Annotated in this window: 92 protein-coding genes, 2 tRNA genes, 1 other RNA gene and 1 riboswitch (2 of these 96 cut by a window edge); of the genes, 37 read left to right on the top strand and 58 right to left on the bottom strand. The window is 66.6% G+C overall.

Annotation, left to right across the window (positions count from 1 at the left end; all coding sequences use genetic code 11):
* Together EJB06_RS19625 and EJB06_RS19620 are read left to right on the top strand one after the other, a co-directional pair.
* Positions 1–557: the 3' portion of a sulfate ABC transporter substrate-binding protein gene (locus tag EJB06_RS19625; RefSeq protein WP_307720462.1), read on the top strand. 445 nt of this gene lie to the left of the window's left edge; 557 of the gene's 1002 nt are visible here — the last part of the coding sequence; its start codon lies beyond the left edge, outside the window; it ends in the stop codon at positions 555–557.
* 172 nt (positions 558–729) lie between these two features.
* The gene (locus tag EJB06_RS19620; RefSeq protein ID WP_126075707.1) at positions 730–1614 is read left to right on the top strand and encodes a dienelactone hydrolase family protein; all 885 of its coding nucleotides are present in this window, start codon (positions 730–732) and stop codon (positions 1612–1614) included.
* A gap of 49 nt (positions 1615–1663) precedes the next feature.
* On the opposite strand, the gene EJB06_RS19615 is transcribed toward EJB06_RS19620, so the two are convergent.
* From EJB06_RS19615 to EJB06_RS19595, 5 genes are all read right to left on the bottom strand, one after another.
* Positions 1664–2101 (bottom strand): hypothetical protein, encoded by a 438-nt coding sequence (locus tag EJB06_RS19615; protein ID WP_126075706.1) that lies wholly within the window; start codon positions 2099–2101, stop codon positions 1664–1666.
* A gap of 97 nt (positions 2102–2198) precedes the next feature.
* Positions 2199–3029 carry a response regulator gene (locus EJB06_RS19610; RefSeq protein ID WP_126075705.1) on the bottom strand — a complete coding sequence of 277 codons (831 nt, stop codon included), beginning with the start codon at positions 3027–3029 and terminating at the stop codon, positions 2199–2201.
* On the bottom strand, positions 3022–5127 hold the full coding sequence (locus EJB06_RS19605; protein ID WP_229427174.1) for a PAS domain S-box protein: 2106 nt from the start codon (positions 5125–5127) through the stop codon (positions 3022–3024). The genes EJB06_RS19610 and EJB06_RS19605 overlap by 8 nt, the downstream gene beginning before the upstream one ends.
* Positions 5128–5333: 206 nt before the next feature.
* The gene (locus EJB06_RS19600) at positions 5334–6068 is read right to left on the bottom strand and encodes a Crp/Fnr family transcriptional regulator (protein WP_126075704.1); all 735 of its coding nucleotides are present in this window, start codon (positions 6066–6068) and stop codon (positions 5334–5336) included.
* Positions 6069–6373: 305 nt separating this feature from the next.
* Positions 6374–7108: a porin gene (locus tag EJB06_RS19595; protein WP_229427167.1), complete on the bottom strand. Its 735-nt coding sequence runs from the start codon at positions 7106–7108 to the stop codon at positions 6374–6376.
* Between the two features lie 209 nt (positions 7109–7317).
* On the opposite strand from EJB06_RS19595, the gene EJB06_RS19590 reads away from it, so the two are divergent.
* Positions 7318–7749, top strand: a complete 432-nt coding sequence (locus tag EJB06_RS19590; protein WP_229427166.1) for a hypothetical protein — start codon at positions 7318–7320, stop codon at positions 7747–7749.
* Positions 7750–7809: 60 nt separating this feature from the next.
* Positions 7810–8310 carry a protein-tyrosine phosphatase family protein gene (locus EJB06_RS19585; RefSeq protein ID WP_126075702.1) on the top strand — a complete coding sequence of 167 codons (501 nt, stop codon included), beginning with the start codon at positions 7810–7812 and terminating at the stop codon, positions 8308–8310.
* 6 nt (positions 8311–8316) lie between these two features.
* Here the strand turns inward: EJB06_RS19585 and EJB06_RS19580 are convergent, their stop codons facing one another.
* On the bottom strand, positions 8317–9810 hold the full coding sequence (locus EJB06_RS19580) for an FAD-dependent monooxygenase (protein WP_198420871.1): 1494 nt from the start codon (positions 9808–9810) through the stop codon (positions 8317–8319).
* Between the two features lie 72 nt (positions 9811–9882).
* Here EJB06_RS19580 and EJB06_RS19575 point away from each other — a divergent pair, with 72 nt between their 5' ends.
* Positions 9883–10530: a TetR/AcrR family transcriptional regulator C-terminal domain-containing protein gene (locus EJB06_RS19575; protein WP_126075701.1), complete on the top strand. Its 648-nt coding sequence runs from the start codon at positions 9883–9885 to the stop codon at positions 10528–10530.
* Between the two features lie 102 nt (positions 10531–10632).
* On the opposite strand, the gene EJB06_RS32990 is transcribed toward EJB06_RS19575, so the two are convergent.
* The 3 genes from EJB06_RS32990 to EJB06_RS19560 all read right to left on the bottom strand — a co-directional run bounded on the left by EJB06_RS32990 (position 10633) and on the right by EJB06_RS19560 (position 15182).
* Entirely contained in the window at positions 10633–12330 is a 1698-nt protein-coding gene (locus EJB06_RS32990) for a methyl-accepting chemotaxis protein (RefSeq protein WP_126075700.1), read from the bottom strand.
* 115 nt (positions 12331–12445) lie between these two features.
* Entirely contained in the window at positions 12446–14224 is a 1779-nt protein-coding gene (locus EJB06_RS19565; RefSeq protein WP_198420870.1) for a DUF885 domain-containing protein, read from the bottom strand.
* A 103-nt stretch (positions 14225–14327) separates the two neighbouring features.
* On the bottom strand, positions 14328–15182 hold the full coding sequence (locus tag EJB06_RS19560; protein ID WP_126075699.1) for a TIGR02452 family protein: 855 nt from the start codon (positions 15180–15182) through the stop codon (positions 14328–14330).
* A gap of 181 nt (positions 15183–15363) precedes the next feature.
* On the opposite strand from EJB06_RS19560, the gene EJB06_RS19555 reads away from it, so the two are divergent.
* A complete protein-coding gene (locus EJB06_RS19555; RefSeq protein ID WP_126075698.1) occupies positions 15364–16101 on the top strand; it encodes an NUDIX hydrolase in 738 nt (245 codons plus the stop codon).
* Between the two features lie 41 nt (positions 16102–16142).
* Here the strand turns inward: EJB06_RS19555 and EJB06_RS19550 are convergent, their stop codons facing one another.
* The gene (locus tag EJB06_RS19550) at positions 16143–16877 is read right to left on the bottom strand and encodes a hypothetical protein (protein ID WP_126075697.1); all 735 of its coding nucleotides are present in this window, start codon (positions 16875–16877) and stop codon (positions 16143–16145) included.
* Between the two features lie 146 nt (positions 16878–17023).
* On the opposite strand from EJB06_RS19550, the gene EJB06_RS19545 reads away from it, so the two are divergent.
* Positions 17024–18082 (top strand): AI-2E family transporter, encoded by a 1059-nt coding sequence (locus EJB06_RS19545; protein WP_126075696.1) that lies wholly within the window; start codon positions 17024–17026, stop codon positions 18080–18082.
* On the opposite strand, the gene EJB06_RS32600 is transcribed toward EJB06_RS19545, so the two are convergent.
* The 5 genes from EJB06_RS32600 to EJB06_RS19520 form a co-directional block, all read right to left on the bottom strand.
* Entirely contained in the window at positions 18079–18264 is a 186-nt protein-coding gene (locus EJB06_RS32600) for a response regulator (RefSeq protein ID WP_229427165.1), read from the bottom strand. The two genes, EJB06_RS19545 and EJB06_RS32600, sit on opposite strands and share 4 nt — an antisense overlap.
* Positions 18265–18837: 573 nt before the next feature.
* On the bottom strand, positions 18838–20223 hold the full coding sequence (locus tag EJB06_RS19535; RefSeq protein ID WP_198420869.1) for a hypothetical protein: 1386 nt from the start codon (positions 20221–20223) through the stop codon (positions 18838–18840).
* A 94-nt stretch (positions 20224–20317) separates the two neighbouring features.
* Positions 20318–21343: a beta propeller repeat protein gene (locus EJB06_RS19530; RefSeq protein WP_126075695.1), complete on the bottom strand. Its 1026-nt coding sequence runs from the start codon at positions 21341–21343 to the stop codon at positions 20318–20320.
* Between the two features lie 7 nt (positions 21344–21350).
* On the bottom strand, positions 21351–22061 hold the full coding sequence (locus EJB06_RS19525) for an HNH/endonuclease VII fold toxin-2 domain-containing protein (protein ID WP_126075694.1): 711 nt from the start codon (positions 22059–22061) through the stop codon (positions 21351–21353).
* Between the two features lie 130 nt (positions 22062–22191).
* Positions 22192–22473, bottom strand: a complete 282-nt coding sequence (locus tag EJB06_RS19520; RefSeq protein WP_198420868.1) for a hypothetical protein — start codon at positions 22471–22473, stop codon at positions 22192–22194.
* Positions 22474–22637: 164 nt separating this feature from the next.
* Between EJB06_RS19520 and EJB06_RS19515 the strand changes: the two genes are divergently transcribed.
* Positions 22638–23120 (top strand): hypothetical protein, encoded by a 483-nt coding sequence (locus EJB06_RS19515; protein ID WP_126075693.1) that lies wholly within the window; start codon positions 22638–22640, stop codon positions 23118–23120.
* Here the strand turns inward: EJB06_RS19515 and EJB06_RS33220 are convergent.
* The 9 genes from EJB06_RS33220 to EJB06_RS19475 form a co-directional block, all read right to left on the bottom strand.
* Positions 23050–23493, bottom strand: a complete 444-nt coding sequence (locus EJB06_RS33220; protein WP_404932220.1) for a tyrosine-type recombinase/integrase — start codon at positions 23491–23493, stop codon at positions 23050–23052. The two genes, EJB06_RS19515 and EJB06_RS33220, sit on opposite strands and share 71 nt — an antisense overlap.
* A gap of 95 nt (positions 23494–23588) precedes the next feature.
* A tRNA-Ser gene (locus EJB06_RS19510) sits at positions 23589–23678 on the bottom strand.
* A gap of 48 nt (positions 23679–23726) precedes the next feature.
* Positions 23727–25718, bottom strand: a complete 1992-nt coding sequence (locus EJB06_RS19505; RefSeq protein ID WP_126075692.1) for a calcium-binding protein — start codon at positions 25716–25718, stop codon at positions 23727–23729.
* 156 nt (positions 25719–25874) lie between these two features.
* Positions 25875–29720 carry a calcium-binding protein gene (locus tag EJB06_RS19500; RefSeq protein ID WP_126075691.1) on the bottom strand — a complete coding sequence of 1282 codons (3846 nt, stop codon included), beginning with the start codon at positions 29718–29720 and terminating at the stop codon, positions 25875–25877.
* Between the two features lie 148 nt (positions 29721–29868).
* Complete coding sequence (locus EJB06_RS19495; RefSeq protein WP_126075690.1) at positions 29869–33717, bottom strand: calcium-binding protein; 3849 nt, start codon at positions 33715–33717, stop codon at positions 29869–29871.
* Positions 33718–33880: 163 nt separating this feature from the next.
* Complete coding sequence (locus EJB06_RS19490) at positions 33881–35908, bottom strand: putative bifunctional diguanylate cyclase/phosphodiesterase (protein WP_126075689.1); 2028 nt, start codon at positions 35906–35908, stop codon at positions 33881–33883.
* Position 35909: 1 nt separating this feature from the next.
* Positions 35910–37091, bottom strand: coding sequence for an HDOD domain-containing protein (locus tag EJB06_RS19485; RefSeq protein WP_126075688.1), 1182 nt, complete (start codon positions 37089–37091; stop codon positions 35910–35912).
* 119 nt (positions 37092–37210) lie between these two features.
* Positions 37211–37843 (bottom strand): response regulator, encoded by a 633-nt coding sequence (locus EJB06_RS19480; RefSeq protein ID WP_126075687.1) that lies wholly within the window; start codon positions 37841–37843, stop codon positions 37211–37213.
* Between the two features lie 7 nt (positions 37844–37850).
* Complete coding sequence (locus EJB06_RS19475) at positions 37851–39224, bottom strand: cache domain-containing protein (RefSeq protein ID WP_126075686.1); 1374 nt, start codon at positions 39222–39224, stop codon at positions 37851–37853.
* 208 nt (positions 39225–39432) lie between these two features.
* Between EJB06_RS19475 and EJB06_RS19470 the strand changes: the two genes are divergently transcribed.
* The 4 genes from EJB06_RS19470 (at position 39433) to EJB06_RS19455 (ending at position 46918) form a co-directional block, all read left to right on the top strand.
* Positions 39433–41505, top strand: a complete 2073-nt coding sequence (locus EJB06_RS19470; RefSeq protein ID WP_126075685.1) for a carbon starvation CstA family protein — start codon at positions 39433–39435, stop codon at positions 41503–41505.
* Positions 41502–41729, top strand: a complete 228-nt coding sequence (locus tag EJB06_RS19465) for a YbdD/YjiX family protein (protein ID WP_126075684.1) — start codon at positions 41502–41504, stop codon at positions 41727–41729. The genes EJB06_RS19470 and EJB06_RS19465 overlap by 4 nt, the downstream gene beginning before the upstream one ends.
* A 186-nt stretch (positions 41730–41915) precedes the next feature.
* A complete protein-coding gene (locus EJB06_RS19460) occupies positions 41916–44810 on the top strand; it encodes a response regulator (protein ID WP_126075683.1) in 2895 nt (964 codons plus the stop codon).
* A gap of 2 nt (positions 44811–44812) precedes the next feature.
* Positions 44813–46918 (top strand): putative bifunctional diguanylate cyclase/phosphodiesterase, encoded by a 2106-nt coding sequence (locus EJB06_RS19455; protein WP_126075682.1) that lies wholly within the window; start codon positions 44813–44815, stop codon positions 46916–46918.
* Between the two features lie 80 nt (positions 46919–46998).
* On the opposite strand, the gene EJB06_RS19450 is transcribed toward EJB06_RS19455, so the two are convergent.
* The 9 genes from EJB06_RS19450 to ubiD form a co-directional block, all read right to left on the bottom strand.
* A complete protein-coding gene (locus EJB06_RS19450) occupies positions 46999–49398 on the bottom strand; it encodes a penicillin acylase family protein (RefSeq protein WP_126075681.1) in 2400 nt (799 codons plus the stop codon).
* A gap of 393 nt (positions 49399–49791) precedes the next feature.
* Positions 49792–51048, bottom strand: a complete 1257-nt coding sequence (locus tag EJB06_RS32595; RefSeq protein WP_229427164.1) for a DUF2334 domain-containing protein — start codon at positions 51046–51048, stop codon at positions 49792–49794.
* Positions 51029–52165 (bottom strand): glycosyltransferase, encoded by a 1137-nt coding sequence (locus tag EJB06_RS19435; protein ID WP_126075679.1) that lies wholly within the window; start codon positions 52163–52165, stop codon positions 51029–51031. Before EJB06_RS19435 ends, EJB06_RS32595 begins: the two co-directional genes overlap by 20 nt.
* Positions 52166–52254: 89 nt before the next feature.
* Complete coding sequence (locus EJB06_RS19430; protein WP_126075678.1) at positions 52255–53475, bottom strand: CaiB/BaiF CoA transferase family protein; 1221 nt, start codon at positions 53473–53475, stop codon at positions 52255–52257.
* Positions 53475–54065, bottom strand: coding sequence for a recombination mediator RecR (gene recR, locus EJB06_RS19425; RefSeq protein ID WP_126075677.1), 591 nt, complete (start codon positions 54063–54065; stop codon positions 53475–53477). Before recR ends, EJB06_RS19430 begins: the two co-directional genes overlap by 1 nt.
* A 28-nt stretch (positions 54066–54093) precedes the next feature.
* Complete coding sequence (locus EJB06_RS19420) at positions 54094–54420, bottom strand: YbaB/EbfC family nucleoid-associated protein (RefSeq protein WP_126075676.1); 327 nt, start codon at positions 54418–54420, stop codon at positions 54094–54096.
* A 60-nt stretch (positions 54421–54480) separates the two neighbouring features.
* Positions 54481–56634, bottom strand: a complete 2154-nt coding sequence (locus EJB06_RS19415) for a DNA polymerase III subunit gamma/tau (RefSeq protein ID WP_126075675.1) — start codon at positions 56632–56634, stop codon at positions 54481–54483.
* 158 nt (positions 56635–56792) lie between these two features.
* Positions 56793–56891: signal recognition particle sRNA small type (ffs, locus tag EJB06_RS19410), an RNA gene on the bottom strand.
* A gap of 121 nt (positions 56892–57012) precedes the next feature.
* Positions 57013–58497 (bottom strand): 4-hydroxy-3-polyprenylbenzoate decarboxylase, encoded by a 1485-nt coding sequence (gene ubiD / locus EJB06_RS19405; protein WP_126075674.1) that lies wholly within the window; start codon positions 58495–58497, stop codon positions 57013–57015.
* Between the two features lie 569 nt (positions 58498–59066).
* Between ubiD and EJB06_RS19400 the strand changes: the two genes are divergently transcribed.
* Entirely contained in the window at positions 59067–59852 is a 786-nt protein-coding gene (locus EJB06_RS19400) for a transglycosylase SLT domain-containing protein (protein ID WP_370660141.1), read from the top strand.
* A gap of 302 nt (positions 59853–60154) precedes the next feature.
* Here the strand turns inward: EJB06_RS19400 and nusB are convergent, their stop codons facing one another.
* From nusB to ribBA, 3 genes are read right to left on the bottom strand one after another with little or no spacing between them, the layout of a single operon-like run.
* The gene (gene nusB / locus EJB06_RS19395) at positions 60155–60625 is read right to left on the bottom strand and encodes a transcription antitermination factor NusB (RefSeq protein WP_126075672.1); all 471 of its coding nucleotides are present in this window, start codon (positions 60623–60625) and stop codon (positions 60155–60157) included.
* 60 nt (positions 60626–60685) lie between these two features.
* Complete coding sequence (gene ribH, locus EJB06_RS19390; RefSeq protein WP_126075671.1) at positions 60686–61165, bottom strand: 6,7-dimethyl-8-ribityllumazine synthase; 480 nt, start codon at positions 61163–61165, stop codon at positions 60686–60688.
* 49 nt (positions 61166–61214) lie between these two features.
* Positions 61215–62357 carry a bifunctional 3,4-dihydroxy-2-butanone-4-phosphate synthase/GTP cyclohydrolase II gene (ribBA, locus tag EJB06_RS19385; protein WP_126075670.1) on the bottom strand — a complete coding sequence of 381 codons (1143 nt, stop codon included), beginning with the start codon at positions 62355–62357 and terminating at the stop codon, positions 61215–61217.
* Positions 62358–62707: 350 nt separating this feature from the next.
* Here ribBA and EJB06_RS32910 point away from each other — a divergent pair, with 350 nt between their 5' ends.
* Together EJB06_RS32910 and EJB06_RS19370 are read left to right on the top strand one after the other, a co-directional pair.
* Positions 62708–65539 carry a two-component system response regulator gene (locus EJB06_RS32910; protein ID WP_267876908.1) on the top strand — a complete coding sequence of 944 codons (2832 nt, stop codon included), beginning with the start codon at positions 62708–62710 and terminating at the stop codon, positions 65537–65539.
* Positions 65540–65575: 36 nt separating this feature from the next.
* Complete coding sequence (locus EJB06_RS19370; protein ID WP_126075669.1) at positions 65576–68401, top strand: M16 family metallopeptidase; 2826 nt, start codon at positions 65576–65578, stop codon at positions 68399–68401.
* Between the two features lie 635 nt (positions 68402–69036).
* Here the strand turns inward: EJB06_RS19370 and EJB06_RS19365 are convergent.
* The 3 genes from EJB06_RS19365 to EJB06_RS19355 all read right to left on the bottom strand — a co-directional run bounded on the left by EJB06_RS19365 (position 69037) and on the right by EJB06_RS19355 (position 71827).
* On the bottom strand, positions 69037–70983 hold the full coding sequence (locus tag EJB06_RS19365) for a S9 family peptidase (protein WP_229427162.1): 1947 nt from the start codon (positions 70981–70983) through the stop codon (positions 69037–69039).
* Between the two features lie 107 nt (positions 70984–71090).
* A complete protein-coding gene (locus EJB06_RS19360) occupies positions 71091–71519 on the bottom strand; it encodes a CopD family protein (protein WP_126075668.1) in 429 nt (142 codons plus the stop codon).
* Positions 71516–71827 carry a DUF3817 domain-containing protein gene (locus tag EJB06_RS19355; protein ID WP_126075667.1) on the bottom strand — a complete coding sequence of 104 codons (312 nt, stop codon included), beginning with the start codon at positions 71825–71827 and terminating at the stop codon, positions 71516–71518. Before EJB06_RS19355 ends, EJB06_RS19360 begins: the two co-directional genes overlap by 4 nt.
* Positions 71828–71968: 141 nt before the next feature.
* Between EJB06_RS19355 and EJB06_RS19350 the strand changes: the two genes are divergently transcribed.
* Positions 71969–72907, top strand: coding sequence for a GlxA family transcriptional regulator (locus EJB06_RS19350; RefSeq protein ID WP_126075666.1), 939 nt, complete (start codon positions 71969–71971; stop codon positions 72905–72907).
* Positions 72908–72953: 46 nt separating this feature from the next.
* Here EJB06_RS19350 and EJB06_RS19345 read toward each other — a convergent pair whose 3' ends face one another.
* From EJB06_RS19345 to glyA, 11 genes are all read right to left on the bottom strand, one after another.
* Positions 72954–73412: a GNAT family N-acetyltransferase gene (locus tag EJB06_RS19345; RefSeq protein WP_126075665.1), complete on the bottom strand. Its 459-nt coding sequence runs from the start codon at positions 73410–73412 to the stop codon at positions 72954–72956.
* Positions 73413–73476: 64 nt separating this feature from the next.
* Positions 73477–74106, bottom strand: coding sequence for a riboflavin synthase (locus tag EJB06_RS19340; protein WP_126075664.1), 630 nt, complete (start codon positions 74104–74106; stop codon positions 73477–73479).
* A 6-nt stretch (positions 74107–74112) separates the two neighbouring features.
* Positions 74113–75189, bottom strand: coding sequence for a bifunctional diaminohydroxyphosphoribosylaminopyrimidine deaminase/5-amino-6-(5-phosphoribosylamino)uracil reductase RibD (gene ribD, locus EJB06_RS19335; protein WP_198420867.1), 1077 nt, complete (start codon positions 75187–75189; stop codon positions 74113–74115).
* 238 nt (positions 75190–75427) lie between these two features.
* Positions 75428–75997 (bottom strand): GspH/FimT family pseudopilin, encoded by a 570-nt coding sequence (locus EJB06_RS19330; RefSeq protein WP_126075662.1) that lies wholly within the window; start codon positions 75995–75997, stop codon positions 75428–75430.
* Positions 75994–76443 carry a type IV pilin protein gene (locus EJB06_RS19325; protein ID WP_126075661.1) on the bottom strand — a complete coding sequence of 150 codons (450 nt, stop codon included), beginning with the start codon at positions 76441–76443 and terminating at the stop codon, positions 75994–75996. The genes EJB06_RS19330 and EJB06_RS19325 overlap by 4 nt, the downstream gene beginning before the upstream one ends.
* A gap of 23 nt (positions 76444–76466) precedes the next feature.
* Positions 76467–80303, bottom strand: coding sequence for a pilus assembly protein (locus tag EJB06_RS19320; RefSeq protein ID WP_126075660.1), 3837 nt, complete (start codon positions 80301–80303; stop codon positions 76467–76469).
* Positions 80300–80920: a pilus assembly PilX family protein gene (locus EJB06_RS19315; RefSeq protein WP_126075659.1), complete on the bottom strand. Its 621-nt coding sequence runs from the start codon at positions 80918–80920 to the stop codon at positions 80300–80302. The genes EJB06_RS19320 and EJB06_RS19315 overlap by 4 nt, the downstream gene beginning before the upstream one ends.
* A gap of 6 nt (positions 80921–80926) precedes the next feature.
* Positions 80927–81859, bottom strand: coding sequence for a PilW family protein (locus EJB06_RS19310; protein ID WP_126075658.1), 933 nt, complete (start codon positions 81857–81859; stop codon positions 80927–80929).
* Positions 81856–82419 carry a type IV pilus modification protein PilV gene (gene pilV / locus EJB06_RS19305; RefSeq protein WP_126075657.1) on the bottom strand — a complete coding sequence of 188 codons (564 nt, stop codon included), beginning with the start codon at positions 82417–82419 and terminating at the stop codon, positions 81856–81858. Before pilV ends, EJB06_RS19310 begins: the two co-directional genes overlap by 4 nt.
* Positions 82420–82593: 174 nt before the next feature.
* Complete coding sequence (nrdR, locus tag EJB06_RS19300) at positions 82594–83061, bottom strand: transcriptional regulator NrdR (protein WP_126075656.1); 468 nt, start codon at positions 83059–83061, stop codon at positions 82594–82596.
* 30 nt (positions 83062–83091) lie between these two features.
* Complete coding sequence (glyA, locus tag EJB06_RS19295; protein WP_126075655.1) at positions 83092–84339, bottom strand: serine hydroxymethyltransferase; 1248 nt, start codon at positions 84337–84339, stop codon at positions 83092–83094.
* Between the two features lie 102 nt (positions 84340–84441).
* Positions 84442–84551, bottom strand: a riboswitch (ZMP/ZTP riboswitch).
* A gap of 129 nt (positions 84552–84680) precedes the next feature.
* Here glyA and EJB06_RS19290 point away from each other — a divergent pair.
* The 9 genes from EJB06_RS19290 to EJB06_RS19250 all read left to right on the top strand — a co-directional run bounded on the left by EJB06_RS19290 (position 84681) and on the right by EJB06_RS19250 (position 91133).
* Complete coding sequence (locus tag EJB06_RS19290) at positions 84681–85427, top strand: SDR family NAD(P)-dependent oxidoreductase (RefSeq protein WP_126075654.1); 747 nt, start codon at positions 84681–84683, stop codon at positions 85425–85427.
* 196 nt (positions 85428–85623) lie between these two features.
* Positions 85624–86028, top strand: a complete 405-nt coding sequence (gene ybgC / locus EJB06_RS19285; protein WP_126075653.1) for a tol-pal system-associated acyl-CoA thioesterase — start codon at positions 85624–85626, stop codon at positions 86026–86028.
* Positions 86029–86055: 27 nt separating this feature from the next.
* Positions 86056–86748 carry a protein TolQ gene (gene tolQ / locus EJB06_RS19280; RefSeq protein ID WP_126075652.1) on the top strand — a complete coding sequence of 231 codons (693 nt, stop codon included), beginning with the start codon at positions 86056–86058 and terminating at the stop codon, positions 86746–86748.
* A 12-nt stretch (positions 86749–86760) separates the two neighbouring features.
* The gene (locus EJB06_RS19275) at positions 86761–87195 is read left to right on the top strand and encodes an ExbD/TolR family protein (protein WP_126075651.1); all 435 of its coding nucleotides are present in this window, start codon (positions 86761–86763) and stop codon (positions 87193–87195) included.
* Positions 87196–87200: 5 nt separating this feature from the next.
* Positions 87201–88199, top strand: a complete 999-nt coding sequence (gene tolA, locus EJB06_RS19270; protein ID WP_126075650.1) for a cell envelope integrity protein TolA — start codon at positions 87201–87203, stop codon at positions 88197–88199.
* A gap of 52 nt (positions 88200–88251) precedes the next feature.
* Positions 88252–89517, top strand: a complete 1266-nt coding sequence (gene tolB / locus EJB06_RS19265; protein WP_126075649.1) for a Tol-Pal system beta propeller repeat protein TolB — start codon at positions 88252–88254, stop codon at positions 89515–89517.
* A 55-nt stretch (positions 89518–89572) separates the two neighbouring features.
* Positions 89573–90097, top strand: coding sequence for a peptidoglycan-associated lipoprotein Pal (gene pal, locus EJB06_RS19260; protein ID WP_126075648.1), 525 nt, complete (start codon positions 89573–89575; stop codon positions 90095–90097).
* A 116-nt stretch (positions 90098–90213) separates the two neighbouring features.
* The gene (gene ybgF, locus EJB06_RS19255; RefSeq protein WP_126075647.1) at positions 90214–90975 is read left to right on the top strand and encodes a tol-pal system protein YbgF; all 762 of its coding nucleotides are present in this window, start codon (positions 90214–90216) and stop codon (positions 90973–90975) included.
* 82 nt (positions 90976–91057) lie between these two features.
* Positions 91058–91133 (top strand) — tRNA-Lys (locus tag EJB06_RS19250).
* Between the two features lie 824 nt (positions 91134–91957).
* Here the strand turns inward: EJB06_RS19250 and EJB06_RS19245 are convergent.
* The 3 genes from EJB06_RS19245 to EJB06_RS19235 are packed head-to-tail and all read right to left on the bottom strand — an operon-like array spanning position 91958 to position 96517.
* Positions 91958–93106, bottom strand: coding sequence for an NAD(P)/FAD-dependent oxidoreductase (locus EJB06_RS19245; RefSeq protein WP_126075646.1), 1149 nt, complete (start codon positions 93104–93106; stop codon positions 91958–91960).
* Positions 93107–93113: 7 nt separating this feature from the next.
* Complete coding sequence (locus tag EJB06_RS19240) at positions 93114–95198, bottom strand: LodA/GoxA family CTQ-dependent oxidase (RefSeq protein WP_126075645.1); 2085 nt, start codon at positions 95196–95198, stop codon at positions 93114–93116.
* A 35-nt stretch (positions 95199–95233) separates the two neighbouring features.
* Positions 95234–96517, bottom strand: coding sequence for a hypothetical protein (locus tag EJB06_RS19235; RefSeq protein WP_126075644.1), 1284 nt, complete (start codon positions 96515–96517; stop codon positions 95234–95236).
* Positions 96518–96911: 394 nt separating this feature from the next.
* Between EJB06_RS19235 and EJB06_RS19230 the strand changes: the two genes are divergently transcribed.
* The 4 genes from EJB06_RS19230 to EJB06_RS19215 all read left to right on the top strand — a co-directional run bounded on the left by EJB06_RS19230 (position 96912) and on the right by EJB06_RS19215 (position 103448).
* Positions 96912–98945, top strand: a complete 2034-nt coding sequence (locus tag EJB06_RS19230; protein ID WP_126075643.1) for a TonB-dependent receptor plug domain-containing protein — start codon at positions 96912–96914, stop codon at positions 98943–98945.
* Entirely contained in the window at positions 98942–99514 is a 573-nt protein-coding gene (locus EJB06_RS19225) for a YfiR family protein (protein ID WP_126075642.1), read from the top strand. Before EJB06_RS19230 ends, EJB06_RS19225 begins: the two co-directional genes overlap by 4 nt.
* A gap of 21 nt (positions 99515–99535) precedes the next feature.
* On the top strand, positions 99536–101653 hold the full coding sequence (locus EJB06_RS19220) for a putative bifunctional diguanylate cyclase/phosphodiesterase (RefSeq protein WP_126075641.1): 2118 nt from the start codon (positions 99536–99538) through the stop codon (positions 101651–101653).
* Between the two features lie 181 nt (positions 101654–101834).
* Positions 101835–103448 (top strand): RICIN domain-containing protein, encoded by a 1614-nt coding sequence (locus EJB06_RS19215; RefSeq protein ID WP_126075640.1) that lies wholly within the window; start codon positions 101835–101837, stop codon positions 103446–103448.
* A 21-nt stretch (positions 103449–103469) separates the two neighbouring features.
* Here the strand turns inward: EJB06_RS19215 and EJB06_RS19210 are convergent, their stop codons facing one another.
* Complete coding sequence (locus EJB06_RS19210) at positions 103470–103799, bottom strand: nuclear transport factor 2 family protein (RefSeq protein ID WP_126075639.1); 330 nt, start codon at positions 103797–103799, stop codon at positions 103470–103472.
* Positions 103800–103905: 106 nt separating this feature from the next.
* On the opposite strand from EJB06_RS19210, the gene EJB06_RS19205 reads away from it, so the two are divergent.
* Both EJB06_RS19205 and EJB06_RS19200 read left to right on the top strand, forming a co-directional pair.
* The gene (locus EJB06_RS19205) at positions 103906–104820 is read left to right on the top strand and encodes a LysR family transcriptional regulator (protein ID WP_126075638.1); all 915 of its coding nucleotides are present in this window, start codon (positions 103906–103908) and stop codon (positions 104818–104820) included.
* Between the two features lie 154 nt (positions 104821–104974).
* Complete coding sequence (locus EJB06_RS19200; protein ID WP_126075637.1) at positions 104975–105724, top strand: DUF4303 domain-containing protein; 750 nt, start codon at positions 104975–104977, stop codon at positions 105722–105724.
* 244 nt (positions 105725–105968) lie between these two features.
* Here the strand turns inward: EJB06_RS19200 and EJB06_RS19195 are convergent, their stop codons facing one another.
* Positions 105969–106784 carry an ATP-grasp domain-containing protein gene (locus EJB06_RS19195; protein ID WP_126075636.1) on the bottom strand — a complete coding sequence of 272 codons (816 nt, stop codon included), beginning with the start codon at positions 106782–106784 and terminating at the stop codon, positions 105969–105971.
* Positions 106785–107450, bottom strand: a complete 666-nt coding sequence (locus EJB06_RS19190; protein WP_164557970.1) for an energy transducer TonB — start codon at positions 107448–107450, stop codon at positions 106785–106787.
* Positions 107451–107724: 274 nt separating this feature from the next.
* On the opposite strand from EJB06_RS19190, the gene EJB06_RS19185 reads away from it, so the two are divergent.
* From EJB06_RS19185 to EJB06_RS19160, 6 genes are read left to right on the top strand one after another with little or no spacing between them, the layout of a single operon-like run.
* Positions 107725–108396 carry an RDD family protein gene (locus tag EJB06_RS19185; RefSeq protein ID WP_126075634.1) on the top strand — a complete coding sequence of 224 codons (672 nt, stop codon included), beginning with the start codon at positions 107725–107727 and terminating at the stop codon, positions 108394–108396.
* Positions 108393–109340, top strand: coding sequence for a stage II sporulation protein M (locus EJB06_RS19180; protein ID WP_126075633.1), 948 nt, complete (start codon positions 108393–108395; stop codon positions 109338–109340). Before EJB06_RS19185 ends, EJB06_RS19180 begins: the two co-directional genes overlap by 4 nt.
* Before the next feature lie 9 nt (positions 109341–109349).
* Positions 109350–110966 carry a hypothetical protein gene (locus tag EJB06_RS19175; protein ID WP_126075632.1) on the top strand — a complete coding sequence of 539 codons (1617 nt, stop codon included), beginning with the start codon at positions 109350–109352 and terminating at the stop codon, positions 110964–110966.
* A complete protein-coding gene (locus tag EJB06_RS19170; protein ID WP_126075631.1) occupies positions 110963–112381 on the top strand; it encodes a DUF4350 domain-containing protein in 1419 nt (472 codons plus the stop codon). The genes EJB06_RS19175 and EJB06_RS19170 overlap by 4 nt, the downstream gene beginning before the upstream one ends.
* Entirely contained in the window at positions 112371–113375 is a 1005-nt protein-coding gene (locus EJB06_RS19165; protein WP_126075630.1) for an AAA family ATPase, read from the top strand. Before EJB06_RS19170 ends, EJB06_RS19165 begins: the two co-directional genes overlap by 11 nt.
* On the top strand, positions 113368–114687 hold the full coding sequence (locus EJB06_RS19160; RefSeq protein ID WP_126075629.1) for a DUF58 domain-containing protein: 1320 nt from the start codon (positions 113368–113370) through the stop codon (positions 114685–114687). Before EJB06_RS19165 ends, EJB06_RS19160 begins: the two co-directional genes overlap by 8 nt.
* Before the next feature lie 18 nt (positions 114688–114705).
* Here EJB06_RS19160 and EJB06_RS19155 read toward each other — a convergent pair whose 3' ends face one another.
* Both EJB06_RS19155 and EJB06_RS19150 read right to left on the bottom strand, forming a co-directional pair.
* A complete protein-coding gene (locus EJB06_RS19155; RefSeq protein WP_126075628.1) occupies positions 114706–115197 on the bottom strand; it encodes a DUF805 domain-containing protein in 492 nt (163 codons plus the stop codon).
* 45 nt (positions 115198–115242) lie between these two features.
* Positions 115243–115343 carry the end of a DUF805 domain-containing protein gene (locus tag EJB06_RS19150; RefSeq protein WP_126075627.1) on the bottom strand. 382 nt of this gene lie beyond the right edge of the window, so 101 of the gene's 483 nt are visible here — the last part of the coding sequence; the start codon falls outside the window, past its right edge — the gene reads right to left on this strand; it ends in the stop codon at positions 115243–115245.

The raw sequence follows: 115343 nt of genomic DNA, 5'->3' as shown, positions 1-115343 counted from the left end.
CGAAGACCTCGGGCGGCGCGCGCTGGAACCACCTGGCGGCCTGGGGCTATGCCCTGCGCCAGCCGGGCGCCACCGAGGCGACGGCCAGGGACTTCATCAGCAAGCTGTACAAGAACGTGCCGGTGCTCGATTCGGGCGCGCGCGGCGCCACCACCACCTTCGTCGAACGCGGCATCGGCGACGTGCTGATCGCCTGGGAAAACGAAGCCCTGCTGGCCATCAAGGAACTCGGCCCCGACAAGGTCGACATCGTCGCCCCATCGCTGAGCATCCTGGCCGAGCCGCCGGTCGCCGTGGTCGACAAGGTGGTCGACAAGCGCGGCACGCGCAAGGTGGCGGAAGCCTATCTGCAATTCCTGTACACCGACGAAGGCCAGGAAATCGCGGCCAAGAACTATTACCGTCCGGTCGTGCCGAAGATTGCCGCCAAATACGCCGCGCAATTCCCCAAGGTCAAGCTGTTCACGGTGGACGAAGCGGCCGGCGGCTGGACCAAGGCGCAGAAGGCCCACTTTGCCGATGGCGGGGTGTTCGACCAGGTGTATCTGAAGAAGTAAGCGCAGCACCCCTGTTGGGGCCATTTCCAGCCGCAAGACCGCCGCCCCGTCCAGGGGCGGCGCCCGTTGGCGCGCACCGCAGACGCCCGGCATCGCCCCCTCAGGCGAGGTATGATCGGATCGCCAAGGGAATCATTCCAGGCCACACCGACACTACGAGGAGACGTCAACGATGACCCGCATGACCGCTAACGATTTCGATCCCGAAGTACTGAAGTTATTCGACCAGTATGTACACGGCCAGCTCGACCGCCGAGGCTTCCTGTCGCAGGCGGGCCGCTACGCGGTCGGCGGCGCCACCGCGGCCGGCATGCTCGCCGCCCTCTCCCCCAGTTTCGCGGCCCAGCTCGTGGCCCCCACCGACCCGCGCATCAAGGCCAGCTACGTCGAATACCCCTCGCCCCAGGGCTACGGCAAGCTGCGCGGCTACCTGGTGCAGCCGGCCAACGCCAAGGGCAAGTTGCCGGCGGTCCTGGTGGTGCACGAAAACCGTGGCCTCAATCCCCATATCGAAGACATCGCCCGCCGCGTCGCGCTGGAGAACTACATCGCCTTCGCCCCGGACGCCCTGTTCCCGCTCGGCGGCTACCCCGGCGACGAAGACAAGGCGCGCGAACTGTTCGGCAAACTCGACCAGGCCAAGACGCGCGCCGACTTCGTCGAAGCCAGCGCCATCCTCAAGGCCATGCCGAACGGCAGCGGCAAGGTCGGCGTGGTCGGTTTCTGCTACGGCGGCGGGATCGCCAACTACCTGCCGACCGTGGTCAAGCACCTGGACGCCTCGGTGCCGTTCTACGGCGCCCAGGCCCCGGCCGCCGAAGTGCCGAAGATCAAGACCCCGCTGCTGATCCACGATGCCGAGAAGGACACGCGCATCCTGGCCGGCTGGCCCGCGTACGAAGCGGCGCTCAAGGAAAACAAGGTCGATTACCAGCACTACCTCTATCCCGGCGTCGAGCACGGCTTCAACAACGACACCACGCCGCGCTACGACGAGGCGGCCGCCAGGCTGGCATGGCAGCGCACCATGGATTTCTTCAAGAAACACCTGGGCTAAACCCGCGCCGCGCCGCCGGCAGCACGTCGGCGGCCGCCGGCCGCGCTTGTCAGGGGTGGGCGCCCTTTTTGCCGCCTGGCGCCTGGCCCGGCGGCGCGCTGGCCATGAATGCCAGATCGTCCTCGTCGAGCGGAATCGAGGGAATCGATTCGATGTGGTCGACGTCGATGTCGGCGCCGTCGCGCACCACGGTGTCGCGCCCGGCGGCGGCGCGCTCGCCGGTGCCGCTGGCATCGGTATCGCTGTCGAGATTCGCGTCGCCGATATCGGGACCGGCGCCCGCCGCGCTGCCGGCTTCGAGGTCGGAGGTGGTGCCGCTGCCGAGGTCGAGTACATCTTCGCGCGACATGCCGGCCGCACCGACCAGGTCGCTGCCGCTGTCGGACGAATCGCTGGGACCGAGCGCCCCGGTGCCGTGGCCGCTGCCGAGCGTGCGGTCGGGGGTTTCTGGGAAGTTATCGGGGTCGAGCGTGCTGGTGCCTGTCATGGTGCCTCCGGAAATGATGGATGGTGTGTGATGACAGCCTAACCAAAAACGCAAGATGGTGTCGCACGGACAAGGTCGATACAGCGCCTTGCCAGCCTCAGGTCGCCGGCGTCGCCGCCGGCCGCCAGTGCATGCGCTCGGTGATATCCATCCCGATCCCGCGATAGCCCGTAAACCGGCTCGCCATGTCGAACATCGGCTCGCCGCTCACCTGCAGGTATTGCACGCTGCCATCGGCGCGCGTACGCGTGAAGATGAAGTCCAGGAACGGCGTGCGGCTGGCGATATTCTCGCGCAGCTGCGCGCGCTCGTCCGCGTTCCAGCCGCCCTCGCCGTCGCCCTCGGCGCCGATTCCCAGCATCTCGCTCACCGGTCCCGAGAAGCGGGTCAGCTGGCCCTGCGCATCCTGCTCCCAGTACCAGTCCGACGACAGCTCGGTAAAACGTTGGAAACGCGCCTCGCTGGCGCGCAGCTCGGCCGTGCGCTCCAGCACGGTCTGTTCGAGCTGGCGGTTGTAGTCGGCCAGGCGGCGGTACAGCAGCCGCACTTCCAGCATGTTATGGATGCGCGTCTGCACTTCGACCAGGTCGAAGGGCTTGCTGACGAAATCCTTGGCGCCGGCCTGGAGCGCGCGCAGCTTGTGCCCGGGCTGGGCGGTGATCACCAGCACCGGCAGGTAGCCGCCGCGCTCGATCTGCTTGAGTCCCTCGATCACCTCGAATCCATCCATCTCCGGCATCTGCAGGTCGAGCAGGATCAGGTCGTAGCCGTGCTCGGCGTGCGCGGCGCACACCGTGCGCGGATCCTGGGTCGTCGAAATATGGAGGTAACCCGCGTTACGCAGCATCTGTTCAAGCAGCATCACGTTCGCTTCCTGGTCGTCGACGATCAGGATATTGCCGCTCAGGATTTCAGAAGGGTCAAGCATGGGGTTCTTTCAAAGTGGTGCGGGGGCCATCAGCTTGCGCCTGGCCGTGTTCGGCCGCATGGCGCATGGCGAGGTCGAGCGCATCCATGAATTCGCGCACGCGGATCGGCTTGGTCAGGTATTGGAAAAATCCCGCTTCCAGGCCTTTTTCGATATCGCGCGGCATGGCGTTGGCCGACAGCGCCACCACCGGAATATGCGCCGTGCCCTTGTCTTCACGCAGCATCTTGAGGGCGCCGTAACCGCTCATGCCGGGCAGGTTGATGTCCATCAGGATCACGTCCGGCTTGCAGGCGCGCGCCATCTCCACCCCGTGGTAGCCGTCGACGGCGGTGAGCAATTGCAGGTCGCCGCGGCGCTCCATCAATTGCTCCACCAGCGCCAGGTTGGCCGGATTGTCTTCCACGTACAGCAAGGTCGGCTGCCTGCCGTTACTGCGCGCGGCGGCGTGGCGGCGGTCGCGCGCCAGGTCGTCGTCGTGCTCCAGCGCCAGCGCCGGTTCGGCCGCGCCGGCGAACTCGACCCAGAACACGGTACCGGTCCCGACCGTGCTGTCGACGCCGATGCGCCCATCCATCAGCTCGACCAGGCGCTTGGTCACGACCAGGCCGATGCCGGTGCCCTCCTCGCCGCTGTTTTCCTGGCCCAGGCGGTTGAACGGCTGGAACAGCTGCGCCAGCTGCGAGGGCGCCAGGCCGGCGCCGGTATCTTCCACGCTCACGCGCACGCGCCCGTCAGCCACCAGGGCGCAGGTCACGTTGACCGAACCGCCCTCGCGGTTGTACTTGATGGCGTTCGACAGCAGGTTGATCATCACCTGCTTGACGCGGGTGCGGTCGGCGTGGATGAACAGGTGCTTGTCGACCACCGGGAAATGCAGTCCCAGTTTGCGCGTGGCCGCCTGCGGGCTGATCATGCCTTCGCAGTCGAGCAGCACCTCGCCCAGCGACATCGATTCCTGCGACATGGTCACCTTGCCCGACTCGACCATCGCCAGGTCGAGGATTTCGTTGATCAGGCGCAGCAGATACCAGCCGCCCTTGAGGATCTGGTCGATCGAGCGCTGCTGGTGCGGGGCCGGCGGCGGCACGTCGGACGCCATCAGCTGGGCGAAGCCGAGCACGGCGTTGAGCGGGGTGCGCAGTTCGTGGCTCATCGAGGACAGGAATTCGGACTTGGCGCGGTTGGCCTTGTCGGCAATGGCGCGCGCGCTTTCCAGTTCGACATTGGTTTCCTGCAGCGCATGTTCGAACTGCTTGCGCTCGGTCACATCGCGCGCGGCGGCGAACACGCCCTGCAGCTTGCGCTCGCGGTCGTAGAAGGTGCTGGCGTTGTACGACACCACCGTCCGCTTGCCGTCGCGCGCCAGCGCGGTCAGCTCGTAATTGGTCACCTTGCCTTCGCGCAGCACGCGCGCGACGGCTTCCTGGGCCCGTTCCGGTTCCGAAAAATAGCTCTTGAACGGCGCCCCGATCAGTTCGTCCCGGGTACAGCCGGTCAGCGCTTCCATCTCCTGGTTGACGTCGCTGATGATGCCGCGCGGATCGGTCGCGATCAGGGCGTCGGTATTCGATTCGATCAGCGAGCGCGTGTAGAACTGCTGGTCGCGCAGGCGCTGGTCGAGCAGCGCCTGTTCGGCCTCGACCTGCTTGCGCGCGGTATTGTCGCTGCCGATCAGCAGGTAGCCGATCACCTTGCCGGGCGCGTCGCGCAGGGCCGTCACCGACACCAGCGCCGGGAAGCGCGTGCCATCCTTGCGGATATAGGTCAGTTCGTAGACGTCTTCGATCCCGCGCAGGGCCTTGAACACCATCGATTCGAAGCCGGTCGCGATCGTTTCGCCCATTTCGCGGCTCAGTTCGGCCGCCCGCGATTCCAGTTCCTGGCGGTCGGAAATATCGGCCGGCGTCATCCTGTCGACCACCTCGGCGGCGGCGTAGCCCAGCATGCGCTCGGCGCCGACGTTGAAAATCTGGATCACGCCCTGGGCATCGGTGGCGATGCTGGAGAAATTGGCGCTGTTGAAAATCGCATCCTGCAGCGCGCCCGACTTGAGCAGGGGCACCGCGTGCAGCGCCCGTTCGGCCTCGGTGCGCATGCCGATGGCGCGCTGGACGCGCACGAACAGCAGCGCCAGGAAGATCAGCAGCAGGATGATGCTGGTCTTGATCAGGTTGACGGCCCCTTCGGAATCGACCGCGTAGTTGAGCGCGATGGCGCCGACCAGCAGCAGCACGGTCAGGGTGGCGCCGAAGCCGATCAGCATCAGGCGTTCGACCGAGGTGTTTTGCATGAAACCGGCGCTCATGCCAGGTTCCCCTGGCGGTGGCGCACGTCCGACAGCAGGCGCGCGAATTCCTTCTTGACGACCGCGTAGCATTCGCACACGTCCTGCTCCAGCCCGGCGCGGTCGAGCACCGTGATATGGCCGCGCCGGTAGCTGATGTAACCGTAGCCCTGCAGGCGCCCGGCCGCTTCGGTCACGCCCTCGCGCCGCACGCCGAGCATGTTGGCGATCAGTTCCTGGGTCATGGTCAGCTCGTTGGTGGGCAGGCGGTCGAGCGTGAGCAACAGCCAGCGGCACAGTTGCTGTTCGACCGAATGATGACGGTTGCACACCGCCGTTTGCGACATTTGCGTCAGCAGGGCCTGGGTGTAGCGCAACAGCAGGCGCATCACGTGACCGCCCCGGTTGAACTCGTCCATCAGGATCGCGGCCGGCAGGCGGTAGGCGTGGCCGCGCGTCTGCACCACGGCGCGGCTGGGCGTGCTGTTGCCGCCCATGAAAATCGACACCCCCAGCACGCCCTCATTGCCGACGCCGGCGATTTCGGAGGAAGCGCCGTTCTCCAATAAATAATGGAGCGAAACGATCGCGCTGGTGGGAAAGTACAAATGATGCAATTTATCGCCCGATTCGGACAATACATCGCCGAGGAGCAAGGGGATCAGTTCGAGGTGCGGAGCCAGGCGGTCGAATTCGGCGTCGAGCAGCGCGGCCAGCAGGTGGTTCTGATTGGGGTCGTGCTTACTGGACATTGGAGATAGCGCTTCCAGTGAAGGCTGCGGTGAATTAGTCCGACAGGGTAACACGCGCGGTCATTCCTAGACGCAATGTATTTTGCAAGCGAACGGGCCGCAGGGGACGGGGCTGGCGCAGGCGGATCTGGCGTCGGCGGCGACAGCCAGGTCGCCATGGCGCGCCGCACCCGGGAATCGATGGATAAGGAGGACATTGCCGGCCATCCGCCGGCCGCCAAACGCGGCCGGCGGATGGCGGTGATAGGGGAGCGCCCTTGATGCGCGGCGACGGGCGTCGCCACGGCATGCGCGCTCGCGCCGGTTCAGAACGAGTGGCGCATGCCCACGTTCAGGGCCGACCAGCCTTTGCCGCCGTCAGGCGCGGTAATGGCCATGTAGCCCGGACCGGTACGGTGCTTCACCAGCGAATAGGCGGTGTAGAAATCGGTGCGGCGCGACACTTTGTAGGTGGCGCCGAAGGCCAGCATGTCGACATCGCGGTTGGCGCGGTCGCGGTCGTTCCTGCGCACGAAGGAGGCCAGGTAGGTCATCGAGCGCACCGGCACGGCAACACCGACCAAGACGTCGCGGCTGTCGGTCGACGGCGTGCTGGCCATGGCCGCGCCGTAGGGATTGTCCGGATTCCACAGCGGCGAGTTACCCCAGCCGCGGTTGGCGCTGTAGGCGGCATAGGCCTTCATGCCGCCCAGGTCGACGTTGGCGGCGGCGATGGAATTCTTGGCGTCCATGCGCACGCCGAGCGCGGTCGCTGGGGCCACTTTGGCAACATTTTTATTCTGGTGGGCGAGACGCAGGGTGACTGGTCCGCCTTCGATCCCGACCGACAAGCCCCAGGCGCGGCTGTTCTGCCGCTCGCGCTCATAGTTACTGAGCGCAATGCCACGCGGCTCGGTCATATCTTGCAAGCCCATGCGCTTGCCCGGATAACCGAATACCTTGGTGGCGGTCTCTGGGGTCCCCGGCTCGAACAGATCGCTCACATCGACCAGGGACAGGCCGTGCTTCGCATCGGAGCCGGCGATGGCAGCCCGGTACACGGACGTTTGTGTCTGGGCATGTGCGCCTGCTGTGCAGGCGCATAAGGCAATAACGGCAAGAGAAGAGGTTTTCATGGCGGTACTCCGTACAATTGATTCTACGCTGATTACGTTATCCTCTTGTAGGAATATTTGTTCTGTCCGTTACCCCACATAGCGCGCTATCATCGTCAATATCGATTCGATTACCGGCCCGACAGGACTTTATAGTGACCAGCAGAAGCACCAGCAGCGCCAGCAGCACCAGCAGCGCCGGCAGCAAAGCGTTCCGTTATCCCAAGATGCCAGGCACCCTGCGCGCCGATGTGCTGGCGGTCTTGCTGGCATCGGACGACATGACAGGGATTGAGAGTATTTTCGACCAAAGAAAACAAAGCTTGAGTACGGTCATCCGCGCCCTGATCCGCAAGTACGGCTGGCCGATCGAACGCAGGGATTTTCCGACCAACACGGCCGATGGCCGGGCTGGCTGGGCCTCGGTGTACTGCCTGCCGCAGGAAGTGATCGACGCGGCGCTGGCCGGCGCCGGACGCGACTGGCTGGAAGGGGTGCGGGCGGCGCGCGCGGCAAGGCGGCGCCGGCCCTTGCGCGCGCCCGCCACCGCGAAAAGCAGGCCGCTCGCGCAAATCGACGAAGAATGAGACGCTGCGGCCAGCTCGCGGCCGCTATTTCACCTCGCAATAGTCTGATCATCAGGAAGCATGGGACCGCACATTTACAAAGTCGCCAATATTGGCCAAGGCTGCCTGGCCGTGATGGCGAAACCGGTCGCAGGCGAATGGATTGACGACGAGTTTTCCGGGATTGCCAGATACGGGATGAGCGGCATGGTGTCCTTGCTCGAACGGCACGAAATCCGCGAACTGGGCCTGACCGACGCGCCTGCGCTGTGCGCGGCCCACGGCATGACATTCACGGCATTCCCGATCGCCGACCGCGGCCTGCCGGCCGCGCCTGGCGTGTTTGCACTGGTGCACGACATTGCTCGCCGTATCGAACAAGGAGCGCATATCGTGATCCATTGCCGCGCAGGCATCGGGCGCACCGGCTTGCTTGCCGCCGCCGTGCTGGTCCGGCACGGCCGTACGCCCGAGGAAGCGTTCAAGCTTGTCTCGGCTGCGCGTGGCGTTCAGGTGCCGGACACCCAGGAACAATACGACTGGGTCGTCCAGCACCGGAAGCGCCTGCAGCTGGTCGAATAAGGCTGTTCAGGCCGTTACAAGAGCCGCCACGGCATGGTCCACATAGCCGTCCGGCCGCACCACCAGGGCTGCCACCCCATCCAGTTCCGCCGCCCTTGCCGGCACCGTTGCCGTGACCGTGTCAAGCCAGGCGCCATCCGGCGGCCCCTGCCAGTCCGGCCGGGCGCCGCCATCGACCCGCAACAGCAGCCAGCGCCCCCCTGCCAGATGCCGGTACACGGACGAGGCCGTGCCATCGGCATGCAGCAGCGGCCAATCGGGCAGCCGGCGCCCGGTCCAGCGCGCGCACGCCTGCCCGCCCCCCGCCACGGGAAGCAGCGCGGCCGGATAGCCAATGCCGAAGCCCGACAGCTCATGCGCCAGGGTCGCGTTCAGTTCCGCCCCTTTCATCAGTTCGCTCAGCGTGGCGCGCAGGGCCTGGCCGGCCGGGTCGAACGCGTCCATCATCAGCGCGCTCTGCGCCAGGGTGTTGCGGTACAGCGCCGCCCCGACCGGATGGCGCTCGGCCTGGTAGCTATCGAGCAGGGACGCCAGCCACGCCGCGTCCGCCCTGCCGCGCAGCGCGCCGGCCAGCTTCCAGCCCAGGTTCATGGCGTCCTGCATGCCGACATTCATTCCTTGCCCGCCCGCCGGCAAGTGGATGTGGGCCGCATCGCCCGCCAAAAAGATCCGCCCCCGACGATATGACTGCGCCAGGCAGGTCTGGTTCGAAAAACGCGACAGCCATTGCGGCGCATGCATGCCGAAATCGTCCCCGGCCACACGCCGCGTCGCCGCCGCCAGTCCCTCCAGGGTGACAGGAACCTCGACCGGCACGCCGATGTCTTGCGCATCGACCACGATCACCCGGTACAGCTCGCCGCCCAGCGGCACCAGCATCAAGCCACCCGCCGCATTGCCCAGGCTGAGCGCGCGGCCCGCCGGGGGCGTGCGCAGCAGCACGTCGCCGAGCATCGCGGTCTTGGTCGGCGGCAAGCCGTCGAAGGCGATGCCGGCCTGGCGCCGCACCAGGCTGCGCGCGCCGTCGGCGCCGACCAGGTAGCGCGCGGCCAGACGGAACGGCGTGGCGGCCCGCGTGCCCGTCACCCACACGCCCTCCTCGTCCTGTCCGCTCGCGTCGAGCGTCGCCCCGCGCCGCAGGTCCACGCCCAGTTCGCCGGCCCACGCTTCCAGCAATTCTTCGGTCACGCTCTGCGCAATGAACAGGGTGAAGGGATAGGTACTGTCGCAGGCGCTGAAATCGAGCCGCGTCGGCAGCCCGGCAAAGTGGCCGCTGGGAATCGGCATGCCGCGCGCCTGGAAGCGCCCTGCCACACCGCGCAGCGCCAGCATTTCCAGCGTACGCCCGTGCATGGTCAGCGCGCGCGACTGCGCCACCCGTTCCGTGCGCCGTTCCAGCACCGTCACGCGCACGCCGGCCAGCGCCAGTTCGCACGCCAGCAACAGCCCGACCGGACCCGCTCCGGCTACGATTACCTCTGCATTGCTTGTCATCGTCATATAAGCTAACATCGTTAGGGGAGCTGCAAAGATAAACCTAACAGCGTTAGAGTGTCAAGGAAAAGAGGAAACATGGGAATATCGCGCGAGGTCGTGATCGCCACGGCGTTGGATTTGCTCGACGAGGTGGGACTGGAGGGATTGACGATGCGCCGCCTGGCAGACGCGCTCGGCATCAAGGCGGCGTCGCTCTACTGGCACTTCGCCAACAAGCAGGTTTTGATGGATGGCATGGCCGACGCGCTGATGGCCGGCGTCGCCACGCACCCGGATGAGGACGCGGCGGCTTCATGGCGCGCTGGCGTGGCGGCCACAGCGCGGGCGGTGCGCGCCGCCCTGCTGGCCCGACGCGACGGCGCCCGCGTGTTTGCCGGCACCTATGTCGTCACCGACAATGTGTTGCGCGTGGCCGAATCGATGATCGGCCCGCTGCGCACGGCGGGCGCCGGCACGCGCATGGCGGGCTGGGGCGCGTTTTCCATCCTGTACTACGTGCTCGGCTTCGTGATGGAGGAACAGGGACTCGATCCGGCCGCCCCGCTCCCGGTCGACGCTGCCGGCCGCCGTGCTCCTTTCGAACAACTGGCAGCGCAACGCTATCCGCACGTGCTGGCGGTCATGGACGCGCTGTTCGACCGCGACTTCGACGCCCGCTTCGAATCCGGACTGGACTTGATCCTGACCGGGCTGGAGGTCAAGATCGGCAGCGGCGCGGCCTAAGTATGTGCGCATAAATTCTTGCAATTTCCAGCTTCCATAAGCGGCGCCTTGCAAGGCATCCGCTTCTGTTCGCCGTAAATCACAATCATTCTGCACACTTAGTTAGAATTCTTCCCAGGCATCGGCGGCCGGCTTCGGTGCCGGCTTCGGTGCCGGCTTGGCCAGCCGGGTCGCGCAGGCGCCAGCCGGCCGGGCCGCCACGGCCGGCTTGACGACGGCGCCGGCCGGCGCGTGCCGTCCTGCCCCGGCGCCTTCGTCCCCATGCAGCTTGAACACGCTGACCGCCTCGGCCAGGTGCACGGCCTGGCTCTGCATGCTCGCGGCGGCGGCGGCGGCCTGTTCGACCAGCGCCGCGTTTTGTTGCGTGGCATTGTCCATCGCGACGATGGCCCCGTTCACCTGATTGATCCCCGCGCTCTGCTCGGCGCTGGCGGCGGCGATCTCGCCCATGATGTCGGCCACCTGGCGCACCGAGCTCATGATCTGCTCCATCGTCGCGCCGGCCTGGTTCACCAGATCGCTGCCGGTCTCCACCTTGCCCACCGAATCGTCGATCAGCGCCTTGATTTCCTTGGCGGCGCCGGCCGAGCGCTGCGCCAGGTTGCGCACCTCGGATGCCACCACGGCAAAACCGCGCCCCTGCTCGCCGGCCCGGGCCGCTTCGACCGCCGCATTCAAGGCCAGGATATTGGTCTGGAAAGCAATCCCGTCGATCACGCTGATGATATCGACAATCTTGCCCGAACTTTCGCGAATCGCGCCCATCGTGCCGACCACGTCGCCGACCACCTTGCCGCCCTTGTTGGCGTGCTCGGCGGCGGAAACGACCAGCGTGTTGGCCTGGCGCGCGTTATCGGCGTTTTGCTTGACGATCGAGGTCAGTTCTTCCATCGACGAGGCGGTCTCTTCCAGGCTGGCGGCCTGGTTTTCTGTGCGCGTGGCCAGGTCCATATTGCCGGCCGCGATTTCCGACGAGGCGGTGGTGATCGTATCGGTGCCGCTGCGCACCGCGCCGACGGTGCGGGTCAGGCCCGCCACCATGTCCTTGAGCGCACTGAGCAGGCGCCCGGTTTCATCCTGGCGCGTCACTTCGATGCGGGTGGTCAGGTCGCCGCGCGCGACCGTCTCGGCCAGCGCCACGGCCTCGCCGATGGGGACCGTGACCGAACGCGTGATCAGCCAGCCCGCCAGCGCCGAGATCGCGGTCGCCAGCGCCAGCAGCAGCAACATCAACAAGGTAGCCGAACGCGACGCCTGCGCCGCTTCCTTGCCGTCGCGCGCCATCAAGCCCGTCTGGTATTTGAGGACCGCGTCGAGCCGGCCGAAGTAAGCGTTCTGCACCGGAATGACTTCCTTGAACAGGAAGGCGACGGCCTCGTCGCGCCCACCCTGCTCGAAGCGCTTGACCGCGTCCGAACGCAGCGCGAAGTACGCGTCGAAGGCCTTGGCCTGGTCCTGGAACAGTTGCCTGGCCTCGTCGGACACCATCATCGCCCCCAGCTTGGCGGACGCTTCGGCGCCGGTGCGGTCGGCGTCGAGCATGCTGCCCAACAAGGTCCTGGCCTGGGCCGGATCGGGCGCCAGCATGGCGTTGCGCAAGGACTGGGCGCCGCGGTTGGCATAGCTGCGCATCACATTGGTCAACTCGACCTGCACGTAGCGGTCGTTGACGATATGGTCGGTCAGGGAACTGGTGTAGCGGATGCGGTCGATGCCGAGCAGCGACATCACCAGCAGGATGCAAATCGTCAAGCCGAACCCGATTGCCAGGCGCGCTCCGATTTTCAGATGGGAAAACATAGACAATCTCCTTGACGAGCATTCACATGGCTAACCGATGAGAACGATTGTAAGCCCGCCGGGCGCAGCCTCGTCAAGGAGTGTTGTTAAGCGGCACACAATGTGCCGCCCCGGATCAGCGCTGGGCCGGCACGAATTCCTGCAGCACCGCCTGGCGCAGCAGCGTCGGCGGCACCAGTCCCTGCGCCAGCACGAAGTCGTTGAAGGCCTGGCGGTTGAACTTCCGGCGCAGAGCGACCTCGGCCGCCTGGCGCGTTTCCATCAGGCGCTGGTAGCCGTAGAAATACGAGGTCGCCTGGCCCGGCGCGCGGAAGGTGTAGCGCTGCATTTCCTGGGTCGCCATGCCCTCCGACAAGCCGACCTCGTCCATCAAGAAGGCTTTCACGCCCTCGGGCGTGATCTCGCCCAGGTTGACCATCGGATCGAGGAAGGCGCGCGCGGCGCGCTGCATGCGGGCTTGCAGCGCGAACAGCTGGCCGTCGAGCGGCTCGTAGGGCTGCATTTCGGCTTCCGCGTACAGGGCCCAGCCCTCCACGTTGACGCTGTTGAAGGCAAATACCGCGCGCGCGGTCGACACGCCGGTCTCGATCATCTTGGCGAATTGCAGTTCGTGGCCGGGACGCGCTTCGTGCGCCGTCAGCGTCCAGGTCGCCGCTTCGTGGGTGAAATCGTCGAAGGCCAGGGTCTTGCCTTTGGCGTCGGGCGGCATGCCGGCGGTCAGGACGAATTCGCCGTATTCGCCGGTGTTGCCGATCAGGCGCGGCGGATTCATGTGCGGGGCCGGCTGCGCGGCGCTCTCGGCCGTGCTGGCCATGCGGATCACCGCCTTGCGCTCGGGCAGCGACACGATCTTCTGCTCGCGCACGGCCGCCTCGATCTGGTTCAGGCGGTCGGCGTACAGGGGCATCACACGCTCGGCCGGAATCTGCTGCTTTTTCAGCTCGGCCATGACGGCGCGGTAATCGGGATTGGCCAGCTTGCGCTCGCGCGCGATCAGGCCCGCCGTGATGTTCATCTGGTTGCGGATCTCGGCGAACGAGGTCAGGGCCTTGGCGATCAATTCCTGAGGGCTGATATCGACGCCGAACTGGCGCAGGTTGTTCGCATAGACCTCGGCCGGCAAACGGTGGTCGCTGCGCGCGCGCGGCAGGATCTGCTTTTTCACATGCTCGTTATAGGCCGTCAGCTGCGTCTCCAACGCGGCGAAACTGGGCTCCCAGCCTTGCAGGTCGCTCTTGCTCAGGAGGTCCTTGATTCCCTTGATCAGGGTCGGGCTGTCGTTGATGGCCTGTTCCACTTCATCCTTGAAAGGACCGATCAGGGTCTTGTTCGCTTTCAGGCGTTCCTGCAGGCGCTCGGCCGCCAGTTCGGTGGCCGGGCGATAGCCCTTGGCCAGGCCGGCGTATTTTTGCAGGCGCACCAGCAGGGTTTTCTGGCGCTCCTTCGGGATGCGCGGATCGAGCGTCTGGCGCACCACGCCGAACAGCTGGGCGGTGAGATTATCGAACGGGACAAAATATTTACGATCCAGCGCCGCCGCGCGCAGCTGGTCTTCGGCGCTGCCGATCAGGATATCGATATCCTGGCGGATCTTGGCATCGGTTTCGCTCTTGCGGCGCTTTTGCAGCTCGGCGATCACGGCGCGCGTATCCTTGTTGGTCTGCTCGAAGTGGTCGCGCGACAGGTCGGTGATCTGCTCGTCGTAACCGTCGACACCGAGGCCGCTGGCGCTTTCGGGCGCGTATTTGGCCATCACATTGAGTACCAGCTTGGCGTTGGCATTGCTTTTGGCGACCCACGCCGGTTCGGCCGCGGAGACAGCGGCGCACAGCGACAGCATGGCCAGCGCGACGGCGGCGCGGATGGTACGGATGGTGGTTTGAGGCTTCGGCATGACGCTCCTTTTTAGTTATACATATGCGGCGCGGCCGAGGACCGGCCGGATGCGCGGACCATAGTTTTACCAGATTAGCGGCGATTGATCAAAGCCTGCCTTGTCACCTTGCGGCGTATGCGCCGAATACCTCGTCGAATGCGGCAAAGGTCCCGCTGTCCCCGCGCTCGAGCACCGCGAACGTCACGTGGCCGAACGCATTCCTGTAGCGCGGGTTATGCAGCAGGTGCGCCGCAAACCAGCGTGCCATGTCGCCGGGCAGGTTGCCGAACACGCCGCAGCCCCAGGCGCCGAGAACCAGGTCGCGATGGCCGTGATGCAGCGCCAGCGACAGCAGCTTGTCGATCCGTTGCAGCATGCACGCTTCCACATCCCGCATGCGTTCCGGTTCGTTGCGCGACAATGCCCCGCGGTTGACGGCCGGCGCGGTCACGAACGACGCCGGATAAGGCGCGTCGAGAAAGGCGTACGCATCGTCGCGAAACACCGGCACCTGCGGCGAATAGATCATGTCGTCGTGATAGATGCAGGATCGCAGGGCGCGATTGGCGTCGTACATGGCCGTCATCTGCGCAATGCAGGCATACAGGCCGGACGACTTGGCCAGGTTTTCTTCCTGCGCTTCGGAGCCGCCCAGAAAACCGCCGCCGGGGTTTTTCGCGGAGGCGAAATTGAGGCACAGCGGGTTCGCACGGCCCGCGCCGACCAGGCGGCGCGCGGCGGACAGGGTCGATTCCCTGCGCACCTCGAACTGCGTCGTTCTCGCTTCGCCGCGCACTGGCGCCTGGCTCAATTCGGCCAGACGTTCGGACGAATAATGCAGCGACTGCGCCTTGGCCAGCGCCAGCGCATCGGCGATCGACACCGATTCCCCGCGCGCATTCCGGTAACTTCCGCATTCCATGACGGCCAGGGTTTCCTGCGCGATTGCGGCCCGACGATCTCGATTGATACTCATTGCATTTCCTTTTTTGTTTTTATGGTGGTCGTTCACTGATACCGCGAACCGCAGCACTGCTGCGCCGTTCGCGTAGCAGCATCATAGATTACTTAGTTTGAAATTACAACTAACTTAGTTGTTGTTTTTAACTAAGCGTGCGGCGGTGGTAGAATCCGGGCTGACGACAACGAGGACAACGATGGGTAACGCCGATCTCACTGAACAGGAATATCTTGCCAGCTACAACGTGCACGCCTTCGATGTGCCATTGACCAGCGTCGACCTGGTGATTTTCACGGTCCGCGAGCAGGCCTTGCAGGTGCTGCTGGTACAGCGTGGGACGCACCCGGCCAAGGGACAATGGGCGCTGCCCGGCGGGTTCATCGACATCCGCAACGATCCGGACCTGGACGGCACGGCCTTGCGCAAGCTGCGCGAAAAAACCGGCGTGACAGCGCCCTATCTCGAACAATTGCAGGGATTCGGCAGTGCCACGCGCGATCCGCGCGGCTGGTCGGCCACGTTCGCCTATTTTGCGCTGATCGGATCGAGCCACATCGAACTGCAGCACGGCGCGGGCGCGGATGCCGCTTCCTGGCATCCGGTGGGAGACACCGGGGTGGACCTGGCGCTGGCCTTCGATCACGGCACGATCCTGTCCACGGCGGTCCAGCGGCTGCGCAACAAGGTCGAATACACCTCGCTCCCGGCGCATCTGCTGGCGCCGGAATTCACCTTGTCCGATTTGCAGCGCGTGTATGAAATCGTGCTGGGGCGGCCGATCGATAAAAGCGCTTTTCGCAAGCGCGTGAAAGAGGGCGACTTTCTGGAAGAAATCACCGGCAAGCAGCGCCACGGCAGCAACCGCCCGGCGCAGCTGTACCGCATCCGCAGCGGCCAGCCGACCGTGTTCTTCAACCGCACGATGGGCGGCTGAAGCGGGCGACGGACGCGGCCCAGGTTAGACCGCCGTGGGCGTCAGTCCGCCAGACGGTCGCGCGGCACCCATCCCTGCACTTTCCTACCGCTTTTGGGATTGGTGTAGTTCGCGTACACGAACGGACCGGAGGCCAGGCTGGTGGTCACGCTGTCGCCCGGCACCACGAACACGCCGGGCATGGCGCAGGCGGGATCGGGCGCGCTCAGGAATTGCAGCCGCCCGCTGCCTGACACCCGGCTCGATAGCGGCGCCGGCAAGGGCTGGGCATGTTTCTGGGCCAGGAAGCCGGCCGCACTGCACAGGCTCGGGGACTCGAACGCCATAACCACCTCGCTGCCCTGCCAGCGATAACTTTCCACGCCAGCCTGCGGGTCGGCCCGGTTGCTCAAGTGAACCACCGGCTCGGCGCCGGACATGGCGGCGCCGGCAAGCTCGCGGCAGCTACCGAACTCCTTCGACATGCTCGGCGCCTCGTCCGACAGTGCCAGCAGCAGAAAGGCGTGCTTGCACCCCGCCACGGGACGGCTGGTGCGCACGACGATGTAGTCGGGTCCGGTGGTGGAAGCGATCGGATACAGGGCCGCGCTGCCTGCGCCGACGGTCGCGATTTTTGTGCCGGCGAGGAGGATGTCGGCCGCCTCCCCACCCGCGATGACCTCTACCTTGCCATGGCGCGAATCGATCATGGTCTTGCCATCGGGCGCCACGGCGAACGCCAGCGGCGGGGCCAGCAAGATCGCGATCGTCAATGTGTTGATATGTATATTGCTCATATGCGTGCCAAAAAGATCGTCGTATTTTATCAGTCGTGCCAACAGCGGCCGGCGGGTGCTGTATTTGCGTATCCCAACGCACGCACCGCGCTCATGGGATCGATTATGATAAGGCTACAATAATTATCTGATTCATATCGCCCCCTATGCACCAATACACGCTTCAGCAAAAAACGTTTCTGCTTCTTCTCGCCATCGTCACCATCGGCTTCGGCTGGATCCTGGCGCCCTACGCCGGCGCCGTATTCTGGGGCGTGGTGCTGGCGATCCTGTTCGCGCCGCTGAACCGCTGGCTGCTCAGGAAGACCAACAACAAACCCAACCTGTCCGCCCTGCTGACCCTGCTGTCGATCGTGGTGATGGTGATCCTGCCGCTGGCCCTGATCTCGGTGTCGCTGGTCGACCAGGCCGCCAGCGTGTACGAGATGGTGCGTTCCGGCGAGCTGAACGTGGCCACCTATTTCAAGAAGATGATGAGCGCGCTGCCTCAGTGGGCCGTCAATCTGCTGGAGCGCTTCGACCTGACCAGCGTGGCCAAGCTGCAGCAGAAGATGTCGGAAGGCGCGGCGCAGGCCAGCCAGACCGTGGCGCGCCAGGCCATCCATGTCGGCAGCTACACTGTCGACCTGATGGTCAGCATGTGCATCATGCTGTACCTGCTGTACTTCCTGCTGCGCGACGGCCAGGTGCTCGCCGCGCGCATCCGCAGCGCCGTGCCGCTGAGCCGCAAGTACAAGCAGCGCCTGTTCAACAATTTCACCGCCGTCACCCGCGCTACCGTCAAGGGCAATATCCTGGTGGCGATTGCGCAGGGTGCGCTGGGCGGGATGATTTTCTGGTTCCTGGATGTGCAGGCGCCGGTGCTGTGGGGCGTGGTGATGGCCTTCCTGTCGCTGCTGCCGGCCATCGGCGCGGCCCTGGTGTGGGCGCCGGTGGCAATCTACTTCCTGGTCACGGGATCGGTGTGGGAAGGCGTGACCCTGATCGCCTTCGGCGTGATCGTGATCGGCCTGGTCGACAACATCCTGCGCCCTATCCTGGTGGGCAAGGATACCAAGATGCCCGATTATGTGGTGCTGCTGTCCACCGTGGGCGGCATGGCGCTGTTCGGCCTGAACGGCTTTGTGATCGGGCCGGTGGTGGCGGCGCTGTTCATCGCGGCCTGGGACTTGTTTGCGTCGGCCAGCGAGTTCCATACCGATTAAGCCGCCCGCCCGCGCGCCTCAGCCGTCCGCCCTGGGATGCCAGCGCTGCAGCGGCGGCGCGGGGCGGTGAACGCCTGAAGGCGCTTATAGAGCAGGCTCGTTTCCAGCAGATTCCAGATGCGCAGCATGGTCTCGATCAGGTCGAACGGCTTGGTCAGGAAATCCTTGGTCCCCAGCGACAAGGAGTATATCGAGATCTTCTACAACCGCCAGCGGCGCCCCTCGCGCCTTGGCTACGTGTCGCCAGCATCATTCGCCGAAAACTTCAGGGAAGAAGCGCTGGTTGCTTGAAACGGACGTGTCCACTATTGACAGTACACCTCATTTTTTAGTGCCCGGACAGTTGCACACGCCGAACAAGCGGTAGCCGCACTGAAAGAAAATGGTTTTGATCAGTACAATTGTGGAGCAACCAGTGCAAGCAATGGCGCCCTGCTGGCGCAGAATCGCTGCCGGAGCCAGGCAACTTTCGCTGAACGGCAAGCTAGTGCCTACATCCGATGTCCACATGGTCGACCGGCGGCTTTGGGGCGAAACCGGGCCCTCAACGTCAACCCCACCCGCCTTAGCGTGCTATTTTTTCCGTTTCCCCTCTTCACCCCTAACGATGTGGGTTCGGCTTGGGACACCTGGGCATCAAAATGCGGGCGCATGTCGCGGCAGCGGGCGCACCATTCAGAATGAACAGCAGCGCATCCCTTACCGCAGGCGTTGGGCCAGCATGTCGGCATCGTGCCACGGGTCGAGCGCGGTCTTCATGCGCCAGTACCGCTGTCCGCAAACTGGTCGCGTAGCTTGTCCACAGAGCGGATTTGCAATGGTGCAGCAGCGCGTATCGAAAGCCGGACGTGCGGAGCGCCTGACTCACTGAGAGGGAGCGCGAGCAAGTATTGGGCCGCGATACCGCGCTCGGCTTGTACGGCGTGCTTCAGTAGGGACAGGGCGCGCACAGGGTTGAGCACTTGCCCCTGCAGATATTGCTGACCTTCTGCCAGCCGAACGCTGGAATGGCCAGCAATGGCGTCGGCGTCAGGAACAGGCAGGCCCAGATCGGCATCCTGGCGGGCATCGCCAAGCTCCGGGGTGTCGGACCCGGCATGCGGTTCTGGCAGGACCAGCGCGCTGGCGCGCAGGCCGACCCCGGTGATCGTTTGCCATACCCAGCCAGCGTAGCGCGCAGTGGCCGGGTCGCGCATCTGGGCGATCACGTAAGGCAAGTGCGCACTGTCGCCATGGTAAGCAATGAAGCGCAGGGCCACCCGAGCCGGCATGAAATTAATCAGTGCCGCCAGGTTAGGATTGCCGATGGGTATTAGTCTGGCCAACAACTGCACCCAGCGTTGCAGGCGGCGCAGGGCTTGTTTGCGGTACCAGCCGGTTGCCGCGTTGTGCAGTTTGACCTGGACAATCACGCATTGCCACAGGGCTTCGGCCGCCACCATTGCGTCTTCGGCATCATCGTTTGCACGAAGGGGCGGACGGCCGCCAAGCGCAATCGCCGCTTCAGCCCGCACGGCCAGGGATGGATCCTGCAGACCGGCGCGCAGGGCCGCATCGTGCAGGCTATCGCCCGCACTGGCGGCAGCGGCAACACGACAGGCAGCCGCGCGCACATGCTCGTCGGGGCTGTCCAGGAACAACGCCAGTGGCTGCGCCAAGGATGGCGTGGCGGCAGCGCCCAGCAAGGCGCTGGCACGCAAGGCCACAGCTTGACGAATGGGATCGCTGGTGGGCGCGCTCCACGCATAAATGATGGCAGCCGCTTGCGCGTGCGGCACCCAGCCGAACGCACTGATCACGCCGCGCAGCAATTCATCGGGACGGGCGCGCACATGTGCCATCAATTCATCGAGCTGCGCCGCGTTGCCCGCTTGCAGCGCCAGGCAAGTGCAGACAAATGCTTCGCCGGGCTTCTTCCAGCGCTCCAGCGCGGCAAGGGCCTGGGCCCAACCGTCAGAGCCTGCCACTGCCAGCCCTTCGAGGTGTGCAGCAAGCATTGCGCTGAAGCGCCCCAGCTCGGCCAGGGTCAGGTGTGGTGAACTCGCCGAGCCGTCATGCTGCGACCAATAGAAGGCAGCATCTTCCGCATGGCGGCGCACCAGCGGCGCAATAATCGGGAAAGGGACTGGATCAGTCTTCATTGCATCGTCAAGCTCAAGGTGGGTATAGCGGGAATACGGTAGTGGTCCAGCCGGCACGGCGCCCGCACCATGTCGGCAGCGCCGGTCGCACCGCTCACGGCGCGCCCGACTTGCGCATGGCCATTTCCATTTCGCCGCGCAGGAACAGGTTGTGCCACTGGCCGTTCTCCATAAATGCAGCTCCGCCCAAGCCAGCCATCAACATTACGCCGTCGTTGACCGACAGGCTGCCGGAGCATACGTAGATTTCCGAGGGCAGGCCGCTGGCCCGCGCCAGCTTGCCGTTCTCGATCGTCCAGACCCCGTTATCGTTGGTGCACCAGACTTTGCCTTCGTGCCAGACCATGTCCTTGAACCCGAGGCTGATGCCGCCGTCATAGATTTTCTTCCAGCGGTTTTCGCGCCCCATGAAAGTCAATCCCTCGTAGCACGAGATATAGACATTGCCATCGCCGCCGCAGCAGACCGTCGTGGTCCAGATATTGGTGGGGAAAGACACCTGCTGCCACGTTTTGCCGTTGTAGTGCCAGACGTCGCCCTTGCCGCCAACTGCATACAGATCGTTTTCGTTGAATCCGGCGATGTCATCGAAGCCGTCGTCAGTCGAATTCACCAGCTTCGGAATGGCCTCCGAGTGCGAAAACCATTCGCCCTTGCCAAGCCGCTTGCCAACCGACCTGTTACCGCCGCATACATAGGCGTAGCCTTCGATCATCTTGATGCGAAAGATCGACCCGCGGCGCACGGGACTGCCCTTGCATTCCTGGACCGGGGTATCCATGTAGCTGACACCGCTACCGATCACATAGGCCGAGGTATCCTCCATTTCCAGTGCAATGAACTGACTCTGCGGCTTTGTCGCCGCGCCGATGTACACGGTCGCCCATTCTTCCAGCAGCGTTGAGCCCCACTGCTTGCCTGCGTCTCCATTACGGAAAAACGTCACCAAGTGCTTGTTGCGACGGTCCCGGCTACGTCCGCTTTTTTCCTCTGCCTCGACTTCTTCGTCGGTAAACCAGCGATCGGCAATGAAACCAAAACGCGTCCGGTCGCGCACGGCACATCCATAGACATAAAACGTGCTGAGGTGGGTGGCATATTCCTTCATTGTAATCTGCATATTCGTCCTATCCGTTGTCTGCATTATTCACGGGTGGTGGCGTTTTCTTCGTGCCACCGCCGACGCCTGCATTGGCATTCAATTCCTTGCCATCGCACTTGTAGTGCGCATCGAGCTGGGCTTCCAGGCATTTCCGGTCACACTGGATTGCGCCGGCCTTCTGCACTGCATCGACCGCGCGCTCCTTGGCTTCGTCATAGGACAGCTTGGTTTTGCCGGTGTCCTTCGTATAGCGGTCCATGGCCTTCTTCAAATTCGAGTGCGCCATACCGTGGCTACCATGAAGCGCCGCATTATTGGCGCCTTCCAGACACATAGTCGGTGCATTCTCGTAATCGTACCCGTCGCAGCCGGCGCCTTCGACCATAGCATTCGGGAGAATATGATGGCCGGTCTGGCCAGGGCAGCAACCAAGCCCGTGTTTTGCCTGCGACTTGGCCTTACTGTTTGTTACCGTGGTTTTCTTGCCGCTGGCCGCCGTGCGCTTGGCGCTTTCTTCTTTATCCGTACTGCCGTCGCTATCCGCATTTTTATAGGGCACCAGCAGGCATTTGCGGGCTCGCAGGCACGTGTCGAGCTGCGCCATCAGGCTCATGGCATCCGCATAGGCGCGATGCGGTTCTTTCTGGTAGCTGCCGAGGATATCCTTGGCCTTGTCGCCGATATTCTTAATTTTTTCCAAGGCGCCTAATGCAGCCTTGCCTTTGTCGCCGACCAATTCCGCCAGCTGTTTAGCTGTAAAGCGGTTCGCGGTCAGTCGTCATCTGCACCGGGAAAAGGTATACGTTGGATGTATCGGCCATCACACTTTCCTCCGCTTCGCCGCGTCCAATGCGCTGCTCCACACCTCATATTTTAGGTGCGTTTAAAGCACCTTCCAAGCACATTCGCGCCCCGTTTTTTTTGATAACTGGCCCCCATTCTTGAATTATGTACACCGGACCGTTTTTCGCTACGATGACACCGGCTTGCGTGCGTGCTTGCTCAATCAACGAGGTGACCGTCTTCTTATCGATACCGGTCCTCTCAGCCAGCTTGACGAGCGTAGCTGAATCCAGCGAATCGATTGCTGCGAGAACGCTAAGCATACGACGTAAATCTCCCTTGGGGTACTGCGGAGGTTGATCCATTTTAAACCTAAATTGAGTGCGTTTATCGCACCTATCATAGCGCGCTTGCGAACATGGTTTCGAGCTTTTTTTGCGATACCTGCGTGTTACTTGTGTTACGTGACAACGTCGATCTACGATTTCTATAACCCTATTGCCCAGGGCTTAAATATTCGGAGGATACAATGTCTGCTGCAGCACCTGCGCATCTATCAAACGACATCCCCATCCGCGTGATGACCGCAACACATTCTGTGTTCGTGTACGCAATTGACCTTAAGCAGGCGGGGGCCAGACTTATTCAGGAGTTGGCTATAAGACAATACTATCTTAGTTGGACAGCAGCACATGTAAAAGCCGCAGAAGCACTCAAGGCGAAGTACGTGTGGCTGGTCGGTCATGGCGAAAAAACAAGCACAGCAATTGTAAATGCAAGTTCCAAGCCAGTGATCGAGATGCTCGACATAGTTACCTGGTGCGAAGCAAACGGTGCTACCCATATTATCGATACTTGTTGCGCGCCACTTAGCCGCTTGGGCGTGGTCAAGAAATCCAAAACGACGCTAAAGTATTACTGCAAGAAAGATGACGACGGAATCACTCAAATATTAGGTAACACCACGTTGGAAAATTGGTGGGCAACCGAGCAATTCGAACAAAGACATTAGATAGGAGTCGACAAGTACATTTCGGCCTCATTCCTTTGCAGAGCCACCAGGAAGGCGGGCAAGTCATCGGTCCCGATTGCGGCATGATGGCCCTCGCCCTCGGCTTGAGCGCCCCGCGCATATCCGGCACCGGGTTGTACTTGATCAAACCCTTGGCAATGGCAAAGCGGAATATCTGGCTGCACAGCTGCCCCAAGCGGGCCGCCATATCGACGACGCCCCGCTTTTCCACCAGCCGCAGCACGTCCAACAACCGCGGCGCATCGACATCGACAATAGCGCGCTCGCCAATCATCGGGAAAACATCGTTCTGCAGCCGGTTAATTGCCTCCTTGGCGGTGTCTTCCTTCCACGTCTCTGACTGGGCTGCCAAACCATCTTATAGTACTTCCGAAAACTAAAAACCCGCGTTCTCACTGGGAGAGTCGCGGGCTCTGGCACTTCAAAAGACTTCACAAAACTATTTCTTGGCGGAAGCGGTGAGATTCGAACTCACGAACGGCTCACACCGTCGCCAGTTTTCAAGACTGGTGCCTTCAACCGCTCGGCCACGCTTCCTGCAGAACGCGATTATACAGAAAACCACCTGCCTTGGGCAATGTGCCCTCAGCCCGTTGCCCACTCCGCGGGGGCAACGCCGACCACGGCCGCTTGCGCCACCGTGATCAGGTTCTCCGGCGTCAAGGTCGTCGCCAGCACCCCCTGCAACTTCATCATCGTGACAAACGCCGCGTCCGGTCCCGCCGCGCCATCCGCATCGAACTGCACCAGCGTATCGTTTCCGCTCTGCAGGTAGCGCAGCACACCGCCGGCGAAGGGGTCGCCCTGCGGCACCGCACCGGTCAGCAAGGCCGACACGTCGATCCGGTCGCCGCCCGCGCCCACCGCAAAGTCGCGCACGCTGAACAGGCTGGTCCCCATGCTCCCCAGCACGCCAAAGCGGTCGCTCCCGCCCCCACCGATGGCTGTCACCAGGTTCGAATTTTGGGTCGCGCGCGTCAGGATGATGGCGTCGTCGCCCTCGCCGCCGTTGGCGACCACCCGCCCTTGCGCCACGTGATCGTTGGCGTTGATCTCGATCCGGTCGTTGCCGCTGCCGCCGAACGCCCCCACCTCGCCATCGGTCTGCACCTTGATGAGGTCATTGCCGGTGCCGCCATTGAGCAGGCCGTCGATGACGGCGCCGACCATCGTGTCGTCCCCCGCTCCGCCGTCGAGCACGTAGTGGCCGTAGTAGACGGACATCCTGTCGTTGCCGTTGCCACCGTTAAGCACATCGTTGCCGCTGTCACCGAACAGCTCGTCGTCGCCGTCACCGCCGTTGAGCACGTCGTCACCCGCGTGTCCGGCCAGCATGTCATCGCCGCTGCCGCCGTTGAGCGTGTCGTCGCCATCCTGGCCGTTCAGGTAATCGCCGCCCGCGCCGCCGTCGAGCAGGTCGTTGCCCGAGTAACCGTTCAGGTCGTCGTTGCCGTCGCCGCCACGCACGACATCGTTGCCGGCATTCGCCCAGACCTGGTCGTTACCGGCGCCGCCGTCGATGGTGTCGTCGAGCACGCCGCCGCGCAGCTGGTCGTCGCCAGGGCCGGCCTGGATCGTCATGCCGCGCTGCGAGCCATCCTGGTTGTAGCCTTCCGAAAAATTGTTCGGCAGCACGTCCTGCGCGCGCACGCCGCTCAGGGTGGCGACAGTGCGAAAGCCGCTGGCGGTGCCGGCGGCGCCATCGTCGTCGACCTGCACCAGCGTGTCCTTGCCCTGTTGCAGCAGGCGCGCGAAACCGGGCGCGCCGAAGGGATTGGTTTCGTATGCCTGGAACAGCTGCGACAAGCCCAGCTGGTCGCCATCGGGACCGGCCGTAAAATCGTCGATAAACAGCTGTTCGGCATGCTCGCCGTGCGACAGGGAAAAGATATCGCTGCCGGCGCCGCCGCTGGCATGGACCGTCATGGCCGCTGGCGCCGCATGGAAGACCATGCGGTCGGCGCCGTCGCCGCCCGACACCAGCACACTGCTTGCGAGCGCGCCATCCATCGGCGCGCTGACGCTGAGATAGTCGTTGCCCGCACCGCCGTACAGGCTGTCGTTGCCGTTGCCGCCGTCCAGCACGTCATTGTCGGCGCCGCCTTCCAGGCGGTCGGCGCCGGCCCCGATGGCGATCAGGTTGTCGTTGCCCGCACCGCCGGCGAGGATATTGCTGCCGATATCGTCGCGCAGGTAGTCGCCGCCGTCGCCGCCCCGCAGGACGTCGTCGCCGGCGCCGCCGTCGATCTGGTCGGTGCCCGCTTCGCCGTCGACCAGGTCGTTGCCGGCATCGCCGGACAGGGTGTCGTCGCCCGCGCCGCCGTACACGCTGTCGGCGCCATCGCCGCCGTACAGGCGGTCGCCCGAGCCGTTTTCGTCGCCGCCGTCGATGTAGTCGTTGCCGCCGCTGCCGAAGATGAGGTCGGCCCCGCCCAGGCCGAACAGCCGGTCGTCGAGCGCGCCGCCGCGCAGGATGTCATTGTTTTCCGTGCCGGTCAGGTTCAGGCCGGCGACAAGGAAGTTCGCCGGGCGCGGCAGCGCTTCCCCGGCCTCGTACAGTTTCAACAGGGTGGGCATGGGAACTCCTCGCAGAAGTGTCCATCGCGGCAAAAGGGACGATCCGCCGGGTGCGGATCGCCATGATGCGCCGTTCCGCCGCCAGTGCCGGAACGCACATCGCCACGGCCTTTACCGGACAAGGCGCGTGGCGACGGTTCTTTCCTGGCGCTTCGATCAACCCAGCACGAAGTCCGCCGCCGGCACGCCAATCAGTTCTACGGGGGCACTGCCGACATGGACCACGTTATCGCCGCTCATGCTGGTCGCGACCACGTTTTGCAGGGTCATCAGGGTAGCGGCGGCCAGCGGGCCGGCGCCGTCGGCGTCGAAGCGCACCAGGGTGGCGCTGCCGCTCTGCACGAACTCCAGCACCCCGGCCGGCGCCGCCAGGCCGCGCAGGTCGATGCGGTCGCCGCCCGCGCCGGCCGCGAAATCCTTGACCGTCAGGCTGCCCAGGCGCCCTTCCCCGCGCAGCACGTAGGTATCGACGCCGGCGCCGCCGCTGGCGTTGACGGCCGTGTTGTCGAGCGCCGCGCGCGTGAAGACGATGGTGTCGGCATCCTCGCCGCCGGAAGCGACCACACGCCCGGCCAGCGCCTGCTGTGTTCCGGTAATCTCGATCAGGTCGGCGCCGCGCCCGCCGAACAGGCCGCTGTAGCCGCTGCCGCCGACCTTCAGCGCATCGTTGCCATTGCCACCGTTCAGTTGCACGTTGCCGCTGCCGCCATCGAGCGTGTCGTTGCCGGCGCCGCCTTCGAGCACATCGTCGCCCTGGTCGGCGAACAGCGCATCGTCGCCGTTGCCGCCGTTGACGGTGTCGGTGCCGGCGCCGCCGTGCAGGATGTCATTGCCTTCGCCGCCGCTCAGCTCGTCGTTGCCGGCGCCGCCGTCGAGGTGGTCGTCGCCATCGCCGGCCTTGAGGATGTCGGCGCCGTCGCCGCCGTCCAGCGTGTCCTCCTCGGTGCCGCCGTCGAGCAGGTCGTCGCCCAGGCCGCCCCGCAGCGTGTCGCGCAGGCTGCCGCCGTCGAGCACGTCGTTGCCGGCGCCACCGTCGAGTACGTCGTGGCCGGATGCCCCCACCAGGCTGTCGTCGCCATCCTCGCCGTACATGGTGTCGCTATCGACCTCGCCGTCGAGGGTATCGTTGCCCGCCCCGCCGTACAGCGTGTCGTTGCCATAGTTGCCCTTGAGCAGATCGTTACCCAGGAAACCATACAGCTTGTCGTGGCCCCAGCCGCCGTCGAGCACATCGTTGCTGCGCGCGCCGTCCAGCACTTCGTCGTAGTGCATGCCGGTCAGATGGATGCCATCCTCGGAGCCGTTCGGGTTCATGCCGCCGACGATGTGCCTGGCGTTCAGCTGCGAGGGGACCACCCCGTCGATGGTCAGAATGGTGCGAAAGCCCGCTGCGCCGCCGGCCGCGCCGTCCGCGTCGAACTGCAGCAAGGTGCTGTTGCCGCGCTGCTCGACGCGCAGGTAGCCGAGCGCGCCGAAAGGATTGCTGGTGTAATTGGCGGCCACCTGCGGAATCAGGGCGTCCAGGTCGATCCGGTCGATGCCGTAGTCGAGACGGAAGCCGCCGATATAGACCTGCCCGGCGTGGGCGCCAGGGGCGAACGCGAAGGTGTTGCCGCCGAACTCGCCGCCGCTGACGACGACATCCTGGAATGCCAGCGAGCTGCCGAACGTGAGCACGTCGTCGCCAGCGACCTTCACGTTGACGGTGCCCTTGGCGCCGCCCGTGAAATCGGTAAACACGTGGTTGCCGCCCCAGCCGCCGTCGATCGTATCGCCGGCGCCGCCGGTGATGGTGTCGTCGCCGTCGCCGCCGTCGACCTTGTCGCTGCCGCTGCCGGTGGTGACGATCAGGTCGTTGCCGGAGCCGCCGAGCAGGACGTTGTTTCCCTGGATATCGGTAAGGATGTCGTCGTCATAGTCGCCGCTCAGGTAGTCGTCGCCCACGCCGCCGGTCAGGACATCCTTGCCGGCGCCGCCCACGATGCTGTCCTTGCCGCCGTCGCCGGCCAGGGTATCGTCGCCGGCCCCGCCGAAGACGCTGTCGTCGCCGTCCCCGCCTTGCTGCAGGTCGTTATCGGCGCCGCCTTCGACCAGGTCGTCGCCGGCGCCGCCGAGCAGGGTGTCGCTGCCCGCCAGGCCGATCAGGTGTTCGGCGCGTGCGTCACCGTCGATGCTGTCGGCGCCGGCCGTGCCGGTCAGCACCCGGGAGAAGAAGCCGGCCGCGGGATCGTAGCCCTGCTTGAAATTGGCGGCGGTCAGGCTGGTCGCGACGACGTTGCGCAGGGTCATCAGGTCGATGAAGGCGCCGGCGCTGCCGGCCGCGCCGTCGCGGTCGTAGCGCAGGACGGTGTCGGCGCCGCGCTGTTCGAGGCGCAGGAAGCCGTCGCTGCCGAAGGGGTTGCCGTTATACCCCCACGAGGAGCCGCCCAGGTACAGGTCGATCAGGTCGTTCCCGGCGCCCGCCGAAAAATCGCTGACCGTCACCCGCGGGTTGGTCTCGGGCCCGCCGTACGTCCACATCTTGAAGGTATCGCGCCCACTGCCGCCGCTCGCGTTCACCGTCACCTCCGGCGCTCCCTCGCCGATATGGATGATATCGTCGCCGGCGCCGCCGGTCACCTGGAAGGTGCCGGTCTTGGTGGGCTGGTAACCGCCGCCGACGCTCAACTCGTCGTTGCCATCGCCGCCGTCGAGCAGGCTGTCGCCGGCGTAGTCGACCGACAGCATGTCCTTGCCCGCGCCGCCGAGCAGGGTATTCGCGCCCACGCCGCCGTACAGATAGTCGTTGCCCTCGCCCCCGTCGAGCAAGTCGTTGCCATTGAAGCCGTACAAGGTGTCGTCGCCATCCCCGCCGAGCAGGGTGTCGTGGCCGTCGCCCGACGAGATGGTGTCGTTGCCGCCATGGCCTTCGTAGCGGTCGTTCAGGTGCGAGCCGGAGAAACTGTCGTTGCGGCTGCCGCCGACGATGGTCTCGCCGTCGTCGATGCCGGCCGGCGTGAGCAAGCTGGTCGAGATGGCCGGGGCGACCGCGCCGGCGGCCACGCCTTCGAGCCGCAGCACGGTCTTGAAGGCCCACGCCGTGCCCTTGGCGCCGTCGGCGTCGAATTGCAGCAGGGTGTCGGCGCCATCCTGCACCAGTTTCAGGTAGCCGCGCGCGCCCGAAAACGGGTCGCCCAGGGACAGGTCGACGCCGGCCAGCAGCTTGCTGACGTCGATCCGGTCGCCCCCGGGGCCGGTGGCGAAATCGGTGACGGTGTAGCCGGCCGGGCCGCTGTCGCGTTCGAGCAGGTAGACATCGCTTCCGCCGCCGCCGGTCACGCGCGCCGTGCCCTTGTTCAGGAAGGCCACGCTGAACAGGTCGTTGCCCTCGCCGCCGTCGGCCAGGGTGGTGGCCGCCGCTTCGGCGGCGCGCGTGCGGATGTTGAGGCGGTCGGCGCCGGCGCCGCCGATAAAGGTGTCCTGGCCGTCGCCCAGCAGCACGTCGTTGTCGGCGCCGCCGTCGAGCACGCTGTTGCCGCCCCGTTCGGAGTACAGCAGGTCGACCCCGGCGCCGCCCGTCAGCAGGTCGCGCCCTTCGTAATCGTTGAGCGTGTCGTGGCCGGCGCCGCCCTGCAGGGTGTCGTTGCCCAGTTCGCCCCGCAGCTGGTCGTTGCCGGCGCCGCCATCGGCGAAGTCGTTGCCGAAATTGCCGTTCAGGTTATCCGTGCCGCGCCCGCCCAGCAGGGTGTCGTTGCCGTCGAAGCCGAACAGGTCGTCGTACCCGGCAGGCGAGTCGTCGTCCGGGTCGTTGCTCATGATGTAGTCGTCGCCGGCATAGCCCCACATCCGGTCCGAGCCCCCATTGCCCGAAATGGTGTCGTTCAGTTCGGAGCCATACAGCGTGTCGTCGCCGCCCGAACCCTGCAGCTCGCGGCCGGCCAGGGTGGTGCCGGCATTCATCTGGATGACATTGTTGCCCGTCAGGCCGGCGGGGTGGGCAATGCTGGCGTCGAAAGTGCTCATCTGGTTCCTGTGAGTGATGTTACGGTGACGGCAATATTATCAACATTATCATGCCTTTACCCGATACGGATGTACAGAAGGTAAAATTAATCTCTTTGTAACAAGCTGTGACAGCGGCGACCGCCTTGGCGCCGCGCCGCCGCTCGTCTCAGCCGATCAGGTAGGCGTCGCTGGCCAGCCCGACCAGTTCCAGCGGCGCGCCGGGAGCGAGCACATTGTCGGGCGTCAGGGTGTCGGCCACCACGTTCTGCAGGGTCATCAGGGTGGCGGCGGCCAGCGGGCCGGCGCCGTCGGCGTCGAAGCGCACCAGGGTGGCGCTGCCGCTCTGCACGAACTCGAGCACCCCGGCCGGCGCCGCCAGGCCGCGCAGGTCGATGCGGTCGCCGCCCGCGCCGGCGCTAAAATCCTTGACCGACAGGCTGCCCAGGCGCCCTTCGCCGCGCAGCACGTAGGTGTCGACGCCGGCGCCGCCGCTGGCGTTGACGGCGGTGTTGTCGAGCGCCGCGCGCGTGAAGACGATGGTGTCGGCATCCTCGCCGCCGGAGGCGACCACGCGCCCGGCCAGCGCCTGCTGTGTTCCGGTAATCTCGATCAGGTCGGCGCCGCGCCCGCCGAACAGGCCGCTGTTGCCGCTGCCGCCCAGCTTGAGCACATCGTTGCCGTTGCCGCCGTTGAGCTGCACGCTGCCGCTGCCGCCATCGAGCGTGTCGTTGCCGGCGCCGCCGTCGAGCACGTCGTCGCCCTGGTCGGCGAACAGCGCATCGTCGCCGTTGCCGCCGTTGACGGTGTCGTTTCCGGCGCCGCTGCGCAGGATGTCGTTTCCGTCGCCGCCGCTCAGCTCGTCGTTGCCGGCGCCGCCGTCGAGGCGGTCGTCGCCATCGCCGTCCCGCAGCAGGTCGGCGCCGTCGCCGCCGTCCAGCGTATCGTTGCCGCTGCCGCCGTCGAGCGCGTCATCGCCCTGCCCGCCCTCCAGCAGGTCGAGCCCGCTACCGCCGTCGAGCGCGTCGTTGCCCGTACCGCCGTCGAGCTTGTCGTCCGCCTCGCCGCCCGCCAGGCTGTCGGCGCCATCCTCGCCGAACAGCAGGTCGTTCTCGTCATTGCCTTCGAGGCGGTCGTTGCCCACGCCGCCATACAGCGTGTCGTTGCCGAAACTCCCCTTGAGCAGATCGTCAGCCTGGAAACCGTAGACCTTGTCATCGCCCCAGCCGCCGTCGAGCGTGTCGTTGCTGCGTCCGCCGTTGATGGTCTCGCTGTAGTGCGAACCCCACATGTCGATGCCATCTTCCGACCCGTTCGGATTCATGCCGCCGGCGATGTGGCTGGCGTTGAGCTGGGCGGGCGTGACGCCGTCGATCGTGAGGATGGTGCGAAAACTTGCCGCGCTGCCGGCGGCGCCGTCCTCGTCGAACTGCAGCACGGTGCTGTTGCCGCGCTGCTCGACGCGCAGGTAGCCGAGCGCGCCGAAGGGGTTGCTGACGTAATTGGCCGCGACCTGCGGAATCAGCGCGTCCAGGTCGATCACGTCGCTGGCATTGTCCAGATCGAAGTCGGTGATGGTGACCTGGCCGGCATGGCTGCCGGGCGCGAAGGCATAGGTGTTGCCGCCGTAGCCGATATCGCTGGCGATGACGTCCTGGAATGCCAGCGCGGGGCCGAAGATGAACAGGTCGTCGCCCGAGCTGCCCACCAGGCGCACCGTACCTTTGGCGCCGCCGGTGAAATCGGCGAGCAGGCGGTTGTTGCCCGGGCCGCCGTCGAGCGTGTCGCCGGCGCCGCCGGCCACGGTGTCGTCGCCGGAACCGGCGTCGACCGTGTCGCTGCCGCTGCCGGTGGTGACGATCAGGTCGTTGCCATAGCCGCCCGTCAGCAGGTTGTTGCCGACAACGTCGGTGAGGAGGTCGTCGTCGGCGTCGCCGTGGAGCACGTCGTCGCCCGCGCCGCCGGTCAGGACATCCCGGCCGGCCCCGCCCACCACGCTGTCGTTGCCCTCTTCGCCGGCCAGCGTGTCGTCGCCCGCGCCGCCGAAGACGCTGTCGTTGCCGCTGCCGCCTTGCAGCAGGTCGCCATCGGCGCCGCCTTCGGCCAGGTCGTCACCGGCGCCGCCGAGCAGGGTGTCGCTGCCGTCCAGGCCGATGAGGTGTTCGGCGCGCGCATCGCCTTCGATGCTGTCGGCGCCGGCCGTGCCGGTCAGCACCCGGCTGAAGAAGCCGGCCGCGGGATCGTAGCCCTGCTTGAAATTGGCGGCGGTCAGGCTGTTCGCGCTGACATTGCGCAGGGTCAGCACGTCCATCAGGGCATACGCGGCGCCGGCCGCGCCGTCCTTGTCATGGCGCAGTACCGTGTCGGCGCCGCGCTGTTCCAGGCGCAGGTAGCCGTCGACGCCGAACGGGTTGCCGCTGTAATCCCACCAGAGGCCCGACAGCGACAGGTCGAGCTGGTCGCCGCCGGCGCCCGCCGCAAAGTCGGTCAGCCGCACGTTCGCGGTGCTTTCAGGTATGCCATACAGCGACAGGCGGAAGGTGTCGCTTCCGCTGCCGCCGCTCGCATTCACGATCACGTCCGGCGGCCCGTCGCCGATTTCGAACCTGTCGTCGCCGGCGCCGCCCAGGGCCTGCACCGTGCCGAACCTGAGGGACGTCCAGCCGCCCAACCTCAGGATGTCGTTGCCATCAGCGGCGTCGAGCAGGCTGTCGCCGGCGTAGTCGGTCGACAGCGTGTCGTTGCCTGCGCCGCCGAGCACGATATTCGAGCCTGCGCCGCCGGACACCAGGTCGTCGCCCTCGCCACCGTCGATCCGGTCGTCGCCCTCTTCGCCGAACAGCCAGTCGGCGCCGTCGCCGCCCGACAGGGTATCGTTGCCCGCACCGGCCTGCACGGTGTCGGCGCCGCCATTGCTCTCGTAGCGGTCGTTCAGGTGGGAGCCGGCAATGTCATCGATGCGGCCGTCGCCGATCAAGGTCTCGCCCACGTCGATGCCTTCCGGCGTGAGCACGCTGGCCGAAACAGCCGGCGCCACCGACCCGGCGGCCACGCCCTCGAGCCGCAGCACGGTCCGGAAGGCGGACGCCGTGCCCGCCGCGCCGTCGGCGTCGAACTGGAGCAGGGTGTCGGCCCCGTCCTGCACCAGTTTCAGGTAGCCGCGTTCGCTGGAAAACGGGTCGCCCAGGGACAGGTCGACGCCGGCCAGCAGCTTGCTGACGTCGATCCGGTCGCCCCCGGGGCCGGCGGCGAAATCGGTGACGGTGTAGCCGGCCGGGCCGCTCTCGCGCTCAAGCAGGTAGACATCGCTCCCGCCGCCGCCGCTCACGCGCGCCGTGCCCTGGTTGAGGAAGGCCACGCTGAACAGGTCGTTGCCCTCGCCGCCGTCGGCCACGGTGGTGCCCGCCGCTTCGGCGGCGCGCGTGCGGATGTTGAGGCGGTCGGCGCCGGCGCCGCCGATATAGGTGTCCTGGCCGTCGCCCAGCAGCACGTCGTTGTCGGCGCCGCCGTCGAGCAGGCTGCTGCCGCCCCGTTCGGAATACAGCAGGTCGACCCCGGCGCCGCCCGTCAGCAGGTCGCGCCCTTCGTAATCGTTGAGCGTGTCGTGGCCGGCGCCGCCCTGCAGGGTGTCGTTGCCCAGTTCGCCCCGCAGCTGGTCGTTGCCGGCGCCGCCATCGGCGAAGTCGTTGCCGAAATTGCCGTTCAGGTTATCGCTGCCGCGCCCGCCCAGCAGAGTGTCGTTGCCGTCGAAGCCGAACAGGTCGTCGTACCCGGCAGGCGAGTCGTCGTCCGGGTCGTTGCTGGTAATGTAGTCGTCGCCCCCATAGCCCCACATCCGGTCCGAGCCGCCATTGCCGGAAATGGTGTCGTTGAGCTCCGATGCGTACAGCGAATCGCTGCCGCGCCCGCCCTGCAGATTCTGGCCGGCGGCGGCCAGGGTGGCGCCGGGACCGGACTGGAGGATGACGTTGCGGATGAGGTCGGCGTGCTGCTCGGTGATGGCGCTGGAAGTAGTCATGTCGGTCCCGGGAAGGATGTTGGTGGAAGGCGTCCAACATCCATCATGCCCGCGCCCGATAGGAATGTACAGATGATAAAATTAAAGAAAATGTAACATTTTGCGACAAGGGCGGCGCGCGCCGGCGCCAGCCCGGATGCACATCCTGGCGCAGGAAAAAAGCTCAGCCCGGGCCGGCCCAGCCGGCGCGCAGCGCGCTTTCGAAGGCGGCCGCCGGCAGCGGGCGCGAGAACAGGTAACCCTGCACTTCGTCGCAGCCGGCGTCGCGCAGGAATTCGAGCTGCTGGGGCGTTTCCACGCCTTCGGCGATCACCTTGTGGCGCAGCTGGCGCCCGATGCTGATGATGGTGCTGGCGATGGCGCAGTCGTTGCTGTCGAACGGCAGGCCGGTGGTAAACGAGCGGTCGATCTTCAGGGTGTCGATCGGGAAGCGTTTCAGGTACGACAGGCTGGAGTAGCCGGTGCCGAAGTCGTCCAGCGACAGGCTCACGCCGAGCGCGGTGATGCGGTCCATGATGCCGATCACGCGCTCGATGTCGTGCATCAGGGTGCTCTCGGTGATTTCCAGTTCCAGCCAGGACGGATCGAGCTGGTAGCGCGCCAGGGTCGCGCTCACGCGCGCCGGCAAGGCGGCCGAAAACTCGCGCGCCGAGACATTCACCGCGAGGCGGAACGGCGGCAGTCCGGCCGCCTGCCATTGCGCGGCCTGGGCGCAGGCCGCTTCCAGCACCCATTCGCCCAGCTGGACGATCAGGCCGGTCGCCTCGGCCAGCGGAATGAAGTCGGCCGGCGGCACCAGTCCGCGCTGCGGATGCAGCCAGCGCACCAGCGCTTCGGCGCCGACCATGGCGCGCGTGCGGATCTCGAACTTGGGCTGGAAGTGCAGCAGCAATTCGCCGTTGGCCAGCGCCTGGCGCAGGCCCGATTCGAGGCGCATGCGCTCCTGCATGCCCTGGTTCATGTCGTGGCTGTAGAAAGCGACGCTGTCGCCGCCGCCGTCGTTGCCCTGCTTGGCGCGCGCCATGGCGATGTCGGCCAGGCGCAGCAGGGCTTCGGCGTCGCCCCCGTCCTGCGGATAGACGCTGATGCCGATGCTGGCGCCCACGCGCAGGTCGTGCCCTTCGATCAGGAAGGGTTCGACCAGGGCCGCCTGCAGCTTGTGCGCCACCGTGGTCGCTTCGAAATGCTCGCGGATGTCGAACAGGCCGACCGCGAATTCGTCGCCCGACAGGCGCGCCACCACGTCCTGCTCGCGCAGCACCTGCTTGAAGCGCTGCCCCACTTGGCGCAGCAGCTCGTCGCCGGTGGCGCGTCCGAGGGTGTCGTTGAACATCTTGAAGCGGTTCAGGTCGACGAACAGGATGCAGGCGGTGGCGCCCTTGCGCTGGGCCGCGCTGAGGGCCTGGTCGACCAGCTTGGCCATCAGGCTGCGGTTGGGCAGGCCGGTCAGGGCGTCGTAGTAGGCCAGGTGGTGCAGGCGTTCTTCCGCGTGCTTGCGCTCGGTGATATCGGTCAGGTAGGCGATCAGCCCGACCGGGCGCTGCTCGCGGTCGTGCAGGGGCGAGAGCGACAGGCTGGCCCAGAACACCTCGCCCGACTTCTTGCGGCGCCGCACTTCCATCATGCGCCCGCCCTGCTCCACGAAGGCATCGTGGAAGGCGGTGTCTTCCTCCGCGTACAGGAACAGGATGTTGCGCCCCACCGCTTCCTGGGCGCTGTAGCCGAACAGGCGCTCGGCGCCCTTGTTCCAGCTGGTGATGTAGCCGGTCTGGTCCATCGTCAGCACCGACTCGTGGATCTGGTCGAGGATCTGGGCCTGGTGCGACAGCTCCGCTTCCAGGTCGAGGTAAGCCTGGGTCGAGCGCAGCGCGAAATCGTTTACCTGCAGCAGGCTGGCGGCCAGTCCGGCCAGGCCGGCCAGCAGGCGCGCATCCTGCTCGTCGTAGGCGGCGCGCCCGCCGACCACGAAGCGGCCGAAGCGCGTGCCGCCGCTGGCGACCTCGCAGGCGAGCTGGTGCCCGGCGCCGCCGTCCGCCTGTCCTTGCGCGAGGAAACTGCCGTGCGGACTGGCCAGCAGCGCGCGCGCGATGCGCCCGAGTTCGGCCGTCAGCTGGTCGCCGCGCAGGTTGAGCACGGCGGCGCACAGGGCGGCACTACTGGTCAGGAAGTCGGTCGCGGAGCTTGCCTGCATCCTACAGGTTCCTGCCGACCTGGATCGCCCAGTGATAGGCGTGCAGCTGGCTTTGCCACCACTGGGTGTGGTCGATGCCGAGCGCGGCCAGCTGCCCGGGCGCCGGCAGGCGCTGTTCGACCAGGCGCAACTGTTCGCCCAGGCGCCCTTCGCGCAGGAGCAGGGCTTCGGCCGCGGCCGGCGCCAGGCCGAGCGCGCCGACGATGTCTTCCATCGACATGCCGAACAGCACGTCGAGCAGGGAAAACACGCCGGTCATGAAGGCGATGTCCTGGTCCTCGCGCTCGCCGCCCTGCAATTTGCAGAGCGATTCGAGCTGGGCCGCGCGCAGGGCGGCCAGCGGCAGCAGCGGATTGGCCATGCCGTCCGGCTGCTGGCGCGCGTACAGCAGCAGTTGCAGCCAGCGCTGCAACTGGCGCCGGCCGAGCAGGTTGATGGCCTGGCCGAAGCTGGTGATCTGGGTGCTGAGCGCGAAGGCGGCCGAGTTGACCAGTTTCAGCAGATGATAGGACAGGGCCGGATCCTGCTTGAGCAATTGTTCGAGTTCGCGCGATTCGGCGTCGCGCGCCAGCAGGCCGAGCAAGGCCAGCAAGCGCTTGCGCGAGGTGCCGTCGTGCGGCTTGGCGTTGGGCGCCGGATGCAGCGGCCAGTCGCCGGCCAGCCATTCGAAGCCGGCCTCGACGCAATCGGCGAAGCGCACGGCGCTGTCCACGCCATACGCCAGGTGCGGGCCGAACAGGGACAAGACCTGGTATTTGCCGCCGCGCGCCACGGGCAGGCCCGCGCTGCAATCGAGCGCGACCGCGCGCAAGGTGGGCGGCAGCCTGAGGCCCTCGCCCGACTGGCCGTCGAGCAGCACGCGGTAGCCGGCCTCGTGCAGCGCCTCGGTTTGCTTGACCAGGGCCTGGTCGGCCAGCACCCCGGCATCGATGGCGAAGATGACGCGGCTGGGCGGCATCAGCGCCAGCAGCGGCGCACCCAGGATGGCGGGCGAGGCCAGCGGCACGATGCAGTCGAGCGGGGCGATGGCGGTCAGCAGGTCGGGCGCGCCGAACACCTGCTGCAGGGCGGCGCCCTGGTCCGGGCCGCCGACGCGCACGGTCAGCGCCAGCCACTCGTTTTGCGCATTCGCCGCCGCTTGCATCTCTACCAACGGGAACGGTGTTGTATCGGAGGCAGCCATCGGCATCTTTGAAAAAGTGGGTTCGGTAATCTTAGTTGAGATAATGATTGGAAGCAACCACTTCCTGGCCTGAGCGTTAGCAGTCCGTCATCATTATTCCGCATGCAAGCAGAAGGATACTAGCTTCCTTCGAAACGTGCGTGCTGCACGGCATACCGGATCAGCTCGGCCTGGCCTTCGATGCCCAGTTTGCGCTTGATGTTCAGGCGGTGCGTCTCCACCGTGCGCACCGACAGGTCGAGCGCGCGCGCGATCTGCTTGTTCGATTGCCCGCCCGCCAGGTGCTGCAGCACTTCCTGTTCGCGCACCGACAACTGCGTGTCCTGCACCAGCGGGCGGGCCAGCTGGCGCGCCAGCGCGGCGCTGTAGTAAATACCGCCGGCCATGACGGTCTCGATGGCCAGCACGATGTCCTTGCCGGGCGCATCCTTGAGCACATAGCCGCGCGCGCCGGCCTGCATCGCCTGGCTGACGTACTCGACCTTGTCGTGCATCGACAGGATCAGCACCGCGATGGCGGGGAATTGCTGGCGGAAGCGCGCGGTGGCCTCGATCCCGCTGATGCCGCGCATATTGATGTCCATCAGGACCAGCTCGACGCCGTGCTCGCCGGCCTGGCGCAGCGCGTCTTCGGCGCCATCGGCTTCGGCCACCACGCGCAGGTGCGGCACCGCTTCGAGGCGCGCGCGCAGGCCGTCGCGCACCAGGGGATGGTCGTCGACCAGCAGGATGTGAATCGGGGTATCTGTCATATATCGGTCATGCGCGCGCGGCGCTGGGGGGAAGCGGAACCGAGGCCTGCACCGAGGTGCCGGCGGCGGAGGAAGTGATGGCCAGCTGGCCGCCGATGGCGTCCATCCTTTCCATCATGTTGCGCAGGCCGATGCCGCGCTTGGGGTGGATCGCCACCCCGGCCGCGTCGAAGCCGGCGCCGTCGTCGGCCACCGTCAGCGTGACGGTGGCGCCGGCGCGCGCCAGGGTGATCTCGACCTGGTGCGCGCCGGCATGGCGTTCGATATTCGTCAGCGCTTCCTGGGCGATGCGGAACAGCACCGTGTTGGCCACGTCGGGCAGGCCGTCGGTGCTGCCGCGCGCCAGGAAACGCACCGGCAGCGCGCTGTTCTGGGTCGCTTCGTGGGCCAGGTGGTCGAGTGCGGCGGCCAGGCCGAGGTCGTCGAGAATGGCCGGGCGCAGATTGTGCGAAATGCGCCGCACCTCGCCCAGCACATCGTTGAGCTGGCTTGCGGTGTGCTCGAAACTGGCGCGCGCCTTTTGCTGCTGGGCGGCATCGCCGCCGAGGCGGATCACGCCCGCCTCGATCTGCAGCTTGATCGAGACCAGCCACTGGCTGATGCCGTCGTGCAGATCGCGCGACAGGCGCGCCCGCTCCTGCTCCTGCGACTCGACCACGCGCTGGGCCAGCACCTTGAGCTTGGCGTCGGCCACGCGCAGCTCGCTGATGTTCAGGGCCAGCCCGGAACTGGCCACCACCAGGGCGCTGACGATGGCCAGCACGGCGATCCACAGCATGGTGCCCTGGATATTGCGCGACTGCTGGGCGTCGATCTGGGCCAGGGCGGCGTCCACGTCGTCGAGGTAGATGCCGGTGCCCAGCATCCAGCCCCAGTTGTCCATCGGGATCACATAGCCGAGCTTGGGCGCCGCCTTGTTGGCCGAGGGCTTGGCCCAGATGTAGCGCTGCAGCCCGCCGCCGTTCCTGGCGCGCGCGAGCAGGCGCTGGATGGTCGGTTCGCCGTTGACGTCGCGCATCTCCCACAGATTGCGCCCCACCAGTTCCGGCTGGCGCGGATGCATCAGGCTGTTGCCCTGGAAATCGTAGACGAAGAAATAGCCGTCGTCGCCATAGCTCAGGGTCGACAGGATGCGCTTGGCTTCGTCCAGGGTGGCCCGGTCGCGCTTGCCGGAATCGGCCAGGTGCGCCACCGAGCGCGCCGCCAGGTCCACGTAATGCTTCAGTTCGGCCTCCTTGCTGGCCAGCCAGGCCTGCTGGATGGTGTCGCGCTGCTGCTGGGCCAGGGTGATGGCCTGGTGGCGCACGAACAGCGCGATCGTGCACAGCGCCAGGATCAGCGGCGTAATCGCGAGAAAGATGACCTTTTGCCTTAACTTCATGGAGCGCCCGGCCTGCCATTGACGGCGTTGTGAACAAGTCACGATTCTACGACGGCGCCGCGCCCGCGTGCTACGTAGTACCACGTAGGGTTCTGCGTAGTGCTGCGCTTGCCGCACGGACAAGCCCGTTCGATACTGGGCCACGCTCTGCGTCGATCGAGCCGGCTGCGACCGGCCGAACATAAAAAAAACCCTTGGAGGAGTCACCATGAAACGTCTGTCAAGCCAGCTCGGCTGGGCTGCGCTATCGATTTTCGGCGCCTGCGCGCTGGGCTACATCGCCCTCAAGCGCGGCGAAGCCATCAATGCAATCTGGATCGTCGCCGCCGCCGTCTGCGTCTACCTGATCGCCTACCGCTTCTACAGCTACTTTCTGGCTGACAAAGTGCTGGGACTCGACCCCAGGCGCCAGACCCCGGCCGAGAAATTCAACGATGGCCTCGACTATGTGCCGACGAATAAATATGTGCTGTTCGGCCACCACTTCGCGGCGATTGCCGGCGCCGGCCCCCTGGTCGGCCCGGTGCTGGCCGCGCAGATGGGTTACCTGCCCGGCATGATGTGGATCCTGGCCGGCGTGGTGCTGGCCGGGGCGGTGCAGGATTTCATCATCCTGTTCATCTCGACGCGGCGCGACGGCCGCTCGCTGGGCGACCTGATCAAATCCGAACTGGGCGACATTCCGGGCGTCATCGCCCTGCTCGGCACCTTCATGATCATGGTCATCATTCTGGCCGTGCTGGCGCTGATCGTGGTCAAGGCCCTGACCGGCTCGCCGTGGGGCAGCTTCACCGTGATGGCCACCATTCCCATCGCCCTGTTCATGGGCGTGTATTCGCGTTACGTGCGCGTCGGGCGGATCGGCGAAGTGTCGCTGATCGGCTTCGTGCTGCTGATGCTGGCCATTATCGGCGGCCAGTACGTGCAGGAACACGCGCTGCTCGGTCCGATGTTCACCTTTACCGGCACCGAACTGACCTGGATGCTGATCGGCTACGGTTTTGTCGCCTCCGTGATTCCCGTGTGGCTGCTGCTGGCGCCGCGCGACTACCTGTCGACCTTCCTGAAGATCGGTACCATCGTCGGCCTGGCGGTCGGGATCCTGATCGTCGCCCCGGACCTGAAGATGCCGGCCGTAACCAAGTTCATCGACGGCAGCGGCCCGGTCTGGTCGGGCAGCCTGTTCCCCTTCCTCTTCATTACCATCGCCTGCGGCGCGGTATCGGGCTTTCACGCCCTGATTTCGTCCGGCACCACGCCCAAGATGATCGAAAACGAACAGCACGCGCGCTTCATCGGCTACGGCGCGATGCTGATGGAGTCGTTTGTGGCCATCATGGCGCTGGTGGCGGCCTCGACCATCGAGCCGGGCATCTACTTCGCCATGAACAGCCCGGCCGCGATCCTGGGCACGACGGCCGAATCGGCGGCGGCGGCGGTGTCGCAGATGGGCTTTTACATCACCCCCGAGATGCTGACCCAGACCGCGAAAGATGTCGGCGAAAGCAGCATCGTCTCGCGCGCCGGCGGCGCCCCGACCCTGGCGGTGGGCATGGCCAACATCCTGTCGAACGTGATCGGCGGCCAGGCCATGATGGCCTTCTGGTACCACTTCGCGATCCTGTTCGAAGCCCTGTTCATCCTGACGGCGGTCGATGCCGGCACCCGCGCCGGACGCTTCATGCTGCAGGATCTGCTGGGCACCTTTGCGCCCTCGCTCAAGCGCACCGAATCGATCCCGGCCAACCTGATCGCCACCTCGCTGTGCGTGGCGGCCTGGGGCTACTTCCTCTACCAGGGCGTGGTCGATCCGCTGGGCGGCATCAACACCCTGTGGCCGCTGTTCGGCATCGCCAACCAGATGCTGGCCGGCATCGCCCTGATCCTCGCCACCTGCGTGCTGTTCAAGATGAAGCGCGCCAAATACGCCTGGGTAACCATGGTGCCGACCGCCTGGCTGCTGGCCTGCACCCTGACCGCCGGCTGGCAGAAGATGTTCCACGAGAACGTGCGGATCGGCTTCGTGGCCCATGCGCAGAAATTCCAGGCCGCAATCGACCAGGGCGTGGTGCTGGCGCCGGCCAAGTCGATGGCGCAGATGCACCAGATCGTGTTCAACGATTACCTCGATGCCTCGCTGGCGGGCTTTTTCATGTTCGTGGTGCTGTCGGTGCTGTTCTTCGGGGCGCGCACGGTGCTCAAGGCGCGCGCCGATGCCGCCCCGAGTTCGATGGAAACCCCGTTCGTGGCCAACGCGGTTGGCGCGGCCACGCCGGCATGAGCCTGTTCGGCAACCTGGCGGAGGCCGGGCGCGGACTGGCCCAGGCCGGCCGCTACCTCGGGCAGAGCATGCGCCTGATGGTCGGCTTGCCCGAGTACGACACCTACGTGGCGCACATGGAGGCGACCCATCCGGGCCAGCCGATGATGAGCTACGAAGAATTCTTCCGCGAGCGCCAGGAAGCGCGCTACGGCGGCGCGGGCAAGCGCGGCGGATGTTGCTGAGGGCCGGATAGGAAGAAGGGGACGCTGCGGCGTCCCCTTCGTTCTTTGTGCCAGCGCGTGTCGCTTTTTTTGACACTGTCCCGTCACGTTTGTTCCTTATCAAAGCCGGCCCGAATCAATGCCCGTATATTTTTCCTGCGGGACACATTTCCCGGACATTGATTTCTTTTGCCGGGCCGTCCCACCATGCTGAACTTCGAACGCTCAAGCCTGAACAAGAAACTGACGATCATCTCGTTCCTGTCGACCGGCACCGCCCTGTTCTTCGTCTTCATCGCCTTCGCCGTCACCTCCGTGCTCAGCCACCGCAAGGATGAAGGCATGCAATTGTCTTCCTTTGCCGGCGTGATCGGCACCAACAGCGTCGATGCGCTGATGTTCAACGACCGCGACCAGGCCAGCGCCACCCTGTCCGCGCTCAAGGCCAAGGTCGAAATTTCCAGCGCCGTCCTGTTCGACCGCAAGGGCAAGCTGTTCGCCCGCTATGTGCGCCCCGGCCACGCCGAGCCGGAAGCGAGCGCGCCCGAGATGAACCTGGACGAAGACGTGCTGGCCGAAGCGAGCCGCCAGGGCAGCCGCTTCTGGTCCAGCCGCATGCGCCTGTACCGCCCCATCATCAACGCCAATTACCAGGTCGGCATCGTCATGATCGAAGCCGACCTGACCCTGATGTGGCTCGACATCCTCAAGAGCCTGGGCATCATCGCGTGCGCCATGGGGGGCTCGCTGCTGATGTCGCTGATGCTGGCGAGCCGCTTCAAGGCCAGCATCGCCGACCCGGTCGCCAAACTCATCCACGCGGCGCAGAAGGTCTCGGCCAGCCAGAACTACAACCTGCGCATCGCCCACGAGCGCACCGACGAGATGGGCTCGCTGATCGACAGCTTCAACGCCATGCTGGCCCAGATCGAAGGGCGCGGCGCCGCCCTCACCCACCACCGCGACGAACTCGAACGCCAGGTCAGCGTGCGCACCGAGCAGCTGGAAAAGGCCAAGAATGCCGCCGAAGCCGCCAGCCGCGCCAAGAGCGCCTTCCTGGCCACAATGAGCCACGAAATCCGCACCCCCATGAATGGCGTGCTCGGCATGACCGAAATGCTGCTCGGCACCGCGCTGAACGAGACCCAGCGCAACTACACCAAGCTGGTCAAGCGTTCCGGCGAGCACTTGTTGGTAATCATCAACGACATCCTCGATTTTTCCAAGATCGAAGCGGGCAAGCTGTCGATCGAATACATCAATTTCAACCTGTGGGATTTGCTGGACGACATCAACACCATCTACACCCCGCAAGCGCAGGCCAAGGGGATCGCGCTCGATTTCGCGATCGCCAACGATATTCCGATCGCCATCTGCGGCGACCCCAACCGCCTGCGCCAGATCATGGCCAACCTGATCGGCAACGCCCTCAAGTTCACCGACCGCGGCCAGATCCTGGCCAGGGTCGATGTCGAAACCGAGGACGGCGCCAGCGTCGGCCTGCGCTTCGAGGTGCACGATACCGGCATCGGCGTCTCGCGCGAGGCGCGCAGCCGGATCTTCGACGCCTTTTCGCAGGCCGACAGTTCGACCACGCGCAAGTACGGCGGCACCGGCCTCGGGCTGGCCATCTCGCGCCAGCTGGTCGAACTCATGGGCGGCAAGATCGGGGTCGAGAACGCCCAGACCCAGGGCTCGGTGTTCTGGTTCACGGTCAGCTTCGACAAGCGCCGGGTCGACCCGAACATGCTCGACGCCAGCCTGCGCATGAGCGAAGGGATGCGCGTGCTGGTCGTCGACGAGCAGCCCGCCAGCCGCGCCAGCCTGGAACGCCAGCTGGCCGAGTGGCAGGTGGCCAGCGACAGCGCCGTCTCGGCGGCGGACGCGGTCGACCGCCTGCTGGAGGCGGCGCGCAACGGGCGCCCGTACGAAGTGGCGATCATCGACATGGACCTGCAGCGCACCAGCGGCCTGTCGCTGGCGGCCGGCATCAAGGGCGACCCGGCCACCAGCGCCACCCGCATCATGCTCATCAGCGACAACCGCCTGGCGGCCGACCCGGTGCAGCGGCGCGACGCCGGCGTGGCCTACCAGCTGATCAAGCCGGCGCGCGCGGCCGACCTGTTCGAATGCATCATGACGCGCCCGCGCGGCAAGCCGGCCAGCGCGCTGGCCGCCGCCCCGCTGGCGCCGCCACGCTCGCCGGCCGCGGCGGGCGGGCGCAAGCTGCGCCGCCAGCGCGTGCTGCTGGCCGAGGACAATCCGGTCAACGTCGAAGTGGCGACCGCCATGCTCGACTCGCTCGGCCTGGGCGTGTACTGCGCCCGCAACGGCGCCGAAGCGCTGGCCGCCGCCCGCACCGACGGCTACGACGTGGTGCTGATGGATTGCCAGATGCCGGTGATGGACGGCTTTGCCGCCACCGCCGAAATCCGCCGCCACGAACGCGAATGCGGACGCGCGCGCACCTTGCCGATCATCGCCATCACCGCCAACGCGCTGCAGGGCGACCAGGAAGCCTGCCTGGCGGCCGGCATGGACGACTACCTGAGCAAACCGTTCACGCAGCAGGAACTGGCGACCGTGCTGGGACGCTGGATCAGCCTGCCGCTGCCGGCCAGCGCCCAGCACGACGAACGCCCGGCGCCGCCGGCGCCGCCAGCGCCGCCGCCTTCGGCGCAGCGGCCCTCCGCCGCGCTGGTGGCGCCCGCGCACGGCGCCGTGCTGCGCGAGGGCGCGCCGCAGCGCGACGTGATCAACCGCCACGCGCTCGAAAACATCCGCGCGCTGAGCAAGGAGCGCGGCGACGCGCTGGTGCAGCGCGTGGTCGCGGCCTACGTCGGCGACACCCCGCAGCACCTGAACACGCTGCGCCAGGCGATTGCCGGCGTCGATCCCGGCAACCTGCGCAAGATCGCGCACAGCCTCAAATCGAGCAGCGCCAACGTCGGCGCCGAAACGCTGGCGCAGATGTGCAAAGACATGGAAACGCTGGGCCGCACCGACACCACCGAAGGCGCGTCCGGCATCCTTACCGACATGGAGCGGGAATTCCAGGCCGTGTGCCACTCGCTCAATGCCCTCCTAGAGAAGGAACATTAATCATGGCTGCTACCCCAATCAAACGCGGCGTCGTCCTGGTGGCGGACGACGATCCGGTCATGCGCCTGCTGATGCTGGAAATGCTCGGCCAGGTCGGACTGGACGCGATCGAAGCCGAGGACGGCCGCCAGGCGCTGGCGCTGTTCCAGAGCGTGGCGCCGGACCTGATCCTGCTCGACGTCGACATGCCGAACATGGACGGCTTCTCGGCCTGCCGCGAAATCCGCCGCATCGAGACCGGCGCGCCGGTGCCGATCATCATGGTCACCGGCGGCGACGACATCGAAGCGGTCACCAACGCGTATGAAGCCGGCGCCACCGACTTCGTATCCAAGCCGATCAACTGGCCGATCCTCGGGCACCGCGTGCTGTACGTGCTGCGCGCCAGCGACGCCATCGTGCGGCTGCGCATTGCCGACGCCCACAACCGCGCGGTGCTGGCAGCCATTCCCGACACCTTTTTCCGGCTCGGCAAGGACGGCGTGTATCTCGATTACGAACAGGGCCACGACGCCTCGGCCGCGATGCCGTCCGAGCCCTGCGTGGGCAAGCACATCACGGACGTGCTCCCGCGCGACATCGCCGAACGCCTGCTCGAACAGATGCACTGCGTGCTCGATACCCAGCATGTGCGCTCGGTCGAATATGAGCTGCTCAGCTTCGGCATCGCGCAGCACTTCGAAGCGCGCCTGGTCGCCACCGGTCCCGACGAAGTGCTCGGCCTGGTGCGCGATATCAGCGAACGGCGCCGCACCGAAGAACAGATCCGCCGCCTGGCCTACTGCGACAGCCTGACCGGCATCCCGAACCGCCAGGCCTTCCTCGAAACGCTGGAGCGCGAACTGCACCGCTCCAAGGTCGGCAAGAAGAAATTCGCGGTGCTGTTCATGGACCTCGATGCCTTCAAGCGCATCAACGACACCCTGGGCCACAACGTGGGCGACCATCTGCTCAAGATCGTCTCGGAGCGCCTGCGCGAAACCATCCGCCCGAGCGACCTGGTCTCGCGCGGCGACCAGTCGCACAACCTGGCGCGCCTGGGCGGCGACGAATTCACGATCCTCATTCCCGACCTGGAACGGGTCGAGAACGCGCTCAATGTGGCGCACCGGGTCAAGGAAGCGATGCGCCGCCCCTTCCTGATCGAAGGGCACGAGATCTTCGTCACCGCCAGCATCGGCATCTCGCTGTTCCCGGAAGACGGCGACGATTGCGATTCGCTGCTCAAGTTCGCCGACACCGCCATGTACCACGCCAAGAACTGCGGCAAGAACAACGCCAAGTTGTACAGTTCCTCGCTGACGATGCAGATCATGAGCCACGTGAAGCTCGAAGTGGGCCTGCGCAAGGCGCTCAGGAACGAAGAACTCTACCTGCTGTACCAGCCGCAGATCGATGTGTCCTCGGCCGGGATCGTCGGCGTGGAAGCGCTGGTGCGCTGGCGCCATCCGGAGCGCGGCATCATCTCGCCGACCGAGTTCATTCCGCTGGCCGAGGAAACGGGGCTGATCGTGCCGATCGGCGAATGGGTGCTGCGCACCGCCTGCAACCAGGCCAGGTCGTGGCAAAAGGCCACGGGGCGCGCGATCCGCATGGCGGTCAATCTGTCGGCCAAGCAGTTCAAGGATGAAAACCTGACCCAGATCGTGCTCTCGGCCCTGCACGATTCCGGGCTCGATCCGAAGATGCTGGAACTGGAACTGACCGAAGGCACGCTGATGGACGACGCCAAGGCCACCCTGGCGACGCTGGAGCAGCTGCGCGGGATCGGCGTGTACCTGTCGATCGACGATTTCGGCACCGGCTACTCGTCGATGAATTACCTCAAGCGCTTCGACGTGCGCGCGCTCAAGATCGACAAGAGCTTCATCTGCGGGCTGCCGCAGGATTCCGAGAATGCCGCGATCACGCGCGCCATCATCGCCATGGCGCATGGCTTGAAGATGGTGGTGGTCGCCGAAGGGGTGGAGACGGACGAACAGCTGGTGCTGCTGGAAGAATACGGCTGCGACCTGGTGCAGGGCTTTTACCTGGGACACCCTTCGCCGCACGAGTCGATCACGCTGATGCTCAACAAAGTCGGCGCACTGGCGCTGGCGATGAAGTAGCATCGCCCGCGCAGACCGGCATCGCACCGCCGCACCTGCCTGCCTTTATCCGTCGGCCCCGGCCAGGGGGGCGACGGCTGTCATTTGAACGTCAGGGTATGCCGCGCCGCCCCCGGCAGCAAGGGCGTCGGCTTCCCGCTCACCCAGTCCGCGTGGCCATCGAGGAAATACGGCGACAGCGGATGCCCGCTCTGCCCGCCGGGCATATTGAATACGCCCTGCTCTTCCCTCCCCGGCGACACCGTCATGCGCTCGGACTGGCCGAAATTTCGGCCCGACACGCGCGGCATGTGGGCATCCCCGGGCAGCATGTCGGGCGGCGCGCTGAGCCAGCGGGCCAGGAACGGCACTGCGGCGGCAATCGGATGCGCGATGGCGGCCGTATTCCGTTCGCCCCAGGTGGCCTTGTCCAGCGGCAGGCCCTCGGCCGCCAGCTCGGCGATCACCCGGTCGATGGCGGCCAGCTGCACCGACTGCCAGTTCGCATGCCCCGGCGGCAGCCAGGCCGCCGGCTGTTCATCGAGCAGGCGCGCCACTACCTCCGGCCAGCGCGGGGTGGCCAGCGCCACCTTCGACTTGGGATGAATCTGCGCCAGTTCGCCATCGGCCCCTTCGAACAGCAGGTCGCCGAGCGCCCACATAAAGTGGCGCGACAGGCGGTAGCCGCTTGACTCCACGCTGGCGCGCCCGCTCCAGCTTTTGTTCAACAGTTCCAGGAACTGCGCACGCTGCGGCTTGCCCTGCAGCGCCGCCGCATCGAGCGCCTTGATGGCGCGCGCGCGCCACGGCGCGATGAACAGCGCGCGGTCGTCGAGCGCCACGCCATACACGCCCGCGACATCGGTGCGCGGTCCGAGCGCGGCCAGCGCATCGCGGATCTGGCGGTTGCGCGCACCGATGTCGAAGCCGCCGTCGCCGAGAATCCGGGCACCGGGGCCGTTCAGCTGGCGGCTGTTGGCGGTCGAAATCTGGCCGCCGGGCGGATTGACCACGCGCGGATAATCGCTCGGCGCCAGCGCGCCGTCGAAGGTGGCCTGGCCGCCGTCGAGGAGCAGCGGGAAGGTGGCGCCGCTACCGGGCTGGCTGCGGCGCGGCAGCGCGCCCGAGATGGTCCAGCCGATATTGCCCTTGTCGTCGCCGCCGACGAAATTCTGCGAGGGGATGCCGATGGTGGCGGCCACCGCCAGCGCTTCATCGAGCGTGTCGACCGTCTCCAGCCGGATCGGATGCAGGTTGAGCGAGGCCGGCGCATGCGCCAGCCAGTGGATCGCGTACGGCTTGCCGCCGGCGTCGCGCACCGGGCCGAACGAGGTGTCCTGCACCGTCATCCGCTCGGCGGGCGCGCCCTTGACCAGGATGGTTTCGACCACGGTGGCCGGTTTCTCCCAGCCGGCGGGCGTGCGCAATTCGCCCGCGCGCCGGGCGTCCTGGCCCAGCATCACCAGGTCGAGCAGGTCGGCGTAGCTGTTGGTATAGCCCCAGGCCACGCGGCCGTTGCTGCCGGCGATGATGACCGGCGGCGCGCCCGGCAGGGTGACGCCGACGATGCGCCGTGGCGCGCCTTTGGCGTCCGGGTAGCGGATCGCCAGCCGGTACCAGATGTTCGGCAGCGACAGGCCCAGGTGCATGTCGTCGGCGACGATGGCCGCGCCATCCTTGCTGCGGCTGCCCGCCACGGCCCAGTTATTGCTGCCGACCGCATCGATGAAGTCGACCGAGGCCAGCTTGTTCGCCTGCGGCTTGCCCGGCTTGCCCCACCACGCCGGCGGCGCGGGCGGAATCGGGGCTTGTGTGAAGTCGACGCCGGCGGCGTCGAGCGGGGCGTCCCACTTGCTGGCCTCGGGCAGCAGGAAGGCCAGTTGGGCGGCGTCGCTGCGCTCGCGGATCCAGCCGCGCGTCAGTTCGCGCGGTTCGGCCGTGCCTTGCAGGTCGAAGTACATCGCGCACACGACCAGCAGCGAGTCCTCCACGCTCCACGGGCGCGGCTTGACGCCGATCAGGGCGTACTCGAACGGGTTGGCGCTGAGCGAATTCAGCCCGGCGTTGACGCCAGCCACGTAGCGCTCCAGCAGCAGGCGGTCGGCGGGATTGAGCAGCGTGAGCGAGGCGGCCACGCGCGCGCGGAAGCGGTGCAGGCGGTTGGCGCGGTCGCGCGGCAAGGCGCGCGCGCCGAACAGTTCGGACAGTTCGCCGGCGCCCACGCGGCGCAGCAGGTCCATCTGGAAGAAGCGTTCCTGCGCGTGCACGAAGCCGGTGGCGTAGGCGATGTCGGCGCGCCGATCGCCGCTGATCAGCGGCACGCCGCGCTCGTCGCGGGCGACAGTCACCGGGGCCGACAGGCCGGGCGCCTTGATCTCGCCATCGAGCCGGGCCAGGCTGGCGCGCAGGTACAGCCACACGGCGAGCGCGGCGAGCACCAGCAGGACAAGAAGGCCGACCAGCAGCCGCAACGACCAGACTTTGATTCCACGCGTACGCATAACTCTCCCCGGATTGATTTCGCAAAGCATCTTGCCAGAAAAATCGTGCACGGCGCAAACATTGTTGGCGGCCCGACCATGATGAGACTAGAACAACGAAGTGGTTCCCCGGAGCGCTTTGATATGGATCACGCCCCTGCCCGACGGTCCTCTTAAGCTGGATCAAGGCGACGCGGCCGCGCGCCAAGCGGCCGCGCATAAAGGAGATTGCGATGCGACAGTTGATGACGGTCTTGTTCGGCGCGCTCTTGCTCGCGGGCTGCACCACGCCGCAGCAAAGGGCCGCCGCGGCGCAGGCGGAGATGGAAAGGACGATGGTGGTGTACGGGCCGGCGTGTTCGAAGCTTGGCTATCCGGCCAATTCGGACACGTGGCGCAATTGCGTGCTGCAACTTAGCGCGCGCGACGATCTGCAGCGCTATGGTTATCCGCACTATTATGGGGCGCTGGGACGCTCGCACTGGTCGCTGGGCGGGTATTGGGGGCCGTATTGGGGGCCGTACTGGTAGCGCTTGCCCATCGGCGGGCAAAACCGGCCTTGGTCAGCGCCACGCGCGACGCCAGCAGTTGCGCGATGAGGGCTTGCGCATGGCGCAGCAGTGCCGGATGGCGGGCGTCGCGCGGGTGCAGGGCCAGCCGGATGAGGGGCGCGTCGCGCAGCAGCCAGGCGAGCATTGTGGCGGCGCGCGGGGACACGATGCGCCCGGTGCGGTTGCGGGCGGCGTACACCAGCGATGGGGAGAGCACGGCGTCGGCATGCTGCGGCGTCGGCGCGGGCAACTTGGGTTCCCGCCTGGGCGGGAACGACGGTGGCAAAGGCGCGGGCAACTCCGGTTCCCGCCTGCGCGGGGACGACGGTGGCAAAGGCGCGGGCAACTTGGGTTCCCGCCTGCGCGGGAACGACGGTGGCAAAGGCGCGGGCAACTCCGGTTCCCGCCTGCGCGGGAAGGACGGTGGCAAAGGCGCGGGCGACTCGGTTTCCCGCCTGCGTGGGGACGACGGTGGTGAAGGCATGGGAGAAGGCACGTCTTGAGGAGGCACCGATTGCTGCGGGCCGGGCTCTGGCGGCTCGGCTTGCTGCTGCTTCGGCATCAGGCAATGAAAATGACGCCAGGTCGTCGTGTACATGAAGGAATAACTGCGCACGGCCTCCCACGCGCCGTCACCGAGCAGCCACGCGGGCGCGACGAAGCCGTGCACGGGCCAGCCGCGCGCGTCGAACCAGGCCAGGCCCAGGTCGATGCGGCGCCGCGCTTCGGCGGCATCGAGCGCGGCGAACTCGCCCTCCCCTTCGGTATACACCCTGCGCAGGAAGCGGTCGCGCCAGCCGCCCAGCGGCGCGGCGGTGTCGAGGTGGGTGTCGCCGTGCAGGGCCAGTTCGTGGCCATCGGCGAGCATGGCGCCGAGCGCCGCGTCGACATCCGGCGCAGACGCTTGACTGCCGTGCCAGCGCGGCACCACCAGCCACGTCAGGGGAATGTCCGCGACCTCGCGCACCGCTTGCAGCAGGCGCAGGCAGTCGGGCCAGGTGGCCGGCGCCACGTCGTGGATGACGACGCACAGCGCCGGCCGCTCGGCGCCAGGCGCGCACGCGCCGATGGCCTGCGGCCCGCCGCGCCCGGGCAGGTCCTCATTCGGCGGCGCAGGCACGGCCGGCCTCCAGGTCGGACCGCGCGCGCGATGCCAGGAGGCCGGCGTAGCGGTTCATCAGCTGCGGCATGATGCGGTTCCAGTCGTACTGTTCGCGCGCCTTGCGCGATGCCGCGCGCGCCATGCCGGCCATGTCCTTGCGGTAGATCGCTTCGATGCCGGCCGCCAGCGCATCGGCGCTGTTCGGCGGCACCACGATGCCGCTGCTGTCGTCGATCAGTTCGGCCACGCTGCCGCCGCGCGTGCCCACCACCGGCAAGCCGCAAGCCATCGCCTCGGGCACGATCAGGCCGAAGGTTTCGCAATCGCCAGGATGGACCAGCACGTCGCAACTGGCCAGCAGGCGCGCCAGCACGCGCTGGTCGCGCTGGAAGCCGATCAGGCTGGCCTGCGCGCAGCGCGGCGCCTGGCCTGCGCCGCCGATCAGCAACAGGTGGTATGGCGGTCCCAGCTTGCGCACCGCGTCGGCCAGCACCGCCAGCTTTTTGTCGGCGGTGAAGCGGCCGGCATACACCAGCAGGCGCGTCTCCGGCGCCAGCCCCAGCTCGCGGCGCAGGGACTCGCTGCGCCGCTGCGGCGAGAAGGTGTGGATGTCGATCCCGAGCGGCTGGTGCACGGCGTCGCGCACGCCGATGGCGGCCAGCTGGTTCACCATCAGCCGGCTCGGCGCGAGCACCAGGTCGAATTGCCGGTACAGCTGCGCCAGGTAGGCGCTTGCGGCGCGCCGCGCGGCCGGGCCGAAGCGTTCGTGCACCAGGCGCGGCAGGTCGGAATGGTAGAAGGCCACCGCCGGCACGCCCAGCCGGCGCCGCACGCGCAGCGCGGCCCACGCCGCGTGGAAGGCGTCGCCCGCTTCGATCAGGTCGGGCTGCAGGCCGAGCATCAGGCGCGTGGGCGCGCCCACCGAGAGCGGCAGGCGGTAGCCGTTCATGCCCGGAACAGCCAGGGCGGGAACGCGCAGCAGCGCCGGCGTGCCGCCGCCGCTGTCGACATTGGTGCTGAGGATGGTATGGCGCACGCGCTTGCGCTGCGCCAGCCAGGCGGCCTTGGCGTTGAGATAGGTGCTCACGCCGCCGCCTTCGGCGGCATAGAACATGGTGATGTCGACGAGGTGCATGCTGGTGCGCTCGATTGAGAGAGCTCACCTTAGCAGCGCAAACAGCGCGGAGTTTGAGCGCGCGCAAACGCGCGCGGGCGCTGGCGCCCTTACAGCACCTGGGCTTGCCTCAATGCCGCAATCGCCTCGGCGTCATAGCCGAGGCTGGCAAGGACTTCATCGGTGTGCTGGCCCAGGGTCGGGCCGAGCCAGCGGGTCCGGCCCGGCGTGGCCGACAATTTGGGCGTGATGGCGGGCATCTTGACCGGCGTGCCGTCGCTGAACCGGTGCTGCTCGAACATCTCGCGCGCGAGAAATTGCGGGTCGCTCATCATGTCGCGCACCGAGTAGATTTTGCCGGCCGGGACATCGGCCGCCTTCAGGGTTGCCAGCGCGCTGTCGATGCTCTGCGTGGCGCACCAGGCCTGGATGGCCTCGTCGATCTCGGCGCTGCGCGGCACGCGCCCGTCGTTGCGCGCCAGTTGGGCGTCGCCGGCCATGTCGATGCGGCCCATGGCCAGCATCAGGCGCTTGAAAATGGCGTCGCCATTGCCGGCGATGACGATGTTCTCGCCGTCGCCGGTGGTGTAGGTATTCGACGGCACGATGCCCGGCAGCGCGCCGCCGGTGCGCTCGCGCACCACGCCGGCGTGGTCGTACTCGGGCACGAGCGATTCCATCAGGTTGAACACGGATTCGTACAGGGCCACGTCGACCATCTGCCCTTCCCCGTTTACGCGCCCGCCGGTGGCGTCACGGTGGCGCAGCGCCATCATGGCGCCGATCACGCCGTGCAGCGCGGCCACCGAATCGCCGATCGACACGCCCACCCGCACCGGCGGGCGGTCGGCGTGGCCGGACACGTAACGCAGTCCGCCCATCGATTCGCCGATGGCGCCGAAGCCCGGCTGGTCCTTCATCGGCCCGGTCTGGCCGAAGCCGGACAGGCGCACCATGATCGCGGCCGGATTGAGGGCCTTGACCTGTTCGTAGCCGATGCCCCATTTTTCGAGCACGCCGGGGCGGTAGTTTTCGATGATGATGTCCGCTTCCAGCGCCAGCTGGCGGGCGATGGCGCGCCCGCGTTCATCCTTCATGTTGAGCGTGATGCTCTTCTTGTTGCGCGACTGGACCGACCACCACAGCGAGGTGCCGTCCTTGAGGATGCGCCACTGGCGGATCGGATCGCCGCCGTCGGGCGCTTCGACCTTGATCACGTCGGCGCCGAATTCGGCCAGCATGCGCGCGCAGAACGGGCCTGCGATCAAGGTGCCCAGTTCCAGCACCTTGATGCCGGCCAGCGCGCCGGGTGCGGGCGTCGCCGTCGACATCAGGTGCTGCGCCGGTCGAGCATCGCGCGCGCGATAGTGCCCGGGTCGACGTATTCGAGTTCGCCGCCGACCGGCACGCCGCGCGCCAGGCGGCTGACCTTCAGGCCGCGTGCCTTGAGCATCTCGCTGATGTAGTGCGCGGTGGCTTCGCCTTCGTTGGTGAAATTGGTCGCCAGGACCACTTCCACGACCACGCCGTCGGCCGCGCGGCCCAGCAGTTTTTCGAGATGGATGTCCTTGGGACCGATGCCGTCGAGCGGCGACAGGCGGCCCATGAGGATGAAGTAGCGGCCCTTGTAGGTCAGGGTCTGCTCGATCATCATCTGGTCGGCCGGCGTCTCGACCACGCACAGCAAGGCGGTGTCGCGCTGCTCGTCGAGACACAGGTCGCAGACCTCGGTTTCGGAGAAGGTATTACACAGCGCGCAGTGGTGCACCGCGTCGACTGCCTGGTACAGCGCGCGCGAGAGCATGGCTGCGCCCTCGCGGTCGTGCTGCAGCAGGTGGAACGCCATGCGTTGCGCCGACTTCGGGCCCACGCCGGGCAAACGGCGCAGCGCTTCGGTCAGGAAGTCGAGCGATTTCGACATGCGGTTCTACTAAGCGCTTACGATGCGCTTAGAACGGCATCTTGAAGCCGGGCGGCAGCTGCATGCCGGCGGACAGGCCGCTCATTTTTTCGGCGGAGGTCGCTTCGGCCTTGCGCACGGCGTCGTTGAAGGCGGCGGCCACCAGGTCTTCCAGCATGTCCTTGTCGTCGGCCAGCAGCGACGGGTCGATGGTAACGCGCTTGACGTCGTTCTTGCAGGTCATGACGATCTTCACGAGGCCGGCGCCGGACTGGCCTTCGACTTCGACGGACGCCAACTGCTCCTGCGCCTTCTTCATGTTGTCCTGCATGGCTTGCGCCTGTTTCATCAAGCCTGCGAGCTGGTTCTTCATCATGGTGGTTCTCCGGGATTTTAAGGAATTGGAATAAGGATTTGGACAATACGGGTGATCGGGTCAGGCCGGCGCGCCTGGGGCGGGACGCACCGAGCCGGGCACGATGAACGCGCCGAGGTCGCGCATCACGTCCTTGACGAAAGGATCGTTGGCCACGGTTTCCTCGGCCACGCGCTGGCACTCTTCGCGGTAGGCGATCGCCTCGGCGCTGGCGGTGTACCACACCGGGCCGATGTCGATCTCCAGGTGGACCTTGGTATGGGCGAAGCGCTCCTGCAGCGCGGCGCACAGTTTTTCGGTATTGCCGCTGGCGCGCAGGGTGTCGATCGGCACGCGCAGGTTGAAGGTGGTGACGTTTCCGTCCACCACGCACGACACCAGCTCCGTTTGCAGCGCCAGTTGCTGCGACACGCCGCGCAGGGCCAGGCCGGCGGCCAGGCCCGGCCAGTTGCCGTCCCAGTCGATCTGGGGAACCGGCGTGATGACGTAGGCGTGGCGCGGACGCGCCGGCGCGCGCGCGGCGGCAAGCGGCATCGCCTCTTGCGCGACGGCGGTGTCGTCGGAAAATTCGGTGACCCAGGACGGCGGTTCGCTGTCGTCCTGCATCTCGGGATAGTGCGCTGCGGGCATCGGCGGCATCGGCGGCATCGGCGGCGCGGGCGGCGCTTGCGGTGCGGGCGCGGCGGCCTGCGGCTCGCCCTGCTCCCACGGCGGCGGCGCTTTCGGCGCTGCCGCTGCGGGCTCGGGTTCGGCAGGCGGCGGCGCTGCCGCCGCCGCGGCGGCAGCCTGGTTCGACATCGCGGTCGGACGGCGCGGCGACGACGTCTGTCCCCGGCTGGCCGAGCGCGCCGCTTCGAGTGCGGCGTTGATGGCGGCGCGCGCCGAATTCATGGCCGGCACGCTGGCCGGCGGCGCGGCTGGCGGCGCAGGCGGCGCCGCCTGTTGTACGGGCGGCGGCGGTGGCGCCGCCGGCGCGCTCACCGCGGCGTGGCTGGCGACGGCCGCCGACGCGGCGCGTGCCGGAACGGCGGCAGCTGCGGCAGCGGCGGCGCGCGCCGGTGCCGGCGACCGGGCCGCCGACGAACCGCCCGGCGGCGCGCCTTCGGCGCCACCGTTACCGGGGCGGAAAGCGAGCATGCGCAAGAGCGTCATGGTGAAGCCCGCGTATTCGTCCGGCGCCAGGCCGATCTCGTTGCGGCCGTGGACGGCGATCTGGTAATACAGCTGCACTTCCTGGGCGTCGAAGGCCTGCGCCAGGCGCAGGATGTCGGCCAGTTCGGGCAGGTCTTCGGGCACGGCGGAGGGCACGCTTTGCGCCAGCGCGATCCGGTGCAGCAAGGTGCCGAGGTCCTGCAGCGCGCCGTTGTACGACAGGCTGCGGCTGGCCATTTCGTCGGCCACCGCCATCAGGTCGGCGCCGTCCTGCGCCAGCAAGGCGTCGAGCAGGCGCACCAGGTAAGTCTGGTCGAGCGCGCCGAGCATGCCCTGCACCGCGTCGAGCGTGACTTCGCCGGCCGCGTAGGCGATCGCCTGGTCGGTCAGCGAGAGCGCGTCGCGCATCGAGCCGTGCGCGCCCTGGGCCAGCAGGCGCAGCGCGGGCTGCTCGAAGCTGATGCCTTCCTGGCCGAGGATGTTGTCGAGGTGGCTGATGATATGCCCCGGCGGCATCTGCTTGAGATTGAACTGCAGGCAGCGCGACAGCACGGTGACGGGAATTTTTTGCGGATCGGTGGTCGCCAGGATGAACTTGACGTGCTCGGGCGGCTCTTCCAGCGTCTTGAGCATGGAGTTGAAGGCGTGGTTGGTCAGCATGTGCACCTCGTCGATCATGTAGACCTTGAAGCGCGCGTTCGACGGGGCGTAGACAGCCTGTTCCAGCAGCTGCGCCATTTCGTCGACGCCGCGGTTGGACGCCGCGTCCATCTCGATATAGTCGACGAAGCGGCCGGCGTCGATCGCGGTGCAGGCTTCGCACGCGCCGCAGGGGGTGGCGGTGATGCCGCCGTTGCCGTCGGGGCCGATGCAGTTGAGCGACTTGGCCAGGATGCGCGACAGGGTCGTCTTGCCGACACCGCGCGTGCCGGTAAACAGATAGGCATGGTGCAGGCGGCCGCTTTGCAGCGCGTGCGTCAGGGCGCGCACCACGTGCTCCTGGCCGACGAGCGTGTCGAAATTCTTGGGTCGGTATTTGCGGGCGAGGACTTGATAGGACATGCTGAATTTTACCGTAGATAGCGAACGCGGGGGCTTCCCGCTGCCCGAAAAGGCCATTGTAGCAAGAGCGCGCGCGAATGCGAAACCGCCGCCTGTGCAAGCGCTGTTTTACAAGGAAAGTCGGGGGAGTGACGGCGAGGTACTGAGGGGAGATCGAAAGAGGCGAGCCTGATCTGCGGCACTTATGGTTAACGGCCGTGGCTGCTTCGTTCCCGACCTGACCAGGTTAGCCATGCCACAATGCGCAGGGGCCCGCCAGCGACAATTATAACCGACCGCGAGGATTTGTGGGAGTGCGTTCGTCGCGACCGGTGCAATAACAGGCAAGCCCGCCCCCGCCGTCTCCCGCAGTGCCGGAAACGACGGCGTGAAGCGTGGCTATATGCCCAGCTCCTGCCAGATCGCATCGACCTTCGCCTTCACTTCCGGCGTCATGCTGATCGTGGTGCCCCACTCGCGATTGGTTTCCCCCGGCCACTTGTTGGTGGCGTCGATCCCCATCTTGCTGCCCAGGCCGCTGACCGGCGAGGCGAAGTCGAGGTAATCGATCGGCGTGTTATCGACCAGCAAGGTGTCGCGCATCGGATCGACCCGCGTGGTGATGGCCCAGATCACCTCTTTCCAGTCGCGGATATTCACGTCTTCATCGACCACCACGATGAACTTGGTATACATGAACTGGCGCAGGAAGCTCCACACCCCGAACATGACGCGCTTGGCGTGGCCGGCGTACTGCTTCTTCATCTGCACCACGGCCATGCGGTAGCTGCAGCCTTCGGGCGGCAGGTAGAAGTCGGTGATTTCGCTGAACTGCTTTTGCAGCAGCGGAATGAAGACTTCGTTCAGTGCCACGCCGAGCACGGCCGGCTCGTCGGGCGGCTTGCCTGTATAGGTGGAGTGATAGATGGGATCGCGCCGCATGGTGATGCGGTCGATGGTCAACACCGGAAAACTGTCCTGCTCATTATAGTAACCGGTGTGGTCGCCGAAGGGCCCCTCCAGCGCATGCTCGTAGCCGGTCGGATGGGTCGGATCGGCGTAAATATGCCCTTCCAGCACGATCTCGGCCGAGGCCGGCACGCGCAGCTCGCTGCCGATGGCCTTGGTCAGCACCGTGCGGCTGCCGCGCAGCAAACCGGCGAACTGGTATTCGGACAGGCTGTCCGGCACCGGCGTGACCGCCCCGAGGATGGTGGCCGGGTCGGCGCCCAGCGCCACGGCCACCGGGTACGGCTGGCCCTTGGTGGCGATGCCGTGCTCGCGGAAGTCGAGCGCGCCGCCACGGTGCGCCAGCCAGCGCATGATGACCTTGTTCGGCCCGATGACCTGCTGGCGGTAGATGCCCAGGTTCTGGCGCTTCTTGTTCGGCCCCTTGGTAACGACCAGCCCCCAGGTAATTAAGGGCGCGATGTCGCCCGGCCAGCAATGCTGGATCGGCAGGCGCGCCAGGTCGACGTCGGCGCCTTCCCAGACGATGTCGTGGCAGGCGGCGCCGCGCACTTCTTTCGGCGACATGTCCCACACGGCCTTGACCAGGGAACCGAGGCCCATCAGGTCCTTGAAGCCTTTCGGCGGTTCCGGCTCCTTGAGGCGCGCCAGTACATGGCCGATCTTGCGCAACTCGCCCACGTCGTCGGCGCCCATGCCGAGCGCGACCCGGCGCGGCGTGCCGAACAGATTGCCGAGCACGGGAATCGTGTGACCGGTCGGATTCTCGAACAAAATGGCCGGCCCGGCGGCCCGCAAAGCGCGGTCGCACACCTCAGTCATCTCCAAATACGGCGAAACAGGCAAGGAAATGCGCTTCAATTCGCCCATTTCTTGCATTTTCGCCATGAAATCGCGCAAGTCTACATAGTTCATCGTTTTTTAATTCTTTTTTTCATGTGAGCATGGTTGTTCAATTAGCCATGGCAAGTTGTTGATTTCATAGGGCTTTGCTGCGATGCAGCAGAAAAAGCTAGATCTAAAAGTAATATAGAATGTTTGTGTTAGTATTGACTTAGTATATACCCGCTTCTACAATTCGCCCTACTTGATGAGCAGGCACCGTCCACGGACACGATTCTAGCCTGTCTCATAACTTCACGGGGTCGGGGCCCCAATGACATTTTAAGGAGTGTTTTCAATAGGCGTCTGCCTTCTCCCCCGAAAAAGTTGTTTTGCCACTGGTCCAATACCACAGGGAACGACCAGCTGTAGCGAGCAATGACGGCGTTAATCGCCTGCCCGAGCGGCGGCGATGGACGATATTTCTGATGCACGGCATTTGTCAGCCCGCTGCGCCAACGCGCGGTGTCGGGACGGCTTTTTCCGCGACAAAGGGGAATTCGATGATACATCGTTTCAACGGGGCGACAGCAAAGCTCGCCCAAACCATGGCCAGCCAGCCAGTCACGTGGTCTTCCGTGAGCAAAACGGCGCGTGGTCTCCTGACCACCATGCAACATACTTTGACGTTCTTTGGTGTTTCCGCCCTGGCCATGATGGCCTTGATGTACCTGCGTCCGGAACTGGCGCACGAAGCGTCGCAGATGCTGGCGCCGCCGGCCAAGCCGGCGCCCGCCGTCGCGCGCGCGCCCGTACAGGCGCCCGCCCTGTCGGCCCTGATGTCGGCGCCCGCGCCGGCGGTGCTGGCTGAAAACCAGCCGCCGATCCTGGCGCTCGACGAGAAGGCCCTGCAGGCCAACCGCAAGCAGCAGGAATTCGTCACCACCTGGCTGTCCAAGCGCTACCGCGTGGCCGGCGACGCGGCCGACATGCTGGTCTCGACCGCCTATTCCACGGCGCGCGAAATCAAGCTCGATCCACTGCTGATCCTGGCGGTGATGGCGATCGAATCGGGCCTGAATCCCTTTGCCGAGAGCCCGGTGGGCGCGCAGGGACTGATGCAGGTGATGTCGAAGATTCACCACGAGAAGTTCCAGGACATGGGCGGCACCCAGGCTGCGCTCAATCCGGTGGCCAATATCCGCGTCGGTTCGCTGATCCTGAAGGAATACGTGAAACGCGGCGGTTCGGTGGAAGCCGGCCTGAAGACCTACGTGGGCGCCGCGGCGTTCGAAACCGACCAGGGCTACGGCTCGCGCGTGCTGAACGAGTACCAGAAGCTCAAGCTGGTGGCGAGCGGCAAGAAAGTGCCGACCTTTACCGCGCCGGCCGCACCGAAACCGGTTCTCCCGGAAAAGGCATCGCAGGAGCAGATCGCCGGTTTGTGATCGCTGCACTATATATATAGTGGGATACCAAAAAGCCCGATGTCCGCATCGGGCTTTTTTGCGTCCGTCGGGCTATCCGGGGGCGCCGGCTGCCGGCACGGACGGGCGGAATGCGCGCGCGTGCTCCCCCGGAGCGAGGCCGGCTTGCTGGAAGAGCGATAGCGCGGCAATCGCCGCCAGGGGGACAGGAAATGGCGCGCACGCAAAAAAACGCGCGTGCGGCAGCTGATGGAGGCGATTGCCGCGCGGACGCCAGGGGGCCTGCGCGGGCGCTGCGTTGCGCCGTTGGCGGAAACGCTGGATCAGCGGCGGGTGTCGGCCGCGACTTCGTCGGCGCGCAGCTTCGGCGCCAGTTTGTCGAGTACGCCGTTGACGTACTTGTGGCCATCGATACCGCCGAAGGACTTGGTCAGCTCGACCGCTTCGTTGATGACGACGCGGTAAGGAATATCGAGGTTGTTTTTCAGCTCGAACGCGCCGATCAGCAGCACGGCGTGCTCGATCGGGGACAGTTCGGCCACGCCGCGGTCGATCAGGGGCGCGAACGCTTCGCGCAGGGCCACCGAATCCTTGATGGCGCCGTACAGCAGGACCGCGAAATGGTCGGCGTCGGCTTTTTCGAAACCGTGCGCTGCCCGGATGTTTTTCACGACCGTGGTGGCGTCTTCATTGTTCAGCAGCCATTGATACAGTCCCTGCAAGGCGAATTCGCGCGCCCGGTGACGCGGCGTGCGGTTCTTGCTGGGATTGGCGTGCGTGGTTTTCTCTGTCATGGTGTTCTTACCTTCTTATTACCGTATATTCTTAACAACGTATTCTGGCGCCGACGGGATTCAGTCTTCGTCGGCTTGCAGTTCTTCCAGCGCGATCAGCAGGTTGGCCATTTCGATGGCGCAACGGGCCGCTTCGGCGCCCTTTTCCGCCATGCGCGCTTCGGCCTGCTCGTCGTTCTCGGTGGTCAGCACGGCATTGGCGATGGCGATGCCGTAGTCGAGGCCGATGCGGGTGATGCCGGCGCCCGATTCGTTCGAGACCAGCTCGAAGTGGTAGGTTTCGCCGCGAATGACCGCGCCGAGCGCGACCAGGGCGTCGAACTGCTGGGTTTCAGCCATTTTTTGCAGCGCCAGCGGAATTTCGAGCGCGCCCGGCACGGTCACGTGCAGCACGTCTTCGTCGCTCACGCCCAGGTGCTTGAGTTCGGCCAGGCACGCCGACAGCAGGCCGTGGCCCACATCGGCGTTAAAACGCGCCTGGACGATCCCAACGCGCAGGCCTGCACCGGTCAGATTGCTTTCATAAGTTCCTACGGTCATGGCAGACCCCTTCTATATAGGTGTGTGATTGAGTATGGAGTGTAGCGCGTCAGGCGGCGGCCTTGGCGGACGCTTCGCCGGGAGTGGCGTCCGGGCGGGCGCGATAACCGGTCACTTCCAGGTCGAAACCGGTCATGGATGGCATCTTGCGCGGGCTGGCCAGCAATTCCATCTTGCCTACGCCCAAGTCCTTGAGGATCTGGGCGCCGATGCCGTAGGTGCGCAAGTCCATGCTGGCGGCGCGTCCGGTCGGCTTGGCGTTGGCGTCGAGCGCGGCGAACTGGGCGAACAGCTGGTCGGCCGTCTCGCCGCAGTTGAGCAGCACCATGACGCCACGGTCGGATTCCTTGATCGCCTGCATCGACGACGCCATGGTCCACGAATGGGTGGTCGCCTCGCTGTCGAGCAGGTCGAGGATGGACACCGGCTGGTGCACGCGCACCAGCGCGTCCAGGTTGGGCGCCAGGTCGCCATGCACCATGGCCAGGTGGGCCGAGCCGCTCGGCTTGTCGCGGAAGGCGATCAGGCGGAATGGGCCGTAGGCGGTCTGCATGGTGCGCTCGGCGATGCGTTCGACCAGGCATTCGTTCTGGCCGCGATAGTGGATCAGGTCGGCAATGGTGCCGATCTTCAGATTGTGTTCCCTGGCAAATTCCAGCAAGTCCGGCAGGCGCGCCATGGTGCCGTCGTCCTTGAGGATTTCGCAGATCACCGAGGCCGGGGTCAGGCCGGCCATCTCGGTCAGGTCGCAGCCGGCTTCGGTGTGGCCGGCGCGCATCAGCACGCCGCCGCGCTGGGCCTTGAGCGGGAAGATGTGGCCGGGCTGGACGATGTCGGCCGGGCTGGCGTTCTTGGCCACCGCCACCTGGATGGTCCTGGCGCGGTCGGCTGCCGAAATGCCGGTCGTCACGCCTTCGGCCGCTTCGATCGAGACCGTGAAGTTGGTGCCGTAAAAGGTGCCGTTGCTCGACGTCATCATCGACAGGTTGAGCTGCTTGCAGCGCTCTTCGGTCAGGGTCAGGCAGACCAGGCCGCGCGCGTGCTTGACCATGAAATTGATGGCTTCGGGCGTCACGAAATCGGCCGCCAGCACCAGGTCCCCCTCATTTTCGCGGTCTTCTTCATCGACCAGGATGACCATGCGCCCTGCGCGCAATTCTTCGACGATTTCGGGGGTACTGGAGATTGACATGAATGATCCTCGGATACGGAAAGCTGCTGGAGCGTAATCCGCTATTTTAAAGGATTTACCCGACTTCAACTGAGCTAAGCTCGGGAAGATGTTGGCGGCCCGCCTTCGCGATCCGCAGCCTCCCACCATTTCGTTGCACTGCGACAACAATATGCTTGAAATGATCAGGGAATGTTACGCTTTTTAAAACGATCCGAAACAAATTTTCGGAGCGCGCGCCGACCTGCATTATCATCACAGCAGGCCTCGCCTTCCGTCTTTTGCCTGCCGGAGCGGGGCCCGGAGCCACGCATGCCAGCACCTGATCATCACCGTTTCCGCGCACGATCCTGTCCACCGGAGCAGGGTGCATGTCCACGATCCTGATTGTCGACGACCGGCCGTCCAACCGGCGCTACCTGAGTGCCCTGCTCGGCCACACCGGCCACCGCCTGCTCGAAGCCTACGACGGCGCGCATGCGCTGGCCCAGGTGCGCGCCGAGCGCCCGGACCTGATCATCACCGATATCCTGATGCCGGCCATGGACGGCTATGAATTCGTGCAGCAGCTGCGCGCCGATCCGGAACTGGCCGCCACGCGCGTGATCTTCTACTCCGCCATCTACGCGGTCAGCGAAACGACCGCGCTGGCGCGCAGTTGCGGCGTCGAGCGGGTGCTGGCCAAGCCGGCCGACCCGGACGACATCCTGGCCGCCGTGCACGGCGAACTGGGACTGGCGCACCAGGCCGGCGAGCACGGCGCCACGCCGGCGGCGCGCACGGCGCAAGCGAGGGCGGACCTGGGCAGCAGCATCGACGACGCGCTGGTCTCGGCGCGCCAGGCGCTGGGCGCCCTGCTCGAGCGCCACCAGGTCGCCAATCCAAGCCTGGGGGCCGACCTGGGCACCCTGCTGGGCGAGCGCATGAGCGGTTTGCGCAGCCTGGCCGCGCGCCTGGGCGCACTCGAAGAAATGAGTTTGCGCCTGACCGGCGAGCGCAATGCCGACGCCATGCTCGGCATCTTCCTGCAGGCGGCCGGCGCCATCCTGGACGCCGACTGCGTGGCCGTCTGCCTGCTCGACAGCGGCGAACAGCGCGTGCGCCACCTGGGCGCTGCTGGCGTCGGGCGCGAGCTGCTGATGGAGACGGCGCTCGACACCGAGCGCCTGCCCGGCTCCCTGCTCGAGCAGCCGCTGGCGCTGCGCGTGCAGGGCCAGGCCGCGCTGCCGCCCGGCCATCCGGCGGTGGGCGGTTTGCTGGGCCTGGCGATCCGCGACCGCAACCAGCTGTATGGCTGGATGTACTGCACGCGCGCGCCAGGCGCCGAACCGTTCAGCCACGAAGATGAACGCATCGGCGTCACCCTCGGCGCGCAGCTGGCGGTGGCCTACGAAAACCTGTGCCTGTACGAAGTGGTGCAGCGCCACGCCGCCCAGCTGCAGCTGGAAGCGGCCGCGCGCCAGCAGGCCGACCGCGCCCTGCGCGACAGCGAACAGCGCCTGCGCCTGTCGGCCCGCATCCTCGAAAGCACGCAGGAGAGCATCATGATGACGGACGCGAACGCCGACATCATCGCCGTCAACCCGGCCTTCGAACACATTACCGGCTACAGCGAAGCGGACGTCATGGGCCGCAATCCGCGCCTGCTGCGCTCGGGGCGGCACGAGTCGGCCTTCTACCGCGCCATCTGGGCCAGCCTGACCAGCAGCGGCCAGTGGCGCGGCGAGATCTGGAACCGCCGCAAGAACGGCCAGGTGTACCCGGAGCGGATCAGCATCAACGCGGTGCGCGGGGCCGGCGGCCAGATCGACGCCTACGTCTCGGTATCGAGCGACATCAGCGCGCTGAAGGCGGCGCACCACCAGGTCGACTTCCTGAGCAACCACGATCCCCTGACCCTGCTGCCGAACCGCTCGGTGCTGACCGAGCGCATGCAGCAGGCGATCGCCTCGGCGCGCCACGGCGACCGCCAGATCGCCCTGCTGCTGTTTAACATCGACCGCCTGCAGCGCATCAACGACAGCCTGGGGCACGAAGCGGGCGACGCCCTGTTGCAGGAAGTAGCGCGGCGCGCGGGCCTCCTGGCCGGGCCGGCCGACTCGCTGGCGCACCTGGGCAGCGACGAATTCGTGCTGCTGCTGACCGAATGCCTGGACTCGGACGCCATCATCGTGGCGGTGCGGCGCCTGATCGACGAAATCGCCCAGCCCTTCCACGCCGCCGGCCATGAACTGATCGTCACCACCAGCGTCGGCATCAGCATCTATCCGCGCGACGGCGCCAATCCGAGCGAACTGCTGAAAGCGGCCGACGTGGCGCTGTCGCACATGAAGGACGCGGGGCGCAACGGCTTCCGCTTCTTCAAGGGGGAGATGAACGCGCACGCGCTGCGCTGGATGGCGCTGGAAACGCATCTGCGCCGCGCCATCGAGCGCAAGGAACTGTCGCTGCACTACCAGCCGCAGGTTTCGCTCGCCGATGGGCGCATCTGCAGCATGGAAGCGCTGCTGCGCTGGAGCAGTCCGGAACTGGGCCAGGTCGGCCCGGGCGACTTCATCGCGCTGGCCGAGGACACGGGCCTGATCCTGCCGATCGGGAACTGGGTGATCCGCCAGGCCTGCCTGCAGAACAAGGCCTGGCAGGACGCCGGCCTGGCGCCGCTGCGGGTGGCCGTCAACGTCTCGGCGCACCAGTTCACCGCCGGCACGGTGCCGGCCGTGGTGCGCGAGGCGCTGCGCGAATCGGGCCTGGCGCCGCAGTACCTGGAGATCGAACTGACCGAAAGCGTGATGATGCGCGACAGCGAAGCGGCCGAAGTGCAGCTGGCCGAACTGACCGGCATGGGCGTGTCGATCTCGCTCGACGACTTCGGCACCGGTTACTCTTCGCTCGGCTACCTGTCGCGCTTCATGCTCGACAAGCTGAAGATCGACCAGAGCTTCGTGCGCAACATCATCACCGACCCGCGCAGCGCCGCCATCGCCCAGGCCACCATCGCGCTCGCGCACGGCCTGTCGCTGTCGGTGGTGGCCGAAGGCGTCGAGACCGAAGAGCAGCTGGCCTTCCTGCAGCGCATCGGCTGCGACGAAGTGCAGGGATACCTGTTCAGCAGGCCGCTGGCGGCAGACGCGATGGCGCGCCTGATGGCCTCCGATGCGCGCCTGGCGCTGCCGCCGCCCCTCCCTTTGCCGCCAAAGGAGTAGAATCCGCGCTCTACTAAAAACATTGCAGAGACGCTAATGAGCAAGTATTTCGTTCGATCCGCCGGTGCGGCCGCCCTCCTGCTGGCGTTCGCGCTGAACGCCGCAGCCGCCATCAGGCTGGACGACGCAATACCGGTGGGACCGCAAGTCAAGGTGGGCAAGCTGGCCAACGGGCTGACCTACTACATCCAGAAAAACGCCAGGCCCGAGAAAAAGCTCGAACTGCGCCTGGTCGTCAAGGCCGGCTCGATCCTGGAAGACGAGGACCAACTGGGCCTGGCCCACTTCACCGAGCACATGGCCTTCAACGGCTCGACCAACTTCAAGAAGCACGAACTGGTGTCCTACCTGCAGTCGATCGGCGTGAAGTTCGGCGCCGACCTGAATGCCTACACCAGCTTCGACGAGACGGTCTACATCCTGCCGATCCCCACCGACAACCGCGACAACATCGACAAGGGCTTCCTGGTGCTGCAGGACTGGGCGGGCGGCCTGACCATGAACGCGGCCGACATCGACAAGGAACGCGGCATCGTCCTGGAAGAACTCCGGCTCGGCAAAGGCGCCGCCGACCGCATGAACAAGGTGCTGATGCCGAAGCTGTACAACGGCTCGCGCTACGCCCAGCGCATGCCGATCGGGAAGGAGCACGTGATCGAAGGCTTCAAGCACGACGCGATCCGGCGCTTCTACAAGGACTGGTACCGGCCCGACCTGATGGCGGTGGTGGCGGTCGGCGACATCGACCCGCTCGACGCGGAGCGCCGCATCAGGCAGCACTTCGGGCACCTGAAGAATCCAGCCAGGCCGCGCGCGCGCACCTATGCCGCGATTCCGACGCGGGCCCATACCGAAGCGCTGGTGGTGACCGACAGGGAAGCGTCGTCGAATGCGCTGCTGATCCGCTATCCGGTCAAGGAAGCGATCGACAAGGGCACCTTCGGCGCCTACCGCGAAAAGCTGGTCGAAGCGCTGTTTACGGGCATGCTGGGCCAGCGCATGCAGGAACTGGCGCAGCAGGCCAATCCCCCGTTCATTGCCGGCAGCAGCTCGGTCGGCAAGCTCACTGCGCGCTACACCTCCTTCACCGCCTCGGCGGCGCTGGGCAAGGGGGGCGCCGTTCCGGCCATCGAAGCGCTGGTGCAGGAAAACGCGCGCACCCGCCAGTTCGGCTTCAGCGCCCAGGAATTCGAACGGGCGCGCAAGAACATGATGCGCCAGTACGAACTGGCCTACAACGAGCGTGACAAGACCGACTCGGGCAGGTATGTCGGCGAATACGTGCGCAACTTCCTCGAACAGGAGAGCATCCCCGGCATCGAAAACGAATACGGCTACGTGCGCGAACTGCTGCCCTCGATCACCCTGGACGAGATGAACCGCTACGCGCGCGCCACCATTCCGGCCCCGGCGGCGTCGGCCAAGCTGGTGGTGTACATGGGCAGCGCCAAGGAAGACAGCCCGGCTCCGAGCAGCGCGCAGCTGCTGGCGGCGGTGGCCGCGGCCGAAAAGGTGACGGTCCACGCGCAGGAGCAAAAGACGCTGGCTGCGGAGCTGATGGACAAGCCGCCGGCGGGCGGCAGCATCGTCGCGCAGAGCGAAGACAAGGCGCTGGGGCTGACGCGCCTGACCCTGTCGAACGGCGTAAAGGTGATCCTCAAGCCGACCGACTTCCGCAACGACCAGGTGCTGATGAGCGCCGCGCGCTTCGGCGGCCAGACCCTGTTCGGCGACGCCGACATCGTCAACGCGCGCTATGCGAACGCCGTGGTGGGCACGATGGGACTGAAGGACTACTCGCCGCTCGACCTGCAGAAGATCCTGGCCGGGAAAGCGGCCACCGTCAGCCTGACGCTGGGGAACCATGTGGACGGCGTGACCGGCAGCGCCGCCAACGACGACATCGAAACCATGCTGCAGCTGGTGTACCTGCGCATGACCGGCGTGCGGCGCGACGAGGGCCTGTACAAATCCTACGTCGGCAAGCAGGTCGAAGCGGCGCGCAACGCGATGGCGCAACCGGAGTCGGTATTTCGCGACACCCTGGTCAGCACCATGTACCAGGACCACCCGCGCGTGGGCCGCACCGCGCGCCCGGCCGACTTCGACAAGCTCGATCTGGAGCGCGCGCTGGCGGTGTACCGCGCGCGCTTTTTCAGCGCCAGGGACATGACCTTCATCCTGGTCGGCAGTTTCGACATGGACAAGGTCAAGCCGCTGCTGGCGACCTATCTGGGCGCGCTGCCGGTGGGCGAGATCGAGGCGGGCTACAAGGACGTCGGCGTGCGTCCGGTGCGCGGCGTGGTGAAGAAGGAAGTGCGCAGCGGGACCGAAGCGAAAAGCAGCATTTCGCTCAACTTCAGCGGCGAAGCGCCCTATTCGGATGACGAAGCGATGCGCTTCCAGGCCATGCTGGAAGTGATCAACATCCGCATCACCGACATCCTGCGCGAAAAGCTGGGGCTCATTTACGGCGGCGGCATGAGCGGCAGCCTGACCAGATACCCGTACGAGAACTACCTCGTGACGGCGTCGCTGCCGACCGGGCCGGCCAATGTGGACAAGGTGATCGCCGCCACGATGGCCGAGATCGGGCGCATGAAAGAGCAAGGACCGGACCTGGCGGACCTGAACAAGGTCAAGCAAAACTGGCTGCAAAACCACCAGAAAGCGCTGCGCGAAAACGGCTACTGGCTCAACCGCCTGCAGTCGGCGCAGCTGCAGGGGAGCGACCCGGCCGAGATCCTGGCGTACCCGCAAAAGGTCGCCGCCATCACGCCGGCGCAGCTGAAACAGGCCGCCCAGCGCTACTTCGACATGAACAACTACGTACAACTGGTACTCTACCCCGAAAACAAATAAGGCCCAGCCCGTGTCCACTTCGATGCCAGGTCTGACATTCGGACACGACCCCAACCGTAATTGTCCACTTCGGTGCCAGGTCTGACATTCGGACACGGCCCCAACCTTTGTCCACTTCGGTGTCAGGTCTGACATTCGGACACGGCCTCAACCTTTGTCCACTTCGGTGTCAGGTCTGACATTTGTCCACTTCGGTGTCTGTCCACTTCGGTGTCAGGTCTGACATTCGGACACGGCCCCAACCGTAATCGCGGCTGCCGCACATCTGGGGACGAGCTCGTGTCCGATTGTCAGACCTGGCACCCGAGTGGACATGACATCCGGGTGGAAAAATAACGAACAGTCCGTGTCCACCTCGGTGTCAGGTCTGACATTCGGACACGGCCTCTACCGTAATCGCCGCTGCCGTACACCTGAGGATGAGCTCGTGTCCGATTGTCAGACCTGGCACCCGGGTGGACACAGCCTCGACCGTAATCACGGCTGCCGCACTCCTGCGGATGGGCTCGTGTCCGATTGTCAGACCTGGCACCCGGGTGGACACAGCCTCGACCGTAATCACGGCTGCCGCACTCCTGCGGATGGGCTCGTGTCCGATTGTCAGACCTGGCACCCGGGTGGACACGGGCTGGTCTTTATTTGAGATAGCGCTCGAACCATGCGACCGTGCGCGCACGCTGGTCGCGCTGGTGCTCGGGCTTGCGGATCGCGTGGCCTTCGCCGTCGTAAATCACCAGCGTGGTCGGCGTGCCCATGGCGCGCAGGCCGTGCCAGAATTCCATCGATTGCACCGCCGGCGTTTCGACATCGCGCTCGCCTACATACAGCAATGTCGGCGTCCTGGCAGCCTTGATCGATTCGATCGGCGAGGCGGCCCGGTACACCGCCGGGTCGTCATAGGCCGAGGCGCCGAAGAAGGGAATCATCCACTGGTCGATGCCGTTCTGGCCGTAGTAGCTGATCCAGTTGGCGATGCCGGCGCCAGCCACGGCGGCCTTGAAGCGGTCGCTGTGCGTGACGCCCCACATGGTCATGAAGCCGCCGTAGGAGTGCCCCATCAGCCCGAGACGGCCCGTGTCCACCGGCGCGGCCTTGGCGGCGGCGTCGATGCCGGCCAGGATGTCGCGCCAGTCGCCGCCGCCGAAGTCGCGTTTGTTGGCGCTGCCGAAGGCGACGCCCTGGCCGAAGCTGCCGCGCGGGTTGGGCAGGAAGACGTAATAGCCCTTGCGCGCCAGATCGCGCAGCAGCGGGTTGGCTTGTTCGCCATCGGAGACGAAACGCGGCGAGGCGGCCGATGCCGGCCCGCCGTGCACCTGCACCACCATCGGATACTTTTTGCCCGCGTCGACGCCCAGGGGCGCGAGCAGCCAGCCCTGCATCTTGAAGCCGTCGTTGCTCCATTCGACGCTGCTGGCGCGCACCTGGGGCGCGAAGCCGTCGTTGTCGCGCGTGATGGCGGCCAGCTGCGGCAGGCGCCCGGCGACGATGCGCGGCGCGCGCGCAAAGTCTTCATGCACGGAAGCGGCAATGGCGCCATCGGCACTGAAGACGAAGCGTCCCTGGCGCGAGCCGCTGGCGCCGACCGCGCCCGACCAGAGCGTGCGCGTGACGCCCTTGAGCGGATCGATCGTGAGCACCGCGTGCTCGCTGCCGACCAGCGCGGAGGCGATCAGCTGCTTGCCCTGCCAGGCCAGCCCGTTGAAGGAGCCGGCGAAGCGCGGCGTGGCATTCTGCGGCACGCCGCCGGACAGCGGCACGGTAAATACATCGCCGCCAACCGAGCCGAAGTCGCTCATCAGCCCTCCGATGAAGGCGACGCTGCGCCCGTCCGGCGAGACGCGCGGAATATTCATCTGCATCTTCGGCGCGGCCAATGCGCGTAGAGCGCCGCTGGCGATGTCGACGTGGCCGAGCGCGGCGACCCACCAGTTGTTGTCGCCGTTGCCCTTGGCGCTGGTGACGACGAAGCCTTTGCCGTCCGGGGTCCAGTCGTATTCGTAGATGTAGCTGCCCGGCGGCGTGACCATGGCCGCTTCGCCGCCGCTGGCGGGAACCAGGGCGAGGCGCTGGGCGTCTTCGTGCACGCCGATTTCGCCGACCTGGCGTGCCCCGGCTTCGACCGCGCCGGCGAGCTTTTTCGCGCCCGGCGTGGCCAGCAGCGAGATCCGTTTGCCGTCCGGCGACCAGCGCGCGGTGCTGGCCACGCCCCTGATGACGGCGGCCGGCGCGGCACCGGCGGCGCTGGCGATGTACAGCGTGGCGGTGCCGGCCTTGGCGTCGGCGCTGATGAAGGCCAGCGCTTGCTGGTCGGGCGACCAGGCGGGATGGTCGTAGATGCAGGTGGCGCAGGGGTCGTACTGGGCGACGATGGCGCCGCTGGCGGCGTCGCGCACGACCACGCTGGCGTGCGGACGAACCGGCAGGCCGCCCGGGTCGAGCGATTCGAGGGCGGCGACGCGCTTGCCGTCGGGGGTGATCGCCAGCGCGCGGTAGTCGCGCAGGGCCGCCGGCCCGGCCGCCAGGGCGGGGACGATGGCGCCGGCCAGCATGGCCGAAAACAGGACTGTGTGGAGGTGTGCCATATGGGGAGCAGGTAGAAGGTGGGTGTCGGATCGCAGGGATGGAAGGCGCGTCCAATATATACGATTGCGCAGGGCGCGACAAAACCGTTTTCGGGAACCTGCGGCGCTCAAGCCGGTTTGAGCACCACCAAGAACACGATCGCCGTCACGCCACACAAGACGACGGCTGCGCCATGCCGCAGCCACGCGGCCGGATGGCGGGCCGGCCCGTCCAGCATGCGGCGCAGGCTCCCGCCCTGCATGCCATGCACGGCCGACAAGGCGAGCACCAGCACCAGCTTGGCGTTCAGCCAGGGCGTCATCCACCAGTGTCCGCGGATGGCCAGCGCCAGGCCGCAGGCCCAGGCCAGCAGCATCGCCGGCGCGATCAGCATCCGGTCCCAGCGCACTGCGGCGCCGATCACGCCGCGTTCATCGGGCATCAAGGGCAAGGGCCGATGCGCCATCGTCCGCAACAGGCAAGCCTGCAGGAGCATGCCGCCGGTCCAGGTCATGACGGCCACGATATGCAAGGCTTTCAGGATCAGGTAGATCATGCGGCGAGCGCGGCGGCCTTGCGCTTGAGCAGCCGGATACTGAACCAGGCGCCGAACGGCAGCATGGCGCAGGCGAGCAGTTGCGCCACTTCGGTGCGGGTCCAGTCGTCGGCCGTGACGTTGCTGGCGATGGTCCAGAGGTAGTACAGAAAAGCCATGCCGTGCGCCGGCCCCATGAGCGTCACCAAGCCGGCCTGGCCGCCCAGGTGCTTGAGCGGCACCGCAATACCGAGCAGCAGCACCAGCGTCGCGCCCTCCCACAGCGCGGCGCGGCGCATGCGGGCACATTGTGTCAGTCGTGATTCCATGGTCGATCCCTGTTCAATGAAGCACGATTATGGCGAGGCAGCTTCAGGCTGAACATTGGCCGGAATGCCATATTGCGCAAGGATCGCGCCAAACGCGCCGCACAGACTGACACGAATTCCTACGTCCGCTAGAATCCGGCCATGCATAAAATCGCCATCCTGGCGCCTCATGGCGTCATTCCATTCGACCTGGCCACGGCCTGCGACGTGTTCAGCCGCGTGTGCGTTCCGGGCTTGCCCGCCGCCTACGAGGTGATCGTGTGCGGCGAAGCGCCGTCGGTCGCCGCGCGCCTGTTCGATCTGCACACCCGATTCAATCTGAGCCACGCAAGCGGCGCCCATACCCTGATCGTTCCGGGCATCGACGATATCGACGCCCCCGTCTCGGAAGCGGTGCTGGACACGATCAGGGCGGCGGCGGCGCATGGGACGCGGATCGCGTCGATTTGCAGCGGCGCCTTCCTGCTTGCCGCGAGCGGCGTGCTGGACGGCCGGCGCGCGACCACCCACTGGATGGCCGCAAGCGAACTGGCGCGCCGTTATCCGGCAGTCACGGTGGATCCGAATGTGCTGTTCGTCGACAACGGCAAGTTGCTGACCTCGGCGGGAGCTGCGGCCGGACTCGACCTTTGCCTGCATCTGGTGCGGCGCGACTACGGTGCGGCGGTCGCCGCCGACGCCGCGCGGGCGGCGGTGATGCCGCTCGAACGCAGCGGCGGACAGGCCCAGTTCATCGTGCATCCGGAGCCGTCCTCGTCGCTGGCGCTGCAGCCGGTGCTCAAGTGGATGGAAGCGCAATTGCATCGGGACTTGACGCTGGAGGCCATCGCCACCCATGCCGCCGTGAGCAAACGCACGCTGAGCCGGCGCTTCCTGGAGCAGACCGGCACCTCGCCGCTGCAATGGCTGCTCGGGGCGCGGGTGAAGCGCGCGCAGTATTTGCTGGAAACGAGCGCGCTCTCGGTCGAGCAAGTGGCGAACGCGACCGGATTCGGCACCAGCGCCGCCTTGCGTGCCTGCTTCGGCAGGCAGGTCGGGACCAGTCCTCAGCAATACAGGCAAAGTTTCCGGCCGCGTTGAAGGGGCGCAGCCGCCCTGGCGAACGGCCGGCCGCGCCTGGGCCGGATCAGGCGCGGTCCAGGCGGATTTCGGCGACCATCTCGCCCGCGTCGTCCAGGCCTGTTTCCACGAAACCCAGGCTGGCATAGAAGTCTTTTGCAACCGGGTTACGCGGCCAGTAACAGATACGGATCACCCCGGCATCAGGGCGGCTGCGGATCTCGTCGAGCGCCAGGCCGATGGCGCGCCGGCCGTAACCCTGGCCCTGCAAGCCGCTGTCGATCATGAAACGGTAGATCGCATACGCGCCGGGCTGGCCTTCGTCGGCCAGCGAGACGTACATCAGGAAGCCGATCGGCCTGTCGTCGAGATAGATGGCGCGGGTGAAGAAGCTGTCTGGATAGAAACTCGCCTGGGCGATCGAGTAGGCATTGCTGGCAAGGTAGTCCTGCTGCTCCGGCAGCAGGGGCAAATCGATGAGGGCGTCGAAATTGTGTTCGGTGACGGCTTGCAGGGTAATCGTCATGGAGTCGCTTTCGGTTGCGCTGGACATGGCGGCGCGAAACACGTGCGCCGCCGGGGTGATGCGCTCAAGCCTTGCCGACCGAGAGCATGCGCTCGACGTAGCGGGCGATCAGGTCGATTTCCAGGTTGACCTTGCTGCCGGCGCGCAGGTGCTTAAGCGTGGTAACCGAGATCGTGTGCGGAATCAGGTTGATCGAGAAGCGGCACAGCTTGCCCGAGGCGGCGTCCAGGTCCTCGACCCGGTTCACCGTCAGCGACACGCCGTTGACGACCACCGAGCCCTTGAAGGCGAGGAACTTGGCCAGCTCGTGCGGGGCGTCGATGACCAGTTCCCACGATTCGCCCACGGCCTCGAAGCTGTGGACCTGCCCCAGGCCGTCGACGTGGCCGGAGACCAGGTGGCCGCCCAGGCGCTCGGCCAGGGTCAGCGCTTTTTCGAGGTTGACTTCGCCCGGCGCGTCGAGGCCGGCCGTGCAGTTGAGGCTTTCGCGCGAGACGTCGACGCTGAAGGCGCTGTCGGTCTTGGCGACCACGGTCATGCAGGCGCCGTTGATGGCGATCGAGTCGCCCAGGGCAACGTCGCCCAGCGGCAAGCCGCCGGCATCGATGTCGAGGCGCACGCCTGCGTCGAGGCCGGCTTCGAGTGGTTGAACGGAGCTGATCTTGCCGACGGCGGCGACGATTCCTGTAAACATGCTGGTCTATTCCTTGGTATGGGTAAAGCGGGCGAGAATGCGCAGATCCTCGCCCAGCGGGTGAATATCGTGAAAACGCAGGCGCTTTTGCTGGTCGAGGCTGGTCAAGGCGGGCAGCGCGAACATGCCCTGGGCTTCGCCCAACAGGGTCGGCGCGAGGTAGACCAGCAGTTCGTCGACGCATCCTTCACGGATCATCGAGCCGTTCAGCTTGGCGCCGGCTTCGACGTGCAGTTCGTTGATGTCGCGCCGGCCCAGCTCGCGCATCAGGGCGGGCAGATCGACCTTGCCGCTCTCGTTGGGGAGCAGGATGACCTCGTGGCCGGCGGCGCGCAGAACCGCTTCCTTGGCCGGGTCGGGCACGGCGGCGACGATCCAGCTCGCCGCCCCGGCCAGCACGCGGGCGGCGGGATCGATCTCGAGCCTGCTGTCGACGATGACGCGGCGCGGCTGGCGCGTGGTTTCCACGGCGCGCACGTTCAGTTGCGGATCGTCCGCCTTGACCGTGCCGATGCCGGTAAGAATGGCGCAGGCGCGGGCGCGCCAGGCATGGCCATCGGCGCGCGCTTCGGGACCGGTAATCCATTGGCTGGCGCCATTGTGCAAGGCTGTCATGCCGTCGAGGCTGGCGGCGGTCTTGAGGCGCACCCACGGCAAGCCGCGCTGCATGCGCGACAGGAAGCCGATGTTCAGTTCGCGCGCTTCGGCTTCATGCAGCCCGGAACTGACGGCGATGCCGGCGGCCGCCAGCCTGGCCAGCCCTTGACCGGCGACCAGGGGATTCGGATCGACCATGGCGGCGACGACCCTTCCCAGGCCGGCCCGCACCAGCGCGTCCGAACAGGGCGGCGTGCGGCCGAAATGGTTGCACGGCTCCAGGGTGACATAGGCGGTGGCGCCGCGCACGTCCTTGCCGCGCGCCTCGGCGTCGCGCAGGGCCTGGATTTCGGCGTGGGCCTGGCCGGCCGGTTGCGTGTGGCCGGCGCCGATGACCACGCCATCGCGCACGATGACGCAGCCGACGCGCGGGTTCGGCGACGTGGTGTACAGCCCTTTGGCGGCCCACTCGAGGGCCAGGGTCATGGCTGCTGAATCAGTAAGTAATTGCACGGGTGTCCCAGCGTAAATGGCTGACCGCGATTTTACGCCAAGACAGCCGTTCCCGCCCGGCAGGCTGCGATGCGAGGCATCCCGGCTGGCCGGCGCCGCTGCGCGTGCCGAGCGCGGGGGCGAAGCAAGCGCCGCTGGCACCACGGCGCATGGCGCTGCCCGCCGACGACAGTAAAAGCGCCCGGCCCGCTTCAGCGCTTCACCGCCAGCGCTACGACTCCTCCTCTTCCCCGCCGCAGGTGGCGCCATCGCGGGCCGGGTCGCACACGCGGGCGCGGCCGAGCATATTGATCTTGATGCGGCGCGTCTGTTCGCCCTGGAACAGCGACAGGGTGCCCCAGCGCGCCGCCGCGCTGCTGGTCGAGGTGCAGCTGCGTCCGGCGCTGTTGTAGGCCAGGTAATCGGGCAGCTTCTGGCTCGAAAACACGGCGCTGACCACGATGCCCTTGCCCACCGGGCCATGCGTGGCGATCAGTTCGTCGGACACGCCCGGCCGGCGGTCGCCATCGCGGTCGACAAACGCCACCCAGCCCAGGCTCCAGTCGGCGCCGGCAGGTTCCAGCGGCGCCAGAAGGACGCGCTCTCCGCGCGCCATGGCTTGCGCGCGCGTCAGGCCGATCGCCCCGAACAGGTCGTTCACTGCGCCGTTGAGCTGGTGCGCGCGGATCATGGCGCGCAGGTCGGGCGCGGCGACCGCCAGCGCGATGGCGGCGATCAGCAGGACCGCCATCAGCTCGGTCAGCGAAAACGCGCTTGCGCGTGGCGACGGCGCGCGCTTCATGGCCAGCAGCCGGCAGCGGCGCCGCTGGCCGTCTGTTCGCCGGCGCTGCTGAGCGTCAAGGTCTGGCAGGCGCCGTCGCGAAAGCTGGTGTCGACCCGGTCGGTGCCGGGTATGGCTTCGATGACGATGCAGCGCGCGATCGACTGGCCGGCGCAGGGCTTGCCGCGCAGTTCATAGGCGCTCGATGGCGCCTTGCTGCCCGACCACCATTTGAAGTGGACCTGGTCCGGCCCGCTCTCGTCGGCCGAGAACGCGAGATAGCGGTTGTGCTGGGTGTAATAGCGTTCCTGCTTTTGCATCAGGTCGAGCAGGACCGCCTGGGCTTCGGCGCGGCGCGCCTTGATCACGAAGTCCTGGTAGCCGGGATAGGCCAGCGCCGCAAGCAGGGCGACGATGGTCATGACGATCATGGTTTCGATCAGGGTAAAGCCTCGACTGCGTTTCATTGCCGGCTCCTTGTGCTGGGTGATTATTTTTTCTTGGCCGCATCGTGCAGGTCTTGCCAGTTGTGCACCTCGCGCCAGCCGAGGCGGCGCGACGGGTAGCGGATACTCAGTTGCTGGGCGGGCGCGGCCTTGCCGCCTTCCTGCGGGCGCACGATGGCGACCGTGTGCACCGCTTCGGCGCGCCCGGTGGCGGTGCGCGCGCCGCTGCTGGTGCCTGTCTCGATCAGCAGCGGCGGCACGCCCGCCAGTGCGGTGTAGCGCTCGCCCGTGCTCTCTCCGGAGCGCACCCGGCCGTCGGCGCCGATGGCGAACCCGCTCAGCGCGTCGAGCACATAGCTGCGCGAGGCCGGCGCGCTGCACAGGTCGGCACCGGGCAGCAAGGTCTCGACGATCAGGGTGCCGCCCCGCGCTACCGGGCTGCCGGCAACGCGCTCGCCATCGATGGCGGTATTGGGGAAGTCGATGTACCAGCCTTTGGGTGCGTCTGGCGCCGCCTGCTCCTCCAGCGCGACCGGCGCGCCGGCAAGCGCGTAGCGCAGCGTGCCGCTCAGGATGCGCGGCACCAGGCGGGCGCGCGACAGCGGAGGCTGCGGCTTGCCCGGGGCATCGTGGACGGCGTAGAACGATTGCGGCAGATAGCTGCCGCGCTGGGTATCGGCCGGTTCGATGAACTTGCCGGTGCCGAACAGCACCAGGTAGCCGCCGCCGGGCGCGAACACGATGCGCGGCGCATGCGCGATCGGTTGCGGCCTGCCGCCGGCGTCGCGCGCGTCGAACAGCGGCGAGACGGCCGAACTCCACGGCGCCGCGCCGCTGACATCGACACGCCACAGGCGCCCCTGCAAGTCGCCCGCGTAGGCATAGCGCACGCTGGCGTCGCCCGCCAGCGCCAGCGCCGCCGGCGCGAGCGCGTTGGCCCGCGCCGGATCGGACGCCGGCATGTCGAAGCGGTAGTAATTGAGGCCGCGCCGCCAGCGCTCCGAGGCCGGCTTGTCGAGCGCGAGCAGGAACAGCGCGCCGCCGCCATCGGCGGTGCCATTATTGATGCCGCTGGAAACGACGACAAAGTCGCGGTACTGCGGCGCGCCCTGCCTGACGGCGGTCCTGAACCGGGCCACCAGCGGCGGCGCCGACACGTGCCCGATGGCCGGGTCGTCGCGCTCGGTGAATTCCCACAGCGCGCCCAGGCCGGCATGGAAGGCGGCCGGGTCCGAGATGTCGAGCGCGAACACGCCGCGCGCGCCCATGCCCATGCCGGAGGCGAGGACGGTGCGCCAGCGTCCGCCGACCAGCGCTTCGCCGCTGCCGGCACTGGCGTCGACATACGGCCGGTGGCGATAGCCGGGACCGGCCAGCTGCGCCAGCACCGGTATCAGGGCGTGCGGGACGTAGGCGAACAGTTCGGCGCCGGTGGCGAGGTCGAAGGCGTGCAGCATGCCGTCGTTGGCGCCCACGTAGGCCACGCCGGGCCGGCCGCGCTGGCGCTGGTGGAAGTCGAGATAGGCCGGATCGCCGCGCGATGCCGGCGGCGGTCCGACCAGCAGGGGCACGCTGTGGATCACGTCGCCCATGATGCTATCGCGGCGCCGGAACACGCCGCCCGGCTTGCCTTGTTCCATGCCGCGCTCGCCGCGCAAAAAGGCGGTGCGCGCTTCGCCCAGCCCGTCCGCGGCGCCGCCGGCAAGGGCGACGTCGAGCAGCGCGCGGGCTTCTTGCGGCAGGCTGGGCCAGTCGAACGGGATCGTCACCGACTTGTCGGGGCGATACGCCAGCGTGAAGATCTTGCGTGCCGCCGGCGTGCTCAAGGGCGGCAGCGGCGGCCGCGCGCTATCGTTGCCGCTCAGGAGATCGGCGGCATCCCAGTCCAGCTTGTCCGCGATGGCCGGCACGCCCCCTTTCTCCACGCTCAGCGCGCGCCGCTGCAGGCTGCCGCTGCCCCGGCCCAGGTCGCCGCTGGCCTGGAGCACGAAGCCGCGCCCCTTGCCGACCGGGCCGGCCACCAGCGCGCCGGGCGTGGCGCCGCCGCCGGCTGCCGCTGCGGCGAACAGGGCGTCGATGCCGGGCACGATCGCGAAGGCGTCCCTGGCGGCGAAATAGCCGGCCGGACTGCCGCCTGCGGCGCGCCATTCGCTGTCGTCGCGCCGCCCGCCCGTGGTGATGAAGGGGTTGGCGTCGCCATTGCGGTCGTCGAAGGCGCCGTATTTGGCGGCAAGGTACAGCGCGCTGGCCTCTTCTCCGGCCTCTTCTCCGGCCGCTGCGCCAAGCAAGAGCGACATGCTGGTGACCGTGACCGGTTTGTCGCGCCGGATCGGATGGGTGTGCGCCCACCAGGCCGCGCCCGCCAGGTACAGGCTGCCGGCGTTGTCCGGACCGTCGCTGCGCGTGTCCAGCCCGCTCAGCTCGGGCCGGGGCGCGCCATTGCCGTAGGCGCCGCCGCGGTCGGCTTCCATCTCGCCCACGCGGCGGGTGGCCTGCATCGCGTCGAAGGGGGCCGGGGCGAAGGAATCGGCCTTGCGCGCGCCGTCGTTGCGCCCGGTCCTGGTATTGCCCGGCAGGTGGCGGTCGTCGACGAAGGATCGGTGGCCGATGGTCGCGATCAGGTTGCGCTGGCAGGCGGCGGTGACCGGGTCGGCGCGGCTCGACCATGCCGGCAAGCCATCGGGCGCCGCGCCGCCAGCGTCCGGTTCGCGTCCTTGCACATAGCGCAGCGCCTCGTAAAACAGTTCCGCGCCCGGATCGCTGGCGGCATAGCTGCCGGCAGCGGCCGGCTGGCTCCGTCCCGCCAGGTTGATGGCGGCGATGCTGCCGCTGGCCGCCCCGCTGCCGCGGTCGGGATTGGGGATGAACACGCCGGTCCTGTCGCTCCATTCGGCGCGCTGGTTGGCCTGCGCCTCGTAGCGCGGTGCATCGATGGCCTTGGCGCCGATGAACTTGAGCGGCGCGCGCAGGACGCCGCCATCGGGCGCCCCGCCCTTCCCGCCCTTCCCGCCCTCGCCGGCCGCGTAAGCCATGACGCCGATCCGTCCCGCATCCGCATGGCGCTGCAACGCCCCCTCGGGCTTGAAGGCATTGCCATACGGCCGGCACAAGCCCGGCCGGCTGGCGCTGTCCTCGGGCGTGCACACACGCACGCGGGCAAGAAATTCACCATGGAATTTGTCCGACACCAGCCGCGTCCCGCTGGCGCCGTAGCGCGGCGCGTCGCAACTGCGGCCTTTGTTCGTGCCGCTGAACAGGACGCGATTGCGGCAAGACACGATGTACAGGTCGGCCTTGCCGAACGGCGTCAGCGCCGCGCTGTCGTCAGCTGGCAGCATCTTGCGCGGGAAATGCAGGGCGTTCGCGTAAAAGTCCACATGCGCCGCGCCATCGGGCAACCACGCGCGCTGGAGCACGGTGATGCCGGCTTCATCGATGACGCGGTCGCCGCCGGTCAGGCCCAGGCGTACCAGGTCGAGGGTCGAAGCCGTTGCCCAGTTCAGCAGATTGCCGCTGAATGCCTCGCCGCCGCAGCCGCGCCCCTCCCCGACCGGCCCGGCCGGGGAAAAATGCCCGCGCCGTTCGTCCAGCTCGGGTTCGCGCACCGCGCGCGAGTGGGCCCTGGTCGGGTACTGGTAGCACAGGCGCGGATTGAAGTAGCCGGGATACTCGGTCGCACCCCGGTAGTCGGCGCGATACGCCGCGCCCGCATCCTCGAAGCTGAGCGACAGATTGAGCAGCAGATTGGGCGGCATCCGGCCGGGCGCGCCCAGCACGCCATCGGGCACCTGCAACAGCGGCGGCGCGGCGCCGGCGGCACAGGCCCAGCAGGCGAGCAGCAGTGCCAGCCAGCGGCGCAGGAAGGCGTGCAGGGAACTCATGCTCCCTCCTCCGCCGCGGCCTTGAGGTAAAACGCTTGCAGCACCACCCGGGTGGCGTCGAGCGAGCCGAAGCCGACAGCGGTGATGCGGTAGAAATTGCCCGGCGGACGGGCGGCATCGCCCCCGGCCTGGGTATGCGGCAACAGTTCGATCAGGTAGCGCGGCGCGCGCAGCGGCAGCGTGCCCTTGCCCGATGGAAGCTGCGCACCGGTGAAGCGGCCGTACGCCACGCCCGCCGCCTCCAGTCCGTCCTTGCCCGACAGATCGGCGCCCTGCCATGCCGGCCGCGCGGGCATGTACAGGCACAGGCCGGCATTGACTTCGCGCTCGCCGCCGCAGCCGTCGACGAAGCCGAAGACATTGCCACGTGCAAACAGCGCCGCGCGCTGGGAGGCGCGGTCGCTGCCGCCTTCGATATCGTGTTCGGCATCGGCCAGCGCCGCTTCGGCGGCGGCGAAGGCGATCTGGCGGTCACGTTCGTGGCGGGCCGATTTTTCGCTGCCGAGTGCGCTGCGGGCGGCGGAAACGCCAAGTATCATCAGCGCCAGCAGCACGAACAGCGCGGTCAGCAGCACGGCGCCATGCTGGCGCTCGCGTTGGCGAAGTGGGGTCGGCATGGCGTCTCACAGTGCCGCGTTGCGCAGGACGATGGTGGCGGCGAAGGCGCGCCGTTCGCGCCAGCGCTGCGCCGGCGGCAGAGCTGCCTCGTCGATCCGCGTGCCGGGGTCGGCGGCGCCGCCGTAGCCCGGGCCGAACAGCTCGTAGGCGAGCGCTTCGCGCTCCACGCTGCCCCCGTGCGCGCCATGCAGCAGCAGCGCGACCTTGATGCTGGCGATGCGCTTCCAGTGCGTCTTGCGGCGCAGGTCGCGTTCGCGGTCAAGCGGCGTCGCGCCATCGAGCGCGAGCGCGGCATCCAGCGCGTTGACGGCGCCGGCGGCCAGATACTGGTTGGGCGCACCGTCGGCGGGATCGTCGGTGTCGAGCCCGTACAGCACCTGGAAGGTATCGACGCCGGCCACCAGCGCTTCGCTGCGCCAGGTTTTCTGGCCGAGGTACTTGCAGCGCAGTTCGGCGTCGCCGGCGATGCCCGGCGCGACGTAGAAAATACTCCAGCCCTCGTGCTCCGAGCCGACCGGAAACCCCGCGCAGCCGAGCACGCTGCCGTCGCCGTCGGCCCCGCTCCCGGCGCCATCGAAGCGCAGCACCAGCACGTCGCTGCCGTTGACGCCGCCAGGACGCGCCTTGTCGATGCCGGGCCCGCCGCTCGCCAGCGCGTGATTGTCCAGTCCGCCGATGCGCGCGGCGCTTGCCGCCAGCGAGGGCGGCGCCTCCTCGCGCTCCAGGTCGACCCAGGCGCCCTGCCGCGCCGCCCGTTCGATGGCTTCCAGCGCATAGCGGCCGGCGTCGTCGGTCCGCGCCAGCGCGTTCTGCGCGGCATAGCCGGACTGGGCGGACAGCAGCAGCGCGGCGGCCGCCAGGGTCACCAGCAGGCCCAGCGCCAGCGCCACCAGCAGTTCGACCAGGCCCAGGCCGTCCGAGAAGGCGCGCCTCCTCATGGCGCACCCGTGCCCAGCATCACGGCCACCGCCGGCGCCGGCGGCGCCGCGCCAGCCGCGCGCCGCACATGCCAGCCGAGCTTGATGACCACCGGCGCCCCGGCAGAACCGGCGCACTCCCAGGCCAGCGCCTTGCCCGCATCGTTCCATACGACGGTGTCGCGGCAGACCGCGATGCGCCCGCCCGGAAACCCCGCATGCAGCGCGGCCACCGTATCGTCGATGTCGAAGCGCGCCAGTTGCGCACTGTCGCAGCGGCCCGCGCCGTAGCAATCGGCGGGCGCGCGTGGCGGCGCGCCCTCGCCCGCCTGGTAGCGCAGTTGCAGATAGGGATTGATTGCGTCGCCCAGGCGCATTTGCGCCGCATTGGCGCGCATGCGCTCGGCCAGGCTGGCGGCCAGGTGCACGCCGCGCGACATCAGGCCCGATTCCTGGCGCGTGCGCAGCGCCGCGACCTGGGTGCCCAGGGCGCCCAGGATGCCGACGGCCAGCAGCAGCAGCGCCACCAGCACCTCGCCGAGCGTGAATCCGGCGGCGACCCGTTTCCGCAGTAAACGCATGACCCTCCCGCGCATGACTCCCCCCGTTGCTTGGACAAGGCGCCAGGTCATGCCGCCGCAGCCTTGCGCCATGGAGCGGCAAGTGCGGTGAACGTGTGAGCTGGATCGCTTGGGAGTGACGTTAACAGCGCGGCGGGCAAGCGCGCATGGCCTGCCTCAAACGTGTGAACTGAACTATTTACGTGGTTTGCGCTCGTGGCCGACTTCGGCAATGGCGTCCTGGAACTCGGCCAGGTCTTCGAAGTTCTTGTACACGGACGCGAAGCGGATGTAGGCGATCTTGTCGAGGCGTTTCAGTTCCTGCATGACCAGCTCGCCCACGTGGCCGGTATCGACCTCGCGCTGGCCGCTGGTGAGCAGTTTTTCTTCGATCGACGCGACCGCGCGGTCGATGGCTTCGGCCGACACGGGCCGCTTGCGTAGCGCCAGCATCAGGCTGCCGCGCAGCTTGACCGAGGCGAACTCGGTGCGGCTGCCGTTTTTCTTGACCATGATCGGCATCGACAATTCGATCCGCTCATAGGTGGTGAAGCGCTTGTCGCACTTGACGCAGCGGCGCCGGCGCCGGATCGAATCGCCCTCCTCGGATACGCGGGTATCGAGGACTTGCGTATCTTCATGCTGACAGAAAGGACATTTCATGGGGCGCCGGGATGCTGCTGGGTTGTGACGTTAAGCTGCGTAGACCGGATACTTGTCGGTCAGCTTCTTGACTTCGGCCTTGACGCGTTCGACGACAGCGGCGTCGTTCGGGTTGTCGAGGATGTCCGCGATCAGGTTGCCGACCGTGGTCGCGTCTTCTTCCTTGAAGCCGCGCGTGGTGAAAGCCGGGCTGCCGAGGCGGATGCCGGAAGTCACGAACGGTTTTTGCGGGTCGTTCGGGATGCCGTTCTTGTTGCAGGTCATGTGGGCGGCGCCCAGCAGGGCTTCGGCTTCCTTGCCCGTCAGGTTCTTGGCGCGCAGGTCGACCAGCATCACGTGCGACTCGGTGCGGCCGGAGACGATGCGCAGGCCGCGCGCGATCAGCGCCTTGGCCAGCGCGTCGGCGTTCTTGACGACCTGTTTCTGGTACTCCACGAACGAAGGCTCCAGCGCTTCCTTGAAGGCGACGGCCTTGCCGGCGATCACGTGCATCAGCGGGCCGCCCTGGATGCCGGGGAAGATTGCCGAATTGATGGCTTTTTCGTGCTCGGCCTTCATCAGGATGATGCCGCCGCGCGGGCCGCGCAGCGATTTGTGCGTGGTCGAGGTGACGAAGTCGGCGTGCGGCACCGGATTCGGGTACACACCGGCGGCGATCAGGCCGGCGTAGTGGGCCATGTCGACCATGAAGTAAGCGCCCACTGCCTTGGCGACCCTGGCGAAACGCTCGAAGTCGATCTTCAGCGAGAAGGCCGATGCGCCGGCGATGATCATCTTTGGCTTGTGCTCATGCGCAAGGCGCTCCATGGCCTCGTAGTCGATGTCTTCCTGTTCGGTCAGGCCGTAGGACACCACATTGAACCACTTGCCCGACATGTTCAGCGCCATGCCGTGGGTCAGGTGGCCGCCTTCGGCCAGCGACATGCCCATGATGGTATCGCCCGGCTTGAGCATGGCGAAGAATACGCCCTGGTTGGCCTGCGAGCCGGAATTGGGCTGCACGTTGGCCGCTTCGGCGCCGAACAGTTGTTTGACGCGGTCGATCGCCAGTTGTTCCGCGACGTCGACATATTCGCAGCCGCCGTAGTAGCGCTTGCCCGGATAGCCTTCGGCATATTTATTGGTCAGCTGCGAGCCCTGGGCTTGCATCACCGCCGGCGAGGTGTAGTTCTCGGACGCGATCAGTTCGATGTGATCTTGCTGGCGTGCGTTTTCCTTCTGGATCGCGCCCCACAATTCCGGGTCAACATGGGCGAGCGTGTGTTCTTTTGAAAACATGAAAAAACTCCAATCGATAAGAGTGCGAGGCACCTGATTGCAAGGATCGAATGAGGGGAGCCGTCGGAAATGGAACAGGCAGCCTCATCGTGCGCTTCCATCGGTGGCTGCCCAGGCGAACGGCTGATGAAATCTCACGTTCCCCGGTGGATGCCCACCTTCGCCGCCAGGCAGCAATGCGCCGCGACTTTTCGCCAGTTACGTGAGACGTAATGGAGCCCAAATTGTAAGTTAAGTCCCCGAATAGGGCAAGGAATGGCATTGCCTAAATGGCAGGTGGCGGCCAATCTGGCCACTTGGGCTACAATCCGGCACAGCTTTGCACTTTGTCAGGACACATCATGATCGTTTTCATCACCGGCGCCTCGGCCGGCTTCGGCGCCGAAATGGCGCGTACCTTCGTCAACAACGGCCATCAGGTCGTCATCAGCGGCCGCCGCAAGGACCGGCTGGAAGCCCTGGCGGCCGAACTGGGCGACCTGGCCCTGCCGATCGTCATGGATGTCACCTGCAAGGAATCGATTAACGAAGCCTTGTCGATGCTGCCGCAATCGTGGCGCCAGGTCGATGTGCTGATCAACAATGCCGGGCTGGCGCTGGGCACCGCCCCGGCCCACGAATCGCCGCTGGCCGACTGGGAAACCATGATCGCCACCAATTGCACCGGCCTGGTGACCATGACGCGCGCGCTGCTGCCGGCGATGGTCGAGCGCGGAAGCGGGCTGATCATCAACCTGGGATCGGTGGCCGGCAGCTATCCTTACCCGGGCGGCAATGTGTACGGCGCGACCAAGGCCTTCGTCGACCAGTTCACCCTGAACCTGCGCGCCGACCTGGTCGGCACCGGCGTGCGCGCCACCAACCTGGCGCCGGGCCTGTGCGGCGGAACCGAGTTTTCCAACGTGCGCTTCAAGGGCGACGACGAGAAGGCGGCCAAGGTCTACGAAGGCACCGAGCCGCTGACCGCCGCCGATATCGCCGCCACCGCATTCTGGATCGCCACCCTGCCCCCGCATATCAATATCAACATGATCGAGATGATGCCGACCTGCCAGGGCTTCGGGCCGCTGGCGATCAAGCGCGGCTGATCTTCGCCGTTCGCGCCCCAAGTAACAAAGCTACGCCCCCATGTAAGCGTTTGTTACAGAACTTGGCACTTCGGCATGGCTCACGTCTACTTGTGCGCCATCCGGCCTGCCGGGCGCGCATCTTTATGTACGCTTGCGTACATTTGCAGCAAAAAACCGCGTAAAATGTTTCCGATATTCACTTATGGCAAATGAAATGCCCTCAGTATTCAGTTGGCCGGTTCGGGTCTATTACGAAGACACCGATGCCGGCGGCATCGTCTTTTACGCGAACTACCTCAAATTCTTCGAACGCGCGCGCACCGAATGGCTGCGTGCGGCCGACGTCGGCCAGCAGGCTTTGCGCGACGAGCACGGCGCCATTTTCGTGGTCAAGAGCGCCGCGATCGACTATCACGCGCCAGCGCGGCTCGATGATGCATTAAACTTGACATTGAGTATAGAAAAACTGGGGCGCGCATCGGTCCAGTTCCTCCAGCAAGCCTGGCACGGCGACGTGCTGCTGGCCAGCGCAACGGTCAAGGTGGGCTGCGTCGACGCAGTCACCCTGCGCCCACGTGCCCTGCCCGACGCAAGCGCTGCTAAAATGCGTGCCGCCTGACACTTCACCTAGAAAATTCCAACGCCAATGAATGCTGCAGCCCAAGACCTTTCCTTTATCGCCCTGATCGGCAACGCGCACCTGATCGTGCAATTGATCATGGCATTGTTGCTGGGCCTGTCCATCATGAGCTGGACCTATATCTTCCGCAAAGCCTTCGCCGTACGCGCCGCGCGCCAGCAGACCGAGCAGTTCGAACGCAGCTTCTGGGCCGGCGGCAACCTGCACACCCTGCACCAGAACGCCAGCACCACGCGCGAACAGAGCGGCGCCCTGGCGCGCATCTTCGAAGCCGGCATGGGCGAATTCATCAAGGGCAAGCAAGCCTCGCCGCAGCGCGACCCGCTCGACACCGGCGCCGTGCTCGACGGCGCCCGGCGCGCCATGCGCGCGGCCTTCCAGCGCGAACTAGACGCCCTCGACTCGCACCTGAACTTCCTCGCTTCGGTCGGTTCGGTGTCGCCCTACATCGGCCTGCTGGGCACGGTATGGGGCATCATGAACGCCTTCCGCGGCCTGGCCAACGTCCAGCAAGCCACCCTGGCCGCCGTGGCGCCCGGGATTGCCGAAGCGCTGATCGCGACCGCCATCGGCCTGTTCGCGGCGATTCCGGCCGTGGTCGCCTACAACCGCTTCACGCACGATATCGACCGCCTGGCCATCCGCTTCGAGAGCTTCGTCGAAGAATTCTCGAACATCTTGCAGCGCCAGTCGCGCTGATCGGAGGCACCCATGGCATCGTTTTCCAGCAGCCTGCGCGGCGGACGCAAACGCAAGTTCAAGTCCGAAATCAACGTCGTCCCCTACATCGACGTGATGCTGGTCCTGCTGATCATTTTCATGGTCGTGCCGCCAGCCAATAGCCCGAGCGTCATCAACCTGCCGAGCGCGGAGAAATCCGCGCTGCCGCCGGACGACTATATCCAGATCGTGCTCAAGCCGAACGCCAGCCTGAGCATCGGCATCAACGGCAAGAACAGCGTCGCGCCGGAGGAATTGCCTAACCGCAACGCCCTGCTGCGCCGCCTGCGCACCCTGCACGCCGAGCATCCCGAGTATCCGGTGATGATCGCGGGCGACCGCGAAAGCAAGTACGACGACGTGATACAGCTGGTATCGGAAGCGAAGAAGATGGGCATCAACCGGGTCGGCCTCGCCACCAAGTGAAAACGATGGCGCCCCTGACTCCCGCCGCCACTCCGGGCGGTCCCTACACCGTCCCGCCCGAGCCGAGCCCGGTCTCCTCGGTCGGACTGGCGCTGGCCGTGCACGCCGGCCTGCTGCTGTTCCTGTGGGCCGGCATCAGCTGGCAGAACACGGTGCCGACCGAGACCGAGGCCGAGATCTGGAGCGTCAAGACCGAATCGGCCGGCACGCCGCCGCCGCCGCGCGAAGCGCCGCCCGTGCGCGAAACGCCGCCGCCGAAGCCGGTTCCCAAAGTCGTTCCGAAACCGGTCGAGCCGCCGCCGGTGGAAAAACCGCAGCTCGCCAGGCCGGACATCGCGCTGGAGCGTGAAAAGAAGCTCAAGGAAGAAAAGCGCAAGCAGGAGCAATTGCTTCAAGAAAAGCGCGAGCTGGAACAGGCGCGCAAGAAAGAGGCAGAGCTGAAGAAACAGCTTGAGCAAAAGAAACTCGAAGATCAAAAGAAACTCGAAGATCAGAAGAAGCTCGACCAGAAGAAACTGGAACAGCAGAAGCAGGACCAGCTGGCCGAGGAAAAAGCCGAGAAACTGGCCAGGGAAAAAGCCGAGAAGGCCGAAAAAGCCGCCAAGGAGAAAAAGCTGGCCGAGGAGCAGAAGAAGCTCGACAAATCGCGCGCCGACGAAATGCGCCGCATCATGGGCGCCGCCGGCGGCACCGGCGAGGCCGCGCAGTCGAGCGCGCCGCGCAGCGATACCGGCTACCTGGCGAGCATCAACACCAAGATCAAGAGCAGCACCAGCTATGCCGGCAGCACCGATGTGCCGGGCAATCCGCGCGTGCTGTTCAAGATCGAGCAGTTGCCGTCGGGTGAAATCATCTCGGTGAAGCTGGTCAAGAGCAGCGGGATTGCCGCCTTCGATGATGCAGTGGAAAAAGGGATTGTCAAATCGTCACCACTTCCGAAGAAGAAAGATGGTACGGTAGCGCGAACTTTGGAAATCAGTTTCTCGATGAAGGATCTGAACTGATCCCGCAGAACCGGTTCCGATCGACTGCCACGAACTTTTGGATAGACACACTATGAAGAAATTACATACCCTGTTATTTAGCGTGACCCTGCTGGCCGGCGTATCGGCGCAGGCCCAGCTGCGCGTGGAAATCGCCGGCGTCGGCAATAACCAGATCCCGATCGCCGTCGCCGCCTTCGCCGACGAGGGCGTGGCGCCGGCCCAGGTGTCGGCCATTATCCGGGCCGACCTGGAACGCAGCGGCGTGTTCAAGATTATCGATGGCGGCAGCACCCTGTCCGAAACCTCGTCCATCGATTACGGCAGCTGGAAGTCGCGCGGCGCCGATGCGCTGGTGGTCGGCAGCGTGCAAAAGCTCGCGGACGGCCGCTTCGAAGTGCGCTACAAGCTGCACGACACCATCAAGACCAGCCAGCTGTCGAGCCTGAACCAGGCCGCGCAAGCGAAATACACGCGCCTGTCGGCCCACAAGATCGCCGACGATATCTACGAAAAGCTGACCGGCAGCCGCGGCGCCTTCGCTACCCGCGTGGCCTACGTGAATGAAAATCGCGGCGCGCGCGACTACCGCCTCGAAATCGCCGACGCCGATGGCGAAGGCGTGCAGGTGGCGGTGCGTTCGAACGAGCCGATCATTTCGCCGGCCTGGTCGCCGGACGGCACCAAGGTCGCCTATGTCTCGTTCGAAAAGCGCAAGCCGATCATCTACGTCCAGGACCTGGTGACCGGCGGACGCAAGATCGTGGTCAACGAAAAAGGCAGCAACTCGGCGCCCTCGTGGTCGCCCGACGGCACGCGCCTGACCATGGCCTTGTCGAAAGACGGCCATACCCAGGTGTACGTGGTCGGCATCGACGGCAGCGGCCTGCGCCGCGTATCGAACAGTAACGGCATCGACACCGAGCCGCAATTCTCGGCCGACGGCCAGACCATCTATTTCACCAGCGACCGCAGCGGCGGTCCGCAAATCTACAAAATGCCCGCCAGCGGGGGCAACGCACAGCGCGTGACCTTCAATGGCAGTTACAATATCAGCCCGCGCGTCTCCTCGGACGGCAAAACCCTGGCCTGGGTCTCCCAGCGTGACGGTGGCTATTCCCTCTATGCGATGGACCTGGCCAGCGGCCAGGAACTGCGCCTGGCCGATGCGGCCACCGAACCGAGTTTTTCGCCCAACGGCAAATACATCATGTACGCAACCAAAGGCGGCGGCCGTACTTCGCTGGCTGTGGTCTCGGTCGATGGAAGGGTCAAGCAGCGCTTAACAACCCAGGCAGGAAACATCAGGGAACCCAACTGGGGACCCTTCATGAAGTAATCGTAGTACCAACGTCAATAACGTTATTTTTAACACCGTCCAGGAGAAACAACCCATGCGCAATTTTAAAACCCTCGCATTCATCCTTTCGAGCGCCGCCCTGCTCTCCGCTTGCAGCACCCCGGTCAAGGATACGCCAGCACCAGTGACCGAAGTGCCGGTCACCGCCAAGCCGGACGTCGCCGCCGACAAGCGCGAAGTGCAGCCAGTCGAAACCGGCTCGGTCGACCCGGTCAACGATCCGAAAGGCGTACTGGCAGCGCGCAGCATCTACTTCGACCTCGACAGCTACGTCGTGCGCGAAGACGGCAAGCCGGTCGTTGAAAACCACTCGGGCTACCTGAGCAAGAACAAGACCCGCAAGATCATCATCCAGGGCAACACCGATGAGCGCGGCGGCACCGAGTACAACCTGGCGCTGGGCCAGAAGCGCGCCGAAGCCGTGCGCAAGGCGATGGCATCGCTGGGCGTAGCCGAGTCGCAGATGGAAGCTGTTTCGCTGGGTGAAGAAAAGCCGAAGGCGACCGGTGGTGGCGAAGCGGCATGGGCGGAAAACCGTCGTGCGGACATCGTCTATTAATCGCTTGCCGTAAGCGGCATCCGGACCATCGGGGCGGCGCGCAGTGCGAACTGTGCCCGCCCCGCTGACCATGTGCCACGGTGTTCAGTTTCAACGGTTTTGAAAGAGTCACGATCATGATCACACTGTCCAAGTCCCGCATCGCCGCCGCCTGTGTGGCGCTGGCCGCCTGGGTGCCGCTGCAGGGCCACGCCGGCCTGCTCGACGACGATGAAGCGCGCAAGGCCATCATCGAGCTGCGCGCCAAGGTCGACAGCATCGCGCGCGAGCTGAACGCCCGCATCGACACCAAGTCCGACCGCAGCAGCGCGCTCGACATGGTGAACCAGCACGAGCAGGCCCTGTCCGAAATCGCCAAGCTGCGCGGCCAGGTGGAAGTGCTGAGCAACGAACTGGCCAATGCGCAGAAGCGCCAGAAAGATTTTTACACCGACCTCGACGAGCGCCTGCGCAAGCTCGAACCGCGCCAGGTGACCATCGACGGGCGCGAAGCGGCGGTCGATCCGAACGAGCAGCGCTCCTACGACGCGGCCATGGGCCTGTTCAAGGGCGGCGACTACAAGACGGCGGCGGCGGCGCTGGGCGACTTCGTGCGCCGCTATCCGGCCTCGGGCTACGCCGCCAACGCGCAATACTGGCTGGGCAACGCCTATTACGCGCTGCGCGACTACAAGAACGCGATCTCGGCCCAGGAAGTGGTGGTCAGCCAGTACCGCGACAGCGCCAAGGCGCCGGACGCGATGCTGAACATCGCCAGCAGCTATACCGAACTGAAGGACACCAAGAACGCCAAGAAGGCGCTCAAGGACCTGGTCGCCAAGTATCCGGAGTCGAGCGCGGCGCAGGCGGCCAAGGACCGGCTGGCGGTGCTGAAGTAATGTGACCGTCATGCCACGGTAAAAAAAGTATGCTGGGGGCATTTGACAGAAGTACGGATGCCCCCTATAATCTTGCTTCTTCGGGTCGTTAGCTCAGCTGGTAGAGCAGCGGACTTTTAATCCGTTGGTCGCAGGTTCGAATCCCGCACGGCCTACCACGAATACAGCAGTAAGCAAATCAAGCAGTTACGAGCGATCGTAACTGCTTTTTTGTTTTGGGCCAGCGCTTGCGCCGCCTCATCGAATCGCTACTGCGCGGCTTTTGCTTTGCACGCCGGCACGCGCCGATGGCCTCACCTCTTCTTACAAAGGCGCAAGGAGATGCGGTTGTGATCGTGGACGCCGCCGTCGTGCGTATGCGCCGATCCGTCCGGGGCGGCTGCCCCCGTGAACGTGACCGTATTGTCTTTATGAGCGGCATGTCGCTGGTCTTGTGTTCCTGAGCGTTCCCCCTCGCCCAGTTTGCTGCTGACGCCTGTCACAGTCGTGTGAGGATGTGCACCGCCCGTGTGCGCATGACTTCCGTCCGCGTTAACGATCGTCGCCCCATTCGTCACGTTCTGATCGACATAGATATACCTTCCATGAAAACTCGCGCTAACGTCGTCCCAGTCTGCCTCGGGACAGGCTGTCGCAAAGAGAAGGAAGGCCCCCTTGGGAATTGTCGAAGCACCGAGCCCCTTGCTCAGTTGACTCTTTACCTCGTCGTCAATGGCAGATTTGACCTCGGACCGAAAAAAACTCCAGACAGCCATCGCGCCTACAGCACCCGCAACCATGGCAGTGAGCACAAGCCATATGACATTTCTCTCCAATTTCGAGGCCCAGGAATCACTGCCTGCAGGCGCATTCTCAGCGGACCCCGATGGATCGATGGAAGGAGGCGGTGGGCTCATTGTGAAGCTCTCGATGAATTGTTTACCAATCTACACGGACAGCAGCGCTGTGTAGCCTGACATAATCTATAGGGCGGGAACGACGGCTAACAGTTGACGCTTTCCGGCCTTGCATGGGCATCCTCGCGATGGCGCCTGGCCCAGAACCCCGCTTCCGGCCAGCGCTGCTCCAGCCGATAAAAATAGCGGCGCGCCTCGCGGTAGCGCGCGTAATCGGCCCCCACCGCGGCGCCGTAGCGCGCCAGGCTGGCATCGTCGCCCTCCTCGCGCTGCACGATGGCGCGCGCGGCCAGCAGCGCATTGGCCAGCGATTTGATAATCCCCTGCGAGGTGATCGGGTCATACGCCGATGCCGCGTCGCCGATCGCCAGCCAGTTTGCGCCGCAGGTTCCATCCAGCAGATACGAGGGCGCCGGAAAACTGTGCGGCGCCGCCAGGCAGCGTCCGCCGCTGGCCAGCCGCGCCGTCTGCGGCGCCTGCGCCAGCGCCGCATGCCAGTGCCCGGCGCGGTGCAGCCGCAGCGCCCTCACGCTCTCGGCATCGGTATACAAGGTCACCAGCAAGGAGCCGTCCGGCAAGCGCGCCGCATACCACCAGCCATGTTCCACCGCTTCCAGATGCGTCAGCGCGCCAAGTCCGGGAGCGAGCGCGCCGGCGTCGAAGCGCGCGGCCAGGCAGATCAGCGAACCGTCGTGCAGCCGGCGGCTGCCTTGCTGGCGCGCGAAGCGGGTGCGCGTGCCGCTGGCGTCGATCACAACATCCGCGTGCACCGTGGCGTTCCCATCGCCGCTGGCCACGTCGAGCACGAAACCGTCGCCATCGCGCATCGATCCGCGCAGCGTCGCGCCAATCGCCAGCTCCGCCCCGGCCGCACGCGCCTGGTCCGCAAGAAAGCGGTTGAAGCGGCGCCGGTCCAGGTGCCAGCCATGCCCGCGCGGATTGAGCAGCGCGTCGTTGTAGCCGCGCTTGTCGCTGCCCCAGTAGGAACAGCTGCCGTAGCAAGGCGCGTGCTCCCGCGCCAGGAACTGGGTGTCGATTCCCAGCGCGTGAAACAGCTGTCCGCTCTCCGGCGGGATGCTTTCGCCGATGCGGAACTCGTCGTAGGCGGCCGCTTCGAGGATCAGCACATCGTGCCGGCCCGCGCGCGCCAGCGCCAGCGCGCAGGCACTGCCGGCCGGCCCGCCGCCGACGATGACGATGCCGTAGCGGCGCCGGCGCAGGGGCTGGGGCAGCAAGGCGCGCCTAGCCGTTGCGCGGCGGGTAGGTCTTGTCGGTCACCGCGTTCGGCCACGGCTCCACCAGGTTGCTGTCGTCGCGCGGGAACAGGCTGCCCACTTCCAGATAGTAGTCGGGCGGATAGGACGGATCGTAACCCTCGATGGCCGGTCCCTGCATCAGCACCCCGATCTTGTCCCAGTTGAGCAGGATCCCGCGCCGGTCCTGGTAGCGCCCCACGTTCATCGCCGGCGCATTGAAACCCTCGCCTGCCTGCAACTGCGCCGCCGTTCCTTCGCCGCGCAAGGAATAGCGCTGCTGCGGCAACTGGCCCTGGTTGGCGGCCAGGTCCTCGAAGGTGTACACCGCCACCGGCCGCTGCGCCGGCCAGGACCAGAACAAGGTGGTGTTGACCACGCCGCCGTACACGTTCGACTCGCTCAGCGCCCCGCCCGGGTTGGGCGAGGGCGCATGCGTGGCGCAGGAGTTGTAGTCGGTATGCCAGGGAATGGCCATGAATTTGCACAAATCCCCGGGCTGGACGGGCGCCGTGCGCAGCGGCGTGTAGCCGACGCCCAGGAACGGTTGCGCACGGGTCGCGCGCGTGTAGTCGAGCGCCTCCATATTGACGCGGAACGGCCCCACCGCCGGGTCGTGCCAGTCCTGGCGGTACAGGTTCACGTCGCGCACGATGAAGGTCAGGTCGATGCCGGGACTGAAGCGCCCGCCCAGGCAGTTGAACAGGATCGCCTTGTCCAGCGCCTCGCCCTCCCCGAGCGCGCGCCTGGGGGCGCCGACGCACTTCCCGGCCACCCACTGCTGCAGGAAAAAATACTGCGCGGTGCTCAAGGTCAGGAAGCTGCTGCCGGCGTCGCCGAGCGAGAGGGGCATCAGCGGCGCCCCCGTCTCCGACTGGGCGGCGCCGGGCTCGCGAATGAAGGACATGAAGTTGAAGGTCGGCGGGGTTTCGGTCAGCTTGTCGATATTCGCATGGGCCTTGATCCCCGTCTGCGACAGATTGGTATTCCAGCGCTGCAGCGAGGCGGCGCGCAGCATCGGGAACACGTCGTCGCCGAAGTTCGGCTGGAACGACGGCCGGTAGGCGCCGCCTTCGTTGAGCGTCGGATCGAGCTGCAGCTGCTCGACCCAGGTCGTGTAGACATCGTCCCACAAGGACACCGCGTTCATCGTTTGCGGCGCATAGGCCGGATCGGTCGAGACCACCCATGCGCTGCCGGGCACGGGCCGGGTGCTGCCATCGCTGAAAATGAGCATCGCAGTGACCGGGCCGTCGGCCGTGTCGTCGAGCCAGTTGTCGTTATCGACGTCGTGGTCCAGCGCGGCCGACGGCGCCTGATTGCCCTGCTGGTCGAAACCGCAGGCCAGGCCGTAGGCGCCGAGCACGATCAGGCGCCCGTTGACCTCGGTCGTCATCGCCCCCAGGGTCGTGATCGGATCGCTGCCCGCCATCGCCGCGCCGCCGGCCGCGCTGGCCGGAAACGACTGCGGATAGTCGGGCAGCGCCAGCGGCGCCGCCGGCTCGGTCCCCCAGTAGCTGGCCACGGTCGCGCTGTCGAAGCGGACCGTGGTGCGCTGCGACGCCTTGAGCGCGCGCGGACCGGCATCGATCACCAGCTTGCGCAGGCGATCCGCATCGGCCGGGTCGTCGGACCCGGCGAATCCGGGATTGCGCAGCGGCGGCACGGCGCCGTTCCTGTAGCCGTCGATCCCCTCCTGCGGCCCTTCCATCTCCCAGCAGTTGGCCTTCTTGTTCGCCAGGTGCACGGTCCAGGCGATGTCGGCCACCTGCTTGCCGTCGACCTGGCTGCCGATCACCACTTCCGTCGCCGCCCCGGCCGGATAGGCGGCCGCGCCGTCGCCATACTGGTAGATGCGAAAGCGCGCCGCCTGGCGTTTCAGCTTGCCGCTGGCGTCGCGCAGGTCGGCGCTGGTGATGGTGGCGCTGTCGGTGCCGGGCTTGATCGGCAGGCCGCCGGTGATCTGCTGGCCGGCGATCGGCATGCCCGCCAGGCTCTCCGGCCCCAGGTAATATTCTTCACTGCTGCCGACGCGCGCGATCCCGATCGCCGGATGGATACGTAGACTGGACATGCTGACTCCCTTGAGGTTGATCGCCGTGCTGCGCCTTAGCGCTTGACGGTGGCGACATTCAGGTATTTCTGCAGCAGGATATGGCTGGTGTTGATGTTCTTGCCCGACAGGGTGCGCGTGATGTCGTTGGTGTCGGTCACCGCCATCGTGTTGTGACAGCTGAAGCAGCCGTTTTCCGAGGTGGTGTTCTGGGTGAAGGTCTCGATGACTGCGCTCGAGAGCAAGGTGGAGCCGGTCATCGGGTTCGGGTCGACGTTGGGCGTCCAGTCCGGCACCAGCTTGTTCTTTCCCTTGAACCAGACCGCGCCGACTTCCCGGTAATTCTTCCAGGGCGAGCGCGGCGCCAGCTGGCTCAGCACGCTGTGATTGAGCGAGTCGATATTGTTGACGTTGCTAAGGTCGCCGGCGCCGGTGCGGTATTGCCGGCAAGCCTGGGTCGGCGGCGACAGGATCTGGGTGCGCGCATCGAGCTCGATGATGGAGGCATTGTTCGCGTTGCAGTCGGCGGCAATCGTGCCGCCCTTGTAGAAGGTGTACGAATGCTCCGAGACCACGTCCGAGGGGCGCTGATCGGCCCCGAAATCGGGCGCGTTGTCGACATGCTCGAAGGTCGCCCAGATCGCCTCCGGATGGCCGGCCACCACCACCGCCACGTGCAGCCCGACCAGCGCCACCTTCGCGCGCGCGGTCTTCGGATTGGCGTCGATCCCGACCCCGCCGTCGACCTTGCTGAGCAATTCGATGGTGGCGTCGGTGGTGTAGAAGCGGCTCGCATCTTCCCCCGGCGCGACGATCTTCCAGGTCGATTTCAGGGACAGCGCGCCGTTCGGAAATACCATGCCGGCATCGGCCTTCTGCATGCCCTCGGCCGTGTACAACTGGTTCTTGATGACGAAGTTGCGATAGACGTCATCGATCATCATGGCGGTGTACACGGCGCGCCCGTTCTGGTCGACCAGGATGCCGTGCGAATTGGCCTGGTTGACTCCGCCCAGCACATGCTCGCGCGGACGCGGCGCGCCGGGCACGATGGCGCGGTCGGAATACAGGGTTTCGAAGCGCAGCTTGCCCGGCGCGGCAACTTGGGTCAGCCACAGGAAGGATTGCCAGGAAAATTGATGGAACGCGCAGTTGCTGTTGAACTGAGCGGCATTGCCGGGGTCCGGCTTGGGGACGCTGCGGCCGCTGAACCAGGAGGCCGGCGCGTTGCACCCGCCCGGCGCCGGGTCGGGCGTCGCCGCTGGGGCGGGCCGGGTAAACGCCATGCTGGCGGCTAACAGGCCGGCGCACACGCCGGCTCCACAGGTGAACTGGTTCATCCGATCCCCTTCGAAAAACGCGCGCCGGTTCGGGTCCGGCAACCGGTCATTTCTTGATGGCAGCGAAAACCAGTATCTTCCCCGGCCTGGCCGGCGTCAATACAAGCGTGTTTAAATTTCATTGAAATTTCGAAACTGTTGCCATTTCGTCGTGACGGGTTACAACGTTGTCGCGGCGCTCCCGATTGGCTGCTCGCCGCACACGCTTCGCCGTTCCGACGCCCACTGTTGCGCCAATCCCACCACGCACCGACCCGCTTAATCCCGATCAACAAGCCGCGTGTCGGAGAAACTTACACTGGCTCACGTCGTTGAATATTGGAAACATTCCCGCACCCACCACGCGGGCCTTCCGCCCCGGCATCGCCTGGCGGCCACTGCGCAGGACCCCAGCATGAACCCGACACCGAAGCGCCACCGTTTCGCCGCCCTTGCCTCCCTCGCCGCCGCCCTGGCCAGCATGGCCCAACTCGCTACGGCCGGCCCCGCGCACCCGCAAGACCTGAACGCCCTGCCGCTCGAGCAACTGCTCAACCTCGACATCATCACCGCCTCCAAATTCCCCCAGAAAATCAGCGAAGCGCCCTCCTCGGTCTCGGTGATCACCGCCGACGACATCCGCCGCTTCGGCTACCGCACCCTGGCCGACATCCTGCGCAGCGTGCGCGGGGTCTACGTGACGGACGACCGCAACTACAGCTACGTCGGCACGCGCGGCTCCGGGCGCCCGGGCGACTTCAACACCCGCCTGCTGATCCTGGTCGACGGGCGCCGCCTCAACGACATGGTGTACGACCAGGGCGCCGTCGGCACCGAATTCCCGATCGAGGTCAGCCTGATCGAGCGGGTCGAATTCGTGCCCGGCCCGGGCTCGGCCATGTACGGCAGCAGCGCCTTTTTCGGCGTCGTCAACGTCATCACCAAGACCGGCGCCACGCACCAGGGCACCAACTTCAGCGCCGGCGCCGCCAGCGTCGGCACGCGCAAGGCGCGCATCGCCACCGGCCTGGCGCGCCCGAACGGGATCGACCTGCTGCTGGGCGCATCCTGGCTCGAGCGCAAGGGAGGCGACCAGTACTTCCCCGAATACGACGATGGCGCCCCCGGCGCCGGCGTGGCGCGCAAGCTCGACCACGACCGCTACAAGCGCGCCTTCGCGCGCCTGAGCTGGGGCGGCCTGTCGGCCAGCGCGTATGCCGGCCGCCGCACCAAGGGCATCCCGACCGCGTCCTACGGCCAGCAGTTCAACGATCCGCGCAGCCACACCGTCGACGAATACGCCTCCGGCAGCGCCGCCTGGCAGGCCGCGCCCAGCCCGACCCTGGAAATGCATGCCGGCGTCAACCTGCGCAACTACCGCTACCAGGGCACCTATGTCTACGCGCCGGGCAAGGCCACCGTCAATATCGACGCCACCCATAGCCGCAGCGTATCCACCGAAGTGCGCGTCCTCAGCACGGCCTTTCGCAATCACAAGATCATCGCCGGCGCCGAGTACGCCAGCGACGGCAAGCGCATGATGGTCAACCACGACCTCGCCCCCTACACCTCGAACCTGGTCAGCAACCGCCCCAGGAAGCGCGCCGGCATCTACCTGCAGGACGAATGGCGCCTGGGCGAACGCATCATCGTCAACGCCGGCCTGCGCCACGACCACGACGACGAAGGCGGCGGCACCAGCAATCCGCGCCTGGCCCTGATCTACAAGGCCGCGCCCCACAGCACCCTCAAGGCCCTGTACGGCACCGCCTACCGCTCGCCCAATTCCTACGAGCGCTACTACGGCACCGGCATCAGCTACAAGCTCAATCCCGCCCTCAAGCCCGAGCACATCAAGACCTATGAACTGATCGGCGAGTATTTTCCGTCCGAGAATTTCCGGGCCAGCGCCTCGCTGTTCCAGTACCGTTTCATCGACCTGATCGCCCTCACCTCCGACCCGCTCGACAAGCTGCTGTACCAGTCGAACATCGATTCGGCCCGTTCCAAGGGCGCCGAGTTCGAAGCCGAATGGCTGCGCCAGGACGGCAGTTCGCTCAAGACCAGCGTCAGCCTGCAATACGCGCACAACGGCGCCAGCGGCGAGTGGCTGAGCAATTCGCCGCGCCAGCTGTTCAAGCTGAACTACACCAGGCCGCTCCTGGGCGACAGCCTGCGCGCCGCGCTCGAAGGCCAGTTCACCAGCCGCCGCCGCACCACGGCCGGCGGCCAGGTCGGCGGCTTCGGCCTGCTCAACCTGACCGTGCTCAGCCACGCCCTGGGAAAACATATCGAACTCTCCGCCAGCGTCTACAACCTGCTCGACAAGCGCTACGCCGATTCCGCCAGCGAAGAGCACTACGACAGCGGCAGCCCGGCGCGCTACCTGAACGCCATCGCCCAGGATGGGCGCAACTGGCGCATCCAGGCCAGCTATACCTTCCAATGATGCGCGCGCGTCCGCTTCCCCTCCGCGCCGCGTGGCTGGCAGGCGCGACGCGCCGGCGGCGCTTCTGCGCCCTGGCGCTGGCCCTGCTGCTGCCCGCGCCGGCCCAGGCGCAGGCCCAGGCCGCCGCCGAGTACGCCGCCAAGGCCGCCTTCATCTACAACATCGCCCTGTTCAGCACCTTCCCGAATCCGGATGCGCCGCTGGTCAAGCTGTGCGTGCTCGGACGCGACCCGTTCGGCAGCCTGCTGGCCGGCCTGGAAGGCAAGCCCCTGGGCGCGGCGAAAATGACGATTGCCTACCCGCGCTCGGGCGGCGACGCGCTCAGGCAGTGCCAGATCGTCTTCGTCAGCGCGTCGGAAGGCGACACGCTGGCCCTGCTGGCGCAGTCGGCGCGCCAGGACGGCGTGCTGACGGTGTCCGACGCCAAGGGCGCGGCGCGCCTGGGCATCATGGTCGAACTGGGCGTCGAAGACAGGCGCATCGCCTTCGAATTCAACGCCGAGGCGGCGCGCGCCGCCAACATCACGCTCAGTTCCAAAGTGCTGCGCCTCGCGCGCGCGGTGCACTGAACCCACCACACGGACCCCATCATGAAACGCCCCTGGCAGCGCCGCCGCACCCAAACCCTGAGCACCAAGCTGACCTGGGCCAACCTGGTCACCAGCGGCACCGTGATCCTGCTCTCGACCCTGTTCCTGCTCGGCATCCAGAGCTATTTCTTCACCTCGGCCCTGGTGCGCCAGACCCAGGCGCAGGCGGCCATGGGCAGCGAAAACATGTCGGCCGCCATGCTGTTCGGCGACCGCGACGCCGCCAACGACATCCTGGCCGCCCTGCGCGTGGTGTCGGACGTGCAGTCGGCGGTGGTCTACGACCATGCCGATACCCGCTTCGCCAGCTACCAGCGCGATGCCGGCCGCGCCGCGCTGGCCGCTCCCGTGCCGCCCATGCCGCGCCTGGCCAGCGCCGCCGGCGATGCCGGCTACACCCTGAGCTACCGCCACGTGACGGTGGCCGCGCCGCTGGTCGTCAAGCGCCAGCGGCTCGGCACCCTGATCGTGCAAAGCTCGCTCGACAGCGTCTACCGCCAGCTCGCGCTGTACCTGGCGCTGACCATCCCGGTCATGCTGGCGGTGCTGGCCATCGCCCAGCTGGTCCTGTCGCGCCTGCAGCGCTTCATCACCGAACCGCTGCGCGCGCTGTCGGACACGAGCGCGCAGATCTCGCGCCTGGGCGACTACGCGATCCGCGCCGAGGTCAGCTCGCTGGCCGATATCGGCATGCTGTCCACGGCCTTCAACACCATGCTCGAACGGATCCAGAAACGCGAAAGCGAGCTGGAAGCCGAAATCACCGAGCGCAAGAAGGTCGAGGTCAAGCTCGACCGCCTGGCCCACTTCGACAATGTGACCCAGCTGCACAACCGCCACTTCTTCAACGACCGGCTCGAAGCGGTGATTGCGCGCGCCGCCCAATGGCGCGAACGCGCGGTGGTCATGTTCATCGACCTCGACAACTTCAAGGCCGTCAACGACACCCTCGGGCACGATATCGGCGACGAACTGCTGCGCCTGGTCTCGCGCAGCCTGACCGACACCCTGCGCCCCGGCGACGCCATCGCCCGCATCGGCGGCGACGAATTCGCCATCATCCTGGAGAACGTGCACCAGATCGACGACGCCGCCATGGTGGCCGAAAAATGCCTGCTCCGGATTGCCCAGCCGATCGCCATTTCGGGGCACGAAATCCACATCAGCGCCAGCATCGGCATCAGCGTGTATCCGGACCACGCCGCCAACATGCACGAATTGCTCAAGTACGCCGACAGCGCCATGTACTACGCCAAGAACAGCGGCAAGAACGCCTACCGCCTGTTCACCCACAGCATGCAGGAAGACGCGCGCAAGCGCTTCACCCTCGACAACAACCTGCGACGCGCGCTCGAACGCAAGGAATTCGTGCTGCACTACCAGCCGCAGATCGACCTGCGCAGCGGCGCCATCTGCGGCGCCGAAGCCCTGATCCGCTGGATCCATCCCGACCTCGGCCTGATCAGCCCGGCCGACTTCATTCCGGTGGCCGAGGAGTCCGGCATGATCGTGGCGATCGGCGAATGGGTGCTGCGCGAAGCCTGCCGCGAACTGCGCACCTGGCACGACGACGGCCACCCGATCCGGATGTCGATCAACCTGTCCGGGCGCCAGCTGAACGAAGACGACCTGGTCGCCTCGGTGCTGGCCATCGTCGACGACAGCGGCATCGACGCCCGCTGGCTGGAACTGGAACTGACCGAAAGCATGCTGATGGATGCCTCGCCGGGCGTGATCGACAAGCTGCACACGCTCAGGCGGGCCGGGATCGCGCTGGCCATCGACGACTTCGGCACCGGCTACTCGTCGATGAGCTACCTCAAGACCTTCCCGGTCGGCACCCTGAAGATCGACCGCAGCTTCGTGCGCGACCTGCCGCACAGCACCGAAGACGCGGCCATCACCAAGGCCATCATCGCCATCGCCAGGAGCCTGAAGATGGAAACCGTGGCCGAGGGCATCGAAACACGGGAACAGGGAGAATGCTTGCGCGCCAGCGGCTGCGACAAGGCCCAGGGCTATCACTACAGCAAGCCGCTGCCGGCGGCGCAGATGCGCGCCCTGCTGCAGCGTGGCGAACACGAAGCGCTCGACCACGCCCTGCCCTGCGGCGCCTGAACCTGGGCGCAAGCCGGGATCGACGATACGGATCGACTATACGAATTCGGCATACCGGACGAGAAAATCGTTATATTTATATGCATAACTTTGCTGATAGCATCGTTTTCTTTTCATTTCGCTAACACAAGCGCATCCCTCCCGTAGCCCGACCGACCATCCTTCCCGGAGTTCCGCCCCCATGACCGATTTTCCTGTTCCCGGCGCGCCGTCGCGCCTGCTTCCATCGCGCCTCGGCGCGCTGGCCGCCGCGCTGGCCCTTCCCCTGTGCCTGCTGGCGGCGCCCGCCAGCGCCGCCAACTGCGGCGCCGCCGTGGCCGACGGCGGCGTGTACAGCATCGTCAACGCCGCCTCGGGCAAGGCGCTCGACGTCGTGGCCGGCGCGACCCAGGGCGCGGCCGAAGTCCAGCAATGGGGCTACGGCGCCAGCGCCCACCAGCAATTCACCCTGCGCGACGCCGGCAACGGCTACTGGACCATGCAGGCCAGGCACAGCGGCCTGCTGCTCGACGTGCTGAACCTGTCGGCCGCCGACGGCGCCCGCATCATCCAGTGGAACGCCACCGGCGCCCAGAACCAGCAATGGCTGCTCAAAAAGTCCGCCAGCGGCGGCTACAACGTCGTCGCCCGCCATTCCGGCAAGTCGCTCAGCGTGGCCGACAACAACAGCGGATCGCGCGTCCACCAGGCGGCCGACACTGCCGGCGGCCTGCAGCGCTGGTTCTTCAACCCCACCAGCGGCAGCTGCGGCGGCCCGGCGCCCGACGGCTTCGCGGCCCTGCCGGGCGCCGACGGCCTGAGCACCACCACGGGCGGCGGCGGCGCGGCGCCGGTCAGCGTCACCTCCTGCGCCGCCCTGACCGGCGCGCTGCAATCGACGGCGGCCGCCGTGATCCAGATCCCGGCCGGCGCCACCATCGATTGCCGCACCGCCGTGCGGCCGCAAAGCACCTGCGCGGTGGCCTGCCCGACGTACCAGGATCCCGGCAAGAGCACCTACCGCATCCCGGTCGGCGCGCAAACCTGCAAGGAACTCGGCTCGGCCAGCGAAACGCGCTTCATGCGTCCGCGCGACGAAACCACGATCCGGGTCGGCTCCAACAAGACCCTGGTCGGCCTGAACAAAGATGCGCGCATCGTCGGCGCCAGCCTCAACCTGAGCGGCGCCAGGAACGTCATCATCCGCAACCTGGCCATCGAAAACATCAACCCCGGCCTGGTCGAAGCCGGCGACGGCATCACCATCAGCAAGTCGAGCCACGTCTGGATCGACCATGTGCGCTTCAACCTGATCAGCGACGGCCACATCGACATCCAGGACAGCAAGAACGTGACCCTGAGCTGGAATCGCTTCGACGGCAGCAACGCGGCGGTGTGCGGCAACCAGCACCACTACACCAACGCCTTGAGCAACTCCCAGGTCAGCCTGCACCACAATTTCTGGAACAGGACTTCCGGGCGCAATCCCAAGCTCGACGGCGCCGCCGCGCGCGTCCACCTGTACAACAACTACTGGCTCGACGTGCCTTACTTCGCCATCGGCGCCAGCGCCGGAGCGCAGGTCAAAGTGGAAGGCAACTTCTTCCAGAACACCGCCAAACCGCACTGGAACAGCAATAACGACGCCTTGATCGACGCCGACCTCGCCTCCAACCGCTACACCGGCAAGTCGGCCACCGACCCCGACAGGGATACCGGCGCCAAGGTCTTCGGCGACACCACCCTGTTCCCGTACAAGCTCGACAACGTCGACACGCTCCCCGCCGCCCTCGGCAGCGGCACCGGCGCACGCTGACCCGGCGGCCGGGCGCATGCATCAAGGCTTGATCGACAGCGCCGCGATGCCAGTCTCGCCGAGCCTGAAATGGAAGTGCAGCGGCAGCGGGCTGCCGGGGAAGTTGCCGGCCACATCGGCGGTGACGATGAGGTCCGCGCCGCTGCCCGCGACCGCGCGCGGCGTGGAGACGGCGGCATAGCGGCGATGCGCCTCCCCGGCCCAGGCGGCAATCGCCGCGCGGCCCTGGCGCGTGCTGCCTTCGTCGCGGACCTCGGCGTCCGCCTCGAAACACAAGGCCAGCTGCTCGTGGCGGCCCGCGTTGGCCGCGGCGAAGTAAGCGGCGATGGTGGTGTCTAGCTGCAGTGTCATGATGATTCTCCATACGTTGAAAGGAAGCCTCATCGTAAAGCGCGGAACCATCGAGAAAAAGAGCATAATGGCGCATAGTCTTTGCACCCAAGGTTCATAATCGACGATGGCCGATACCTCCTTCGATGGCCTGCGCGCCTTCCTCACCGTGGCCGAACTGAAGAGCTTCACCGCCGCCGCGGCGCGCCTGGGCGTGACCACCACCGCCGTCAGCAAGGCCGTCAAGCTGCTGGAAGAGCGGCATGGCGCGATCCTGCTCCAGCGCACCACGCGCAACGTGGCCTTGACCGAGGCCGGCGCGGCCCTGTTTGCCACGCTGCGCGGCGCGGTCGACCAGATCGACCAGGCCTTCGCCGCCCTGCATGCCGCCAACGGCCGTCCCAGCGGCACCTTGCGCCTGACCATGCCGCGCGCGCTCGGGGCCCTGCAGATCGCCGCGCTGGCCGAACGTTTCCGCCAGCGCTGTCCGGACGTCACGCTCGACATCGCGCTCGACGACGGCGCCGTCGACCTGGTCGCGGCCGGCTTCGACGCCGGCATCCGGCTCGGCCAGGCGCTGGCCCAGGACATGGTCGCGGTGCGCCTGACGCCCGAGCTGCGCTGGTCGGTGCTGGGCTCGCCTGACTATCTGGCGCGGGCCGGCCGCCCCGCCACGCCCGAAGCGCTCGCCGGCCACCAGACCTTGCGCTACCGTTTTCCGGGCTCCGGCGCGCTGCCGCGCTGGAGCTTCGTGCGCGACGGCCAGGCCTTCCAGGTCGACACCGGCGGCGCCGTGATCGTCAACGACACCACCCTGATCCGCCAGTTCGCGCTGGCCGGCATGGGGCTGGCGTACTTGCCGGACATGGAAGCCGGGGCCGACATCGACGCCGGCCGGCTCGAGCGGGTGCTGGCGTCCTTCGTGCCGCCCACGAGCGGCCTGTTCCTCTATTTTCCGGTGCGCACCCAGCACCAGCCGAAACTGCGCGCCTTCATCGACCTGGCGCGCGAGCATGCGCACGCGGGAGGCGTGCCAGATTGAACGTGACAGGAATGGGCGCGCCCTTCATACTGCCTTCCCAAGCAACAAGGGTGGCGCGCCCCGGCACATGTCGGCACCTCCCCGCGGTCCGCGTGGAAGGCTGGCGCTTTCCCATTTTCCACCACACAGCACACACTAAAGCACACACGCAATAATGACGACGAACTGGTCACTTTTTCACAAACACGCTGGCGCCAAACCACGGCAGTTCTTCGAAGTGCGCCTGTTCGGCAACGCCGTCTGGCACGCCACCGGCATGGCCGAAACCTGGGGTAGCGACGCGCTCGACGAACTGGCCAGCCCGGCTGCCGCGCAGGCGCGCTACCAGGCCCTGTGCGCCGAAGCGGTGGCGGGCGGCTTCACGCTCTCGCGCCAGGCCGATGTCGACCTCGACAAGCCTGACCTGGACCTGCTGGCCGCCGAAATCCGCGACGGCGCCCGCAACGCGTTTAACTCCATGCGCGCGGCCCATCCGGACCAGGCCATGAACGCCTTCGCCCTGATGAGCGACGAAAGCGCCATGACCATCGTCCCGGTGGCCAACAGCGAACAAGCGCTGGCCGAGGATGGCGGGGGCGAGCACACGCTGTGGGTTCCGCAGGAATGGTCGTTCTTCGAAGAAGGCGCCTACCTGGACATCGCCTACCGCATGATGTTGCCGTACCACCGCGACATCCCGAACGAGGTCGACATCGACGCCCTGCGCGCCTGGGTCTTCGGCGCCTGCGCGCACGCGCTGCGGATGCTGGCGGAAGAAGGCGTGTTCGGCAGCCCGGCCGAGCGCGACGGGGTGGCGGTGATTTTCTGCGTTGCCGATGGGGATGGCACGGACGACATTGTCGAGCCCCTCAACACCCCGGCCAGCGCTGCGCGCTACGCCGCGTTCCGCGCCAGCTGGCACTAGCGCCCCCGTAGCAAATGTTTTCGTTTCGCTTCTTTTTTCAACCGGGGTCAGAGCTTTAACTCGAAACATTGTTAAGCAGGTTGATGAGAGACCTGCCCGGGATCCTGGGGATTGCAGACATTTGACGCGGAAATCGGGACATTGCGTCAGCTTCTCAGATTTCCGCAGTTTGCAAAATTTCTAATTAAAGCTCTGACCCCGGTTGGGAAACGAACTTGCGCAACGCGAGATTGGGGACGCTGGCTCAGGCGCCGATGCGCGCCAGCAGCGCGCGCCACAGCAACTGCGGGGCGATCCCCGCATAGCCCGATTCCTGGGCGTCGTTGCATTCGATAACGATCCAGCGCCCATCCGCCGTCTTCGCCACGTCGACCACCAGAAACGGCACAGCCACCAGCGCGGCGGCCTGCGCGGCCACGGCCCGCCCGGCATCTTCGTCGGCACACGCATACGGCGCCACCTGGTGCCAGTAACGCCCCCAGCCCACGCAGTGCCCATGCCACCAGAACGAGCGGTACTCGACCGAGGGTTGGACCTTGCCGGCCACCTGGCCGCGCACCGGCTGCAGCGCCACGAATTCGCGGATCACCGGCTTTTGCCAGTGCAGGATCGGATCTTCCCGATACAACTGCGCGGCGACTTCATAATGCGCGCGGTCGCGGATTACCGACAGCTCGGGATTGTGCTTGCTGGTCTGGCGCGAACCTTTCATGAACACCGGCCACCGGAACGCCGCCTCGATCGTCGCGGCCGGCGGCAGGCTGTCGAACACTTCGGTACGCGGGGTGAGGGAGCCGAGCAGCGGATACCAGGCTTCAAGCTCGCTGGCGCGCGCGTGCTCCGCCGGCGAGTTGACCAGGCGCAGTCCCATGGCCAGCTTGTCGGCGAACTCGGCGGCGTAATCGGCAATCGGGCCGATGCGCAGCACGCAGGCTTCCTCGCCCTCGATCCGGTACGGATGGGTGCAGGCGATGTGCAGGCCGAGATCGAAGTCGTAGGCGGCCACGCCAACCGGCTCGCTGACCACGATCAGCTTGTTTTCGAGTCGCGCGATCTCCATCTACTGCAGCAGCACGCGCCCCGTCACACTGGCGCTGCGCTCGCCGGGCACCGTCGCATCGTAATCGAAGCGGCACGATTGCACGAAGTCGCGCGCCTGCGCCACCAGCGCCGCCGGCTGCCCGTTGGCCTCGGCGGCAACCCGCGCGGGAACGCCGCCCTCGCCCACCAGAAAACGCACCAGCACGCCGCTGGCATCGGTCGGCGCCGGATCGAAGGGGGCAAAGCCGGCAAACCGCGCCGACGCCTGGCAACTGCCGGCGCGCAGCAGCGGCGTCACGCCCGCCTCGCCGTCGAGCTTCCAGGCAAACTGCATCGGAAACGGCCCGGCCCGCTCGGCCGGATCGAGCCCGGCCTTGAAGCGGCAGGCGCCGATCCCGCGCAGCGCGGCGTCGTCGAGCATCTTCCAGCCGCTCGAACGCAGCAGGCGCGCCCGCTCGACAATGCCGTCGGCCCCGATGGCAAACGATACCGTGGTGCCGCCCTGCAGCTCGTACAGCAGCGCCTCGCGCGGCCAGGCCGGCAAGGGGCAACTGCCGGCATCGGCCAGCAGATGGCGCGGAAAGGCCGGCGTGCCGGAAACCGGCGCAACGTGCCGGTCCGGCACCTGCGCCACCGAGGCGGCGGCGGCGGCGACACACACGCCGATGATCAGTCTTCTGTTCAAACAATCCACCCGATATTCTGTGACGGAATCCGCGCCCGCGCAGTATACTCGCAGCGTCGATCATCCGGCACGCCTTGCACCAATACAACATCCAGACTGACAAAATGCACGTAAAAGTGGGCCATTCCCAACAAATGCACTGCAATTTTCACATTTTTGTCATCGTTGCATCGTTTCTTGGTTACAATAAATACATCCTACAGTAAATTTAACACGGTAACAGCATGGCGGTCATCCCATCAGTCGCATCCGGGCAGCATAAAGAGGCAGACGCTTGCTAGACGGCCGCCTGTCCCTGACCACGCCCGAAGGCGTGAGCCTGCAACTGACGCCCGCCGGTCCCTACCTGCGCGCGGTCGCCTGGCTGATCGATGTGCTGATCTGGGCCGTGTTCTGCGTGCTGGCCCGCTTGCTCATGCCCGAAGGTAAGCTGGGCAGCGGCCTGTTCCTGGTCATCCTGTTCCTGTCCTACTGGGGTTACCCCATCGTCAGCGAAGTGTATTTTAATGGACGCACGCTGGGCAAGCGCGCGCTCGGCCTGGAAGTGGTGCGCAGCGACGGCCTGCCGGTCGGCTGGCGCGAATCGACCCTGCGCAACCTGCTGCTGGTGGCCGACTTCCTGCCTGCCATGTACGCCACCGGCCTGGCCTGCATGCTGTTCGACGCGCGCTTTCGCCGCCTCGGCGACATCGTGGCCGGCACCCAGGTCATCTATTTCGAAAAACCCCTGCCGCGCCCGACCCCGCCCTCGGCCGAACCGCTGCCCCTGCCTTTCCCGCTCAGCCCGGACCAGCAGCGCACCCTGGTCGACCTGTTCGAACGCGAAAACCGCCTGCCGCTCGACCGCATGGCCGAGCTGGGCACCATCGCCGAGCCGCTGACCGGCGCCACCGGGGCCGATTCGGTCGAACGCATGCGCGGCTACGTGGCGGGCTTTAACAAATGAAACAACAACAGTTCGAAGCCGATAACGCCGCCCTCTGGGCCGAGATCGCCGCCCTGCTCGACGGCGCCGGGACCGACCGGCGCGCCCTGCCGGCCCTGTACCGCCGCCTGTGCCAGTGCCTGGCGCTGTGCAGCCAGCGCGGCTATTCGCCGGCGCTCACCGATTACCTGCAAAAACTGGTCGGCGCCTGCCACCGGCGCCTGTACGGCACCGCGATCGAACGCCCGAACACGCTGGTGCGCTGGATGCTGATCGATTTCCCCTGCCGCGTGCGCGCCGAATGGCGCTTGCTGCTGCTGACCTGCCTGGTGTTTTTCGGGGTCGCGTTCGGGGTCGGCCTGCTGGTCTGGTTCAAGCCGCAGTGGGCCTACAGCTTCGCCTCGGCGGCCCAGCTGGAGAATTTTCGCGAGATGTACCAGCCGGGCAAGGCCAGCGTCGGGCGCGGCGGTAGCGAAGGCGACGTCATGATGTTCGGCCACTACATCTGGAACAATGTCTCGATCGGTTTCCGCACCTTTGCCGGCGGCATCTTCGGCGGCATTCCGGCGCTCATCAGCGTCGGCTTCAACGGCATGCACATGGGCGTCATCGCCTCCTGGCTGAGCAAGGACCCGGCTACCGCCAACCAGTTCTGGTCCTTCGTGATCACCCACGCCAGCCTGGAACTGACCGGCCTGCTGCTGTGCGCCATGTCCGGCATCCGCCTCGGGCTGGCGCTGATCCATCCGGGCCGGCGCACGCGCGCCCACGCGCTCCAGGAGAGCAGCGCGTACATGTTCCCGGTGATCGTCGGCGGCAGCCTGATGACCTTCTTCGCCGCCTTCATCGAGGGCTTCTGGTCCGGCTCGGGCGCGATTCCGATCAATGTCAAATACGCCGTCGGCGGCGTCTGCTGGGCGCTGGTGATCGGGTTTTTCCTGTTCGCCGGCCGCGGCAAGCAATAGAAGGCCGCCATGCAAATCGATAAACTGCAAATCGAACTGCGTCCGCGCACCAATGCGCAGGCGCTCGACCTCGGTTTCAGCCTGCTCCACTCGCATGCCAGCGCCGCCTACATGGCCTTCCTGGCCCTGTGGCTGCCGCTGCTGGCTTTGTGCGCCGCGCTCACCGTCTGGCTGCCCGCGCTGGGCTGGACCTGGATCCTGCTGGCCTGGTGGTTCAAGCCCCTGCTCGAACGCGCGCCGCTGTACGTGCTCTCGCGCCAGGTATTCGGCACCGCCGTCACCTGGCAGGAAGCGGTGCGCGCCTGGCCGCGCCAGATCGGCGGCGGCGCCTTGCGCCTGCTGACCTGGGGCCGCCCCTTCAGCGCCGGACGCGGCCTGTCGCATCCGGTCTGGATGCTGGAAGGCGCGCGCGGCCGCGTCGCCACCCTGCGCCGCCGCACGCTCGGCAACGGCGGCACCGCCTCCTCGGCGGTCTGGTTCGGCGTGGTCTGCTCCCACCTCGAAGTGGTGCTGCAGATCGGCATCCTCGGCTTCATCGGCATTTTTGCCAGCAGCGGCAAAAGCAGCAACCCCTTCAGCATGTTCATCAATACCAGCGGCGCCGCCGAACCGACCATGGCCGTGGCCCTGCTGACCCTGGGCGCCTTCGGCATCGCCACCGCGATCATGGCGCCGGTCTACACCGCCTGCTGCTTTACCCTGTACCTGAACCGGCGCGCCAGCATGGAAGCATGGGATATCGAAATCAAGCTGCGCCAGATGAAGCGCCCCGCCGCGCGCACGCGCGCCGCCCCGGTGCTGTCGGCCCTGCTGGCGCTGGCCGGCGCCGGCGTGCTGCTGGCCGCCGCCAGCCTGCCGCTGCCGGCCGTCGCCGCCGCACCGGCTGCCGTGGCAGGCGCCCAGCCCAAGTGCGAACCGCCGGCAGACGGCCCGCGCCAGCCCGAACGCGGTCCCCTGCTCTCGCCCGGCCAGGCCGGCGTACGCAAGCAGATCGACCAGCTGTACGCCACCGACGACCTGCGCAACTACGAGTGCAAGCTGGCCTGGCGCCAGAAAAAGACCGACAAGGAAGAGAAAAAGAAAAAGGACGAGGACCCCGATATCGACCTGCCCTCGGCCAGCCTAGGCCTGGCCGCCGACGTCTTCAAGGTGCTCGTGATCGCGCTGGCCATCGGCCTGGTCGGCTGGCTGCTGTACCGCTACCGCCACCATTTCCCCACCTTCGAACGGGGCGCGAAGCAGCGCGTGGCGACCGAAATCGGCGGCCTGAACATTCGCGCCGAATCGCTGCCGCCGGACGTGACGGCCGAGGTGCGCGCCTTCTGGGCGCGCGGCGAACAGCGCGCCGCGCTGGCCCTGCTGTACCGCGCCACCCTGTCGCGCCTGGTGACCGAAGACGCGCTGCCCCTGCGCCAGGGCAATACCGAAGGCGATTGCCTGCGCCTGGCGCGCCAGGCCGAGCAGCGCGGCCAGCTCGCGCGCGGCCGTCTCGATGTCGCCGACAGCGCGACAACGCTCTGGCTGAACGGCGCCTACGCGGCGCGCTGGCCGGGCGACGACGCCCTGCTGGCCTGCTGCGCCGCCTGGGACGCCCAGTTCGGCAAGGTGCGCGAGGTGACGCCATGAGCGACAGCGCCAAAGGCATCCTGGTCGCCGTCGCCCTGCTGTTGCTGGGCGCATTCGGCTACTGGTGGTGGCACGAGAATATGGAACAGCGCTGGGTCTCGGAAGCGCACACCTCGAGCGCGGCCTCGGCCGACCCGATGCTGGCCGCCACGCGCCTGCTGCGCCAGAACGGCCGCAGCGTCGACGGCGCCGGCTCGCTGGGCGAACTGATCGTGCCCCAGACCGGCGCCGGCACCATGATCGTCAGCGGCGCCTCCGGCACGGCCACGCCCGACCAGGCGCGCGAGGTGCTGGACTGGGTCCGGCGCGGCAATACCCTGATCGCCGAGCCGCGCTGGATCTCGCCTGCCGAAAAAGCCCTGGTCGCCGGCGCCGACGACGAGGAGGAAGCGGAAGAAGAGACCGAAGACGACGCCGAAGAAGAAGCCGAAGCGCAGGCCGCCGGCGACGACGCCAGCACCAGCGGCGAAGCGGCGCCGCCGCCCGGCGACGCCTCCGGCGGGAATGCCGCCTCTGCCGCCCCGGCCGCCCCTGCCGCCCCTGAAGCCCCTGAGGCCGACGACGACAGCGACAAGGACCCGCTGACCGAGCACCTGCGCGTGCGCACCGGCGTCGATGCGCTGGCCTGCAAGTGCCGCACCGAGGCCAAGGAAAAGGACAAGGACAAGCCGGAAGCGATCGCCGCCGCCAGGCTGGCGCGCGAACAGGCGCTCAGCCGCCTGACCCTGCCCGGCAAGGACTACGCGCTCCAGATCGACGCCGACGGCAACGAACTGGTCGGCCTGCCCGACAGCCCCGCCCCGCTGTGGAGCGACAGCGACGGCGGCGCGGTGCGCGTGTACGCCGAAGGCAAGGGCCGCATCGTGCTCATCGCCAACGGCTACTTCACCAACAGCGACCTGCCCCAGCGCGACCATGCCGAACTGCTGCTGGCGCTGACCGAGCTCACGCCCGGCAAGCACGTCACCATCGTCAAGCGCCTCAACGTGCTGCCCTGGTACAAGGCGCTGTGGCGCCACTACAAGCTGGCCCTGACCGGGCTGGCGGTGTGCCTGGCGCTGCTGCTGTGGAGCGCGCTGCGCCGTTTCGGCCCGATCCTGCCGGCGCCCAAGGCCGAACGGCGCTCGCTGCTCGAACATATCGACGCCTCCGGCGCCTGGCTGTGGAAAGCCGACGGCGGGCGCCAGCTGCTGATCGAGGCGGCGCGCGAAGACACCCTGGCCCTAATCAAGCGCCGCGCCCCGGCCCTGTTCCGCATGCCCGAGGGCGAGCTGTGGGCCACGCTGGCGCGCACCTGCGCCCTTCCCGAAGCCGACGTCAGCGAGGCCCTGGAACAGGACGCGGCCAGCCACGTCACCCGATTCACACGCCAGATCCGTACCCTACAAACACTGAGAAATCACTATGAACGATAGCACCGCCAGCAGTGCCGCCACCGCCATTCCGGCCGACCGCCTCACCCAGGCGATCGGCATCGTCCAGCGCATGCGCGAGGAAATCCGCGGCGCCGTGATCGGCCAGCAGGCCGTCGTCGACCAGGTGCTGGCCTGCTGCCTGGCCGGCGGCCACGTGCTGATCGAAGGCGTGCCGGGACTGGGCAAGACCCTGCTGGTCAAGGCGCTGGCCAAGACCTTCTCGGGCGAGTTTTCGCGCATCCAGTTCACGCCCGACCTGATGCCGGCCGACGTCATGGGCCATGCCGTCTACGACATGAAAAGCCAGTCCTTCAGCGTGCGCAAGGGGCCGGTGTTTTCGCACCTGCTGCTGGCCGACGAAATCAACCGCGCCCCGGCCAAGACCCAGTCCTCGCTGCTCGAAGTGATGCAGGAGCGCCAGGTCACCATCGAAGGCGAATCGCACCAGCTGCCGCCGCCGTTCATGGTGCTGGCGACCCAAAATCCGCTGGAAAACGAAGGCACCTACCCGCTGCCGGAAGCGCAGCTGGACCGCTTTCTGATCAAGGTGCGGATCGACTACCCGAGCGTCGAGGAAGAAGAGCAGATGCTGCGCATGGTCACGCGCGACCGCGTCGGCGACGGCCTGGACGTGAACCAGGTGGCCACCCTGGTCAAGCCCGAAACCATCGTCGTGCTGCAGCAGCTGGTGGCCAAGATCCGGGTCGACGATGCGGTGTCGTCCTACGCCGTGCGCCTGGTGCGCGCCACCCGCGACTGGCCCGGGATCGCCATCGGCGCCGGCCCGCGCGGCTGCATCGCGCTGGTGCGCATGGCGCGCGCCATGGCCCTGACCTCCGGACGCGATTACGTCACGCCCGACGACATCAAGGCGGCCGCCCTGCCGGTGCTGCGCCACCGCATCGCGGTCTCCCCCGAAAGCGAACTCGATGGCCTGAGCAGCGACGAACTGCTGCTTGGCCTGATCGAAGAAATCGCCGCTCCGCGTGGCTGACGCACTGACCCCGTCGCGCACCCTGCTCGCCGTGGCCGGCGGCTGGGCGCTGCTGGGCGCGGCCGCCAGCCACGTGCCGGCGCTGGTCCCGCTGTGGCAAGGCGCCGGCCTGGCCGCGCTGGTGGCCGCCTGCGCCGACGCCTGGATCGCGCGCCGCACGCCGCAGTTGCGCGTCGAACGCGAGCTGGCCGGGGTATGGCCGGTCGGGACCTGGAACAAGGTCACCCTGAAACTCCATAACGAAGGCGCGCGCGCCCTCGCGCTCGACCTGTACGACGATTATCCGACAAGCTGGGACATGCAGGGCCTGCCCCACGCGAGCCAGATCGCGCCGGGCGAGTTCGCCGCCGTGACGTATCACTTGTGCCCCGACCAGCGCGGCCCGGCCGGTTTCGGACCGGCCCACCTGCGCGTGCGCTCGCCGCTGCGCCTGTGGCAGCGCATCCACCGCCTGGGCGAATCGAGCAACATCAAGGTGTTCCCCGATTTTTCCAAGCTGCTCGGCCACACCCTGTCCGCGACCGACCGGCGCGCCCCGGCGGCCGGCGCGATCCGCAAGCGCCGCCGCGGCGAAGGCACCGACTTCCGCCAGCTGCGCGAATACCGCGACGGCGACAGCATGCGCTCGATCGACTGGAAGGCGACCGCCCGGCGCCAGAAGCCGATCACCCGCGAATACCAGGAAGAACGCGACCAGCAAGTCGTGTTCCTGCTCGACACTGGGCGCCGCATGCTGGCGCGCGACGACGTCACCACCCACTTCGACCACGCGCTCAACGCCGTGCTCACGCTGGGCTTCCTGGCGCAAAAACAGGGCGACGCGGTCGGGCTGATGACCTTCGGCGGCGCCGAAACGCGCTGGCTGGCCCCGGTCAAGGGCCGCAACGGGCTCGATCGCCTGCTGGCCGGGGTGTACGACCTGCAGCCGGCCGAGATGGCGCCCGACTACCTGCAGGCGGCCAGCAACCTGCTGGGGCGCCTGAGCAAGCGCGCCTTCGTGGTCATCATCACCAACCTGCGCGACGAGGACGATACGGCGCTGCGCTCGGCCTGCGAACTGATGTCGAGCAAGCACCTGGTGATCTGCGCCAGCCTGCGCGAAAAAGTCATGGACGGCACCCGCGCGCAGCAGGTCGACACCTTCGCCGGCGCCCTGCGCTACAGCGCCACCGTACACTACCTGCAGCAGCGGCGCGAAGCGATCCGCCGCCTCGGCATCCGCGCCGAGCGCCTGATCGACATCACACCGGACAAACTGAGCAACGCGCTGGTGAACCGCTACCTGGACATCAAGGAAAGCGGGCAGCTGTAGGCGCGCGCGGCCGCTTCCCTAGCGGATGTCGAACTGCGCCACGATCGCCGTGACGCCGAGCAGCAGCATGATCCACACGCCCGCGCTGACCAGCGTGGTGTTCTCGTCCGGAGCCGGGCCGAAGCGGTTCCAGCCGGCGTCGCCGGGGCGGCACAGCAGGTATGCAATCACCAGCAGGTTGAACGGCGCCAGCAGCATCAGCAGCGCCCACCATCCCGGGCGTGCCAGGTCGTGCAGGCGCCGGCGCGTCATCGCCAGCACGATCGCCAGCGCCGCAAGTCCGACGGCGGCGCCCGCCAGTTGCGCGATGCCGGGCTGCCGGGCCAGCCCGAGCGGCCCGAGCAGGTAAGCCAGCACCAGCACCAGCACCGTCGGCGGCAACAGCGCATACACCAGGAAGCGCATGCGGCCGATGCGGCCCTCCAGGCTGAACGGGGTCGGCAGGTAGGCGGCGCCGCGGTCTTGCGGCGCGCCCTGCCCCGAGGCCGGCGGCGCGTAGGGATTATCCAATTTGCTTGCTCCTGTTTACGTTCGGTACAGCCGGTCGCGACAACCTCAGCGTGCCGCGCCAGGCACGGGCGACGGCTCGCCCTGATTGTCGTCAAGTTTGACATACGCGGGCACGAGCACCAGCAGGCAGAACGGAAGCAGCGCGG

The sequence above is a fragment of the Massilia atriviolacea genome (assembly GCF_003953935.1).
Classification (GTDB): domain Bacteria; phylum Pseudomonadota; class Gammaproteobacteria; order Burkholderiales; family Burkholderiaceae_D; genus Telluria_A; species Telluria_A atriviolacea.
Note: the sequence above shows the minus strand (reverse complement) of the source record. Positions and strands in the feature narration are given on the sequence as shown.

Coding starts and splice junctions, on each gene's coding strand:
- EJB06_RS19620 (WP_126075707.1), top strand. CDS start 730: ATGACCCGCATGACCGCTAACGATTTCGATCCCGAAGTACTGAAGTTA.
- EJB06_RS19615 (WP_126075706.1), bottom strand. CDS start 2,101: ATGACAGGCACCAGCACGCTCGACCCCGATAACTTCCCAGAAACCCCC.
- EJB06_RS19610 (WP_126075705.1), bottom strand. CDS start 3,029: ATGCTTGACCCTTCTGAAATCCTGAGCGGCAATATCCTGATCGTCGAC.
- EJB06_RS19605 (WP_229427174.1), bottom strand. CDS start 5,127: ATGCGCACCGAGGCCGAACGGGCGCTGCACGCGGTGCCCCTGCTCAAG.
- EJB06_RS19600 (WP_126075704.1), bottom strand. CDS start 6,068: ATGTCCAGTAAGCACGACCCCAATCAGAACCACCTGCTGGCCGCGCTG.
- EJB06_RS19585 (WP_126075702.1), top strand. CDS start 7,810: ATGGGACCGCACATTTACAAAGTCGCCAATATTGGCCAAGGCTGCCTG.
- EJB06_RS19580 (WP_198420871.1), bottom strand. CDS start 9,810: ATGACGATGACAAGCAATGCAGAGGTAATCGTAGCCGGAGCGGGTCCG.
- EJB06_RS19575 (WP_126075701.1), top strand. CDS start 9,883: ATGGGAATATCGCGCGAGGTCGTGATCGCCACGGCGTTGGATTTGCTC.
- EJB06_RS32990 (WP_126075700.1), bottom strand. CDS start 12,330: ATGTTTTCCCATCTGAAAATCGGAGCGCGCCTGGCAATCGGGTTCGGC.
- EJB06_RS19565 (WP_198420870.1), bottom strand. CDS start 14,224: ATGCCGAAGCCTCAAACCACCATCCGTACCATCCGCGCCGCCGTCGCG.
- EJB06_RS19560 (WP_126075699.1), bottom strand. CDS start 15,182: ATGAGTATCAATCGAGATCGTCGGGCCGCAATCGCGCAGGAAACCCTG.
- EJB06_RS19555 (WP_126075698.1), top strand. CDS start 15,364: ATGGGTAACGCCGATCTCACTGAACAGGAATATCTTGCCAGCTACAAC.
- EJB06_RS19550 (WP_126075697.1), bottom strand. CDS start 16,877: ATGAGCAATATACATATCAACACATTGACGATCGCGATCTTGCTGGCC.
- EJB06_RS19545 (WP_126075696.1), top strand. CDS start 17,024: ATGCACCAATACACGCTTCAGCAAAAAACGTTTCTGCTTCTTCTCGCC.
- EJB06_RS19535 (WP_198420869.1), bottom strand. CDS start 20,223: ATGAAGACTGATCCAGTCCCTTTCCCGATTATTGCGCCGCTGGTGCGC.
- EJB06_RS19530 (WP_126075695.1), bottom strand. CDS start 21,343: ATGCAGATTACAATGAAGGAATATGCCACCCACCTCAGCACGTTTTAT.
- EJB06_RS19520 (WP_198420868.1), bottom strand. CDS start 22,473: ATGGATCAACCTCCGCAGTACCCCAAGGGAGATTTACGTCGTATGCTT.
- EJB06_RS19515 (WP_126075693.1), top strand. CDS start 22,638: ATGTCTGCTGCAGCACCTGCGCATCTATCAAACGACATCCCCATCCGC.
- EJB06_RS19505 (WP_126075692.1), bottom strand. CDS start 25,718: ATGCCCACCCTGTTGAAACTGTACGAGGCCGGGGAAGCGCTGCCGCGC.
- EJB06_RS19500 (WP_126075691.1), bottom strand. CDS start 29,720: ATGAGCACTTTCGACGCCAGCATTGCCCACCCCGCCGGCCTGACGGGC.
- EJB06_RS19495 (WP_126075690.1), bottom strand. CDS start 33,717: ATGACTACTTCCAGCGCCATCACCGAGCAGCACGCCGACCTCATCCGC.
- EJB06_RS19490 (WP_126075689.1), bottom strand. CDS start 35,908: ATGCAGGCAAGCTCCGCGACCGACTTCCTGACCAGTAGTGCCGCCCTG.
- EJB06_RS19485 (WP_126075688.1), bottom strand. CDS start 37,091: ATGGCTGCCTCCGATACAACACCGTTCCCGTTGGTAGAGATGCAAGCG.
- EJB06_RS19480 (WP_126075687.1), bottom strand. CDS start 37,843: ATGACAGATACCCCGATTCACATCCTGCTGGTCGACGACCATCCCCTG.
- EJB06_RS19475 (WP_126075686.1), bottom strand. CDS start 39,224: ATGAAGTTAAGGCAAAAGGTCATCTTTCTCGCGATTACGCCGCTGATC.
- EJB06_RS19470 (WP_126075685.1), top strand. CDS start 39,433: ATGAAACGTCTGTCAAGCCAGCTCGGCTGGGCTGCGCTATCGATTTTC.
- EJB06_RS19465 (WP_126075684.1), top strand. CDS start 41,502: ATGAGCCTGTTCGGCAACCTGGCGGAGGCCGGGCGCGGACTGGCCCAG.
- EJB06_RS19460 (WP_126075683.1), top strand. CDS start 41,916: ATGCTGAACTTCGAACGCTCAAGCCTGAACAAGAAACTGACGATCATC.
- EJB06_RS19455 (WP_126075682.1), top strand. CDS start 44,813: ATGGCTGCTACCCCAATCAAACGCGGCGTCGTCCTGGTGGCGGACGAC.
- EJB06_RS19450 (WP_126075681.1), bottom strand. CDS start 49,398: ATGCGTACGCGTGGAATCAAAGTCTGGTCGTTGCGGCTGCTGGTCGGC.
- EJB06_RS19435 (WP_126075679.1), bottom strand. CDS start 52,165: ATGCACCTCGTCGACATCACCATGTTCTATGCCGCCGAAGGCGGCGGC.
- EJB06_RS19430 (WP_126075678.1), bottom strand. CDS start 53,475: ATGTCGACGGCGACGCCCGCACCCGGCGCGCTGGCCGGCATCAAGGTG.
- recR (WP_126075677.1), bottom strand. CDS start 54,065: ATGTCGAAATCGCTCGACTTCCTGACCGAAGCGCTGCGCCGTTTGCCC.
- EJB06_RS19420 (WP_126075676.1), bottom strand. CDS start 54,420: ATGATGAAGAACCAGCTCGCAGGCTTGATGAAACAGGCGCAAGCCATG.
- EJB06_RS19415 (WP_126075675.1), bottom strand. CDS start 56,634: ATGTCCTATCAAGTCCTCGCCCGCAAATACCGACCCAAGAATTTCGAC.
- ubiD (WP_126075674.1), bottom strand. CDS start 58,497: ATGAACTATGTAGACTTGCGCGATTTCATGGCGAAAATGCAAGAAATG.
- nusB (WP_126075672.1), bottom strand. CDS start 60,625: ATGACAGAGAAAACCACGCACGCCAATCCCAGCAAGAACCGCACGCCG.
- ribH (WP_126075671.1), bottom strand. CDS start 61,165: ATGACCGTAGGAACTTATGAAAGCAATCTGACCGGTGCAGGCCTGCGC.
- ribBA (WP_126075670.1), bottom strand. CDS start 62,357: ATGTCAATCTCCAGTACCCCCGAAATCGTCGAAGAATTGCGCGCAGGG.
- EJB06_RS32910 (WP_267876908.1), top strand. CDS start 62,708: ATGTCCACGATCCTGATTGTCGACGACCGGCCGTCCAACCGGCGCTAC.
- EJB06_RS19370 (WP_126075669.1), top strand. CDS start 65,576: ATGAGCAAGTATTTCGTTCGATCCGCCGGTGCGGCCGCCCTCCTGCTG.
- EJB06_RS19365 (WP_229427162.1), bottom strand. CDS start 70,983: ATGGCACACCTCCACACAGTCCTGTTTTCGGCCATGCTGGCCGGCGCC.
- EJB06_RS19360 (WP_126075668.1), bottom strand. CDS start 71,519: ATGATCTACCTGATCCTGAAAGCCTTGCATATCGTGGCCGTCATGACC.
- EJB06_RS19355 (WP_126075667.1), bottom strand. CDS start 71,827: ATGGAATCACGACTGACACAATGTGCCCGCATGCGCCGCGCCGCGCTG.
- EJB06_RS19350 (WP_126075666.1), top strand. CDS start 71,969: ATGCATAAAATCGCCATCCTGGCGCCTCATGGCGTCATTCCATTCGAC.
- EJB06_RS19345 (WP_126075665.1), bottom strand. CDS start 73,412: ATGACGATTACCCTGCAAGCCGTCACCGAACACAATTTCGACGCCCTC.
- EJB06_RS19340 (WP_126075664.1), bottom strand. CDS start 74,106: ATGTTTACAGGAATCGTCGCCGCCGTCGGCAAGATCAGCTCCGTTCAA.
- ribD (WP_198420867.1), bottom strand. CDS start 75,189: ATGACCCTGGCCCTCGAGTGGGCCGCCAAAGGGCTGTACACCACGTCG.
- EJB06_RS19330 (WP_126075662.1), bottom strand. CDS start 75,997: ATGAAGCGCGCGCCGTCGCCACGCGCAAGCGCGTTTTCGCTGACCGAG.
- EJB06_RS19325 (WP_126075661.1), bottom strand. CDS start 76,443: ATGAAACGCAGTCGAGGCTTTACCCTGATCGAAACCATGATCGTCATG.
- EJB06_RS19320 (WP_126075660.1), bottom strand. CDS start 80,303: ATGAGTTCCCTGCACGCCTTCCTGCGCCGCTGGCTGGCACTGCTGCTC.
- EJB06_RS19315 (WP_126075659.1), bottom strand. CDS start 80,920: ATGCCGACCCCACTTCGCCAACGCGAGCGCCAGCATGGCGCCGTGCTG.
- EJB06_RS19310 (WP_126075658.1), bottom strand. CDS start 81,859: ATGAGGAGGCGCGCCTTCTCGGACGGCCTGGGCCTGGTCGAACTGCTG.
- pilV (WP_126075657.1), bottom strand. CDS start 82,419: ATGCGTTTACTGCGGAAACGGGTCGCCGCCGGATTCACGCTCGGCGAG.
- nrdR (WP_126075656.1), bottom strand. CDS start 83,061: ATGAAATGTCCTTTCTGTCAGCATGAAGATACGCAAGTCCTCGATACC.
- glyA (WP_126075655.1), bottom strand. CDS start 84,339: ATGTTTTCAAAAGAACACACGCTCGCCCATGTTGACCCGGAATTGTGG.
- EJB06_RS19290 (WP_126075654.1), top strand. CDS start 84,681: ATGATCGTTTTCATCACCGGCGCCTCGGCCGGCTTCGGCGCCGAAATG.
- ybgC (WP_126075653.1), top strand. CDS start 85,624: ATGCCCTCAGTATTCAGTTGGCCGGTTCGGGTCTATTACGAAGACACC.
- tolQ (WP_126075652.1), top strand. CDS start 86,056: ATGAATGCTGCAGCCCAAGACCTTTCCTTTATCGCCCTGATCGGCAAC.
- EJB06_RS19275 (WP_126075651.1), top strand. CDS start 86,761: ATGGCATCGTTTTCCAGCAGCCTGCGCGGCGGACGCAAACGCAAGTTC.
- tolA (WP_126075650.1), top strand. CDS start 87,201: ATGGCGCCCCTGACTCCCGCCGCCACTCCGGGCGGTCCCTACACCGTC.
- tolB (WP_126075649.1), top strand. CDS start 88,252: ATGAAGAAATTACATACCCTGTTATTTAGCGTGACCCTGCTGGCCGGC.
- pal (WP_126075648.1), top strand. CDS start 89,573: ATGCGCAATTTTAAAACCCTCGCATTCATCCTTTCGAGCGCCGCCCTG.
- ybgF (WP_126075647.1), top strand. CDS start 90,214: ATGATCACACTGTCCAAGTCCCGCATCGCCGCCGCCTGTGTGGCGCTG.
- EJB06_RS19240 (WP_126075645.1), bottom strand. CDS start 95,198: ATGTCCAGTCTACGTATCCATCCGGCGATCGGGATCGCGCGCGTCGGC.
- EJB06_RS19235 (WP_126075644.1), bottom strand. CDS start 96,517: ATGAACCAGTTCACCTGTGGAGCCGGCGTGTGCGCCGGCCTGTTAGCC.
- EJB06_RS19230 (WP_126075643.1), top strand. CDS start 96,912: ATGAACCCGACACCGAAGCGCCACCGTTTCGCCGCCCTTGCCTCCCTC.
- EJB06_RS19225 (WP_126075642.1), top strand. CDS start 98,942: ATGATGCGCGCGCGTCCGCTTCCCCTCCGCGCCGCGTGGCTGGCAGGC.
- EJB06_RS19220 (WP_126075641.1), top strand. CDS start 99,536: ATGAAACGCCCCTGGCAGCGCCGCCGCACCCAAACCCTGAGCACCAAG.
- EJB06_RS19215 (WP_126075640.1), top strand. CDS start 101,835: ATGACCGATTTTCCTGTTCCCGGCGCGCCGTCGCGCCTGCTTCCATCG.
- EJB06_RS19210 (WP_126075639.1), bottom strand. CDS start 103,799: ATGACACTGCAGCTAGACACCACCATCGCCGCTTACTTCGCCGCGGCC.
- EJB06_RS19205 (WP_126075638.1), top strand. CDS start 103,906: ATGGCCGATACCTCCTTCGATGGCCTGCGCGCCTTCCTCACCGTGGCC.
- EJB06_RS19200 (WP_126075637.1), top strand. CDS start 104,975: ATGACGACGAACTGGTCACTTTTTCACAAACACGCTGGCGCCAAACCA.
- EJB06_RS19195 (WP_126075636.1), bottom strand. CDS start 106,784: ATGGAGATCGCGCGACTCGAAAACAAGCTGATCGTGGTCAGCGAGCCG.
- EJB06_RS19180 (WP_126075633.1), top strand. CDS start 108,393: ATGAAACAACAACAGTTCGAAGCCGATAACGCCGCCCTCTGGGCCGAG.
- EJB06_RS19175 (WP_126075632.1), top strand. CDS start 109,350: ATGCAAATCGATAAACTGCAAATCGAACTGCGTCCGCGCACCAATGCG.
- EJB06_RS19170 (WP_126075631.1), top strand. CDS start 110,963: ATGAGCGACAGCGCCAAAGGCATCCTGGTCGCCGTCGCCCTGCTGTTG.
- EJB06_RS19165 (WP_126075630.1), top strand. CDS start 112,371: ATGAACGATAGCACCGCCAGCAGTGCCGCCACCGCCATTCCGGCCGAC.